At 44.6% G+C, this 99,649-nt stretch carries 81 protein-coding genes and 1 other RNA gene (1 of these 82 running past the window's edge); 40 read left to right on the top strand and 42 right to left on the bottom strand.

All coding sequences use genetic code 11. The features are described 5' to 3' along the window. Window positions 1-492 precede the first annotated feature (492 nt). A complete protein-coding gene (locus CXF83_RS02040) occupies window positions 493-1,767 on the top strand; it encodes a CinA family nicotinamide mononucleotide deamidase-related protein (protein WP_101093462.1) in 1,275 nt (424 codons plus the stop codon). A 45-nt stretch (window positions 1,768-1,812) separates the two neighbouring features. Here CXF83_RS02040 and CXF83_RS02035 read toward each other — a convergent pair whose 3' ends face one another. From CXF83_RS02035 to argE, 3 genes are all read right to left on the bottom strand, one after another. After that, on the bottom strand, window positions 1,813-2,355 hold the full coding sequence (locus CXF83_RS02035; protein WP_101093461.1) for a DUF1439 domain-containing protein: 543 nt from the start codon (window positions 2,353-2,355) through the stop codon (window positions 1,813-1,815). Next, window positions 2,355-4,991, bottom strand: coding sequence for a phosphoenolpyruvate carboxylase (ppc, locus tag CXF83_RS02030; protein ID WP_101093460.1), 2,637 nt, complete (start codon window positions 4,989-4,991; stop codon window positions 2,355-2,357). Before ppc ends, CXF83_RS02035 begins: the two co-directional genes overlap by 1 nt. Before the next feature lie 168 nt (window positions 4,992-5,159). Then, entirely contained in the window at window positions 5,160-6,311 is a 1,152-nt protein-coding gene (argE, locus tag CXF83_RS02025; protein ID WP_101093459.1) for an acetylornithine deacetylase, read from the bottom strand. Between the two features lie 273 nt (window positions 6,312-6,584). Between argE and argC the strand changes: the two genes are divergently transcribed. The 5 genes from argC (at window position 6,585) to argH (ending at window position 12,067) form a co-directional block, all read left to right on the top strand. After that, entirely contained in the window at window positions 6,585-7,574 is a 990-nt protein-coding gene (gene argC / locus CXF83_RS02020; RefSeq protein ID WP_101093458.1) for an N-acetyl-gamma-glutamyl-phosphate reductase, read from the top strand. Window positions 7,575-7,612: 38 nt separating this feature from the next. Continuing rightward, a complete protein-coding gene (argB, locus tag CXF83_RS02015; RefSeq protein ID WP_101093464.1) occupies window positions 7,613-8,398 on the top strand; it encodes an acetylglutamate kinase in 786 nt (261 codons plus the stop codon). A 12-nt stretch (window positions 8,399-8,410) separates the two neighbouring features. Beyond that, window positions 8,411-9,319 carry an ornithine carbamoyltransferase gene (locus CXF83_RS02010; protein ID WP_101093457.1) on the top strand — a complete coding sequence of 303 codons (909 nt, stop codon included), beginning with the start codon at window positions 8,411-8,413 and terminating at the stop codon, window positions 9,317-9,319. Window positions 9,320-9,387: 68 nt separating this feature from the next. Beyond that, a complete protein-coding gene (locus tag CXF83_RS02005; RefSeq protein WP_101093456.1) occupies window positions 9,388-10,617 on the top strand; it encodes an argininosuccinate synthase in 1,230 nt (409 codons plus the stop codon). Between the two features lie 79 nt (window positions 10,618-10,696). Continuing rightward, entirely contained in the window at window positions 10,697-12,067 is a 1,371-nt protein-coding gene (gene argH / locus CXF83_RS02000) for an argininosuccinate lyase (RefSeq protein ID WP_101093455.1), read from the top strand. 91 nt (window positions 12,068-12,158) lie between these two features. Here the strand turns inward: argH and CXF83_RS01995 are convergent, their stop codons facing one another. Next, window positions 12,159-14,726, bottom strand: coding sequence for a penicillin-binding protein 1A (locus CXF83_RS01995; RefSeq protein WP_101093454.1), 2,568 nt, complete (start codon window positions 14,724-14,726; stop codon window positions 12,159-12,161). A 597-nt stretch (window positions 14,727-15,323) separates the two neighbouring features. Between CXF83_RS01995 and CXF83_RS01990 the strand changes: the two genes are divergently transcribed. The 9 genes from CXF83_RS01990 (at window position 15,324) to CXF83_RS01950 (ending at window position 24,448) form a co-directional block, all read left to right on the top strand. Continuing rightward, window positions 15,324-16,403, top strand: coding sequence for a pilus assembly protein PilM (locus CXF83_RS01990; protein WP_101093453.1), 1,080 nt, complete (start codon window positions 15,324-15,326; stop codon window positions 16,401-16,403). After that, the gene (locus CXF83_RS01985) at window positions 16,391-16,972 is read left to right on the top strand and encodes a PilN domain-containing protein (RefSeq protein WP_101093452.1); all 582 of its coding nucleotides are present in this window, start codon (window positions 16,391-16,393) and stop codon (window positions 16,970-16,972) included. The genes CXF83_RS01990 and CXF83_RS01985 overlap by 13 nt, the downstream gene beginning before the upstream one ends. Then, the gene (locus CXF83_RS01980) at window positions 16,969-17,583 is read left to right on the top strand and encodes a type 4a pilus biogenesis protein PilO (RefSeq protein ID WP_101093451.1); all 615 of its coding nucleotides are present in this window, start codon (window positions 16,969-16,971) and stop codon (window positions 17,581-17,583) included. The genes CXF83_RS01985 and CXF83_RS01980 overlap by 4 nt, the downstream gene beginning before the upstream one ends. Next, window positions 17,583-18,098 carry a pilus assembly protein PilP gene (locus tag CXF83_RS01975; RefSeq protein WP_101093450.1) on the top strand — a complete coding sequence of 172 codons (516 nt, stop codon included), beginning with the start codon at window positions 17,583-17,585 and terminating at the stop codon, window positions 18,096-18,098. Before CXF83_RS01980 ends, CXF83_RS01975 begins: the two co-directional genes overlap by 1 nt. 5 nt (window positions 18,099-18,103) lie before the next feature. Then, on the top strand, window positions 18,104-20,176 hold the full coding sequence (locus CXF83_RS01970) for a type IV pilus secretin PilQ (protein WP_101093449.1): 2,073 nt from the start codon (window positions 18,104-18,106) through the stop codon (window positions 20,174-20,176). 214 nt (window positions 20,177-20,390) lie between these two features. After that, on the top strand, window positions 20,391-20,906 hold the full coding sequence (gene aroK, locus CXF83_RS01965) for a shikimate kinase AroK (RefSeq protein ID WP_101093448.1): 516 nt from the start codon (window positions 20,391-20,393) through the stop codon (window positions 20,904-20,906). Window positions 20,907-20,909: 3 nt separating this feature from the next. Next, window positions 20,910-21,989, top strand: a complete 1,080-nt coding sequence (aroB, locus tag CXF83_RS01960; RefSeq protein WP_101093447.1) for a 3-dehydroquinate synthase — start codon at window positions 20,910-20,912, stop codon at window positions 21,987-21,989. A 148-nt stretch (window positions 21,990-22,137) separates the two neighbouring features. After that, a complete protein-coding gene (locus tag CXF83_RS01955) occupies window positions 22,138-23,559 on the top strand; it encodes an AAA family ATPase (protein ID WP_101093446.1) in 1,422 nt (473 codons plus the stop codon). 49 nt (window positions 23,560-23,608) lie between these two features. Beyond that, window positions 23,609-24,448: a Dam family site-specific DNA-(adenine-N6)-methyltransferase gene (locus CXF83_RS01950; protein WP_101093445.1), complete on the top strand. Its 840-nt coding sequence runs from the start codon at window positions 23,609-23,611 to the stop codon at window positions 24,446-24,448. Window positions 24,449-24,450: 2 nt separating this feature from the next. On the opposite strand, the gene CXF83_RS01945 is transcribed toward CXF83_RS01950, so the two are convergent. Continuing rightward, on the bottom strand, window positions 24,451-24,636 hold the full coding sequence (locus CXF83_RS01945; RefSeq protein WP_101093444.1) for a DUF2970 domain-containing protein: 186 nt from the start codon (window positions 24,634-24,636) through the stop codon (window positions 24,451-24,453). A gap of 8 nt (window positions 24,637-24,644) precedes the next feature. After that, window positions 24,645-24,980, bottom strand: a complete 336-nt coding sequence (locus CXF83_RS01940) for a hypothetical protein (RefSeq protein ID WP_101093443.1) — start codon at window positions 24,978-24,980, stop codon at window positions 24,645-24,647. Between the two features lie 201 nt (window positions 24,981-25,181). Here CXF83_RS01940 and rpe point away from each other — a divergent pair, with 201 nt between their 5' ends. The 3 genes from rpe to trpS are packed head-to-tail and all read left to right on the top strand — an operon-like array spanning window position 25,182 to window position 27,564. Continuing rightward, window positions 25,182-25,856, top strand: coding sequence for a ribulose-phosphate 3-epimerase (gene rpe / locus CXF83_RS01935; protein WP_101093442.1), 675 nt, complete (start codon window positions 25,182-25,184; stop codon window positions 25,854-25,856). Window positions 25,857-25,859: 3 nt separating this feature from the next. Continuing rightward, window positions 25,860-26,558 (top strand): phosphoglycolate phosphatase, encoded by a 699-nt coding sequence (locus CXF83_RS01930; protein ID WP_101093441.1) that lies wholly within the window; start codon window positions 25,860-25,862, stop codon window positions 26,556-26,558. 4 nt (window positions 26,559-26,562) lie between these two features. Then, window positions 26,563-27,564 (top strand): tryptophan--tRNA ligase, encoded by a 1,002-nt coding sequence (trpS, locus tag CXF83_RS01925; RefSeq protein ID WP_101093440.1) that lies wholly within the window; start codon window positions 26,563-26,565, stop codon window positions 27,562-27,564. Between the two features lie 58 nt (window positions 27,565-27,622). Here trpS and CXF83_RS01920 read toward each other — a convergent pair whose 3' ends face one another. Next, window positions 27,623-28,495: a LysR substrate-binding domain-containing protein gene (locus CXF83_RS01920; RefSeq protein WP_101093439.1), complete on the bottom strand. Its 873-nt coding sequence runs from the start codon at window positions 28,493-28,495 to the stop codon at window positions 27,623-27,625. Between the two features lie 145 nt (window positions 28,496-28,640). Between CXF83_RS01920 and CXF83_RS01915 the strand changes: the two genes are divergently transcribed. Continuing rightward, entirely contained in the window at window positions 28,641-29,531 is an 891-nt protein-coding gene (locus CXF83_RS01915) for a DMT family transporter (RefSeq protein ID WP_101093438.1), read from the top strand. Between the two features lie 23 nt (window positions 29,532-29,554). Here CXF83_RS01915 and CXF83_RS01910 read toward each other — a convergent pair whose 3' ends face one another. The 4 genes from CXF83_RS01910 to CXF83_RS01895 form a co-directional block, all read right to left on the bottom strand. After that, a complete protein-coding gene (locus CXF83_RS01910; RefSeq protein ID WP_101093437.1) occupies window positions 29,555-30,124 on the bottom strand; it encodes a BON domain-containing protein in 570 nt (189 codons plus the stop codon). Continuing rightward, window positions 30,121-30,714 carry a phosphoheptose isomerase gene (locus tag CXF83_RS01905; protein ID WP_101093436.1) on the bottom strand — a complete coding sequence of 198 codons (594 nt, stop codon included), beginning with the start codon at window positions 30,712-30,714 and terminating at the stop codon, window positions 30,121-30,123. Before CXF83_RS01905 ends, CXF83_RS01910 begins: the two co-directional genes overlap by 4 nt. Window positions 30,715-30,775: 61 nt before the next feature. Beyond that, complete coding sequence (locus tag CXF83_RS01900; protein WP_101093435.1) at window positions 30,776-31,117, bottom strand: YraN family protein; 342 nt, start codon at window positions 31,115-31,117, stop codon at window positions 30,776-30,778. Between the two features lie 85 nt (window positions 31,118-31,202). After that, a complete protein-coding gene (locus tag CXF83_RS01895; RefSeq protein WP_101093434.1) occupies window positions 31,203-33,074 on the bottom strand; it encodes a penicillin-binding protein activator in 1,872 nt (623 codons plus the stop codon). 102 nt (window positions 33,075-33,176) lie between these two features. On the opposite strand from CXF83_RS01895, the gene rsmI reads away from it, so the two are divergent. Together rsmI and rnpB are read left to right on the top strand one after the other, a co-directional pair. Continuing rightward, entirely contained in the window at window positions 33,177-34,019 is an 843-nt protein-coding gene (gene rsmI / locus CXF83_RS01890; protein ID WP_101093433.1) for a 16S rRNA (cytidine(1402)-2'-O)-methyltransferase, read from the top strand. A gap of 73 nt (window positions 34,020-34,092) precedes the next feature. After that, an RNA gene (gene rnpB, locus CXF83_RS01885) (RNase P RNA component class A) lies at window positions 34,093-34,438 on the top strand. A 205-nt stretch (window positions 34,439-34,643) separates the two neighbouring features. On the opposite strand, the gene CXF83_RS01880 is transcribed toward rnpB, so the two are convergent. From CXF83_RS01880 to CXF83_RS01865, 4 genes are all read right to left on the bottom strand, one after another. Beyond that, the gene (locus CXF83_RS01880) at window positions 34,644-35,879 is read right to left on the bottom strand and encodes a hypothetical protein (RefSeq protein WP_101093432.1); all 1,236 of its coding nucleotides are present in this window, start codon (window positions 35,877-35,879) and stop codon (window positions 34,644-34,646) included. Beyond that, entirely contained in the window at window positions 35,879-37,135 is a 1,257-nt protein-coding gene (locus CXF83_RS01875; RefSeq protein ID WP_101093431.1) for a quaternary amine ABC transporter ATP-binding protein, read from the bottom strand. The genes CXF83_RS01880 and CXF83_RS01875 overlap by 1 nt, the downstream gene beginning before the upstream one ends. Further along, a complete protein-coding gene (locus CXF83_RS01870; protein WP_101093430.1) occupies window positions 37,128-38,027 on the bottom strand; it encodes an ABC transporter permease in 900 nt (299 codons plus the stop codon). Before CXF83_RS01870 ends, CXF83_RS01875 begins: the two co-directional genes overlap by 8 nt. Window positions 38,028-38,112: 85 nt before the next feature. Continuing rightward, a complete protein-coding gene (locus CXF83_RS01865; protein ID WP_101093429.1) occupies window positions 38,113-39,117 on the bottom strand; it encodes an ABC transporter substrate-binding protein in 1,005 nt (334 codons plus the stop codon). A 404-nt stretch (window positions 39,118-39,521) separates the two neighbouring features. Between CXF83_RS01865 and CXF83_RS01860 the strand changes: the two genes are divergently transcribed. From CXF83_RS01860 to CXF83_RS01840, 5 genes are all read left to right on the top strand, one after another. Next, window positions 39,522-40,175, top strand: coding sequence for a patatin-like phospholipase family protein (locus CXF83_RS01860; protein WP_157822945.1), 654 nt, complete (start codon window positions 39,522-39,524; stop codon window positions 40,173-40,175). Between the two features lie 78 nt (window positions 40,176-40,253). Next, window positions 40,254-40,520: a DksA/TraR family C4-type zinc finger protein gene (locus tag CXF83_RS01855; RefSeq protein WP_101093427.1), complete on the top strand. Its 267-nt coding sequence runs from the start codon at window positions 40,254-40,256 to the stop codon at window positions 40,518-40,520. Between the two features lie 203 nt (window positions 40,521-40,723). Continuing rightward, a complete protein-coding gene (locus CXF83_RS01850) occupies window positions 40,724-41,854 on the top strand; it encodes an S-(hydroxymethyl)glutathione dehydrogenase/class III alcohol dehydrogenase (RefSeq protein WP_101093426.1) in 1,131 nt (376 codons plus the stop codon). Between the two features lie 99 nt (window positions 41,855-41,953). After that, on the top strand, window positions 41,954-42,793 hold the full coding sequence (gene fghA / locus CXF83_RS01845) for an S-formylglutathione hydrolase (protein ID WP_101093425.1): 840 nt from the start codon (window positions 41,954-41,956) through the stop codon (window positions 42,791-42,793). Window positions 42,794-43,065: 272 nt separating this feature from the next. Further along, the gene (locus tag CXF83_RS01840; RefSeq protein WP_101093424.1) at window positions 43,066-43,533 is read left to right on the top strand and encodes a DUF6491 family protein; all 468 of its coding nucleotides are present in this window, start codon (window positions 43,066-43,068) and stop codon (window positions 43,531-43,533) included. Between the two features lie 110 nt (window positions 43,534-43,643). Here CXF83_RS01840 and CXF83_RS01835 read toward each other — a convergent pair whose 3' ends face one another. From CXF83_RS01835 to CXF83_RS01820, 4 genes are all read right to left on the bottom strand, one after another. Beyond that, window positions 43,644-44,303: a hypothetical protein gene (locus tag CXF83_RS01835; protein ID WP_101093423.1), complete on the bottom strand. Its 660-nt coding sequence runs from the start codon at window positions 44,301-44,303 to the stop codon at window positions 43,644-43,646. A 74-nt stretch (window positions 44,304-44,377) separates the two neighbouring features. Further along, a complete protein-coding gene (locus CXF83_RS01830) occupies window positions 44,378-45,073 on the bottom strand; it encodes a HupE/UreJ family protein (protein WP_101093422.1) in 696 nt (231 codons plus the stop codon). A 136-nt stretch (window positions 45,074-45,209) separates the two neighbouring features. Then, window positions 45,210-45,683 (bottom strand): hypothetical protein, encoded by a 474-nt coding sequence (locus CXF83_RS01825; protein WP_232775005.1) that lies wholly within the window; start codon window positions 45,681-45,683, stop codon window positions 45,210-45,212. Window positions 45,684-46,384: 701 nt separating this feature from the next. Continuing rightward, on the bottom strand, window positions 46,385-47,254 hold the full coding sequence (locus CXF83_RS01820; protein WP_101093420.1) for a LysR substrate-binding domain-containing protein: 870 nt from the start codon (window positions 47,252-47,254) through the stop codon (window positions 46,385-46,387). Window positions 47,255-47,564: 310 nt separating this feature from the next. On the opposite strand from CXF83_RS01820, the gene CXF83_RS01815 reads away from it, so the two are divergent. From CXF83_RS01815 to CXF83_RS01800, 4 genes are all read left to right on the top strand, one after another. Then, entirely contained in the window at window positions 47,565-48,716 is a 1,152-nt protein-coding gene (locus tag CXF83_RS01815; RefSeq protein ID WP_101093419.1) for an iron-containing alcohol dehydrogenase, read from the top strand. A 53-nt stretch (window positions 48,717-48,769) separates the two neighbouring features. Beyond that, window positions 48,770-49,327: an S-(hydroxymethyl)glutathione synthase gene (gene gfa, locus CXF83_RS01810; protein ID WP_101093418.1), complete on the top strand. Its 558-nt coding sequence runs from the start codon at window positions 48,770-48,772 to the stop codon at window positions 49,325-49,327. A 385-nt stretch (window positions 49,328-49,712) separates the two neighbouring features. Beyond that, window positions 49,713-50,150, top strand: coding sequence for a DMT family transporter (locus tag CXF83_RS01805; RefSeq protein ID WP_332871144.1), 438 nt, complete (start codon window positions 49,713-49,715; stop codon window positions 50,148-50,150). Window positions 50,151-50,368: 218 nt separating this feature from the next. Then, the gene (locus CXF83_RS01800; RefSeq protein ID WP_101093416.1) at window positions 50,369-50,908 is read left to right on the top strand and encodes an outer membrane beta-barrel protein; all 540 of its coding nucleotides are present in this window, start codon (window positions 50,369-50,371) and stop codon (window positions 50,906-50,908) included. Window positions 50,909-51,045: 137 nt separating this feature from the next. Here CXF83_RS01800 and CXF83_RS01795 read toward each other — a convergent pair whose 3' ends face one another. Then, on the bottom strand, window positions 51,046-54,882 hold the full coding sequence (locus CXF83_RS01795; protein WP_101093415.1) for a S8 family serine peptidase: 3,837 nt from the start codon (window positions 54,880-54,882) through the stop codon (window positions 51,046-51,048). 672 nt (window positions 54,883-55,554) lie between these two features. On the opposite strand from CXF83_RS01795, the gene CXF83_RS01790 reads away from it, so the two are divergent. After that, complete coding sequence (locus tag CXF83_RS01790) at window positions 55,555-59,205, top strand: S8 family serine peptidase (RefSeq protein WP_101093414.1); 3,651 nt, start codon at window positions 55,555-55,557, stop codon at window positions 59,203-59,205. A gap of 340 nt (window positions 59,206-59,545) precedes the next feature. Then, window positions 59,546-61,642, top strand: coding sequence for a winged helix-turn-helix domain-containing protein (locus CXF83_RS01785; RefSeq protein ID WP_101093413.1), 2,097 nt, complete (start codon window positions 59,546-59,548; stop codon window positions 61,640-61,642). 10 nt (window positions 61,643-61,652) lie between these two features. Here CXF83_RS01785 and CXF83_RS01780 read toward each other — a convergent pair whose 3' ends face one another. Together CXF83_RS01780 and CXF83_RS01775 are read right to left on the bottom strand one after the other, a co-directional pair. After that, on the bottom strand, window positions 61,653-63,302 hold the full coding sequence (locus CXF83_RS01780) for a hypothetical protein (RefSeq protein ID WP_232775003.1): 1,650 nt from the start codon (window positions 63,300-63,302) through the stop codon (window positions 61,653-61,655). Between the two features lie 181 nt (window positions 63,303-63,483). Next, window positions 63,484-64,704 (bottom strand): threonine/serine ThrE exporter family protein, encoded by a 1,221-nt coding sequence (locus tag CXF83_RS01775; RefSeq protein WP_101093412.1) that lies wholly within the window; start codon window positions 64,702-64,704, stop codon window positions 63,484-63,486. A gap of 221 nt (window positions 64,705-64,925) precedes the next feature. Here CXF83_RS01775 and CXF83_RS01770 point away from each other — a divergent pair, with 221 nt between their 5' ends. From CXF83_RS01770 to CXF83_RS01760, 3 genes are all read left to right on the top strand, one after another. Next, window positions 64,926-65,324 carry an MAPEG family protein gene (locus CXF83_RS01770; protein ID WP_101093411.1) on the top strand — a complete coding sequence of 133 codons (399 nt, stop codon included), beginning with the start codon at window positions 64,926-64,928 and terminating at the stop codon, window positions 65,322-65,324. Window positions 65,325-65,562: 238 nt separating this feature from the next. Then, complete coding sequence (locus CXF83_RS01765) at window positions 65,563-67,875, top strand: YgiQ family radical SAM protein (protein ID WP_101093410.1); 2,313 nt, start codon at window positions 65,563-65,565, stop codon at window positions 67,873-67,875. Window positions 67,876-67,954: 79 nt separating this feature from the next. Next, complete coding sequence (locus CXF83_RS01760; protein WP_101093409.1) at window positions 67,955-68,299, top strand: YkvA family protein; 345 nt, start codon at window positions 67,955-67,957, stop codon at window positions 68,297-68,299. Window positions 68,300-68,422: 123 nt separating this feature from the next. Here the strand turns inward: CXF83_RS01760 and CXF83_RS01755 are convergent, their stop codons facing one another. From CXF83_RS01755 to CXF83_RS01720, 8 genes are all read right to left on the bottom strand, one after another. Continuing rightward, window positions 68,423-71,983 (bottom strand): hypothetical protein, encoded by a 3,561-nt coding sequence (locus CXF83_RS01755; protein WP_101093408.1) that lies wholly within the window; start codon window positions 71,981-71,983, stop codon window positions 68,423-68,425. A gap of 332 nt (window positions 71,984-72,315) precedes the next feature. Then, on the bottom strand, window positions 72,316-74,184 hold the full coding sequence (locus CXF83_RS01750) for a methyl-accepting chemotaxis protein (RefSeq protein WP_180961025.1): 1,869 nt from the start codon (window positions 74,182-74,184) through the stop codon (window positions 72,316-72,318). 122 nt (window positions 74,185-74,306) lie between these two features. Next, a complete protein-coding gene (locus CXF83_RS01745; protein ID WP_101093406.1) occupies window positions 74,307-75,365 on the bottom strand; it encodes a porin in 1,059 nt (352 codons plus the stop codon). A 148-nt stretch (window positions 75,366-75,513) separates the two neighbouring features. Next, the gene (locus CXF83_RS01740) at window positions 75,514-76,479 is read right to left on the bottom strand and encodes a formate dehydrogenase subunit gamma (protein ID WP_101093405.1); all 966 of its coding nucleotides are present in this window, start codon (window positions 76,477-76,479) and stop codon (window positions 75,514-75,516) included. 141 nt (window positions 76,480-76,620) lie between these two features. Next, window positions 76,621-77,208, bottom strand: a complete 588-nt coding sequence (locus CXF83_RS01735; RefSeq protein ID WP_101093404.1) for a TorD/DmsD family molecular chaperone — start codon at window positions 77,206-77,208, stop codon at window positions 76,621-76,623. Further along, window positions 77,208-77,753 (bottom strand): 4Fe-4S dicluster domain-containing protein, encoded by a 546-nt coding sequence (locus CXF83_RS01730; RefSeq protein ID WP_101093403.1) that lies wholly within the window; start codon window positions 77,751-77,753, stop codon window positions 77,208-77,210. Before CXF83_RS01730 ends, CXF83_RS01735 begins: the two co-directional genes overlap by 1 nt. A gap of 10 nt (window positions 77,754-77,763) precedes the next feature. Continuing rightward, window positions 77,764-79,980, bottom strand: a complete 2,217-nt coding sequence (locus tag CXF83_RS01725; RefSeq protein ID WP_101093402.1) for a molybdopterin-dependent oxidoreductase — start codon at window positions 79,978-79,980, stop codon at window positions 77,764-77,766. 200 nt (window positions 79,981-80,180) lie between these two features. After that, window positions 80,181-81,146: a LysR family transcriptional regulator gene (locus CXF83_RS01720; protein ID WP_101093401.1), complete on the bottom strand. Its 966-nt coding sequence runs from the start codon at window positions 81,144-81,146 to the stop codon at window positions 80,181-80,183. Window positions 81,147-81,691: 545 nt separating this feature from the next. Here CXF83_RS01720 and CXF83_RS01715 point away from each other — a divergent pair. From CXF83_RS01715 to CXF83_RS01705, 3 genes are all read left to right on the top strand, one after another. Beyond that, on the top strand, window positions 81,692-82,387 hold the full coding sequence (locus tag CXF83_RS01715) for a 4Fe-4S dicluster domain-containing protein (RefSeq protein WP_101093398.1): 696 nt from the start codon (window positions 81,692-81,694) through the stop codon (window positions 82,385-82,387). Between the two features lie 9 nt (window positions 82,388-82,396). Continuing rightward, entirely contained in the window at window positions 82,397-85,432 is a 3,036-nt protein-coding gene (locus CXF83_RS01710) for a molybdopterin-dependent oxidoreductase (RefSeq protein ID WP_101093397.1), read from the top strand. A 431-nt stretch (window positions 85,433-85,863) separates the two neighbouring features. Next, window positions 85,864-86,448: a hypothetical protein gene (locus tag CXF83_RS01705; RefSeq protein WP_101093396.1), complete on the top strand. Its 585-nt coding sequence runs from the start codon at window positions 85,864-85,866 to the stop codon at window positions 86,446-86,448. 143 nt (window positions 86,449-86,591) lie between these two features. On the opposite strand, the gene CXF83_RS01700 is transcribed toward CXF83_RS01705, so the two are convergent. From CXF83_RS01700 to CXF83_RS01685, 4 genes are all read right to left on the bottom strand, one after another. Further along, window positions 86,592-87,158: a YSC84-related protein gene (locus tag CXF83_RS01700; protein WP_101093395.1), complete on the bottom strand. Its 567-nt coding sequence runs from the start codon at window positions 87,156-87,158 to the stop codon at window positions 86,592-86,594. A gap of 207 nt (window positions 87,159-87,365) precedes the next feature. Continuing rightward, window positions 87,366-89,429: a S9 family peptidase gene (locus CXF83_RS01695; RefSeq protein WP_101093394.1), complete on the bottom strand. Its 2,064-nt coding sequence runs from the start codon at window positions 89,427-89,429 to the stop codon at window positions 87,366-87,368. Window positions 89,430-89,794: 365 nt separating this feature from the next. After that, a complete protein-coding gene (locus tag CXF83_RS01690) occupies window positions 89,795-90,685 on the bottom strand; it encodes a hypothetical protein (protein WP_101093393.1) in 891 nt (296 codons plus the stop codon). A gap of 155 nt (window positions 90,686-90,840) precedes the next feature. Continuing rightward, entirely contained in the window at window positions 90,841-93,501 is a 2,661-nt protein-coding gene (locus CXF83_RS01685) for a hybrid sensor histidine kinase/response regulator (protein WP_101093392.1), read from the bottom strand. 113 nt (window positions 93,502-93,614) lie between these two features. Here CXF83_RS01685 and CXF83_RS01680 point away from each other — a divergent pair, with 113 nt between their 5' ends. Then, window positions 93,615-94,112 (top strand): hypothetical protein, encoded by a 498-nt coding sequence (locus tag CXF83_RS01680; protein ID WP_180961023.1) that lies wholly within the window; start codon window positions 93,615-93,617, stop codon window positions 94,110-94,112. A gap of 2 nt (window positions 94,113-94,114) precedes the next feature. Continuing rightward, a complete protein-coding gene (locus CXF83_RS01675; RefSeq protein WP_101093391.1) occupies window positions 94,115-95,155 on the top strand; it encodes a hypothetical protein in 1,041 nt (346 codons plus the stop codon). Between the two features lie 270 nt (window positions 95,156-95,425). Here the strand turns inward: CXF83_RS01675 and CXF83_RS01670 are convergent, their stop codons facing one another. The 8 genes from CXF83_RS01670 to CXF83_RS01640 all read right to left on the bottom strand — a co-directional run. Then, entirely contained in the window at window positions 95,426-95,752 is a 327-nt protein-coding gene (locus tag CXF83_RS01670) for an Hpt domain-containing protein (protein ID WP_101093390.1), read from the bottom strand. Window positions 95,753-95,839: 87 nt separating this feature from the next. Beyond that, window positions 95,840-97,117, bottom strand: coding sequence for a glycosyltransferase (locus CXF83_RS01665; RefSeq protein WP_101093389.1), 1,278 nt, complete (start codon window positions 97,115-97,117; stop codon window positions 95,840-95,842). 11 nt (window positions 97,118-97,128) lie between these two features. Further along, on the bottom strand, window positions 97,129-97,479 hold the full coding sequence (locus CXF83_RS01660; RefSeq protein ID WP_101097965.1) for a hypothetical protein: 351 nt from the start codon (window positions 97,477-97,479) through the stop codon (window positions 97,129-97,131). 60 nt (window positions 97,480-97,539) lie between these two features. Beyond that, the gene (locus tag CXF83_RS01655) at window positions 97,540-97,989 is read right to left on the bottom strand and encodes an ATP-binding protein (RefSeq protein ID WP_232775002.1); all 450 of its coding nucleotides are present in this window, start codon (window positions 97,987-97,989) and stop codon (window positions 97,540-97,542) included. A gap of 92 nt (window positions 97,990-98,081) precedes the next feature. After that, on the bottom strand, window positions 98,082-98,339 hold the full coding sequence (locus CXF83_RS22755) for a sugar phosphate nucleotidyltransferase (RefSeq protein WP_232775001.1): 258 nt from the start codon (window positions 98,337-98,339) through the stop codon (window positions 98,082-98,084). Continuing rightward, complete coding sequence (locus tag CXF83_RS22750; RefSeq protein WP_232775000.1) at window positions 98,323-98,661, bottom strand: nucleotidyltransferase family protein; 339 nt, start codon at window positions 98,659-98,661, stop codon at window positions 98,323-98,325. The genes CXF83_RS22755 and CXF83_RS22750 overlap by 17 nt, the downstream gene beginning before the upstream one ends. Window positions 98,662-98,674: 13 nt before the next feature. Next, entirely contained in the window at window positions 98,675-99,007 is a 333-nt protein-coding gene (locus CXF83_RS01645; protein ID WP_101093387.1) for an STAS domain-containing protein, read from the bottom strand. 12 nt (window positions 99,008-99,019) lie between these two features. After that, window positions 99,020-99,649, bottom strand: partial view of a SpoIIE family protein phosphatase gene (locus CXF83_RS01640; RefSeq protein WP_232774999.1) — the 3' portion only. It continues 588 nt past the right edge of the window; the window shows 630 of its 1,218 coding nt (coding positions 589-1,218); its start codon lies beyond the right edge, outside the window; the stop codon is at window positions 99,020-99,022.

Raw genomic sequence — 99,649 nt, 5'->3', positions numbered from 1 at the left:
AGTATTGTTACGTTGCTGAATTGCCGGAACGACAGAATGCAGGGGGCAGTAGCATCGGCATAAGCGTGTTGTGGCCGATATTATCCAGGCGCCACTCTTTCTAGGATTGGTCTCGAAAGAGTGAACAGCCCATTGCTAACGCAATGGGCTTTTTTACGTCTGCGATTTGAGTGTTTTTAAGTCCGCTGATTTCAATCGCAATACTTTCGAAGTTTAGATAGTAGGCCTTATCATCGTGCTAATAATGTGAATTTCGCCAGCTAATCTATTTAGTGGTATTACTGCTAAATTCTAGATGTATTTATAGATGTTCAGTACTCTTTACTGCCATTTGATGTTTAAAATTTGGCGATCTCAAGCTGGTCGAACTGACTCTTAACTCACCGCGTAAACCCATGTTCACGTCAATAAAATTAATTAATTACAATTGGTTATTGCTATTACTGCTGAGCTCTCCTAGTTTAACTGCAATTAAATGCTGGGGATTGTGCTATGAAGCTAGAAATGATTTGTACAGGTGAAGAAGTATTGGCGGGTCAGATCGTTGATACGAATGCGGCATGGTTTGCTAATACTCTGATGGAGCACGGTGTAGAGTGCCAGCGTCGGATCACAGTTGGTGATCGGCTCGAAGATCTTATCGCTGTTTTTAAGGAGCGCAGTACGGAAGCTGATGTCATTGTTGTCAATGGTGGCTTAGGCCCTACAAGTGACGACTTATCCTCTGAGGCAATGGCATTAGCTAAAGGTGAACCTTTGGTTGAGAATGCTCTTTGGCGTGCTCGCTTAGAGGACTGGTTTACTCGTAACGGTCGAGTGATGGCGGAGAGTAATCTTAAACAAGCATTATTACCTGAATCTGCAATTATGATAGATAACCCGGTCGGCACCGCATGCGGCTTTGCTGTAAAGCTTAACCGAGCTTGGTTGTTTTTCACTCCGGGAGTGCCGTTTGAATTTAAACAGATGGTAAAAGAGCAGTTTGTACCGTTTATTAAAGAAAGATTCGAAATTGCGGGAGATATTTCACTGCGTAAGTATTTAACGCTTGGGCAAGGGGAGTCATCTTTAGCTGATGCACTTGAATCTATTGTATTACCAGAGGGGATAACGATCGGTTATCGAACCTCTATGCCACATATCGAAATAAAACTATTTGCGCGTGGTAAGTTGGCGATCGGTGAGATCGATAAGATTGAGGCTCAAATACGATTTTTACTTGGAACGGCGATAGTTGCTGATAATAAAAAGAGCTTAGCCGAAGAGATCCATAGGCTGTTAGTTAGTTCAGAAAGTAGCCTAAGTGTTGCAGAGTCATGCACTGGAGGTATGATTGCGAGCCAGTTAGTTGCATTTGCGGGTAGCTCATCTTATTTTCATCAAGGCTTAGTGACCTATAGTAATGAATCTAAAGTGCGAGTGTTAGGGGTAAAAGCCGAAACGTTAGATGATCATGGAGCGGTGTCTATTGCAACCGTAGAGGAGATGGCTAAAGGAGCAAGGGGCATTTTAGGCAGTGATTATGCATTGGCTACTAGTGGTATTGCTGGCCCTACTGGTGGCACAGAGGACAAACCCGTTGGAACAGTTGCTATAGCCTTGGCGACTAAAGGGGGGGTTTATAGCCAGATGATCAAATTACCGAGACGTTCGCGTGATTTGGTTCGTAGCTTAAGCACCGCCGTTGCATTTGATATGCTTCGTAGAGAGTTACTGGGTGAGGCCGTGATTGTGGATTATGGCTCAATTACTAGATTTAAAAAATAGCAAAAAGGGCAATAATGAATCATTCATTACTGCCCTAATTGAAATCTAGTCGTCAAACACTAACACAAGCTTGCCTGGTTGAACCTCAATGCGCTTGGTCATTTCAGCTATAAGAGCCTGATTTGATTCTTGTGTATCGAGTACATATACAGGCTGAGTTTCTAAGAACTGAGTCAGGAACCCCATTAGCTGTGGTGCTATTGAGCCTATCGCTTTCTCAATATCCTTAGGTTGTGACTCTACTTTTACCAAATTAAGGTTACGTAGATAAACACTATGATTGCTAGCATCGTACCAAGGTTGCGCTTCAAACTTCGCCGTTAGGTCAGCACTAATGGGAAGTAAAGGATTGCGTACTTTGATTCGAGTTGAAGCTGTTACTGCCATCGTATCGGGCTTTTCGCCTAAAGTGACCTCTATATTGTTAACTTTAAGTTCTATACCGAAAATTTGATTACCTTGCTTGATTTCAAAGTGCATCTCGTCACTGAGATAGCCTTCTAATTCAGTTTCGGTAATGCTGTATTGACTGACGCAGCCAGTCAATACCAGCAATAAGCTACTTAGAGCTATCTTGATAAATTTCATTAGCCAGTGTTTCTCATTCCTGCTGCCACACCTGCAATCGTTAACATGAGTGCCAGTTCGACATTAGCAGACGTTTTTTCCTCTCGGCGAGTACGGGCTAAAAGTTCTGCCTGAAGGAAGTTGAGTGGATCAATGTAGGGGTTTCTCAACTCTACCGATTCTCTACTCCAAGGAGTATGTGCCATTAAGCTTTCTGATTGAGTTAGCTCTAGTACTGCATCTATGCCAATGGCGAGACGTTCACGTAATTGGACTCCTAAATGATGCAGCTCTTTAGGTACTAAGCTAGTTTCATAGTACTTTGCTAAGTTGGGCTCGGCTTTTGCGTAAACCATTTCAAGCATGGATATACGGGTTTTAAAGAAAGGCCAGTGTTGCTCCATCTCCTGTAATAATGGCAGTTCGCCCCTTAGTGAGGCTGCTTGCAATGCTTCTCCTGCACCTAGCCAAGCGGGTAGCATTAAGCGGTTTTGAGACCAAGCAAAGATCCATGGAATAGCACGTAAACTCTCTATGCCACCATCAACTCTGCGCTTGGCAGGTCGACTGCCCAAAGGTAGTTTTCCTAACTCGACTTCTGGTGTTGCTGCGCGGAAGTATGAGACAAAGTCCGGTTCTTCTCTAACGATGGCGCGATAAGCAAGTACTGATTCGTCAGCTAGTTGCTCCATAGCTCTGCGCCATTCGGGTTTGGGCTCTGGTGGCGGAAGTAAAGTCGCCTCCATTACCGCAGAGGTGTACAAAGCAAGGCTTTGTACTGCCAACTTAGGTAGGCCGAATTTGAAGCGGATCATCTCGCCTTGCTCTGTGACTCGAATACGCCCATCAACAGATCCAGGAGGTTGAGACAAAATAGCCTCATGCGCAGGTCCACCTCCGCGGCCAATAGTGCCGCCACGTCCATGGAATAGTGTTAGTTTTATATCTGCATCTTGGCTCACTTCGACGAGTTTCTCTTGTGCGCTATATTGTGCCCATGCTGCAGCCATGACACCTGCATCTTTTGCTGAGTCAGAATAGCCAATCATGACCTCTTGCGTGCCTTTAGTGTATCCACGATACCAATCTATGCTAAAGAGAGACGACATACATTGAGAGGCATTGTTTAAATCATCTAATGTTTCGAATAGTGGCACTACTCGCATTGGATGAGGGCAACCAGTTTCTTTCAGTAATAATAATACGGTCAAAACATCAGAAGGCTGGCTGGCCATTGAAATAACATAAGAACCCATGGCTCGTGCAGGTTGAGTGGCAATTAAGCGGCAGGTTCTCAATACTTCCGCAACGTCATCTGACCCTTGCCATGTCACAGGGATTAATGGGCGCTTGCTAGTGAGCTCTCTGAGTAAGAAAGATTGTTTTTCATCTTCTCCCCAGTGCGCATAATCTCCCATGCCTAAATATCGAGTCAATTCTGCAATGACATCGGCATGACGCTGCGCATCTTGACGGATATCAAGTCTTAGCATGTGGATGCCAAAGCAAGCAATGCGACGCAACATATCAAGTAATAAGCCGTTGGCTATCAGACTCATACCACGATCACTCAAGCTCCTGTAAAGCATCATCAGTGGATCTTTAAGATCTTTTTCTTCCCAGATAATGTCGTTTAAATCGACTTCAGGCTGATGACCTTCAAGTCTGGCATTGAGATAATCGATGGTTTTTCTTAGCTTTTGTTGGAGGCCTTTTAATACGTCACGATAGGGTTCGTTACTGTTGTTGGTGTAAGCAAGAAGCTCGTCATTTGCACCTTCCATCGACAGATCATTGACGAGTAATACAACATCTTTAAGGTAAAGTCTGGCTGCAGTGTGACGATTTCTATCCAATACTTCTTGAGTGACCACAGAGGTTACAAATGGATTGCCATCACGATCGCCGCCCATCCAACTGGAGAATCTCACTGGCGCAATATCAATCGGCAGTTGGGTATTAGTACGCTCTTCCACCTGTTGGTTTAATTGTCTTAGAAAATCAGGGATGGCTTGCCACAAAGAGACTTCAATCGTGCTTAGGCCCCAACGTGCTTCATCAACAGGCGTTGGACGCTCGTTACGGATCTCATTGGTATGCCAAATTTGTGCGATAAGCTGACGTAAGCGTAGATGGTGCTGTTTCTTCTCTTGTTCAGTTAATTGCGGGTTTTCTAACGCGGCGAGCGAATCAACGACTGCGGAATATTTTTGGATTAATGTACGTCGCGAAATTTCCGTTGGATGCGCGGTCAACACTAAATCGATATCAAGCGTTTTTAGGCAGTTGAGCATTTTTTCTTGATCGATATTGCCACCTAACATTCTCCCAAGAAGCTGCTCTACAGGGTCTGGAACACATACTAGCTCATCGCAATTACGGCTAATGGTGTGGAATTGCTCGGCAATATTGGCTAGGTTTAGAAATTGATTAAAAGCTTTGGCAAATGGCACTAGCTCATCGTCATTCAATGAGGACAGCAAAGTGAGCATCTCTTCGCGGGCGGCATCATTACCCTGACGTGAACTTTTAGAGAGATGGCGGATCTGTTCGATTTTGTCTAGAAAAGTGTCATCGAGATCAGTACGAATTGTGTCGCCTAAAATCTGTCCTAAGGTACCAACGTTTGACCTTAACGATGCATACATATCAACCATACGTGCTCCATATTAGTAAGCTAATCGATCACAATACCTAGCGGCTGTACACTAGGCAATGATCTAGTTTGGGTTATTGCGCCTGAATGTGCTCTAACTCACCTTTCAATTCATTAATTATGACGCTCAGAATAAGTTTGGACTAAATATTGGCCTCGACAGCATGAGTTATTTTATACAGGCATGATATATCAGCTCTTTTATTAGCTGTTTAGTACGATTGATATAGTGCAGGTCAAGATACTCATCTGGCTGATGAGCTTGCTCAATACTGCCAGGACCGAGTACTAGTGTCTGACAACCCAATTGACGTATATAGGGTGCTTCAGTTGCGTAGTTGACGACTTCAGGCTCATTTTTGGATATTTGTGCAACGAGCTTGCTCCAACTACTGTCTTTATTCTCTGCAAACGGCTCCGAACCTGGATATAAAGGGGCGACACTTATGCTGCCAGGATATTGGCTAGCGACAGGCTCTAAGTAGTTAGTTACCATCAGCTCCAGATCTTCAAGTGCGAGCCCCGGTATCGGGCGGAGATCAATATGTAGATCACAGCAGCCACAAATTCTATTGGCGGCATCGCCACCGTGAATGTGACCAAAGTTCATTGTAGGGTAGGGTACGCTAAAGGCATTCTCGCGGTAGTTGTCGGCTAAATGTTGCTTAAGTTTGAGCAGTTGTCCGGTGACTAAATGCATGACCTCTATGGCATTGAGTCCTTTAGCGGGATCTGATGAATGACCACTTCGCCCCGTAACCTGTATACCTTGCGTAAAGTGCCCTTTATGCATATAGACGGGCTTAAGGCTAGTAGGCTCACCAATAATGGCGTAATCAGGGCTGATAGACTTAGCTGCTGCAAAGGCTTTTGCACCATTCATGGTGGTTTCTTCATCGGCGCTAGCGAGTATGTGTAATGGGCGTTTGAACTGGTCCATTGGCAATTCTTTTAAGGCTTCTAACACTAAAGCAAAAAAACCTTTCATATCGCAAGTTCCCAAGCCATACCAACGGTCATTTTTTTCGACCAATTGGAAAGGGTCTTGACTCCAACGGCCCTCATCAAATGGAACTGTATCGGTATGCCCCGCCAGTAATAACCCACCTTTTCCGCTGCCAAAAGAGGCGACGAAATTATGTTTATTACGGGTGTCGGGAACTGGTTGAGCTTGGCAGTTCATGCCTAAATCGGTAAACCAACTATGCAATAGCGCTATGACGGCTTTATTGCTCATGTCATGTTGTGCTTCTAATGCACTGATTGAAGGTGCCGCGATTAACTGAGTGAAGCTACTCTTTATGTCTGGTAATTTTTTCATTAAAAATACTCAAATATATATTCAAATATATTGCATAATTAGTTTTGTGTGGTAGTCTATCAAACAGCTAAGATAAGTACCATGTTTTGATGACCTATAAATGAGAGTATATATGTTTAACCTAGTTCAATTATTAATTATTAAGGTCAGTAATACCCACTTCCTGCGACGATAATCTTGTCTTTATGGTGTTCAGCCAGGGCTTAAGTTGTGCCCATTCTTTTTTTCGTTTTGTCATCTAAATTCAAGATTAAGGTTTTAAACTCATAGACTATGAAAAATATAGCCATTATTGGTGCTAGCGGTTATACCGGCGCACAAATCACTTCTCTCATAAATGCTGAAGCGGACTTATCCATTCAAGGCCTTTATGTTTCTGAAAATAGCTTAGATAAAGGCAAGCCGCTTGCTGAGTTATACCCTACATATAGTCATATTAATCTTTGTTTAAGCCCGCTGACCGATGATGCTAAAGCAGCCATCATCGAACAGGCGGATGCGGTCGTATTAGCGACCGATCATGTCGTGAGCTTGCACCTCGCCGCTTGGTTTTATCAAAGGGGACTAGTCGTCTTTGATTTAAGTGGCGCATACCGTTTCGAAGAGTTAGAACAGTATCCTAAGTGGTATGGTTTTACTCATGAATACCCACAAGTCCTCGCTGATGCTGTTTATGGTCTCGCAGAGTGGAACGCGGAGAAAATTGCTAGCAGTAAAATGATTGCGGTACCGGGTTGTTATCCGACAGCCTCGCTTACGGCACTTAAGCCGCTATCACACTTGCTTACTGACGTATTACCGGTGATTAATGCTGTCAGTGGCGTAACTGGGGCGGGCAGAAAAGCGCAGCTTCATACTAGTTTTTGTGAAGTCAGCTTAATGGCATACAGCGTACTCGGTCATAGGCATCAACCTGAGATAGCAACTCAGCTAGGACAGGAAGTTATCTTTACTCCTCATTTAGGCAATTTTAAAAGAGGGATCCTCGCCACTATTACGGTGAAGTTAGCGGAAGGTACGACAAGCAAGGACATAGAAGTAGCCTATCAGTGCTATGACAATACGTCACTGGTGACGGTAAAGCAGAATCAATTTCCCAAGATTGACGATGTAGTGCAAACACCAAATTGCCTTATCGGTTGGAAGTACGATGTAGAGACAAATTACTTGGTGGTATCAAGCGCAATTGATAACTTAATGAAAGGTGCTGCTAGTCAAGCGCTGCAATGCATAAAGATTCACTTTAACCAATTGTTAAAATAACAGGCTTGGAAACAGATATGGCAACGTTAAATACTGATATGAATGCAAAAACCAAACCTGTAATGGTGCTTAAAGTGGGTGGTGCATTGTTGCAGTGCGAAATGGGCATGGCGCGTCTAATGGAGACCGCTGCAAAAATCATTGCTAATGGTCAAGCGCTTATTATGGTGCATGGCGGAGGCTGCTTAGTGGATGAGCAACTCAAAGCAAACAATATGGTGACGGAAAAATTGGACGGACTCAGAGTCACGCCAGCTGAACAAGTGCCCATTATTGTTGGTGCGCTGGCTGGAACCTCAAATAAAATACTGCAAGCCGCGGCCATTAAGGCGGGCATTACCAGTTTAGGCATGAGCCTTGCTGATGCCGATATGATGACAGCAAGCATTAAAGATCCACGACTCGGACTTGTCGGCGAAGTCGAACCAAAGGATGCGAGCTATCTTGAGTTTGTGCTAGCTAAAGGTTGGATGCCAATTGTTAGCTCTATCGCAATTAGTGCACAAGGCGAAATGCTTAATGTTAATGCCGATCAAGCCGCCACGGCTTTGGCTAAATTAGTCGCTGGAAATTTGGTGTTGCTGTCTGATGTATCGGGTGTACTCGATGGTAAAGGGCAATTGATTAACAGTTTGAATCGAGCAGAGGTTGCCGCATTAACTAAGATTGGTGTGATAGACAAGGGTATGAAAGTTAAAGTCGAAGCAGCATTAGATGTTGCAGAATCGATGGGACAAACGGTGCAAATTGCCTCTTGGCGTCATGCAGAACAACTTATTGCATTAAGCAACGGTGAAACCGTTGGCACACAGATTCAACCATAGGAGAGCGATTTCATGGACCATTTATTATCAATTAAAGATTTATCACAGCAGCAACTTTTGGATCTGTTAGCGCTGGCTAAAGCCATTAAGGCTAACCCTGCTGATTATAGAAAAGCATTAGACGGCAAGAGTGTTGTCATGTTGTTCGAGAAGCCTTCATTAAGAACGCGTGTCAGTTTTGATATTGGTATTAATAAGTTAGGGGGCCATTGCTTATACCTTGATCAGCAAAATGGGGCTCTCGGAAAACGTGAACCTGTATCAGATTTTGCAGCAAACATATCTTGCTGGGCAGATGCAATTGTAGCGCGCACATTTTTGCATTCAACAATAGAGCAGTTAGCAGAACATGGTTCAGTGCCGGTCATTAATGCGCTTTCTGATCTTTACCATCCGTGTCAGGGCTTAGCGGACTTTCTAACTTTGTCTGAGCAATATGAAGATGTCAGTAAAGTGAGATTAGCCTATGTTGGAGATGGCAACAATGTGACCCATTCATTGATGTTCGCAGCGGCTATTCTTGGGGCTCATCTCACCGTATTGTGTCCGCCGGGTCATTTCCCCGATGGCAAGGTTGTTTGCGAAGCGCAAGCGTTAGCCGAAAAACATGGCGGAACCTTAGTGCTAAGCTCTGATGTTGCGGCTATAGCGGGTCATGACGCTATTTATACCGATACATGGATCTCGATGGGTGACGGCGCCTCAATGGAAGAAATTGAAGCTAAGTTCAAACCTTATCAGGTGAATGCCGAGTTAATGGCAGCCGCTGGCGCTAAGCATTTCATGCATTGTTTGCCAGCCTACCGAGAAGTTGAAGCTACCGCTGACATTGTAGATGGCGCAGGCTCGCTGATATTGCAGCAAGCAGAAAATCGTATGCATGCACAAAATGCAGTGCTGGTGACCTTATTAGGTCAGTAACAACGAGTTAATTAATTTATATTTCGTTGAGTATTCGACGAGAAGATATCAAGTATTAGGAAGTAAATATGTCAATCGAAGCAAAGAAAACAGACGTTAAAAAAGTCGTTCTAGCGTATTCAGGTGGTCTCGACACTTCAGCCATTATTCCTTGGCTCAAAGAAACTTATGATAACTGTGAAATTATCGCCTTTTGCGCCGATGTGGGCCAAGGTGATGCAGAGCTTGAAGGTCTATATGAAAAGGCGATTAAATCGGGCGCATCAGAGTGCCATATCGTTGATTTAAAAGAAGAGCTGGTGGCTGACTATATCTATCCTACCATTGCGACTGGCGCTATTTACGAAGGAACCTATCTACTCGGTACCTCTATGGCGAGACCGATTATTGCCAAGGCTCAAGTCGAAGTCGCACGTAAAGTGGGTGCGGATGCGGTTTGTCATGGTTGTACGGGTAAAGGCAACGATCAGGTGCGGTTTGAAGGCTGTTTTGCTGCGCTAGCACCGGATCTTAAAGTCATCGCTCCTTGGCGTGAGTGGGAGATGGTGAGTCGTGAAGATCTGCTGGATTACCTTGCTGAGCGTAATATCGAAACGACATCGTCATTAGCTAAGATCTATAGCCGTGATGCTAATGCTTGGCATATTTCGCACGAAGGTGGTGAGCTAGAAGATCCATGGAACGAGCCAACTAAAGGTGTGTGGACGATGACGGTCGCGCCTGAAGATGCGCCTAATAAGCCTGAATATGTTGCATTAGAACTTGAGCAAGGCAAGATCACCAAAGTGAATGGTGAAGCACTTTCGCCTTACAAAGCACTCATGGTACTGAATGAATTGGCAGGCGCTCATGGTGTCGGCAGAATCGATATTACCGAGAATAGACTGGTCGGAATGAAATCTCGTGGTTGCTATGAAACCCCAGGTGGCACCGTGATGTTTGCTGCACTACGTGCAATTGAAGAGTTAGTGCTTGATAAAACGAGCCGCGAATGGCGTGAACAAGTTGGCGCGCAAATGGCGCACCTAGTCTATGACGGTCGTTGGTTTACCCCCCTCTGTGCATCATTGCTTGGAGCATCGAAGCCGTTAGCGGATCTCGTTAATGGTGAGGTTATTATTAAGCTCTACAAAGGCCAAGCAAGTGCAGTGAAAAAACGTTCGCCTAACAGCTTATACTCAGAAGAGTTTGCTACTTTTGGTGACGACGATGTTTATAACCAGAAAGATGCTGAAGGCTTTATCCGTTTGTATTCGCTTTCGAGCCGGATCAGAGCATTACACGGTCATAATAAGTAGAGTCAAAACTGACTACTCACTAAATTCAACATTATCGTGGCGGACAGATTGTCCGCCCAGCATCTAAGAGGAAGCCAAAATGGCATTATGGGGCGGCAGATTTAGCCAAGAGAGCAGCGCACTGTTCAAACTTTTTAACGACTCTTTGCCTGTGGACTTCCGACTTATAGAGCAAGATATTCAAGGCTCTATCGCATGGGCCAGTGCTATTACTCAGGTGGGGATTTTAACCTCTGATGAGTGTACACAATTACATGCTGCGCTCAATGAGCTTCTGGTCGAAACATCAGCGAGTCCAGAGCTGATTATTGCCTCTGGCGCTGAAGATATTCATAGTTTTGTCGAGCAATCGCTTATCGCTAAAGTGGGTGACTTAGGTAAAAAGTTGCATACTGGACGTTCACGTAACGATCAGGTCGCTACCGATCTTAAGCTTTGGTGTAAGAAAGAGGGCCAACAACAACTTGTGCTACTTGCGAAACTTAGATCGGCGCTTATTGCACTCGCGGAGCGTGAAATTGAATCTGTCATGCCAGGTTATACTCATTTACAAAGAGCGCAGCCAGTGTTATTCGGTCATTGGTGCCTCGCCTATGTTGAAATGTTCGAACGTGATATAAGCCGCTTAGAAGATGCATTAAAGCGTGCCGATACTTGTCCATTAGGGACGGGTGCTTTGGCGGGGACCGCTTATCCAATGGATAGAGTTAAACTTGCCGAGTCATTAGGCTTCGCAGGACCAACGCTTAATAGCCTCGATACGGTATCTGATAGAGATCATGTGATTGAGATTTGTAGTGATGCGTCAATTAGTATGATGCACTTGAGCCGTATGGCTGAAGATTTAATCTTCTTTAACAGTGGAGAAGCGGGCTTTATCGAATTAGATGATGAAGTTACCTCTGGTTCTTCATTGATGCCGCAGAAGAAAAATCCCGATGCACTTGAGCTTATTAGAGGCAAGACTGGTCGGGTTTATGGCAGCCTAGTAGGTATTCTTACTACGATGAAGGCGCTACCACTGGCATACAACAAAGATATGCAAGAGGACAAAGAAGGACTATTTGATGTGATGGATAGCTGGGCTATCTGTCTCGAAATGGCAGCCTTGGTGCTAAGTGGTTTACAAGTTAATCGTGAAAGAACATTGATAGCCGCGCAACAAGGTTATGCTAACTCCACTGAATTAGCCGATTACCTTGTGGCGAAAGGGATGCCGTTTAGAGAGGCACATCATGTGGTAGGTGAAGCCGTTGTTAATGCCATGGCCAAGCAAACACCGCTTGAAGAACTGCCATTAGAGGAGCTGCAAAGTTTCAGTGCTATCATCGAAGCTGATGTTTATGAGTGCTTAACGATTGAGTCGTGCTTGACAAAGCGTGAAGCGCTGGGTGGAACATCACTGATTCAGGTAAAGTCTGCATTAGCGGTAAAACAGTCGAGCCAATGATCACTTAACTCGAATTTAGGTGGTCTAAATTGATGATAAAAAAGGTGGCTATTTCTTATCGAAATAGCCGCCTTTTTATTGTGCAACAGCGTTATTGAAACAGATCTTCTTCCTCTGACTTATCGATAAAGATATCACTGTTGTCTACCTCTTGTTCTGTGGCATATTCTGTTGGTTCGGTACCCGCAATAAAATACTCAAACTTGCTGGTGTAATCAGTTTTACGCGTCAGCTTGCCAGTGGCTAAATCGATACGAGCTGAGACAATGCCCTCTGGTGGCGTCGTTGGCAGCACAGGCGTCCCCGCTAAGGCATCTTTCATAAACTCATTCCAAGCCGGTCCCGCCGTTTTGGCACCTGCTTCGGCGAGTGATATTTGATTTTTTGCGCCGTTCGCATTCCAGCTAGTGCGACCTAACTCTTGACCATGGTCATCAAAGCCTACCCACACAGTGGTCGCCAGTGTAGGGTTATAGCCACTGAACCAAGTATCGCGAGATTCGTTGGTTGTACCCGTCTTACCCGCAATATCACGGCGATTAACCACTCTTGATGCGCGCCAAGCCGTACCATTCCAACCCGTCCCTTTACGCCAATCCCCGCCGCCCCAAATAACACTTTTTAGTGCTTCAGTAATAAGGAAGGAAGTTTGCTCTGAAATGATTCTTGGCGCAAAGCGAGAGTCATCACTACCGCATTGAATCGCCGTGCCTGTTATCTTAATTTCAGTCTCTGTTTTTTGTTCAGGGACTCTGTCACTTTGAAATTCATTTGCCATCGCTGCAAATGGATCAACCACAACAGACTGCTTAGGGGCCACCGGGGTGCAGGCTAATGTTGGATTCGCGGCTTCAATGAGGTCGCCATTAGCAGACTCTATCTTTTTAATAAAATAGGGTTCAACTAGGTAGCCGCCATTAGCGAATGTTGAAAATGCAGTGACAACTTGCAGCGGCGTAACCGAAGGCGAACCCAGGGCGATTGACTCATTGCGAGGGAGATCGGCAGGATCAAATCCAAATTTAACTAACTGGGCAATCGTAGTATCAAGTCCGCTATAACGCATGGCACGTACCGACATGACGTTGATTGATTGGGCTAAACCGACACGCAGCCTCGTTGGGCCGCCATAAACATCTGGAGAGTTCTTGGGACGCCAAGCTGTACCTTGTCGAGTATCGGGCTTATTAATCGGCGCATTGTTGATCAGCGTCGACAGTGTGTAACCTTTCTCCAGTGCAGCAGTATAAATAAACGGCTTAATGTTAGAGCCTAATTGGCGTTTAGCTTGAGTGACACGGTTATATTGACTGATGTAGAAGCTAAAGCCACCGACTAAATTCTTGATCGCGCCATCTTGAGGATCTATCGATACAATCGCACTGGCCACGAGTGGCACTTGGCTCAGTTGCCAAATATCACCGTTGTTACGGATCCATACCTGCTGACCGGCTGTTAACACGTCAGATGCAAGCTTAGGGGCTTTGCCTTGACGTTTATTGGTGATGAATTTACGAGCCCACTTAATGCCATCCCACGGGAGAGTGTATATATCACCTTTAGCGGTCATGACTTTTGCAGTTTGTTGATCAATAGACATTATGGCCGCCGGGTACATTCCTTGGAACGAACCCGTTTGTTTCAGCTTGGTTTTTATCTCTTCAACTTCTAGCGGCGTTTCACTCCAAAGTACTTTGGTGCGGCCGCGATAGCCATGACGTTCGTCGTATGAGTAAACGTTATGACGAAGCGCTTTTTGGGCATCAAGCTGCAGTTTAGAATCCACGGTAGTATAGATATCGTAGCCGCCAGTGTACGCTTCCTCTTCACCATATTTTTCAACAAGGTAGTCGCGGGCCATTTCTGAGACGTAGGGTGCATATAAGTCGATTACAGCACCGTGATATTTAGCCGTGATAGGTGCTTGTATCGCTTCTTCATACTGGACTTGAGTGATATTGCGCTTTTCAAGCATACGGCTAAGCACCCAATTACGACGATTAAGAGCGCGGCTAGCATTTCTAATGGGGTTAGCTGCAGAAGGTGATTGTGGTAGTCCGGCAATCATTGCCATTTCAGGTAAAGTTAATTCACTTAACTCTTTGCCGTAATAAACTTGAGCAGCAGCACCCACACCATAAGCGCGGTTTCCTAGGAAAGAGCGATTAAGGTAAAGCGTTAAAATTTCTTGTTTGTTCAGCGCTTTCTCAATTTTTAATGCGAGGAAAATTTCTTTGGTCTTACGTATGTAGGTTTTATCTCGAGTTAAAAAGAAACCTCGGGCGACCTGTTGGGTGATAGTACTGGCACCCTGACTCTTTTTACCGGTAGTGACTAGGATAACCGCCGCGCGGATAATACCAATAGGATCAATGCCTCTATGTTCAAAGAAGCGTGCATCCTCGGTATCGAGTATCGCGTTTATTAATTGCTCTGGAACATCTCTATAGTGGACGGGAATTCGGCGTTTCTCACCAAACTGAGAGATCAGTTTACCGTCGCTACTAAAAATTCTAAGTGGCGTTTGCAGTTTGACCGTCTTAAGTGTGGTGACATCGGGTAAATCTGGAAGCACATAAAAATATGCTGCCGCAATAGCACCAATACCAAGTAGACCTAGGCTAAAAAAAGCAATAACAAGACGTTTTAACCACTTCAAAGGAAGATTCCATGAATTGTAAATAAGACCCGTAGTATATAAGCCGTTGAAGCAATGGTGAAGTAAAAGCCTAAGGATTAATGTTATTGATTAATAAAAAGGCTTTATGGTTGTCTATTAATTATAAAAATAACCCAGATGGCGGTCGTTGGAGTACAAAGCTAAGTGACTCGTTAACCTTGATACTGAGTTTGCCGTAATGAGTTTCGTTAAAAAGTTAACACCAGATGCCTTCGAGTTACATGGTCATATTTAGCACGATAAAAAGCCGAAGCAATATTTCAATTTGTGCAGTATTCGATGTTCCTGAAAATAAATATGACTGAGAATTAACCGCCGTCAGAACAGTGGCACCAGTATAAGTCACTTCTGATGGCGTTTTTATCGATATTTATCACTGCCACTTGCTTAAAAGTAGTATGAATACCAACAATGAACTGTGTTTTTAGTCTGACGCGTTACTAAGAGTTATAAGTAGTTATTTAAAGTCAATAAAATGGCAATTGTAAAATCTAGAAACATTTTGTACAAATAGCTATAACGTGTAGATTCTGTGCTAATCTATTTTTGAAAATAATAATAAAGTGACGTTGGACTATGCTTTCAAATATATGGAAGCGTCAGGCTCCGCAGATGGTTGGGATTGATATTGGATCCCATGAAGTTAAAGCAATACTGCTGAGCAAGACTGCTGATGGATATAAAATACTAAGCCATGCTGCTATCCCGCTAAAGAAGGGGGCGGTCAATGATCATGAAATTCGAGACCGCGAAGCCGTTGTCGAGGCGTTAAAGTTAGTCAAACGAGTACTGCCAAAAACCACCAAATTTGCTGCTGTGGCTGTATCTGGTTCAGCCGTTATGACCAAAGTCATCTACATGGATGCCTCTTTGAGTGAAGAGGAGATGGAAGCTCAAATTGAAATTGAAGCTGACAATCTTATTCCTTATTCATTGGACGAAGTTAATATTGACTTTGAAACCCTCAGTGCCAATAAAACAGATCCAACTAAAGTGGATGTACTGCTAAGTGCTTGTCGTTCTGAGAATATTGATACTCGAACAGATGCGCTGGATGAGGTTAATCTTGAGGTTAAAGTTGTCGATGTTGAAGGCTACGCATTGGGTCGATCATTTGAAATGATAGCGGCGCAGCTGCCAGAAGATGCAAAAAGTAAAGTTATTGCGCTGGTCGATATTGGCGCCAGTATTACGACTTTTTCTGTTGTTGAAAATGGTGAAACCACTTTTGTCAGAGAGCAGGCATTTGGTGGTGAACAATTTACTCAATCAATACTCTCTTTCTACGGTATGACCTACGAGCAAGCTGAAAAGGCTAAGTTAGCGGGTGAGCTTCCTCGGAACTACATGTTTGAAGTGTTATCTCCTTTCCAAACTCAGCTGTTACAACAAATAAAACGCACCCTACAGATTTACTGTACTTCGAGTGGTAAAGATAAAGTGGATCACATTGTTCTATGTGGTGGCACTGCCAAACTCGAAGGTATGACCAACCTAATGATTAATGAGTTAGGTGTAAATACCATTGTTGGTGACCCTTTTAAAGGTTGCTTGCATGCAGATGACGCCGTTAGGCAACAACTCCAGCCAGACATCGGTAAATACATGTTGGCATGTGGACTGGCATTAAGGAGTTATGCTGAATGGCGAACATAAACCTCTTACCATGGCGTGAAGAAGCGAGAGAAAAACAAAAACGAGATTACACCGGTGTACTGGCACTGGTTTTCTTAGTCTCTGGTCTTATCGTTTATCTATCTCTAATGGCAATCGATGTGATATCTGACGACCAAAAAGGTCGTAACGCCTATTTACAGTCTGAAATTCAATTGCTTGAAGCTCAAATAGCTGAAATTACCGAAATTAGAACACGTAAAAAAGATATTGAGCGTCGTACTGAAATCATTCTAGGGCTTCAGCAATCTAGAAATTTGCCGACACATGTTCTAGACGAGTTAGTGCGTATCGTGCCAGCAGGGATCTACCTTTCCAGTATAGAGAAAAAAGGCAGTATGTTGTGGATCGAAGGACGCAGTGAATCCAACAATAATGTGGCAAATATGATGCGCAAAGTTAAGACCTCTAATTGGCTACAAGATCCTAATATGCAATCTATCATTGCTCAGAATGAAGAGTTAAGGCAATTACAACGATTTACTCTGCGGGTTACCATTGCAGATAGTGAAATAGCGGATTTAAGCATGGCAAAAGGAGCGAGTAAATGAACCTCGATCTGAGTCAGTTTAACGATATTGATTTTGAGAATATCGGTGCTTGGCCTAAGTTAGTTAAAGGCGTGTTTGCTGCACTGCTCGCAGTGTGTGTATTCGTAGCCAGTTATTTTTTGTTTATATCAGATGCGATTGATGCGTTAAATGCAGAGCAGCAAAAAGAGCAGCAGTTTAAAACGGATTTTAAGTCTAAATATCAGTTAGCAGCTAACCTTAAGTTATATCGAGAGCAGTTAGCGGTTATGGAAGTGCAGTTTGCTGAACTGCTGAAGATGTTACCGTCTCAAAATGAAATGCCAGGCTTGCTAGATGACGTTACTTTTGTGGCGACTGATGCAGGACTTAAAATTAATAGTTTAGATTGGGACTCTGAAATAATAAGAGAGTTTTATATTGAGTTTCCGATCAAAATTGCAGTCAGCGGAGATTATCATCAACTTGGGCACCTTGTTAGTGGTGTGGCAAAGTTACCGCGCATTGTGAGCTTACATGATTTCGTGATTAAGCGGGATGAGACGGGTTCACTGGCTATGGATATTTTAGCGAAGACTTATCGCTTTAAAGAGGGCGCTGAATTGCCTGCAGCAAAAGGGGCAGCTAAGTGATGAAGATACTGCCCGCAATGATGGCTGTATTGCTGCTTTCTGGCTGCGTAGGGGACAGAAGCGATCTAGAGCTATTTGTCACAACCACTAAAGCGCAGCATGTGGCGCACATTAAGCCATTAAAAGAAACGCCTAAGTTTGAACATTTTGATTATCAAGCAGATCTTATGCGTAGCCCGTATATCCCTCCGTCAAGAGAGTTGACCGAAGAGGTGATTGATACCACCAAGGACTGTTTACAACCCGATCTTAAACGCCGCAAAGGGCGATTAGAAACATACGCACTCGATAACTTGAAAATGCGTGGCACATTGAGTGAAGTTGATACGATTTGGGCTCTGCTTGAGACTAGTGATGGAAGTGTTTATCGCTTGGGAGCAGGCCAATACCTGGGGCTTTATCATGGCCGAATTGCCAAAGTAACGCCGCAAACGATCGAAATTATAGAGTTGATTCCAGACGGGTCTGGCTGCTGGACGGAACGAAATAGCAGCATGGAATTAACAGGAGAATAATAAGAATGACTGAGAGGCTCATGAGACTGTCTATTACACATCGCGCCTTCGCTAAGGCCGCGTCTTTTATTAAGGTTATTATTAGTCTTGCGTTCCTATTGGGAATGGCTCCGCTAGCACATGCGGCTAATAAGTTAGTCGATGTTAAATATCATGCGATAGTAGATCACCAATTGGAATTACAGTTGGTATTTGAACATGATATTGAGCAACCCGAGATTGAATTAAATGCTGATCCTGCACAGATCATTTTAGGGTTTGCAAATAGCCTTTCAGGACTTCAAAAGCAAACGCTTGCTATAGATACTGTTGGGGTCGATACCGTCAGTACGGTGCAGAGTGGTGCAAGTCTTCAAGTGTTTGTCGGATTAGAAAGTGTTAAAGCCTATCAAGGTCGCGTTGTCGGTAATACCTACAGACTCACTATCAATGATGAAGTGATGAATCGTAATGATGGCGCTGCGGCGAGCAATCCGTTTATGAACGGCATTGAAAGTATCGACTTTAAACGCACATCAAATGGTGGTGGCCAGCTACTGATTAAGCTCGAAAATAGTTCAGTCGCGGCAAATGTGGAACAAGTCGGCGCTAAACTTGAGCTTAAATTATATAACACCGATATTCGCTCTGATCTGCTTTACGTCATGGACGTGCATGATTTTGCAACGCCAGTGAAGAGTTTTGAAACCTTTAATGAGGAACTCACTAGTCGCTTTCTAATTGATGTAGAAGGTACTTATGAGTATGACTACCAACAAGACGGTCGTGTATTTAAGTTGAGTATAGAAAAGGCCAAACGCCTTGATATAGTGAAAGAAGAAAAGAAATATGACGGTCGCTCATTGTCATTAAACTTCCAAAACATGTCAGTTAGAACCGTACTGCAGATCATTGCTGATTATAACGATTTTAACTTGGTCGTCAGCGATACCGTTGAAGGTGATATCACGCTGCGACTCGATGATGTACCTTGGGATCAAGCGCTTGATCTTATTTTGCAAACCAAAGGGTTAGATAAGCGCATTGAAGGCAATATCTTGATGATTGCGCCCAGTGAAGAGATTGCGATAAGAGAGAGCCAAGAGCTCAAAAATTTACAAGAAGTTAAAGAATTAGCGCCTTTATATTCAGAGTATCTGCAGATTAATTACGCTAAAGCCGTTGATATTGCAGTGCTGCTCAAAGGTGAAGATTCAAGCTTGCTGTCAACGCGTGGCAGTGTCGCCGTGGATGAGCGCACTAATACGCTGTTAGTTAAAGATACTGAAGAAACATTAGAGAGTATTCATCGCTTGATTGAAGTGCTCGACATCCCAATTAAACAGGTATTAATTGAAGCGCGAATGGTAACGGTTAAAGACGATGTAGCAGAAGATTTAGGGGTACGTTGGGGCATAACCGATCAGCAAGGTACTAAAGGTACGTCAGGCAGCCTAGAGGGCGCAAGTGACATTGCTAATGGTATAATACCGAGCCTAGGGGACAGATTGAACGTTAATCTGCCTGCTGCAGCAAAGAACGCAACGAGTCTTGCTTTTCACGTTGCTAAGCTTGCCGATGGTACGGTACTCGATCTTGAATTGAGTGCACTGGAGCAAGAAAATAAGGGTGAGATTATCGCAAGCCCGCGTATCACGACTTCAAATCAAAAGTCGGCTTACATTGAGCAAGGTGTCGAGATCCCATATGTTGAAGCGAGCTCAAGTGGCGCGACAACAGTGACGTTCAAAAAGGCGGTTTTATCTCTTAGAGTGACACCGCAGATCACCCCTGATAACCGTGTTATCCTTGATTTAGAAATCACACAAGACTCCCAAGGTAAAGTGGTTACCACACCAACGGGAGCTGCAGTCTCTATTGATACACAGCGTATTGGTACCCAAGTGCTAGTGAACCATGGTGAGACGATTGTATTGGGTGGGATATATCAACAACAATCGATAAGTAGTGTAAGTAAAGTCCCTATCTTGGGCGATATTCCCTACCTTGGGTTCATGTTTAGAAGTACATCGGATAAGAATGAGCGACAAGAGTTACTTATCTTTGTGACCCCTAAAATTATTTCCGAATCACTTTAATGGCAATAAACCAGTAAAAGCCTGCGTTTAGCGCCGGCTTTTTACAAGATGAAATAGATTTTTGATAGAAATGTGCTACTTCACTTGCCATCAATAGCGGTTAGCTGAGATAATCAGCGGTCAAGTCTCAATAGAGCAAGGTAACATTTAAGGTCAACTCTAGTTTTCGGGTTGGCGTAGGCAAACTTCAAATAAGATTCAGACATATATCGCAATGGCCGAAAAACGTAATATTTTCCTAGTAGGCCCTATGGGGGCTGGTAAAAGCACTATAGGCCGTCATCTGGCACAGATGCTGCACTTAGAGTTCCACGATTCAGATCAAGAAATTGAGAGCCGTACAGGCGCTGATATTGCGTGGGTTTTTGATGTCGAAGGCGAAGAAGGCTTCCGCGTTCGCGAAACACAAGTTGTTGCTGATTTAACCGAAAAGCAAGGTATCGTGTTAGCAACTGGTGGTGGTTCAATTCAGAGTAAGGAGATCCGTAATAATCTTTCTGCTCGTGGAATTGTAGTCTACCTCGAGACCACCATCGACAAACAAGTAGCACGTACGCAAAGAGATAAGCGTCGTCCACTACTTCAAGTAGATGATCCAAGAGAAGTGCTAGAAACTCTAGCCGAGGCGCGCAACCCTCTTTATGAAGAGATCGCTGATGTTATCGTTAAAACCGATGAGCAAAGCGCAAAAGTAGTTGCAAACCAAATAATTGAGCAATTAGGTTTTTAAGATATGACTAAGCAGGTTCTGGTTGAACTCGGTGAACGTAGTTACCCAATCGTAATTGGCCAGAATTTGTTAAGTAATGGCGAGCCTTTGGCTCGCTATCTTAAAAACAAAAATATCCTCATTGTCACTAATGAAACGATAGCGCCACTGTACCTTGAAAAAGTACAAGCCATGCTGTCGGATTTTGTGTGTGTCACTCCCGTGATTTTACCTGATGGCGAGCAATACAAAACGTTAAACCAAATGGATTCAATTTTCACCTCTTTGCTACAACAAAATTTGGGCCGTGATACGGTACTTATTGCATTGGGCGGAGGCGTAATTGGAGATATGACTGGGTTTGCGGCTGCAAGTTATCAGCGCGGTATCGACTTTATCCAATTCCCTACCACACTGTTGTCTCAAGTTGATTCATCAGTAGGTGGAAAAACAGCAGTCAATCACCCTCTGGGTAAAAATATGATCGGTGCTTTTTATCAGCCGAAATATGTTTTGATTGATACCGACTGCTTGAACACACTGCCTAAAAGAGAATTTTCTGCTGGTATGGCAGAAGTGATCAAATACGGCATTATGTGGGATGCAGAGTTTTTCTGCTGGTTGGAAAACAATGTTGATGTATTAAAAGCATTAGACATCCAGGCACTTGAGTATGTGATTGGGCGTTGCTGTGAAATCAAAGCTGATGTAGTTGAAAAAGATGAAACAGAACAAGCGGTAAGAGCATTGCTTAATTTGGGACATACTTTTGGGCACGCGATTGAAGCTGAAATGGGCTACGGCGTGTGGCTACATGGCGAAGCCGTTTCTGCTGGCACAGTCCTTGCTGCAGTCACCTCAAATAAGCTGGGGTTAATAGAAGAGTCAATTGTTTGTCGTATTAAGGCGTTATTTACCGCATTTGATCTCCCTATTACTGCACCAGACACTATGAATTTTGAACAATTCATTAAACATATGCGCCGAGATAAGAAAGTACTTAAAGGACAATTGCGTTTAGTGTTACCCGAAGGCTTAGGCCAGGCGGGGATCTATAGCGATGTTACTGACGAGCTACTTCAAGAGGTTATCGACTGCGCATAAACTATGTAGCAGGTGTTCGGTGAAAGCTAAATTTAGTCCTCCAAATTATATAACGGGTGAAGTCCCTATGTTTATTGAACATAGGCCGCTTTTGCTGCGCCATTTTCAGTCATACCTTGGGCTTTCTCTTGCGAGAGCGTGGATATAAATGTCTTTAACCGGTTCAATCTTACTCCCTAGCCAAGAAGCACTGTTAAATCGCTTACAGCATATTAGCTTGTATGGTCAGCAGCTTATTGTACTCACTGGTGAAGACGGTGCAGGCAAGACCACGCTTGTCACTGCATTACTCACAGAACTTGAAGCATTTAGTTCCGCTCTGGTTATTTGTCCGAAGCATTGTGACAGCGCTGAAATTAGACGTAAAATACTGGTCCAACTCCTAGCTGAACCAGTCTTTGACGATGAACTACCTCTGCCTGAAGCAATGCTACGAGCCTCTTCTACGCTGGCTTCTGCTAGTTGTATTGTGCTTGATGATGCTCACTATATACCGCTAGAAATCTGGGCGGAATGTATTGTGTTGAGCCAGATGTCTTTTGCTGGGAAAACAGTCAGCGTGACCATGACATCACCTGTTAGTTTTCTAAATGATGTTTTGCAGCAACTGCCTATCGACCAGCGGCAACTGTTGCTCCCGTTAGATATCGAGCCGATCGATCACACTGAAAGAGAAGGGCTTTATTACATGCTATTAAGCCGTAGTGAAGCACAGCCCTTTACGCCTCGAGATATCGTTAAAGATAGATTAGAAGCACAAAACGGTACACCTAAAGAGGTTGTTGCGCTGCTTGAACTGGCCTTAAATGGAGGGGCTGAAGAGCCTATTGTAAAATCCACTACAAAACGACTCGTTATGGGTGCGTTTATTCTTTTAGCGACCACCTTGCTCGCTTGGTTCTTCATCGATGATGAGCCGTCTCTCGCTGAGCAGCAAAGCACAGTCGTATTTGCTGCGGAGGCAGTATCGAGTTCGCCCTTTTTAGCGGCATATGGTAAACAGCTTTTAGCAGGACATTTTGCGGCTGAGCCTATGGCATTACAGCAAGTTGAAGCAGAAATTAGTCAGAAAACGGTAATTACAGCCGCTGATGAACCCTTGCTAGTCGTGGCTGTGAAGTCAGAATATCAGCGGTTAATGAATGTTGTACCTGAGAAAACCGTCGACATTATAGCGGAGATTATCGAACCTTTAGCGGTGACTAATGTTGAGGCGTTTTCAGCAAAGCCAAATGAAACTCTTATTCACGTTAATAATAAAGAGATTATTGCGAAAGCAGTGCAAAAGCCGACCAAGGGCTACACATTGCAATTAGCCAGTGTGCAACGTTTTGATTCATTAGTCAGGATGTTAGAGAGCGTGAAACAGGAAAAGGGCGTCAAGGTCGCACGCTATAAAAGTCGCTGGGTAGTATTAATGGGTGAGTTTGACTCGGCAAAGCAAGCGAGAGAACAATCGCTTAAATTAACAGCGAACTCCATCATTTCTGCACCTTGGATTCGAAAGTGGCAAGATCTTACGCAATATGAGTTACAAGATACGCTTCCAACTCGTGAAATTAATGAATAAACATAGTACAATCCCCAGCTCTCTTTTTCTTAGTATTCAATCAATTTAAATGATTAAAAAACAAAGGGCCTTCTTAAAGTGGGCTGGCGGAAAATTTAAACTGATTGAGTTTCTAACAGGGCACCTTCCCCAAGGTGATAGGTTGGTAGAACCTTTTGTGGGCGCAGGTTCTGTGTTCCTCAATACTGACTATGACCGCTACCTATTGTGCGACATTAATCAAGACTTGATTAACTTGTATAAGATTGTGCAGTCAGATCCTGAAAAGTATATTAAGGCGGCTAAAGCCCTATTCGTCCCAGAGATGAATGAAAAGGAAGCGTACTATAAGGTGCGCACCAGCTTTAACGAGACTAAAGATCCTTTCAAACGTTCTGTTTATTTTCTTTATATGAACCGTCATGGTTTTAACGGCTTATGCCGTTATAACCGTAAAGGTGGCTTTAATGTGCCATTTGGTTCGTATAAAAAACCTTACTTTCCTGAAAACGAAATTCGTGCATTTTCGGTAAAGGCTCAATGTGCTGAGTTTCGATGCATTGGTTACGAACAAGCAATCGATATGACTCAAAATGGGGATGTCGTTTATTGCGATCCACCTTATGCGCCATTGTCATCAACGGCTAGCTTTACCACTTATGTTGGTACGGGTTTTTCATTAGATGACCAAGCGCTGCTGGCAAGGAAGTCACGCCACACCGCCATTGAACGTGGTATACCGGTGCTGATCAGTAATCATGATATTCCACTGACCAGAGAGCTTTATCACGGCGCAACGTTTGACTCGATTAAAGTGCAGCGTAATATTAGTCAAAAAGGCAGTAGCCGTAAGAAAGTCGATGAGTTGATGGCGTTATACGATGATTCATATAACAGTGAAAACGACTAGATTTAGCCTACGACTTGACTGACGATAAATAGCAGCCCTAATACAAACACAATAGCGAGCAAGATACCCATCACGATGAAGGGGATAGGCGAAGAGGCTTGAAAGTCTTTACGTCGGTTTTGCTCTGTTTGTACGCCAATAAAGGCAGCTAAGGTACTCAAGAGTACTTGCCACCATTGATTTAGCATATGACTCTTTATTCGCCCTTGATCGGTGAACTATTGCTAATGGGCGCACTTTGGTGGCCATAGAGCAGCTCAAATAGATCGATGAAATGTAATTGATTGGTCTGACTTTTACCTGATAACCAACTTTTCCAACTCAAATCATTTGCTTGAGAAGCGCAGCGGTTGCTCGGGTGGCTTGCGGGTAGGGCTGGGTTGTAGCTACTGGTTGCGGTATCACATGCACAAGCGATAGAGGCTGAATCAGAAGATTGAGACGTTAAGCTAATGGTTCCAATGGCTGCAGTCACGACAGCAAGAACAGCAGTGGCTCTAAAAGTCGCTGTTTTCTTGAGTAATCCCTTCATGTCGTCCTCCTATATTTCATGCAGTCGAAACATTATAGCAAACAAGGTTATATTTTAAACATATTTTACATATAAATTCATTTTTGCCGCTGCGATGAATTTTTTAGCATACCAATTTCGCTAAATAAGCATACAGGTATAGAGCGCTTGAGCTGCAAAAGGTAGAATAGTGCACTTCTTAAACATACTGGTGGGTTTGTTATGCGTCCATTTTTGATTGCTCCTTCTATTTTATCAGCTGATTTCGCTCGTCTAGGTGAAGACGTTGACGCGGTATTGAACGCAGGGGCAGATGTTGTTCACTTTGATGTAATGGATAACCATTATGTGCCAAATTTAACCATTGGACCTATGGTGTGCAAAGCCTTGCGCGATTATGGCGTAACAGCCGATATCGATGTGCATCTAATGGTTAAGCCTGTCGACAGTCTGATCCCGGACTTTGCCGACGCGGGCGCCTCCATTATTACCTTCCACCCTGAAGCGAGTGAGCATTTAGATCGCAGTTTGCAGCTGATCAAAGAGTCTGGCTGTAAAGCGGGTCTGGTGTTTAACCCTGGTACTCCGCTACATTATTTAGACCATGTCATGGATAAGCTCGATGTCATCCTGTTGATGTCGGTTAACCCTGGTTTCGGTGGACAGTCGTTTATTCCGTCAACATTAGACAAGTTACGCCAAGTGCGTAAGCTGATTGACGACAGTGGCTATGACATTCGTCTTCAAGTTGATGGCGGCGTTAAAGTCGACAATATTGCAGCCATTGCTGCTGCGGGTGCGGATATGTTTGTCGCTGGTTCAGCTATTTTCAACAAACCTGACTATAAAGCGGTTATCGACGAAATGCGCAGAGAATTGGCAAGCATCGAGGCTTAACTGATGGCTGACTTTAGTCAAATTAAAGCGATTGCGTTTGACTTAGACGGGACGCTCATTGATAGCGTTCCTGATCTTGCTGCAGCGACTAGCGCTGCACTGCAAGAGTTAAACTTACCTTTATGTACTCAAGACCAGGTGCGCAGTTGGGTCGGTAATGGTGCTGAAATGTTAATGCGTCGTGCACTGGGCTTTGCATTAAATACTGCCGTTAGTGATGAAAGGCTTGCGGCCTGTATGCCAAGGTTTATGTATTTCTATCAGCAGAACTTACAGCAACATAGTCGCTTATATGATGATGTAGAACGAGTGTTACAGCAGCTTTATGCTGCAGGTTATCAGCTCGCCATCGTGACCAATAAGCCCTATGAATTTACCGTTCCACTGCTTGAAGCTTTTAAACTCAATGGTTACTTTTCTATAGTTTTGGGTGGAGATTCATTGTCAAAAATGAAACCAGATCCTATGCCGTTAACGCATATATTGCAGCAGTGGCAGCTTGAGCCGGAACAGGTCTTAATGGTTGGTGACTCAAAAAATGACATATTAGCCGCTAAAGCCGCTGGGATAGCATCAATAGGCTTGACCTATGGCTACAACTACGGTGAAGATATTGGGCTGAGCAGCCCGACAGTGGTTTGCGAACAATTTAATGAAATTTCAGGGCTACTAAATGTAAGCGCTGAATCAATGGAGCAATAAAAGAATGACTGCAAAACCTATCGTGTTTAGTGGTGCTCAACCATCTGGTGAGCTGAGTATTGGTAATTACATGGGTGCACTACGTCAGTGGGTTGGTTTACAAGACACTCATGACTGTATTTATTGTGTAGTTGATTTACATGCGATTACCGTTAGACAAGATCCAGCACAATTGCGTGCAGCGTGTTTAGACACCTTAGCTATCTATCTTGCTTGTGGTATCGACCCTGAAAAGAGCACCGTATTTTTACAGTCTCAAGTGCCACAGCACACACAGCTTAGCTGGGCATTGAACTGTTACACCCAGATGGGTGAACTTAACCGTATGACGCAGTTTAAAGATAAGTCGCAAAAACACGCTAACAATATCAACGTTGGTTTGTTTGGTTACCCAGTACTGATGGCTGCCGATATTCTTCTTTATCAAACGAATGAAGTGCCTGTTGGCCAAGATCAGAAGCAGCATTTGGAGCTAACGCGCGATATTGCAACTCGCTTCAACAATGCTTATGGCGATACGTTTGTGGTACCTGAGCCATTCATCCCAGAGATGGGAGCTAAGGTGATGTCACTGCAAGAACCGACGAAGAAGATGTCTAAGTCGGACGATAACCGTAACAACGTTATTGGTTTACTTGATGATCCTAAAGCGATTATGAAGAAAATTAAAAAGGCGATGACTGATGGTCAAGAGCCACCAGTAGTGCGTTTTGACGTAGAAGAAAAGCCGGGTGTATCTAACTTAATGAGCTTGATGTCTGGCTGTAACGGTCAATCAATTGCATCAATTGAAAAAGACTTTGAAGGCAAGATGTATGGCCACTTAAAGGTCGCCACTGGCGAAGCTGTTGTTGCTATGCTTGAGCCACTACAAGCTCGCTTCCACAAGTTTAGAGCTGACGAAGCTTATCTTGATTCAGTCTTTAGAGCTGGGGCCGAAAAAGCGAAAGCGCGTGCTGAAGTGACGATTAAGCAGGTGTACGAAAAAATCGGCATGATTGTCTAGTTTAATAACTAAATCATTGTGATAAAAAGCCAGCTTAATACGCTGGCTTTTTTGTGGGCTACGATTGCTTGCTGAGCCAATTAACAAATGCGTTAATAGCAGGCTCTTTTAACCGGCGCTGCTTACAGCTGAAATAGAATTCAAACCCGGTCAATATGTCGGGTAGCGCCAACTCAACTAACACTGTTTTTTCAATATCAGCTTGCACCATAAAGTCAGATGCCAACGCGATACCTTGGCCTGCTATTGCCGCTTCAATCGCCAATAATACATGGCTGAAGATATGTTGCTGTTGCTCCGGCGGTAAAATCATCTTATTAGCCACAAACCAACGATCCCAGTCCAAGCCTAAGGCCCCTTCGTCGACGGTAAGTAGCGGATGTGAGCTTAACTCATTGAGCGGTTGGCTGGCTGCTGTCAGCAAGCTAGGGCTAATCACAGGCACCAAGCGTTCTTTATGTAGTAGCTGGTGGTAATAGCCGGGTTGTCCGCTCTGGCCTGTAATAAACATATCGGCCACACTATCGCTAAGTTCAGGATCATCAGTGATCATATCTAAACGGATTTTTATTTCTGGGTGCTGCCTTCTAAAACCGCTTAACCTTGGGATTAACCACTTTATGGCAAACGAGCTATAAACCGCGAGTCGCAGCTGATCATTGCTATCGCCACTTATTTGCATACTCAGATCGCTGAGTTCATTAAAAATCCGCTCCAATGACTCATAGAGGTGTTTACCTTTGCTGGTTAAGCATAGTTGGCGCCCCTGTCGCTTAAATAAACGCTCACCAAAGTGCTCCTCTAGCAGTCTCACTTGATGTGAAACAGCGCTTTGGGTAATGCAAAGTTCGCTGGCTGCTTTGGAAAAATGTGCTTGCCTTGCAGCCGCTTCGAACACTTGTAAGGCTCTTAATGGCGGGAGTTTTCGCATTATTTGGCCTTAGTTAATATGAGCTGAAGAAGTGATCTTGTTCATAGTATTAGTTTAATTCATGTATGCGTAAAAAACATCATTTCATGTCGAAATTTAAGCCCTATATCATCCGCGAATATAAAGCGGGTGGATGGAAATGAAAATGAGATCAAATGTCATGATAGGCATAGGGTTACTGGTGTTCGGCAACCTTTTTAGTGCGCTGTACGATGTATCCATTAAGTGGATGCCAGAGGGGAGCAATGCCGCGACGTTTCTATTGTTGCGGCAAGTACTGTCGGTAATGATGTTACTGCCTTTATGGTTTGCAGCTCGCCGTCCAACGACCTCTTGCCTTAAGTTACACCTTTTTAGAGCTAATACTGGTGCTATGGGAGCAGTGTGCTTAATCATGGGATTGATGGCTTTACCTATGGCAACGGTGAGCTCGCTGTTTTTCTCGGCGCCGTTAATTATCGTGTTGATGGGGTGTGTATTCTTAAAAGAGAAGGTCACGCCAGCGCAGTGGTTGGCAACTATACTTGGCTTTATTGGTATTCTAATTTTGTTAAGGCCAAGTGAGATTAATTGGTTTGGTGTGGCGGTACTTATTGCCGCATTTACCTTTGCTATTAACCAACTAGCACTGCGAAAACTACCGGAGACAGAAGATCCAACAGTGACACTAATACTCTATAACAGTCTAAGCATTCCGTTAGTGATGGTGATGGTTGCCGTGCAAGGATTAGAGGGGTTAAGCTGGCAATTAGTGGCCATAGCGGGATTAAGTAACTGCTTTCTACTGGCATATCAGTGGTTTTGTGTATTGGCTTATCGACGTGCAGAGGCGAGTAAAGTCGCGATTGCTGAGTACAGTGGATTATTGTTTTGCGTGTTTTTCGGTTGGTTGTTATTCGAGGAGTGGCTGGATGCATTAAGCTGGGTTGGGGCTGCTTTTATTGTACTACCGTCGCTTATTATTCCTTGGTTAAGTCACAAAATAACCATGCAAAAAAAATCATCGAACATAATGCACGATGATCTTTTAAGCTAGTGTAGTCACAGAGTCGATTAAGGTTATGAGTCGGTGTACTCAAATACCTTAATCACTTTACGTACACCAGCAGTATTACGCGCAACATCCACAGCAAGCTCGGCTTGCTGTCGCTTAACTAACCCAATCAAGAATACTTCACCGTTCTCGGTCACCACTTTAATGTTGGTCACATCAAGATTATCCTCACTGAGCATTCGACTTTTGACCTTGGTGGTTATCCAGGTGTCGTTACTTCGAGTGGTAAAGGAAGTAGGGTTTCCTATGCGAATTTGATTATGGATCTTGCCGCCAATCTTAAGATCTTGCACGGTCCGAATGGCTTTATCTCTCAGCATTGAGTTGGGCGCTTGGCCTATCATCAATACGTTGCTGTTCATCACCACACCGGTTACGTTCGCTTGGTTTTTGAGATCATCATGAGATGACAGCGCACTGGAGATATTGAAATCTGCATTGGTGTCATCCAGCTGAGTTTGGAAACTGCGTTCATCATTGACCATCATAGCGCCACCAACAGCACCCACCATTACAGCGCCTGCACAGCCTTGTAGCATGAGCAGTATGGCAATTATTGGCAGCCGCTTTATCATGCGGGTTCGTCCTGCGGGAATAGCGTGCGGTCAATGTTGTCACACAAGCAATGAATCGCAAGTAAGTGTACTTCTTGGATACGGGCGGTCACATTTGACGGCACACGAACCTCAACGTCATTGACACTTAATAAGCCAGCCATAGCGCCGCCGTCTTTTCCGGTTAACGACACTATGGTCATATCACGGCTAAGTGCAGCTTCCATCGCTTTAATCACGTTACCAGAGTTACCGCTGGTTGAGATAGCAAGCAAAATATCACCAGGAGAACCCAGTGCCATGATTTGCTTAGAAAATATTTCATCGTAGCTATAGTCATTCGCAATCGCGGTAATGGTTGATGTGTCACAGCTCAGTGCGATAGCGGGTAAAGGTGGACGCTCTATTTCGTAGCGATTCAATAACTCTGCAGAAAAATGCTGCGCATCACCTGCGCTACCGCCATTACCACAAGCTAAAATTTTATTGCCATTTAACAAACAATTCACCATCATTTCTGCCGCTTTGGCAAGTGACTCTGGCAATGCTTCTGAAGCATCAATTTTGGTTTGAATGGATTCAGTAAAGCTGTCTTTAATGCGCTCTAACATGGAGTTACCTTATATCTATATATAGCGTTTTAGCAAACGCGCAAATTAAAATTAAATCGGTTTAAAAAGCGTCGCGGATCCATTGTATGCCAGAGGGATCGGCGGCGATAACATCGAATCGGCAGATAGCGTCGATTCGGTTTAATTGTATGTAATGGCTCGCCGCTTTTCTTAAGCGCCGAACTTGAGCCAAGCTCAATGCGTTAACGGCTCCACCATATTGGCTATGGGTGCGATACTTAACTTCGATGAATACCCAATCGTTACCATCGCGCATAATAATGTCTATTTCACCAAAACGATAGCGTACGTTTTGTTCGACAAACTTAAGCCCATGGTGTTCCAAATATAGTCGCGCGGCGACTTCAGCTGCTTTTCCTTTAACTGCTGTTTTCTCTGTCAAATTCGCTGCATCCTTGTGGCGGTATTTGAATATAGCGCAAAAGCCCGAAGTGTTGTTACTCAGCGTTGGACATTTACATGTCAGTTTAAAGCGGGCGCAAGTTACCTCGTTGGTAGCGACCCCAGCTCAATTGACGATTAATCGTGCCGTCGGGTTGGACTGATAATGTGCCGCTACGGCCAGAAAACTGGTAGCCAGGCAGTGCACGCATCTGTGCAAGTTTACCGACTAAATCAAGCGCGTCATAGCCCATAATGTATAAGCGTTTGCGACTGTTGCTCCAATTAGGCCATAACTCATTCACCATACGGGTTTCGGTATTGGGGGTGATTAACCAAGGAATGTCGCTAATGGTGAGGTTATTCAACTCGGTCGCGGTTTCACGCGTATTGCTTTCAACTCGGCTGCGGCTGGTGGTATAGAGAGGCACTGGCTGTGCAAATACGCTGAAGTTGACATCAATAAACGGTTTCAATAAGACTAAATCACGGCTAGCAGAGATCATATAAATCGCGTCGATATCGCGGCGCGAACGAAAATCAGCTTCAATCTTCGGCTTCAGAATAGCTTTAATGCGCGCAATACGCTCCTTGCTGTCGATAACGCCCAGTGCCTTTTGGACTGTGACCTTCATTTTATCGCCAGCATCATAGTAATGAATCTCGGCAGGCTTACTCGTCAGTTGTTGCCAAGCATCGCTAAAGCTCTCTGCCATACGGTGGCCGACGGCATCATTACTGACTAACAGTAAGGGTTGATCTATGCCGTCATTATACAGTCGTTGAGCCGCATCAATCGCTTCATCTGTGGGTGACAGCGCAAAGAAAAATTTATCATCATGTGCGGTAAAGTTATCAATATGGTTTAAGTACAGCTGCGGAATACTCTTAGCGGCAATTGATTCGCTTGCTGTTGTCGGGGTGACCGCTGTTATTGCTGAAACGGGGGGCATATCTTGTAACTGTTCCACTTCGGATTGCAGTAATGGCCCAATAATAAACTCAGCGCCTGCCGTTACCGCCTGTTGATAAGCCAGCGGTGCCCCTAGGGCGGTATCAAAAAAATTAACGGCAACACTGTCATCGCCGGTCGCCATGTAATTAGCAATAATACCTTGCTTTACGGTATCTGCAACAACGGCTCTAGGGCCCGTGAGAGGTAACAGCACCGCAATGTTTTTAGGCTGATATGGCTTAGTGTTAAGGGCCTTTTCGAGATCGGTTGGTAACTTTGCTGCTGCAGGGTGATTAGGGTTAAGTTGCTGCCAGCTACCGAGTTGGCGAACCAGATCATTTGGGTTAATGGCGTAATGTTTAGCGATATACGCTAACTGTACCCAGCCTGCAAAAATAGGATTGGTGCGATCATCGCGAAAACTGAGTAGCGTTTTTTCGTTAATGGGCTGCAGTGAACGCCAGATTTGATTGTTAACATCGTAAGCCTGTGTCGGCGGTAAGTACTGGCTCAATAAACTCAGCTGTCTAACTTGCTCTATTGGCTGATTGACCTGCTGATAAAGTCGCGCCTTAAATTGGTAATAGCTCACCCACTGCCAATTTGGCAATGTCCAAGTGCTAGGATAGTCGAGCGTTTTCAGCGCATGATCATACGTTGAGATCACCTCTAAAACCCGCGCGGTAAGATATTTGTGCTCTGCGAGTAGCTCAGGTTTTTGCGTCATATCTTGTGCGATAGACTTTAATGTCTTGTCTGCAGTGTTGGCATTACCTTCATTGATAAATGCATGTGCTGCCAATAAAACATACTTATCACGAGTTTCACGGTTTTTTTCATTGGCGGCTAGCGCCAAATACTGTGATGAAGCCATTGTCACCGCAGACAAAGAAACTTGTGTCTTTTCAGTATTTACGGGTGCCGTAGAGGTACCACAACCGAACAAAACTGCAGATAAAATCGCGATTGAGATAAATTTAGTTGAATTCAGTCTTTTTAACACAGGTCTTCACTCTGGTAAGATGCTGTCAATAGTTTAACCTGCTCTTACGCTTGGCGAAAGTCTTGTTAAAAACTCTTGCTATAAGTTACTACAGAGGTAGATATGGACCTGTCGGTCGCGCTTTACATTGTTCCCACACCAATCGGGAATTTAGGGGATATTAGTAGCCGTGCAATTGAGGTGCTTAATCAAGTATCGCTCATCGCCTGCGAAGATACACGCCATAGTGGTAAGTTGCTGAGTCACTTTGGTATTGAGACGCGTAAAACCGCGCTGCACGACCATAACGAACGTGATAGAGCTCAGTGGATTATTCAAAAACTGGGCTATGGTGAATCGGTGGCACTTATCTCCGATGCTGGTACACCCCTGATCTCAGATCCAGGATACCACCTAGTGAAACAGGTACGTGAAGCGGGCTTTAATGTTATCCCACTGCCAGGACCTTGTGCAGCTATCACCGCGTTGAGCGCTTCAGGCTTACCTTCAGACCGTTTCACTTTTGAAGGTTTTTTACCGTCTAAAGAGAAAGGACGTTTAGATAAGCTCACTGCGCTTAAAGAAGATCCACGCACCTTAATCTTCTATGAGTCACCGCACCGTATCGTCCACAGTTTAGAATCAATGGTCGCCGCTCTTGGGGCCGATCGTGAAATTGTAATGGCACGCGAAGTGACTAAAACGTTCGAGACCTTTTTGTCTGGTCCCGTAGGCGATGTGCTACAAACGGTTAAAGATGACCTTAACCAGCAACGCGGTGAAATCGTGTTGATGTGTCATGGCTACCGCAGTGATGAGGAGTCAGAATTCTCTACCGTGGTGATTGAAACACTAAAACTGCTTTGTGAAGACTTGCCATTAAAGAAGGCCTCAGCGATTGCTGGGCAGATCTATGGCATTAAAAAGAATGCGCTTTATAAGCACGGTTTAGCGATCGGCCTCTAACGTTAGCCACATTGCGAGAGACTAAGTGTGAAAGTAGTTGGTTTGTTGCTTGCGCTTAGGCTATACTCCGCGCCGAGTTGGCTAGACAGTTGCCGCGTTCGCAAGAACGGGGAGGAAAGTCCGGGCTTCAAAGAGCAGGGTACCAGGTAACGCCTGGGCGGTGTGAACCGACGACAAGTGCAGCAGAGAGAAGACCGCCAGCTTTAGGGCTGGTAAGGGTGAAAGGGTGCGGTAAGAGCGCACCGTGCGGCTAGTAATAGTCCGTAGCAAGGTAAACTCTACCCGAAGCAAGACCAAATAGGGTCCCGTATGGCGCTGCTCGCGTTGGGACCGGGTAGGTCGCTTGAGCCTGTGAGTGATTGCAGGCCTAGATGAATAACTGTCCACGACAAGACCCGGCTTATCGGCCAACTCACCCATTCAAGCCAAAGGCCTCACAGCAATGTGAGGCCTTTTGTTTTTCTACCTGTGCTACATGACGTGCCACATTGGTTGTCTGCTTGTAAACCACGACTTATTAGACTTCAGCATCACTTATTTCCAATAAAAAAACCGCACTCCTAAAGGGATGCGGTTTTTTGTTAGCTTAAGCTATCTCTAGCTTATCAATACTATTTTTAATGCTTAGAAATAGTAACCAAAGTTAATATTGAAGCGCTTGTTAGTGTCACCATTACCGACCATCGTTCCGCCGATAAAAGGCTGGTTCTCACCGACAACAAAGTCGAAATAAGTGTAGAGTCCGCCGGCAGTTACCGCCATTCCTGTGACATTCATAAAGGTATCTTCTAAATCCGCAGATTTATCAGTAACCAATGAGTAGTCGTTATAGAATGTTAGGTTTGATATCGGTCCAATATTAACCGGTAGGCTGTATGCTACGTTAGCGATGTAAGTCGTCGCTTCTGCTGGAATTGAGTCATAGAAGTGGTATGCAGCCACGACAATACGGTCAACATCCATACCATCAACGTCGTACTTATAATCGGTCAATTGCAACTTAACATTCCAACGGTCGTAGTTAACGACACTGTGGATTGCGGCTGCAACGTTGTCACCATCGGTGCCGTTGGCAATTTCAAGTTGGCCAGCTTGAACTGATGCGCCTAGTTCAACAGCAACATCATTGAATGCGAAGTTATGGGCATAGCGCGCGTTGAAGGTGTTTACTTCGCCAGCGGCATAACCGTCAGTTGGAGCATCATAAGCACCTTCGCCCTCTAAACGAATACCGACAACATCGTATGCGTAACGGTCAGTACGGTCTGAGACATACCCGTCAAGTCCGCCTTGCTCATCGTTTTTGTAGAAAGCTAAATCGAGGCGATTATTTTCACCAGTGTATTTGTAATTTAGGCCCATATCGTAGTCATCTTCTAAGCCCAAGTAGAAGTTAGAGCTGAAGAAGTAGTTATTTGATGCGTAAGTTAGAATACCGAAAGGGACTTGAGTGACACCAATTTTACCTTGTTGCTCTTCAGTAAAGTTGTAACCAATCCATGCATGCTGAATCACATTCATGTATTCAAACCAACGATACTGGGCAGAGTAAATTAAGTCTTCGTAATTGCCTGAAACATCTATGCGAAATAGATCGAAATCAAAATCACCGCCGCGATCAGCGTTATCATCATTATAATCTTCATAAGAGTAATTAACACGAACGGCACCACCAAATTTGACGGCGTTTTCTTTTTTCTTCTCTGCAACGACTAACTGCTCAGATTCCTTCTGCTGTTGAGTTTCCAACTGCTCGATTCGGGCTTTTAGCGCTTTTAGCTCTTCGTCTACCGGGGCGGCATTTGCATTAGCAGCTAATGCAAGGGCGATACAAGAAGCAGCAAGTGTATAGCGATTCATCATTTATCCTTGTTTGTTAAGTTTGATTTTTGTGATTCGGTGTTGTCGGTATCGTCCGTGTAGAAGTCTGATAACACGCCTGCCAGATGAGAACGTGAAAGCTCACCCTGCAAGTCACCATCGGCATCGACAACGGGCAGGGGAAAGTCTGATTCCATTGTGGTTGGAATAATACTTTCAAGCAGTGCATCTGGTGATATCGGGGTCATCTCCTCGACCTGGAAGTCTTCCATCGGTGCATCTTTATCTGTTTTTACAGCGTCTTCCAGTGCTTCTTGGCACACTACGCCCTGAAAACCTTCATCGGTAACGTAATAGGCATAGTTGGCTGGGATCTGCTTCATCTGCTTGAGCGCTTCACCGATGGTATCGGCGGTAAGGCGAAAGGCTGGTGGCTTCATCACGGTTTCAACGGTTAGGGCTCGCGGACGGTTGACGTCTTTGACAAATGCTTCGACATAATCGTCAGCAGGGTTGAGCAAGATATCCACCGGCGCTCCCACTTGGATCAGATTGCCGTCTTTAAGGATCGCAATCCGGTCGCCAATGCGCAGCGCTTCATCGAGATCGTGAGTAATGAAGATAATGGTTTTATGCAGCTCTTTTTGCAGCTCTATGAGTTGGTCTTGCATTTCACTGCGTATCAAGGGATCAAGCGCCGAGAAAGCTTCATCCATCAGCAGAATTTCTGCATCGGTGCACAGCGCTCTCGCTAGGCCCACACGTTGCTGTTGGCCACCAGATAGCTGCGAAGGGTACTGCGCTTCATATCCGCTCAAACCAACAGTGTCTAGCCATTGATTGGCCTTGGCATTTCTGCTGGCTTTGTCTACCCCTTGTACACTGAGACCATAGGCAACATTTTCCAGTACGGTGCGATGAGGCATTAAACCAAAGCGTTGAAACACCATCGCCATTTTATTGCGACGAAATTGCTCCAACTCTTTGCTATTCAGCTTCATCACATCAATGCCTTCAACCAATATCTGCCCTTCAGTAGGATCGATAAGGCGATTGAAGTGACGGATCAAAGTGGACTTTCCTGAGCCCGACAACCCCATAATGACAAAAATTTCACCTTGATGAATGTCGAGGTTAATGGCTTTAAGGCCCACGGTATGGCCGGTTTTAGCTAGAATTTCATCTTTAGATAAACCTTCTTTAACCATCGGCATGACGTTAGCGGGTTTTTTGCCAAAGACCTTATAGAGATCTCTAATTTGAATGAGTGGCTGCGTTGGTGATTGATTAGTCATGATTTCCACTCTGGGTGTGTTTCTGAGATCGCTTGGCGTAAGCTTGAGAAGTGCGATCAAAAATGATGGCTAGCGCGACAATGGCTAAACCGTTAAAGAGTCCGAGGGTGAAGTATTGGTTGGTGATTGACTTGAGTACGGGTTGACCCAGCCCCGTGACGCCAATCATCGACGCAATAACGACCATTCCTAGTGCCATCATAATGGTCTGGTTAATGCCTGCCATAATGGTCGGAGAGGCGAGTGGTAACTGCACTCCCATAAGGCGTTGCATGGGACTTGCACCATAGGCGGTAGCAGCCTCTAGTACTTCTTTGTCTACCAGACGGATCCCGAGATTCGTGAGTCGAATAACGGGCGGAATGGCATAAATTACCACGGCAATCACGCCGGGCACCTTGCCAATACCGAGTAACATGACCACGGGGATAAGGTACACGAAGGCTGGCATGGTTTGCATGACATCCAAAATCGGCGTCACTATTGAGCGAGTTCGATTACTGCGGGCCATTAATATACCGATGGGTACGCCGAGTACGATGGCTAATAGCGTGCACACGGTAATGATACTGAGAGTCCGCATGGTATTTTCCCACATACCGAAATAACCGATAAGTAGAAATGACACCACCACGCCGACAGATAATTTCCATGAACGACTAGTTAAGTAAACTAATGCGGTAATTGACAGCAGTACAGCCCACCAAGGTGACTGTACCAACAGCTTTTCAAACCAGATAAGAAAGTCGAGCAAGGGATCAAAGAAAGACTCGATGACATCACCATACTCACGGGAAAAGTCCCGGAAGGTGCTGTCTAAATATTTGCGAATTTCCAATAACGTCTCACGATCCATCTTTGGAAATTTGCTGAGCCAAGAAAAGTCAGCCATTGGTACCTCTATCGTTTTTTATACGGAATAATCTAGATGAGAAACAAAAACGCGAAGCTTTGTTGGCTTCGCGTTTTGTTCGGATTTAGAGTGCTTTGACTGCCAATTTTACTTTTTCGGCAACATCAGCAGGAACCCATTTAAGCCATATATCTTCATGCTTCATCAGGAAGTACTCGGCGGCGATGTTACCATCAGCCTGATTGTCTTCCATCCAAGCCAGCAAGCCGTTCATCTGGGCATTGGTGATAGAACGTTTAGCAAGATACTCAAATTCTTGAGTTGATTTTTTAGCAAAAGCTGCAGTGGTAACCGTTTGCACTAATGCTGATGGGTACATGGTAACTTTAGGATCTGCGCACTCTACGTTAGAGATACAGTCACGAAAATGGTCTTCATCGATACCGGTACCAAAATCGACCTTAACCATGTTGTACTTACCCAATATTGCAGTGGGTGCCCAGTAATAACCAAACCAAGGCTTTTCACGCTCGTAAGCACGGGCGATGGAACCTGATAGACCTGCTCCTGAACCCGGATTGACAAGATCAAACCCTGCATCACTGAGCTTTAGTGCTCGAAACAGATTTTCAGCGGTGATCTGACAGCCCCAACCCGCAGGGCAGCCATAAAAAGCACCACGATCTGGATCTTCTGGATGCTCAAAGGTTTTTACTTTGGCAATAATACCCGCGATGGTTTTCAGGCTTGGGTCTTTATCGACCATATACTTGGGTACCCAGAAACCTTCTTCGCCGCCATCAGAGAGTGATTTACCTGCAATTGCTAAGCGCTTCTCCTTGATGCCTCGTTCGATAAGATCTTTAACGTTATTGCTCCAGATCTCAGGCGCGATGTCAGGCTCTCCTTTTTCAACCATTGAGGTGCTCGTTGGCATCGTATCGCCAGGGATTAACTCTGCTTCGCAACCGTAACCATGTTCTAAAATAAAGCGATCCACATTGGCGATTAATGAAGCTGAACTCCAGTTCATATCTGCGATGGTGACTTTACCGCATTGCTCTTCGGCAAAGACTTGATGTGTCGCGGTACTAAGCAGTAATCCGCCAATCAAAATTATACTTTTCATAAGAGCTCCGTGCTCGATTTGAGAGTTTGTTGCGCACGAGCCTTTAACTAACAATGGTTAGAGTTCAAACTAGGGGCTGTGCTTCGATTCTTGCAGGTGACAGTAATGTGACAAGCATATTACCAAAAATAGGACTAAACAAAGTGTTTGAGAGCGTAAATTAACACAATTGTTGCATGGTTAACAGTTTAGTACTTCAAACTTGCTACCTTAGTCAATTACGCCTTCATAAATGTGATTAGAGCTCAAACTAATCGTGACTTATTGGCATATCCGTTGGGTTGCTGGTTCGGTTATTAGTCTGCTGGTTCTGCTCTGTAGGCTGGCCGTCTGTAGATTGCTAGCCATTGGTGATAAGCATGCTGTGCTTGTCAGTTACTGGTGGGTGTTGAACTAGTGATGCAATGCTTGACTCTGGTAACCTATTAAGGGAAATGCAAGCGTCGGTGCCGAGAATATTGCAACCGGTTGAAATTGACGGCAAGTATCTGGCTGATGGCGGCACTGTCAGCAATATGCCAGCCGATACGGTACGCGAGATGGGTGTTGATATTGCAATTGATATTGGTTCCGAGTTTGCACCGAAAGAAGAATTACAAAACAGTTTGGCCATTTTAGCGTCGCTGTCTACCATGATGACCCGGGCCAATGCAGTACAGCAAATCTCAAACTTACAACCACAAGATATCCTTATTCGTCCTAACATTAGGAAAGACCTTTTAGCGTGTTGGGTGCTCTATGCCTCTAATAGAGCAGCTGAGTTGATATTGTCATTTAAGCTGACGTTTGGTCACAACGCACCTTGTGAGAGAGGCGCTTATTGCGAGGATACCAAAGCCAAATACGTTCCCTGTTACCGCTACCGTAATAAACCGCAGTTAACTTTCAACAATGATATTCAGATGCCCACAATTGTTACCATCACAAGTGGATGGATACAGCAATCTCGAGGATTGTTACTGTACGGAAAAAGAAATTTTCAGATTGAGTGCATTATCAAACCAAGTCAGTTGAGTATAATTCACCCAACAAAATTGACATGGCAATACGCCTGTTAGCTTCTAAACTTTAAATCTACTTGGTGCTGCAGTTGAGCAAGGTTCTTTGCTGTTTGCTGAGTAAATGAAGGAGTCTAAATGGCAAGTGGTTGGGCCCGCGACGGGGCAGTGCAAGATCAAATCGATAATAGTATCGAAGATGGAGTGGCGCATATTCGCAGTGAATTATCCGTTGGACAAAGTCTGTTCGACTGTGAAGAGTGCGATAAACCCATTCCCGAGGCGCGTAGACGAGCTGTTCAAGGCGTTCGTTTGTGTGTTGAATGTCAAAGCGAGCGAGATAAACGGCACGGTAACATGGCACTGTTTAATCGCAGAGGCAGTAAAGATAGTCAATTACGTTAAGTGCGGTGTTAGGCTGGGTTTGATATTGATAGCCGCATGTTCGTCAGATAATAAAATACACATTATTATTACCGTACGGTAAAAGTAAATTGCGTAATGGTGGGATTATCATTTATTAAGTCCCCGCTATAATGCTCGCATATTCATTACGGCGCTGGTTCAGATAAGACCGTTTATACACTCTATCAATCTAGGAATTTAAGATGACAGCACAGACAATTAAATCTAAAGCCGCAGTCGCTTGGGCCGTAGGCCAGCCACTCACTATGGAAATCGTAGATGTTATGCCGCCTCAAAAAGGCGAAGTGCGCGTCAAGATGGTTGCCACTGGTGTGTGTCATACCGACGCATTCACGCTATCGGGTGACGATCCTGAAGGTATTTTTCCGTGTATTCTAGGCCATGAAGGCGGCGGGATTGTTGAGTCTATTGGTGAAGGCGTGACTAGCGTGCAAGTCGGCGACCATGTTATTCCTTTATACACACCAGAGTGTGGCGAGTGTAAGTTCTGTAAGTCAGGCAAAACTAACCTTTGCCAGAAAATTCGTGAAACTCAAGGTAAAGGTTTGATGCCTGATGGCACCACGCGTTTTTCAAAAGATGGCGTTGATATCTTCCATTACATGGGCACATCTACTTTCTCTGAGTACACAGTCTTGCCTGAAATTTCATTGGCAAAAGTGAACCCTGAAGCACCACTTGAAGAGGTGTGCTTATTGGGTTGTGGTGTGACCACTGGTATGGGCGCAGTCATGAATACCGCAAAAGTTGAAGAGGGCGCTACGGTTGCAATCTTTGGTATGGGTGGTATTGGTCTATCAGCAGTGATTGGTGCTGCGATGGCTAAAGCGTCACGTATCATCGCTATCGATATTAACGAAAGTAAGTTCGACTTAGCTCGCCAACTGGGCGCCACTGATTGCATCAACCCAAAAGATTACGATAAGCCAATTCAAGATGTGATTGTAGAACTTACCGATGGCGGCGTTGATTACTCATTTGAGTGCATCGGTAACGTCAACGTGATGCGTAGCGCGCTTGAGTGTTGCCATAAAGGTTGGGGCGAGTCAGTGGTTATTGGTGTCGCAGGGGCAGGTCAAGAGATCTCAACCCGTCCATTCCAACTGGTGACTGGTCGTGTATGGAGAGGCAGCGCTTTTGGTGGGGTTAAAGGCCGCTCAGAGCTACCTGAGTACGTTGAACGTTATTTGGCGGGTGAGTTTAAGTTAAGCGACTTTATTACTCATACTATGGCGCTTGAGCAGGTTAACGAAGCATTTGACCTTATGCATGAAGGTAAGAGTATTCGTACTGTTATCCACTTCGACAAGTAAACTATCAAAATAAGTGGATAGGGTGTAAGCCCCTATCCAGCCGCTTTCGCATTAACTGTCATCGATAGTTAATGCGAAAGCGCTTTAAGAGACTCAAGTATGACAATCGAAAATATCAGTGTAAACAAGAGTTTTGGCGGCTGGAATAAGCAGTATACCCACCACTCTGAAGCGTTAAATTGTAAGATGCGCTTTGCTATCTATCTGCCGCCTCAAGCGTCAAATGGCCAAAAAGTTCCGGTATTATATTGGTTGTCAGGCTTAACCTGTACCGATGAAAACTTTATGCATAAAGCCGGTGCGCAAGCGCTCGCTGCAGAGTTGGGTATCGCAATTGTTGCACCAGATACTAGCCCGCGTGGCGAAGGTGTGGCTGATGATGTCGGTTATGATTTAGGCCAAGGTGCAGGTTTTTACGTTAATGCAACGCAAGCGCCGTGGAATCGTCATTACCAAATGTATGATTACGTCGTTGATGAACTGCCAAAATTGATTGAGTCTATGTTCCCAGTCAGTGACAAGCGCTCAATTGCGGGTCATTCAATGGGCGGACATGGTGCCTTGGTTATTGCGATGCGCAATGCTGAGGCTTATCAGTCAGTGTCTGCGTTTAGCCCAATCAGCAACCCAGTTAATTGCCCTTGGGGCAAGAAGGCGCTTACGGCTTATTTGGGCCGTGACACTAATGCATGGCAGGATTACGATGCGAGCCTATTGATGCGTAAAGCCAGTGCGTTTGTGCCGGCGTTAGTTGATCAAGGCGAAGGTGATAACTTCCTCGCAGAGCAACTTAAACCTGAAATGTTGCAGGCTGCGGCTAAAGTAAGTGGTTACCCGTTAACGCTTAATATGCATGAGGGTTATGATCACAGCTACTTCTTCATCTCGAGCTTTATTGAACAACACTTACGCTTTCATGCTGCTCACTTGAACGACTAGCGTTACATTACTATATTATAAAAATGCCGCTCTATAGCGGCATTTTTTATGCGCCGCAGTTACTAACTCCCCTCTGAATCGCTCACCTTATTAGTGGTTCATTTAGCAAGCCTTTCGATAAAAAAGTACACCTCATGGACTTTGTTTTGTTAGGACAAGCAATAAAAGTGATCATGGTTGGTGTTTTACATGCTTTATGGGCCTGAATGGCGAGTGTTTGCACTCTGTTATTTTAGCGCTAGAGTTAAGCTAATTCATATAAGGAGATAACAATGAAACTATGGAATATAGTTGTGATTGGCCTTGCGATAGTTTTAGCGGGTTGTGCAGCAACGGAAGCTTCAAAAGAGCGGGCGGCAATGTATGAGTTTCCTGACTTAGAGCAAGTTAATTCCATTGATAATTTTAGAATGGATGGTTGGGAAGAGATCGATAAGTATTCGCTGATAGTCAATAGCAGGCCAAGAGAGATCTATCTGTTGATTTTAAATGGTGGTAATAATGATCTTAAGTTTGCCCAAGGATTACTCATTACATCAACCCTTGGTAAGGTCGAAGTTGGCTTTGATAGTGTCTCAACTCGAGATAACCCACAGCTTAAATACAATATTAAGCGCATGTACCGCATAAAAGATAAAGCGGAGAAAGAGCTTATAAAGCAACAAATCCTCGCTTTCTCTGTTGATGAGAAAAAGTTAGAAAATAAAAAATCTGAGGCGAATAGTACTAGCGGCGATTAAAGTGGCAACTTACCGCTGAGTGGAATCAATCTATAAAAAAGCCCGTCTATCAGTCGATAGGCGGGCTTTTTACTGCAGACCATTCCTAGGGGATATTAACTAAGGCCACATTAGCCTTTAATAAGGTAAGCGCCTTTAGTAGTAAGTGTCACCGTAATTGGCTCACTGGTTTTGTTTTTCCAATACCATCCGTGCGCACCTGCAAAAGGCGTGGTCAGCGTCCCCTTCACTTGATCGGATGTGGTGATAGTAAAACTTTCAAAGAAACCTGTTTTATCACCTTGAGGTTCGCCGTGAAAATCAAAATACAAGGGTGCGCCATTGGTGCGCCATTCATATTCTAAATGGGCTCCTTCATTCATCAGTAGTTTATATTCTAAACCTTTACCCGCCGCAATAATGATGTCGACCGTATCTTGGCGTAGCCCCATCATTTCTGTACGAGTTTGTTTGATCTCTGCCACTGAGGGCGCATCGTTTATCACAATAGAGCCTGAACTTACCATTACGCCTGGCCCGGCTTTAATACTTGATGTACTCGCGATCACTGGTTCTGTCGCCGCAGTGGCTATTTTTGTTAGCCCTAACGATTGACCAATACCTGTTGGGTCAATGTTGTACTCGGCAGGTAAAATAGCCGTGACCAATACAACCGCAGCAATGACGGTTGCGACGATACTCGCTTTCAGTAAGGTGGCGTTAGAGTGGACTGGTGCACTGAGTGAGTTGCTCTCGGTGTTAGTTGCTTGGTTGTCTGTTTGCTGTGTCATTGTTGTTCCTAAATTTGTATTTACGCATGCGTATTGAGCTGTGTTTTTCTGTGGTAGCGACTCAACAATCTGTTTTAATTGATAAAGTATCCAGTGAGTTGAAAGCCGACTAACATCAATCCACCACTCATGAGTAGCGTGTTGGCCGCAGTTGAAAACTTGAGATAACTTTGATGCCTGCGCCAAAAGCTCATCATAATGAGCACAACGCCTAGCGCTAAAAATTGCCCAATTTCTACGCCGACGTTAAAGGCAATAATATTGGTCATTAACCCCTCTTTAGGCAGATTGAATTCTTGGATTTTCGTGGCCAGCCCAAAGCCATGGAATAGGCCAAAGATCATTACCGCGACTTTGGTGTTGGGCTGGAAACCAAAAACGCGTTTGAATCCACCTAAGTTATCAAATCCTTTATAGACAATTGAAAATCCAATAATCGCATCGATAAGATAAGGATTTACCTGGATGTCGTAAAACACGCCGTACAGCAAGGTAATGCTATGACCAATAGTGAACAAGCTGACGTAGAGCAACACGTCTTTAGTGCGATAAAGGAAAAAAATCACGCCGACTAAAAACAGTAAATGGTCATATCCAGTGACCATATGCTTAGCACCGATATAGATAAAGGGCAGAATAGAAACCCCTTGATTAGCAGCTAAAAACTGCTTGGTACCTTCATCTACGCCGTGAGCAAAAAGAGAGAAAGAGGCCAATAACCCCAAAAAAATCACCATAAGTCTTATGGTGTTAGCCAATGGTTGGCTCATTACATGTACTCCAATTATTTATTTTATTAAGCGCATGAATCAAAGACTGAATGTAGTCAGTCAAAGAAGCGCAAAATGGGTCTATCGCTAAACGACTTGGAATAGTTAACCAAGCCGTCATTTAAAAGATAAATAATTAGCGGTGTGGAGGGGGATTGGGTGGTGCGTATCGGTAGTTGTTATAAAGCACATCATTGTCGCCGACAGTGCCTGCCTGATAAAAATCGCTGTTAAAGGTCGACTCAAAGGGCGGGTGTGATGGCGTGTGTGAGTGGTTGTTATGATCATGCTCGCTACTGTCGCTAGCAAAAACAATATCAGTGCCGTCTAAATCGGCAATTAATTCGGTGGAATTAAAAGCGGGCAGGGCTTCTACATCGTGCACATGAGCAAAGGTTGCATGCACATTCTCATGGCTATGATGATGGCTAACACTGCTACCCATAGGGTGTTTACCATTGGGGTACTGTACTGAATAAGCTGAATTCATCACAAAAAACTGGCACAGCAACAGCACCAGCATGATGGCTAATGTTGTTCTGGATTGGTGTGTAGCGGCTATGGCTAACTTTACCTTGATGGTTTTACTGCTCAGTTTGTTTCGTCTCAAAGAGAATGTAGCAATCGAGATTAAATCAGATTGGAGCTCAAACCGCTAGTATTTCCCGACGACAAAGCTATTGCCTTAGTTTAACTGACCCGCAATCCAGCCTAGGCGACTGCCGCAGCAAGCTGATTAAAGTAAAGCGGTTGGTCGCCAACGCTCTTGGCACAACAATGCCTAAAAGAACGGGTAGAAGGTAATGAACGAGTGAAGAAAACATGTGTTTGCAGGCATAGTTGTTAGCGACTAATGCGCTGTAAGACTGAGTGAGTAAGCATTTACATACGCCAATAAAAAAGGAGGTGTTAGCCGCCTTTTTTATGTTCAATATTCAGCTTGGACTTTGGCTTTACCTGCTTTAAGCCGGCTTAAACATACATTTTAAGCGTTTGATAATAACGATACGAGACATAACAATTCCTCAGTGCACCGCAATTTGGTGCTGCAATAATGTGTAACAAGCGCCAGGTGACTTCAGCGGTATACCCTAGGTATCTGCTCGTCCTCAGGGCATTAGATGGCGCTCATTATAGTTATCATCATATTTGGAACAATTAGCTTAAAAGGTAAATTACTTTTGCGACACAGTAACAATCAACGCTTTAAGTGCCTTAAGTTATTGAAAGTAATATGTTTGATCTTATTGTTAATAATGGCTACTGACCAGTAGCATAAGCTAGAGGTCAGTATAGGGTACGGTTAAGTGTCTATTTGAGGGCGTTACCCAGGTAGTCCAGCAGCATGCGAACTTTAGGTGAGAGGTGACGATTTTGCGGATAGAGCGCCCAGATCCCTTCTTCAGGCTGGCGGTTATGCTCAAGCAGTGCCACCAGTTGTTTGTCTTCTAAAAAGCGGGCGACATAAAAATCGGGTAGTTGTACGATGCCAATGCCTTTAATTGCCGCATCCACTAAAGCGTGGCCATTGTTACAACTGAGTGAACCGCTTACGCGTACATTTCTGGTTTTGCCATTTTCTTGAAAACGCCAATAATCCATAGTGCCGAGCAAACAATTATGTTTTTCTAGTTCCGACAATGTGTGGGGAATGCCATAAGTGGAAAGATAAGCGGGTGACGCACAAACATACTGGGTTCGCGTACTTAGCTTCTTAGCCATCATACTCGAGTCTTCTAGCTGCCCGAGCCGGATGGCAAGATCGTATCCTTCGTCGATTAAATCAATCCTTTGATTACTGAGGATGAGTTTAATCTCCAATTCTGGATACAACACGGCAAAGTCATTGATCAAAGGCGCAATGGTTTTTTCACCATAGGTGAAGGGAGCGGTAATTTTTAGCAATCCTCTAGGGGTCGTTTGCAGATTAGTGATCGCTCGCTCTGCTTCTTCTAATCCATCGAGCACCTGTCGACAATGTTGATAATAGATCCTGCCAACTTCGGTCACCGATACTTTTCTTGTGGTGCGATGAAACAGCTTTGAAGCGAGCCGAATTTCTAATGCGCTGATCTGCCTGCTGACTTGAGCTGTCGAAATCCCTAGTCGTTGTGACGCCTTGGTAAAGCTTTCGGCTTCGGCTACTGCAACAAACTCACTGACACCTTCCCAATTAAACATTATTACTCTCAAGAAATTATCTTTGCTAAATATCCCTTAATTATTACCAAATTCAGTCTAAATGCAATTCAAAATCACATCTTATTTAAAACGGCTAATCGCTATTTCTAGCACCAAACTGGGTATTTAAGTGAGATTTATTATTACTCACTGTAAAAAGTAATTTGTTAAAAAGTGGGATTATCAACTAGTGGGTAAGGAATATAATCACTGCCATCGAATGACAAAGATGTCATCCAGTCTCAGTTTGTAGTCATCCAAGATATCAGTAAAGAGACTGTAAGTTTTTATTTAAATTAAGGAAGTCAAAATGAGCACAACATTCTATATGCCTCCGATGTCGATGATGGGACCCGATGCCATCAAGCAATTAGGTAGCGAACTACAGGCGAGAAACTTTAATAAAGCGCTAATCGTAACCGATAAGGCATTAGTCGATATTAAACTCGTCGACAGACTAACCGATGAGTTATCTACTCACGATATCGCATTTGCAATCTTTGATGGTGTACAGCCTAACCCGACAGAGAAAAATATTGAGCAAGGTCTTGAGATGCTTAAAATTCAAGACTGTGACTTTGTCGTTTCATTCGGTGGTGGCTCGCCTCACGATTGTGCTAAAGGCATCGCCTTAGTCGCTGCCAATGGTGGTCATATTCGTGATTACTCTAAAGGTGTGCATCTATCTGCGAAGCCACAACTGCCGTTGGTTACCGTCAATACCACTGCTGGGACAGCTGCTGAAATGACCATTTTTGCCATTGTTACCAATGAGGAAGATCAGACTAAATACCCGATTGTAGATAAAAATCTGACGCCGATCATCGCTGTGAATGACTCAGAACTTATGGTGGCAATGCCTAAGTTTCTTACCGCTGCAACGGGGATGGATGCATTAACCCATGCGATTGAAGCTTATGTTTCAACTGCAGCGACTCCGATAACCGATGCGTCAGCCATTAAGGCTATTGAGCTCATCTCAATGAACTTGCAGCAGGCTGTCGATAACGGCGAAGACCGTGCAGCGCGAGATGCGATGCAGTACGGAGAGTATTTGGCTGGTATGGCCTTCTCTAACGCGTCTCTGGGTTATGTGCACTCAATGGCTCACCAATTAGGTGGTGTATATGACTTAGTGCACGGCTTATGTAATGCCATCTTGCTGCCATATGTTTCTCGTTTCAATGCTGTCGTTAGCAGTGATAGATTTGCCGATGTTGCTAAAGCAATGGGCGTAGATACGACAGGCATGAATGCCGCTGATGCTGCAGAAGCTGGCATTGTTGAAATAGAAAGACTTTCAGCCTCAGTTGGTACCGCCCAAAAGCTGGCTGATCTTGGAGTTAAACAGGACAAACTTGAATTTATGGCGATTAATGCCTTAAACGATGCGTGCTCTTTAACCAATCCAAGAAAGGCTAGCACTGAAGAGATCATCAATATTTTTAAACAAGCGATGTAAGTCGTTCTGCTAAGTCCAGCAGGGCTTAGCCTCATTTATTTGGAATAATTATTATGAAAACGTTAATTCACCCATTGGTCGATAATGGTATCTCAGCAACAGCCGATGGTTTTAGCGGCGGTTCATTGCAATGCCAGTGTTCACACCATCCTGTTGAAGTTAGTGTCTCAGCGCAAACTGCACATAACCATGTTTGCGGTTGCAGCAAATGCTGGAAGCCTGAAGGCGCTCTGTTTGCTCAGATAGCGGTGGTCGCTAAAGACCAAGTTAGCGTGACTGCTAATGCTGATAAATTACAGATTATCGACGCGTCAGCGGCAATTCAGCGTCATGCATGTAAAGAGTGTGGCACCCATATGTACGGCCGTATCGAAAACGCTGAGCATCCTTTCTATGGTTTAGACTTTGTGCATACTGAGTTATCTAAACAGCAAGGTTGGTCAGCACCTGAATTCGCTGCATTTGTCTCTTCTATCATTGAGTCAGGAACGGCACCTGAAGCTATGGCTGATGTTCGCAATACATTAACGGACTTGGGCTTAGCGCCATATGACTGCTTATCTCCAGTATTGATGGATGCCATTGCTGCTCACGTTGCAAACAAGAGCTAAGCGCCATTAATTGATACTGAGTAAATAGGTATCGTGGATTTTATAAGAAAGCGCTACGGCGCTTTTTTTATGTCTATTGGCAGGGGTTTAACCTACTTATCCCCCCCCAAAAAAAGCAGCCATCTAGACCGGTGTTATCGTTTTTTCTTATATTGAATGGTAAAAATATTTGTTGATCAGGCCGATTATTATTGTTGAATTAATAAATATATTTGACGCATCGAAATGGGATTGTCTTCGTTTTTAAGAGTTGAAGCTTAAATGCGTATGGGCGGAGCTGCTGCGGTATTGATGCTTTGCACTGATGGTTTCATTTGTCGGCTCATGCTTGGTTTTTGATTGCAGCTGTTTATTACCATTTGGTAAAAGTGATTTGCAGTTTTAGCTGATTATCATCCTATCCATTATCAATATACTAAGCACTACAACAAATTCAGTATCTCAATCTATGCAGCAGGCTTTGCCTGCCGAACACTTTACATTTAAGGCTTATATTATGAGTTGGATCTTTCTATTACTGGGTGTCATGGCTGAAGCCTTATCTCATGTGGCGTTAAAGGCGACCGATGGTTTTAGTCGACCATTGCCAGCCGTATTGGTTATTTTGGGTCATTTGGTGGCATTTATTTTTCTTGGCCAAGCGATGAAGGGCATGCCTGTGGGGGTCGTTCATGCACTGTGGGCGGGTTTAGCCATAGTGACAGTCACCTTGTTATCGGCACTATTTTACCGCCAACATCTAGATCTCACTGCGTGGATCGGTATGGGATTAGTCGCTGCTGGCGTAATGATGATTAACTTCTCACAAGGCCATAGTCACTGATTCAAAGCATTAACCGCGTTGATCTCATTTTAACCTTAAGCATAAAGCTAACCTCAGCTTTCTTTAGTGGCCTCAATATGTTGACTGTCTCATTATTCGATACAAACTTGTTGGTGTGAGGCACTTTTTCATGCGGTAGGGAATCGGTAATCTATTCATAACGTCGATAATGACACCGACAAGATTCTCTATTTATCAGGTTATGAGTGAGGTTTACAATGAAAATTAAGACGATGCTAGCAGGTGTTCTATGTTCCGGTTTACTCATCAGCAGCGTAAATGCCGCTGAAGTTGAATTTTTCGTGGGTGCGGCTGCGGGTTATCAAACCGATAAAGTGGACGGCAATATACAACACGACACCGAAGACATGTCGTGGCAAGGGCGAATGGGGGTATTGATTGAGCAACAGCATCGGATCACGGGTACCTTTGGCTATATGGAGGACGAATTCTCTCAAGCGGGCAACGATTATAAGCAGGAGCAATATAGCTGGTTGCTCTCTTATGATTATTTAATACCAGTCCATAAAGACGTTAACTTATTTGCTGGTGTTACTGTGGGCGCTAATGACAATAAAATTGCGGGACGTGCAGATACTGATTTAGTCTGGGGTGGCCAAGTGGGTGTGCAATATCAATGGAGTGAACACTTTTCGTCAGATCTCGGGTATCGCTATCTAGAACAAGATTATGAACGCGATGGGATCACTATTGATAACAGTCAGCAGGTGTACTTGACGCTTGATTATAAGTTCTAGTGAATAAGACAGAAAAAAGCCGACTGTAATGCAGTCGGCAAAAGTATTAACCCTAAAAGATCCTCAGCTAGCGATCCTAATTGACAAAAAGCCTTACGTTTTGGGCGTTATCACTTCAAAATAGCGCCCACCTTACTTTAGGTTGATGACTTTTTCGTACGACGACGTAAGCCGAATAACCCAAGCAGCAAAACTGATACTCCCATTGCACCACCGCTATCTGACTGTGTCGGTTCAGGTTCAACAGCAACCACTTCAGCCGTTATCGCAATCGTTGCAGTCGCAACAGTCGTCTTGCTACCATTGCTGACGGTCAGCTCAACAACTGCGCTGCTGTCAGCTTCTACATCCGGCAAGGTGACATTAACGCTTGCTGAGCTTGCATCGTCCATTGTGATATCCTGGCCTGAAACTTGTGCCCAGCTATAGGTTATTACGTCATCTGCATTCGGCGTAGTACTGCCTACAGCAGATAAAGCAACAACTGTCTGTTCGTCAGCGGTAACGCTAATGGCACTCTCGCCATTAATTAGCGCAACTGGCACGCCTTCAAGTTGTACCGGTCCGACGGTTTCAGTAATACTGACGCTATTTACTGTGTGCGATACATCAAAACTCAATGTTTTAGACATCACTTGCTCCGCAGTATTAAGCACTAAAACAATGCTCTGTAGCTCACTGTTAGCGGCCTGAGTTACCTGCCAGCTAAGTGTTTGTCCCTCGAGCATACCCATGTGGCTATCACTGTCGATGATAAGGCCTTCTGGAATGCTGGTCTGGATATCAAATAACATCTCTTCGTCGCTGGCATTGGCAGCAAGTTCAAGCGTTAGGGTGAGCATATCGCCGGTATTAACCCGTTCGCTATCTACTGAACCTGTTAGATAGGTGGCATTCTTGTAAAGCTCTATTGGCATCAGACCAATGTTGCTCGCCGCATCGGGACCAGTACCGATCTCAAGCGCAGTGATATAAAGGGTGTCAGGTTTTAAGTCCTTGTCCCAGTTTAGTACTAGGCCGATATCTTCATTGGCTCCTAACTGTGCGTTATAATCTACCGTGACACTCGAATCATCTTTATCGATAACGGCTATCTCAATCGTTAGGTCATCAATGGTGTCTGATGGCGCTGATGTATTACCAAAGTTATGCACAGTGACGTAATAGCTACCTGGCTGTGGATCGTTAACTTCGCAGCTTTCATAGGCGGTTTCAGTCGCGCTCTGACACAACATATCGTCCATTTCCATGGCATTATCAGGTTTGCCATTATAGTTCGCATCACGGCCAATAAATATATCCAGATCGGGTGATGTGGTGTCTTTAATGCGTACGATGACACGCTTGGTATTAGGCGTAACATTAATTAGTTGCGAATAGAAAAAGCTGCTGTCGTTATAGACGTTAGCTGGCCAGCTAGCAGTGTCGCTATCATCACGTGGCAGGCTGGTGGTGATACTTTCAACTTCAGCGAGTTCAAATGTGGCAATTTGCAGGTCACTAGTACCGACTGTAGTGATGCCTTCGATATTAGCACTGCCTTTGCTTTTATTGGTTACTAGGTAAGTACTTTCTGGGAAGCTACCCGCAACAAAAGTCCCTATCACCGGCATTGCAGAAGGAGTTAGCTTTGCATCGGCTGGTGTGAGTAACAATCTACCCATGCCATATTCAGAGTTAAAACCATTCGAGATAGTTGCTGTCACCTCAAGAGTGACGCTTTCACCTGCGGCGAGGGTAAAGCTGCTTGGCGTCGCGCTTACTGTTAAGTCATCAACACTGGCATCACCGCTGGTGGTCCAGGTTGAGCTAGAGGTAGCGGTAAAGGTTCTAGTCCAGTTACAGCTCATCATACAGTTTTGCTGCACTGCAGATGGCATGTTCATCTCTTCTGGCTTGCCACCTAGATCTGGGTTGGCATCGAGATACTCTTGGTTAGTCACGTTCATGATGAGGCCAGTATTGAGCGCCTTGCTGATGCGGATGCTACCTGCACCGGAATCAAAAAAGTCTGATGCGGTGACGCCATCATCTTTACGCGTATTAAACTCTGCACTGAGCATTAATGCCGATTGCAGTTCGGCAGGCGTCCATGCAGGTTTAAGTGCCGCGATTAACGCCATTGCACCAGCAACATGCGGGCTAGACATCGATGTGCCATCCATAAAGGTGTATGGCGATTCAGTCTTTTCTTCGCGCCAAGGCTGATACTCAGAGTTGGCTGCATAGATGGCAACACCAGGGGCTGCAACATGAGGCGTCAACCAACGGTTCATGATGGGCTCTGGGCCACGAGAGGTAAACACCGCTGCGATGTCAGCATTATCGGGATCGCTTTCAATCGCGGAGGCGGTAATGGTTGCTATATGCTCGCTGCCATTGGCTAGCCAAGCTGTTAGTTCATTTCCTTGAGCTGCATCAACATGTATTGCAGGCAGCACATGGAAATCAGCATCGACCGTTTCTGAACCGCCGTCCACATTCACTAAGATCATACCGCCAGCGCCGCCAGCAAGTACGTTGGTTCCTTTTGTCACTCTGGCGATGTCACCGCGTTGACAAACGACTATTTCGCCACTGAAAGTGTCAATATCGAAAGGGTTCAAGCAGTCGGCATCACCGTAATCGGCAGCATGGACAACGCTAGCAGTGAAGCCCGCTGTTGCGCCTTTACCACTAAGGTTGGTTAATGCACTGTCGCCGCCAGTGAAGCTGGCCTCTTTATCGGTAAAGCTACGGTCATGGGTATAGGCTGCCACTGTTGTGATCCAAGGGGCGTTACCGGGTGAACCAACGGTTTCAGGACCGGGCCCTGAGTTACCGGCCGAAGTCGCCACATGAATCCCTGCTTCACGGGCAGATAGAAATGCTAGTGCATCAGTGTCATACCAAGGGTCACTCGCGCCACCACCGACAGAGTAGTTGAGCACTTGAACGCCGTTTTCGATGGCATGCTCAACAGCCTGAGCGGTTACGTCAGTCCAGCAGCCTGCATCGGCAGCACAAACTTGATAAGAGATGATGTTTGCATGGGGAGCAACCCCGCTAATATGACCAAAGGTAAAATCGGCTTTATCGCCCATCACGTTATAAATAGGCACATTTTTAACCACGTTACCTGCAGTCGTCGAGGCGGTATGTGAACCGTGGCCGTTGTGATCGATGCCTATTACATCATCGCCCTCAGGAACGTAATCAGCGAGCACACCGTCGTTTGCCCAAATACCAATAAGTTTGTCGTTACAGTAGTTGGCTAACTCAGAGTCTGCACAGTGACCTAAATAAACGCCTTCACCGAGAGGATTGGTATGGTCATAACCATCACCGCCGATATCGGCAAATGATGGATTAAAAGCGCTAATACCTGTATCGAGGATCCCGACGATGACACCTTCACCTTGAGTCGCTACGCCCGTTGCTGTGCCATCCCACGCCGACGGCGCTTGAATGTGGCGAGGACCTGAGTCAGTAGTAAGGTGGCGAAGTTGAACCTTCTGCACGTGCTTAACACCGGAGACACCCTGTAGCTGGGTTACTTCTTGCTCTGTTAATGTGGTGCTGAAACCGTTGAGGGCAATTTTATATTGATTTTCAATGGTGAGTTCACGCTTTAAGCTGGCCTGCGCCCGCTTTAAAGTTAAGTCGGATTGCTGTGCCAAGTATTGGAGATAGTGTTGACTGGCAGCGCTTTGCACGTTTAGCGTGCCATTTTTATTGTTCTTATTATGGTTATTGCTTAATAAACTGGTGGCTTTAAGGTTATCAATACCGCCTTTATAGGTGGCTAACGGTTGATCATCAAGTAGTACCATGTACAGGTTATCAGTATTACGTTTGCTGGCTTGTAGTTTGTTACTGCGTTGACCACCATCAACGTCTAGGCCACGGGTGTCGGTAATATTAGCCTGAGATACCGGGCTTAATATAATGCTGAGTGCGGCTGCAATGAGGCTTTTTTTGTAAGTTATTTTCACCTGGTCTTCCTCGTATTTATAATTATTGTGTTGAGTATTCTCTTCTGCTGCGAATAACTTGCGCGAGCAGTCAATTTATTAGAATTGTTAATTCGACGTAAACTTGATACCCCATCGAAACCATCTTGAGCAAACGACTCGCTACTATTTGGCGTCACTTATGTTTCATTTCTTTTTCAATTCCTTTTGATTCAATGTCTTACGTAATCTTCTTGTATCTATATGTATCTGTTTTTTAGATGTTTTCATACCGTTAACTCAGAAAGGGGAAGTTGTTACGCAGGCATGAAATTTGGCGGCTGAACGGTGCCCTAGCCCAGTGCTGTTGAGGGTTTAAGCTGCTATCGCGGGCCATATTCTTCTGTTCAAGTGCTCTTGAGCTGCAATCCAAAAGAGTTTGCTTTTCCATTTAACTCAGATTAGTGGTTGTTTCTTGTTTACTTACGTTTACAGATTTAATTTTAAGCCATTGAATTCATAGTAAATGAAGACTAATAGAAAGAGAAAAGAAACAAAATGAAAGGCTAAATGCTTGTTGTTTTCCCGCAATTAACAGAAAACGATATGGGTAAAGTTAATAAGTTGTTAGCCGGCTGTAGCGATGTGACTGGTTGGCCTAAAACAATTCGACTTAAAAATAAAAGTGATGTCGCAACATCTTAGGGAAAAAATATGTCATTCAAAAAATCTAAATTGGCAACATGCATTGCATTAGCCGCCATGGTTCCTGCAACGATTGCCGTCGCACAAAGCACCGATACTTTATCTGTATACAGTGCACCCGCTAAAAAAGGCCAATTAGTGACGTTTAACGTCTATCTTGCAGAGACTGGCTCACTCACTAAAGCTACGGTTAACAACAAAAAGAAATTTGCCGCTAACCTTAAGCAAGTAGAAGCTAAACAAAAAACGGTTCTGAGCGACATAATGGCGCTTGATGGCAACATTAAAACGCTGCCTGGTGCAAAAATATTTGGTAACTTCGTCCGTGTCCAAGCTGACGCAGCGTATGCAGACAAGATTAAAGCGATCGCGGGTGTTAAAGCGGTTGTCGCTGAAGTGACAACCGCAGTTTTTCCAGCAAACGCAGTACGTAAGGCGACAACTTCTTCGTCTACCCAGGCTAAAGCACCAGCGTTAGTTGATGATGTCACTGCAGGTGAGGGCGTTAAAGTTGCCATTATTGGTAGTGGGGTGGATTACACTCACGTAGGGCTTGGCGGTGATGGTGAAGCGGCAACTTATGGTGCAGCCATGGAAAATGCGATTAACGCATTTGATGGCTTCCCTACCGATGTGGTTGTTGAAGGCATGGACTTAAGCAGTGATGCAGGTTGGGGATTAGATCCAAACCCAATCGATCAGAATATCTATTTCATTCGTGATTATGACGGTGCAACTCACAATACAGGTCATGGTACTCGACTTGCCAGCGTGGTTCACGCATTGGCACCAGGGGCAAAAATTGCCGCTTTTAAAACCTCCAATGTGTCGGACCCTTATGGCTATGGTTATAACTTAAGCCCTGAATCAAGCAGTACCTTTATGTTGGCGTTGGAATACGCACTTGATCCTAATCAAGACGGTAGCTTTGATGACCGCGCCGATATCATCGTGGTTGACGCTATGGGTGGCAGCGCATTCTATGCACCGTCTGATGATGGTATTTCAGGCGCAGTTGCTGAGGCGCATGCGATAGAGATGGCGTCAGGGCTAGGTGCACTTGTCGTTGTGAATGCTGGTACCGGTGGTGAGTGGTTTGATAACCGCTTCAATATGACTTGGCGCGGCGCTGCACCGAGCGCGCTGACCGTTGGCGGTATGACAACGGATAGTGACGACAAGATGATGGTGACGACAAGTACGCCTCATGGGCCGGTTCGTGGTGCCAATGGCTACTCAAAGCCCGATATGGTCAGCTACGCTGAAAACATCGATGTTGCGGTAGTTGGTGGTGGTGATCAAATGGATACCGAGTCGCACACCGTGATGGCGGCTGCGCGCGTTGCCGCGGCGGCAGCTATATTGAAATCAAAACGTCCTGAATTGTCTATGGTTGAGATCAAAGCACTATTGATGAACACCGCCGATAACAATGTGATGGACCTTGCCAATAAACAAGCTGAACTGGTGTTGATTGGTAACGGTGTTGAAAATATTGAAGCTGCAATTGATTCTGCTGCCGTCGCGTGGGAAAGAAATACCTACCAGCCTAACCTCAGCTTTGGTTTTGAAGAGGGCATGGGGGTGCAGCGCTTTGTTAAAGAAGTGCAGTTAAAGAACCTTTCTGACGCGACTGTGACCTATGAAGTTACGATGACGTCATCGGGTAAGATGGGTGATATGGCACTGGTGTGGGATCTGCCGACCAGTGTTAGTGTTCCTGCTGGTCAGACTGTTGTGTTCCCTGTGGTACTTGCAATTGATTTTTCAAAGTTAGAGAACTGGCCTATTAAAATGGCGAGAGACTTCACTTCTGAACACTGGTCTAAAGTAGAGTTAACAGGTCAGCTGCAATTGACTGCTGATGAGAAACCCACTGTCAGCATGAGCTGGTTGGTGAAGCCTAGAGCGAGTACTGAAATCAGCCGGGATTTCAGTACGTTTGCAGAGCAGTACGGTAGCGACTTGAGCAATATGGTCAGCCCTGAAGCGGGTGCATATGTTCAACAGTTTACCAATACTAGTACAACCGAAACTACCTTTGCAGTGTTTCCTGCGATGTTTCATCAAGCACAAATTCCTACCGGAAAAGAAAACGTTCAAGGTAATATTCCGAATGTTATCGGTGGTGGTATTTACGAGGAAGCCATGTGTAGCACAGGTAAAAAACTTGTGGTTGCTGGACGTTTTTTTAAGCCGAACGATGCCGGTATGGCGAACCATTTTGATAAAGGCGGCGCGGCACTTGTTTGGTGGAACGTCTATCAAGAGCAGTTTGTGTTAGATAACGAATTTGATAAAGGAGTCAATGGCGAACCTTATGCTTGGGATGAAGCGACTCAGGTGGTGATGGGCGGGTTTATTGAGCCGGATGAAAATGGCTCTCCAGCAGCTTGGTTCATCGATTTTGACCAAGAATATGACTGGACGCAACCACGTAAACGTTACATTCAATCTAAACTACCGACTTACATGACTGGCCATGGGCAGAACTTTGTGGCTCAGTACTGTTTAGAAGATCTTTATCATGGCGAGAACATGACTAGCATTGACGATTTCGACCAAAACCACGGTTGGATCTTTGCCACAGATCGAGATGCAGTGGCTGATCTTGGCGAACCCATCATCCAATATAATCCGGTCAAATACGGCAAAACTGAGACATCAACTTACTTTGACTGGTTCACCGGTGAGACACTTGAATCAGAGTCTAATGGTGGTGGTTTACCGTTGATTTCACGCTTAGTCGAAGAGGGGGAGTCAAAAGATTACCAACCTATGGTGACTCTAGCCGCGGGTGAAACCGCAGAGCTTGGTATGGCGAGTGAGTGTAACTTTAGCTTCGGTTCTGGCTGCAACAATGATGGCATGATGTTAATCAGTTTAGAAGATAACTGGGGGATGACATCGCCTATGGGCCAGGGAGATTACTCTTTAACTGCTCATCCAAAAGATGGCCAGATGCATCAAGTTGATGAAGATGCTGAAATGGGTACTGTGGTAGCTCAAATCGAGTTAGATTCAGAAACCTTCTTTGCTGCGGCAGCATTTGACGCCCAGTGGTCTAAATACACCTTGAGCCTAATGAATGCATTGCCTGGTGATCCGTTCTCAGTCAGTGATACCGGTGAGATCATCGTTAATAATCCTGCTGCACTGGATTATGACGCGGGTAATTTGGGTTATAACCTAGAAGTCATTGGTCGACAGGGCAATAGTTATACCGCTGTTGCAAACGTCATCGTCACCATCAACAACGTCAACGATATCGCCCCTGAACTGGTTGGAGAAATGCCTGCGGTTTCAATGAGTGAAACAGGCGCAGCAGAAATTGATGCTTCAATGTACTTTACAGAAGCTGAAGGCGATGCCATGACATTTAGCGCTGTTGGCTTACCAGAAGGTATGAGCATTGATAGTGTAACCGGCATGATCACTGGTAACGCCGCATCAGGCGCTGCTGGTGAATACACTATTGTTGTCACCGCTGATGATGCAGTTAACAAGACAGAAACAAGCTTTGTAATGACATTGACATTGACAGCGCCTGCTCCAGTTGCTGAAGAGCCTGTTAACGAAAGTGACAGCGGCGGTAGCTTAGGGTTTGGTCTATTAAGCTTATTCGCGCTACTGGGTCTACGTCGTAAAGTGCGTCGTTAAAAATGCGTTAATTGGTTGGAATTTATCCTCCAAATTGAAAGAGAGCACCTAGGTGCTCTCTTTTTGTTTTTTGGGTATTACAATTTGATACAGCTCAATAATGTATGAATGTGATTTGTATCAACTTATTGATTGATATGATGCTTGTTGAGTTTTTTTCAATATCTTTGTTCGTAAAATAGTGACCCACACGTTGTATTTTTTCGCTTGTTTAGGTTAGGGCTTGGTTTAAGCAACAGGCACAGATAAGATGGATGTTACGTAAAGGTTAACTTTAAGCGGGCTGTTCGCTTAGATATTGTTGTTTCTGCAGGATTTTAAAGGAGTGTCGCCAGTCACTATGATTTCGTTACCCCATCAAAAATATCAGATTGGTCAATGTATCGTAAATTGCCACGACATGACGATAAGCAAGGACAGCATAGAGATCACTCTGCCGGCCAAAGTGTTCGAGTTCTTAAAGTTGTTAATCCTTTACGCTGGAGAAACGGTGACTAAAAGTGTCGCCATAGAGCAAGTATGGCTGGGTAATGTTGAAGTGGGCAAGCGCGGTACTGGCAATGCGATATGGCAGTTAAGAAAAACCATAAGTGAACTCGGTGAAGAGCCTGAGATCTACTTTAAGACCATTACCAAGATTGGCTATCAGCTATTACCCCCACCTGAAGCTATCAATGATAAACCTCGTCCGTCATCGCTATTCGCCTCTGAAACACCAAAGCAATCACAATCATTTATCAAACCTGTAGTTACACTTTTTGGCGTCATATTGATTGCCGTCATAGGCTATTTTTTTGCCTCTATTGACACCGTAACTAATATCGCGGAGCCGCTTAAGGCCAAGCGTATTACTAATTTTGAAGGGGTAGAGGAGCAAGCCGCTATTTCTCCAGATGGTCGCTTTATGGCATTTCAATGGCGACGAGAGCAGAAAAAATCTCAGATTTACATTAAAGATTTAACCGATACTAACGCGCCATTGAGGCAAGTATCGATGAGTGAAGATAAGGAAACATCACCGACTTGGTCGGCAGATGGGCAGGCATTAGCTTATTTCAGATTTAGTGCTTCAGGCCGCTGTGAGCTGCACGTCAGAGAACTCATTACCAATCAAGATAAGCTTATTGATACGGGATGTATTAGCAGTGGCTATCTGCATAGTCTTGATTGGTCTCCTGATGGGAAATGGCTCGCTTACGCAAAAAAGAATGAAGAAAAGGTTGCGGTATACACTTATAACTTCGACTCATCAGAGATCAGTCAGTTTTCATTTCCTGCGGCGGGAGAGGAAGATCTGTTAATGAGCTGGTCTGCTTCCAGCAGTGAGCTCGCCATTGTTCGCCGGGTCGATATGAGCGCATCAATCATCGTGCTATCCCACTCCAATAAAGAGGCGATACCTTTGGTAGAGGGTGAAAGTATGATTATTGGCTTAGCATGGGAGCAAGAAAATAATATGCTCTATTTTAATGCGTTACGTGACGGCGCCTTTGTGATCGAGCAATACAGCTTTGTTTCACAGTCAGTTGTTGATTTCCATCATGACAGTACCATTAGTAGTCTTGCTATCAACAAGAAGAACAACAGCTTGTACTATTCTCGCCATTTATCACAAGAGCATATTACGGTGCGGTCCTTATCTGACGGACGGGTAAAGCAGCAGCTTGCATCGTCTTCTCGTGACATGTTTGGCCAGTTCGTGGCGAGCTCGCAAGAGGTATTATTTTTGTCTAATCGTAGCGGTGCTTGGGAGTTATGGGTTAATCAAGAAACTGGCAGCAAGCAACTGACTCATTTGCAGGGGATTGTTGGTGTGCCAGCAGCGTCACCGATTGATGAGCAATATGTATTACCTATAAAACCGAAAGGGGCAAAGAACTACAACCTCTACTTAGGTTCAGTGGGGGGCGATGAGCCCACTGAAATGAGTGGCATTGAAGGTGATGTCAGAAATCCTTCATTTTCTAATGATGGTAGTAAGATCTATTACTCATCGAATGTCGATGGACATTGGAGCCTCTATGCTTATCATCTCGATAGTCAACAATCTGAGTTTGTAGTGGGCCATGCTGCTAAGTATGGTGTTGAGGATAACGCCGGTGGCCTGTATTACAGCCGCGATAACCAAGCTGGGATCTATTACCATCCGAATGATGGCGGTGAAGAAAGACTGATAACAGCCGAACTGTCGACGAGTGATTGGGGCAGCTTCTTTTACCAAAACGATGCGCTGTATTTTTTAAAGCGCACTGACATCAGCGATCAAATTATTGAGATAGCAGCTGATAATCAACAGCAGTTACTATTTACTTTACCCGCTGTGAGTATTCGCGGACAACGTGCGTTGGCAAAAGGGGATGACAATACCATTGTGGTGAGTATGTTAGGAATTAATGATGCCGATATTTACAGTGTTTCGTTAGCTGCAAGTCACTAGCATTTTAGTATTAGAATCTGTTTTTCACCAAGAAGCGCCATTCCCAGCTATTCACCTCTGCGCCAGTGGTAAACGGAACACTGAAATCAATGTGGGCAACGTTGCCATAACTTGATTTAGACGAATAGATCCTCGCACCAATCCCGACGCTTCCAATAACGCCAGGGATCTCGTTGTTGCCATCATTGCCCCCCGTTGCTTGACCCACATCGGTAAAGGCAGCCCAGCCCAGCTCTGCTAATTGATAGAGATTAATATTGGGGTAATTACGGACTTCAGCCGTAAATGCCCATTGATTGTCACCATATTGATAGTCGTTAGGGTAACCACGGATCCCAGTGTCATCACCGAGTGCGAAGGGCCTATCAATATAATTGTTTTGCGAAGTGCTGAGCCTGAGTTTGGAATAAGCGGTCCACTTAGGGGTGATATGGTAGAAGTACTCAGCGGCAACATTCACCTTGTAATAGTCTTTTTGAGTGGTGGCAAACACACCTTCGCCATCCATTTCTAGCAGCAGTAAGTGATCTTTAGCTTGGAAACCACGGCTAGACTGCCAATTGATGTGATAACCAACAGGGGAGTCATCGTTGAGATCGCGGGTTTCAAGTCCTAATTTGACATAGTGTTGCCAACCTAAATTAAAGTCTTCGTTATAGTTAATGAGGTGGACGTTGTTGAGGACTTTAAAGTCATCTTGTAGATATTGATAGGCTACCCAAGGGTAGAGAAAATCACGATCTTGAGGTAGTTCTGATGCTGGATACTCCTCTATATTATCAAACTCATGCTTATCTTGAGTGAGTCCAGTTATGATGCGGGAAAGCTCATCACTGCTGCGATTTAATAGCCAGCCGTAACGGGCACTATTGTAGGTAACAGCATGCTCAAATTCATTAAACTCCTGGCCGTTTTGTTTCAGGGTATCGACTCGGAGATCATCTAAATATTCAGCCGAGTACATATTGCTGCCATCAAGTGTGTAGAAAGGTTTCTTAAAATATAGATGGGTCGCTTGACCATCACTGTTATCGTAAAAGTCAGCCGCTATGGTGGCATGTTCGATAAAGTTGAGGGGAGCTTCAATCGCAAATTTGTAACCAGTACGATCGGCATTAGACTGGTACTTGAAGCGCGTTCGGATCCCTAAACCCAGTAAATTATCCTCTTTAATACCGATAGAAAACTTACTCTCACCACCGCTGCGGCCGAGACTCACCGTGGGTAATAACGACCAATTGTCCCACGTTTCAACCAGAATGTTTTCACCACCATCATCGATGACATCAGCATCTGGCGCGGGCTCAGCAAACTGAATGTCGGCATCACGAATATAGGGCTCTGCGCGTAATATTCGTTGCACTTCATCGAGGTCTTTTTGGCTTACACTTTCATTTTCTTTAAAGCTGAGTTTGTCGCGAATGACGTAGTCGCGAGTATTGATATGTAGGTAGTTGGCCCAGCGGTGAATAAAGAAAGTGTCGGGGTCAGACAGATCAAAGATGTCATTGCTTTTAACGACAATACTGTTGATATGCTTCTTTTGTTCATAGTCTTGAGGTTTAGCGTCTGCTTTTTTTGTCGTTATCTCTTCAGCACCAACCGCACTGGTCAGTGCGTAAGTTAATAAGGCTAACGTCGAACAGCTAAATCGAGTCATAGGCTAGAGGAGTCCTAATGAGATAACGATGATTACAAATACATTACATAGCTATAACACATGGAACAGGCAGGTTAGTCAAGCATAAGATGATGGCTTTACATGAGGATAGACGAATATAACGCAGAGGATGCGAGCGCGCTGATGCGCCCGCATGTGTTAATTTGTAACTCGTAAACAGTTATAAGGTGCGACGGGGTGGTACGGCGACATTGGCAAAGATTAATCCAGCAACAATAGACATGAAAATAAGAAATACCTGCGTGCCAAGGTGCGATTGATTAAACATGGTTTCACCTAAAATTAAGGTATTAAGACCAATATAGGTTTTGCTGCCCGGCACTAAGATGACGATACCTTGTAATAGCGCAATCGTTGCGGGTGCTTTCATCCAGCGAGCATAGAGATTTGAGTATATGCCTACCGCTAATGCACCAAAGAAAATACCAATAGAGTCACCAAAGTAAATGCCGCCGAGCATGGCTGAGAAAAAGGCGACAATCCCCGCAAGAACCCCCCAAGGAGAGTCTTTCATGCGCGCTTTAAAGATAATCACGAGTGCCATAGAAAGAATCGGTACAGCAGACCAAACGGCCCATTTAGGCAGTGATTCAGGCGGTACATAGGTGGTTTCACCAAACAGTGCTTTACCTATTGTTAAGCCAAGAATAACCCCGAAATAGAGCTTAAATAGCAGCATGAATGCATCCATCACCCTTGCTGTACCTGAGATGAGATCTCGTGCGGCTAACTCCGCTAACCCGAGTGTTAATGCTAAGCCTGGAATAAAGATGATGATGCCTGAGAGTATGACCACTGGAATGTTCATACTGGGATCAAACTTAGCAATACCGCATGCGGCAATTGCGCACAAAATCGCGGCTAAGGGTTCAAGCATCTCAGCCATACGTTTAGAGCGTTCAGCGCGATAGACCAAGCCGTAAACCATAAGGCCTAATATACCTGACCAAAAAACATCGTTCCAACTGGTGCCCATTAACATGGCAAAGGCACCGGCTGAGCTGCCAAAAGCCAATAGTGTTAAGGCTGTACCGTAAGGGTTAGGCTTGTTGGATATCTCTTCTAAGCGCTCAAGTGATTCGGTTAATGTGCGTTTGCCAGACATTAGCTCTTCAACGAGTTCGTCGGTTCGCGCTAATGAGCCTAAATCGAGTTCACCTGGGTTAACCCGTGCCACGTGATTATATTCTTGATCTTCATCGTGCTGCAGCACGAATGTCATTGCTGTTGGCGACACCAAGAAATAACCCTCTATACCAAGCAGTTTTGACACTGCTTGCAGGTGTGTTTCAAGCCGGTAGGCGGGCGTACCAAACTTATGCAGTGCTTTACCGAGTCGAATGATAAAACGTCGCTTTTCTAGAAACTCTTGATTGTTCACAATGGCTATTCGCTATTTATGTCTTAATTGTAAGGCTTAATTATTATCAATAAACACGGTCTCATTGAGCTTATATATCGCTGCAATGCACCACTATTTATTGGCTGATTCTTGACGAGCGCATCTTACCTGATTTGCTCAAAAAAAGTTGCGATTTATTTACTTAATGTTCATAAATTGTAATGCTGTGTCGTTAATCATAATTACAAGTAGGATGTTCCATGCCACTCGCGATATCAGGTCTGTATATTAGCCTTACTGCATTACTCGTTATAGCGTTAGCCTATCGAGTCATAAAAATAAGAAAAACACATAAAATTGGCATTGGTACTGCTGGTAACGAGCCACTGAGTCTTGCTTGTCGGGTGCATGAAAATTTACTCGAGAACGCACCGATAGCGATGTTGTTATTTGTGGTTGCCGAAAGTAACGGTACTAGCGCCGCGGTATTGCATATTTTTGGTACGCTTTGGATTGTGTCACGCTTGATGCATGCCATCGGTTTAACCCAAGGCAAGGGGGGTTATCACTTTGGCCGCTTCTGGGGAGTACTGATGACATGGGCAGTTTTAGTGGGCTTAGTGGTGGTGAATCTTGTTGCATTTGTAGCGAGTCTTTAACCCTGCAGATAGCGTTCAGCAGGGGGTAGATATTGACTATCTATAAGGTGACAAGTCCCGCCTAGCAATACCCACAGCCAATTAAAGGGCATATAGACTATACTAAAAAAAGCATCGTATTGATGCTTTTTTAGTCACACCTGCGGCGCGGAGCCTGTTATACTCCGCGTCCCCGATGTGAGCTAGAATCGGGGCGTTTAACCCGTATTTTTTGTTTCTAAGTTAGGCTGTCTAATCCATGCAAGTAGAATCCACATTATTTACTCATTCCAAGTATCGCCCTGAGCTTACTCGCCCGGCGCCGTTTTTACCTATGTCCCGCAAAGAGATGGACAAGTTAGGTTGGGATAGCTGCGATATTATTATTGTTACCGGTGATGCGTATGTGGATCACCCAAGCTTTGGTATGGCTGTTATTGGCCGCATGCTCGAAGCCCAAGGCTTTAGAGTCGGGATCATCTCGCAGCCAGATTGGTCTAACAAAAATGAATTCATGAAGTTAGGTAAACCTAATCTTTATTTTGGCATTACTGCGGGCAACATGGATTCGATGATCAACCGTTACACCGCTGAGCGTCGTATGCGTCATGACGATGCCTACACCGCGGGCAACTTAGGGGGTAAACGTCCTGATCGCGCCGTGACTGTTTATGCCCAACGTTGTAAAGAAGCCTTCAAGCAAGTGCCTGTCGTGATTGGCGGTATTGAGGCGAGTCTACGCCGAATAGCACATTACGATTACTGGTCAGACAAAGTGCGTCGCAGTGTCATCTTAGACGCCAAAGCTGACATCTTAGTTTACGGTAATGCTGAGCGCCCGCTGGTGGAGTTGTCGCACCGTTTAGCCAGTGGCGAGCCTATCGGTCAGCTACATGATATTCGCGGTACAACCGTGATCCGTAAAGAGCCACTGCCTGAGTGGAAGGGGATGGATTCGCGCAAGCTCGATCAGCTACATAAAATTGAGCCAATCCCGAATCCTTATGGTGCCGATGACGTGGGTTGCAAAAATCTCTCAGGCCCAACGGATGAGAAGATATTTGATAACGACGCCCCTAAAGCCATTAGTGTGCAACCTGCCAGACCTAAGCCTTGGGAAAAGACCTATGTGTTACTGCCAAGCTTTGAAAAGGTTTCAGAAGACAAATTTCTATATGCCCACGCTTCGCGTATTTTGCATCAAGAGCAAAACCCAGGTTGTGCTCGAGCGCTGTTTCAAAAACATGCTGAGCGTGCTATTTGGGTCAATCCACCGGCATGGCCACTGAATACTGACGAGATGGATGGCGTATTCGATTTAGCCTATAAACGTGTGCCGCATCCATCGTATGGCAAAGATATCATTCCTGCCTACGACATGATTAAGACTTCAATCAATATCATGCGTGGTTGTTTTGGCGGTTGTTCTTTCTGCTCTATTACCGAGCACGAAGGCCGTATTATCCAAAGTCGTTCACAAGAGTCTATTGTGAAAGAGATAAAAGATATTCAACAGAAAGTGCCTGGCTTTACTGGGGTCATCTCCGATCTTGGTGGCCCAACGGCTAACATGTATCGCTTAGGCTGCTCTAGTGTAAAAGCTGAGAGTACTTGCCGCCGTCTATCCTGTGTATTCCCCGCTATTTGTGGCCATTTAGATACTGATCATCAAGCAACCATCGATCTGTACCGTGCTGCGCGCGATGTTCCCGGCATTAAAAAAGTATTGATCGCCTCGGGCGTTCGCTATGATCTTGCAAGTGAAGATCCCCGCTACGTTAAAGAGCTCGCAACCCATCACGTGGGTGGCTATCTTAAGATTGCGCCAGAGCATACTGAGGATGGACCGCTAAACAAGATGATGAAGCCCGGCATGGGTAGTTACGATAAATTTAAAGAGCTTTTTGATAAGTATTCGAAAGAGGCGGGTAAGAAACAGTACCTGATCCCATACTTTATCTCGGCGCATCCAGGCACGACCAACGAAGACATGGTTAACTTGGCATTGTGGCTAAAAGGTGAAAAATTCAAACTGGATCAAGTGCAGAACTTCTATCCATCACCGATGGCAAATGCCACCACGATTTATCATACCGGACTCAACTCGCTAAAGAATGTGAAGCATACGAGTGAAGAGGTGACGGTACCGAAAAAAGGTCGTCAACGTAAACTGCACAAAGCCTTGCTGCGCTACCATGATCCTTTAGGTTGGCCGATGATCCGTGAAGCTTTGATTGAAATGGGTAAAGAGAAGCTCATTGGTAACAGCCCATCATGCTTAGTGCCTGCTGAATCGCGTCAAGAGCGAGAAGCATTGCGCAGTAAAAAGAAGCTCGTCACTAAAGATGATGGAAAAGGTCAGAAAGCTTTCACCCGTTTTTCTGCCGATCAGTTTGATGATCGTAAGCAAGCAGATGGCAAGAAGGGCGGCACAGCAAAGAAAGCCGCTGGCAAGACTGGCGGTGCTAACAAGCCAGGGCAAGCGAAAACTGCCCAAACAAAAGCACAACCTGCTGGCCAGCGTCCGGTTAAGAAAAATGTCTGGGGCACCACGCCAAAGCATCAAAGGTAATAATTGCGCGCTTTCACTGTGCTAGCTAAATAATAAAAAGGGAATATCATTGGATATTCCCTTTCTATTGGAGTGAACAATGGCTGACAATCCAGATGACATCACCACTGATTATAGTGACGAAAGCTTTTGGCAAAAAGTAAAAAAGTTTGCTCAAAAAGCGGGTAGAGAGGTGATCGATAAGGCGTTATGCCTTTATTATGCTGCGCAGCGTCCCGATACTCCTAAATGGGCTAAAACCATTATTTTTGGTGCACTGGCTTACTTTATCGCCCCCTTTGATGCGATACCTGATTTAACGCCCGTTGTTGGTTTTTCAGATGATTTAGGCGCACTTGCTGCGGCTTTGGCCATGGTGTCGATGTATGTCGATGACAAGGTCAAAACCCAAGCGGCAGAAAAATCAGCCGCTTGGTTTGATTAAAGTTGATCCATAAACAGAACCAATGAAGTGGTGAGTGACGAGTAGAAGCAGATACTTATGCTCAATAGTATCCATAAGCACAGTGTTGCGTGATCTTACTGCTACCACTCATTAATACCCCTATCAGGCGTTGGTCATTGAACGGGTGGCTGATTCTATACGATCCCTTACCTGACGTGATTTATCGCTCTTAAATATCTCCAGCAATGTAGCTGCATCCGCTTGCTTAGCGAGAATATCGACTAAGGCAGCGCGATTATTCACATGGAGGTAGGGCAGTATCGACTTGAGCTCTCCTTTACGGGCCAGCGCGGCGAGGTGCTCTCCCATACAGTTGCGATAGTTTTTAATGGCAAACAGCACAATTAGTTCACGCTTAACATCATGGCTCATTAGCCAGTCCATCAGCTTGTTATAGGCGTGTTCTTCATAGTCATCGTGAGCCAAATTTAATCGGGTTTCGAGGTCAATATTACCGTCTTGCACCCGCTTATCCATATCGCCTTCGACCAAGAGCTCCATGATCACCTTGTAAGCACGATAGCTGTGGTTAGCCAGCAGTAACAGCAGTCGTTCACTGCGCTGAGTATCGATGCGCCACAGGAACTGACCTAGGCTGTAAGTTCGATACTCATCCAAATCGACGATAGTAGCCTCAAGCATATAAGCATTAAACAGCGGGGCCATAACCTCATAGCGGGTGTCTCCCTGAAGGTAGGACCATAGTGTTTCTTCGATGAGATGTTGACGCCCCGTTTGGCTTGGCAGCTTATGCACGGCATCGATCACCACACTTGCATCAACATTGCTATCTAAGACAAGCACCTCCCCACGGACGTGGAGCTGTTCACGCCCGGCAATGTCTTTATCACCAACCAATAGCAGCAATTCATCGCCGACACGTTGGGCTATCGTGACGCCGATCCAACTCATCCCGTCGCGATGACGAGTCTGGCTTATATCAGCTTCGGGGTGCATCCGCAGCGGGAGTCTCAACTTTTTAGGGAGATCGTCCGGATCGGACATAAAGCCGAAGAAGAGTGTCGATGAGCTAAATTGGTGCGCTATGACTGTCTCCCATGACTGATTATTCAACGCTATAAATTGATGCAAGCATTGTCTAAAATCATAGTCTAATGCGAACGGAAGCTGTGGAAAGCGCAGCGCAACATCCTGATGAAACTCCAGCTTATGCGTCTGATAGGTATAGTCTAATCCCCGCAGTAAGGCTTGTGCTTGGCGTTTATGAGTCGCGCCAATCATGCTGCTCTGTTCATGACTGGACGGTATGTTTGACCCCATAAGCTCGACTAAGGCAAGGTACTCTTTTTTGCGAAATTGGCTGTCAATGGACTGTTCAACCTCAAACGCCAGAGTATAGTCTTGGGCTATACCATGACGATTAAGCATCTCGTAGAAGTTTATCTCATCGAGCTGATTGCCAAACTCTAACTTGTAATTGTGATGACTATAGAGGCGACTGATATGGCGGATCATTTTTGTCGGCGCCATGGTGATCAGTAACTGCCATAGCCGCTCGGCGATTTTAGCCTCAGGTATTGCAACCTGTTTAAGCCAGAAACAGATAAGAGCCACCCGTTGATAGTCATCGTCGTGGTCGCTAAAGAAGTGATAGCCAATCTGCTTTTCGCTGATTTTTGGGAAGTAAAGATCGGACTGGCGACAGACTTCGTCTCTGTGCAGATGCTTGTCAAATAATGCGATGATCGCTTGCTGGCTAAGTTCGGCATCATCTTCAGTGAAAAAGTTTTTGACCTGCTCAAGCTCAGTGTTGTTAAAACCATTTTCTTTGGAATGACCTTGACCTTGGATATGCGCTCGCTCGAGTAGCAATGCTAAGGCTCGCTCGAATACCTCACTTAAGCCTGCTTGTAACTCGGCGGTGTAGGTGTCATTAATCTGGTTATTAGTATCTTTCAACAGCAGGTAAGCTTTGAGTGCATCAGTGCCCAGATCATCTTCATCCCATTGGCTCGTATCACAGCAAATACGCTGACGAAATAGATTATCAGCCTCCTCCAGCATGGTACGCGTGATGGGATCATCGAGATCGGAAAAGCAACCAATGAGCTGTTCGAGTTTACGTTTATCATGCTTGCTGAGCTCGCCTTTCGGGGTGCTGGGAGCGGGGTCAAAGCGGGCATAGTAAGCCTCGGTGGTCATAATAGCCTGATAGTCTCCTTCACCAGTGAGCATTTCACACAGTTCGGCAGATAAGGTTTGTTGAGCTAATAAACGATAAAAAATATCGAGGAGTCTCAGCATGATGTGCGCTGATTGGACATGGCTGATACTGTTTTCACCGGCGACGACGAAGGCTTTAGAGAGAGTGCCATGTTCGAACTCGACGTCGACAAAGCTGTCTTCCTCTGCGAGCAGGTCATTGGCGGGGTAAGCAAACACCCGATGTATGTTCTCCCGCAGGTTATCAAGGCCGTCTGTATCCCAGCAGGCATTATCCATCGCAAAGTACAGCGTTGGGGCATGGGCTTTACAATGCGCCCAAATATCGAAGGGCTTAAGGGTATCGAGCACACTTGGATTTTCGTTAACGATCACATATTTCAGTAGGGCTTCATTATTGTCCAGTGTCGCGATAAAATCGGTCAGCATACGAATGCCACCCTGCTCGGCTTCCAGCGCTTCCTGACGTGCTTCGTCTAAGCGCTCATCCTCCCGTTTTTTAAAGACACTCTGGGCATAGCTCATGAGTGGCTCATCAAGCTCATTTTTTAGTTGTCGTTGTAAGTCCATCGCCTCATTTTCGAGAGTGCCATGGATAAAGTGACGCCCGAGTTGCAGCTCTATTTCTTCTTCCTGCTCCCAGCCGCAGAATTCGGGGAACAAACTCTTATAAATCGCCAATACTGGACTTTGGCTGTTCAGATCATCACTTTCGCTGTAAGCAAGCATAGGCTGAGCTGTAAAACGCTGTTTGATCAACTCGATAAAGCGCTGGTAGTGCTGCGGGTTTTGCTGGAGATATACACCTAGTGGCTGATACTCGGGAGATGGTTCTTCCCAGTTACAACCGTAAAAGGCAAAACGGAAGGCGGCGTTATCACACCAAACAAATGCCTTCATCATGGCATCGCACCAGCCGTGACGCTTGATCAGGCTGAGCAACATATCCTCATAGCCATTGGCGTGTTCATCGTCCCAATAGGGGATAAAAAACTGTGCCAGATACACAGCGTCATCAGCATCTTTTATGGCCATCATATACAGAGCTTCGGCGCCGAATACGCGCATGTCATCGACCCACATTTCGCTGGTATCGTTCTCATAGCGTGCATAATCAACCATAGCTTGAGCGGTTCGGCGAAGCTGTGACTTAAGTGCGTCGTGTTCTAGTGCGATGGCGAACAGTAGGACCTCTGAGATATAGAGACTGCTCTGTTCACTCACCACATCATCTGAGTCATAGCCGGCGTCTGGCGTGAGATTGAGGGCTTGTAACGCTAATGTGGCATTGGCGGTGTCTGTCAGTTGAAGGTGAAGCCTTTGACCTGAGCTGATATCCATAAAAGTGATATCAAACTGACTGTCTTTAAAGGCCTGATGGCCTTCTAACAGCGACTGATACTCTGTTAATGCTTGCTCGATACTTATGATATTGGTGCGATTGAATTCGACAATTTGAGATTTCGGAAATGAGTCCATTTTAACGTCCTGTTAAATGAAGTAGTTGGCTAATTTATAAGAGGGAATACTTGATAATATCTAAAATAGTAGCTGATTACCTGATTAATAACAATAGGTTACATGTGTGGTGCTTGTTGGTTTTTTGTTGCCGAATTGTGTGGTGAGATAGCGTTGAATAATGAGCGTGGGAAGTCGTGACTAAACGACAGTTGTGGCAGCGTGTAGAACCGATTAAACAAGAGTCTTAATTTGCTAGGTAGCAATACTGAGGTGGTTTTAATCCAAAGAGGCTTCAATTTTTCAGCTTTTAGACTAGAAAAGCCGCTGTATCCAGCGGCATTGTTTGGTCATTATTTAAGTTTGAATTGACTCACTATTAGTTCGAGTTGATGGTTGGCTGTGGCGAGGTTGACGGTTTCATTACTGGTGGTTTCGCCGTTCATGGCCAGTTCACTTGCCATCTCGCAAATGGCAGACATGTTACGAGTAACTTCACTCGATACCGAACTTTGCTCTTCTGCGGCGGTGGCTATCTGAGTATTAAGATCATTAATTTGATTGACTGAGTCACCAATGGCATCTAGATCGCTGGCGACGATTTCGGTGGTTTCAGCTGTTTTTATACAGGTATTCTTGGTGGCATCCATGGAGGACATTGCCGCATTAGACGCTTCTCTGAGTTTATTGAGGGTTACTTCAATTTCAGCTGTGCTTGTTTGGGTTCTGGCGGCGAGTGCTCTGACTTCATCGGCAACAACCGCAAAACCGCGTCCTTGTTCGCCCGCTCGAGCCGCTTCTATGGCGGCATTAAGTGCTAATAGATTGGTTTGGTCGGCAATTTCACCTATCACCTTTAGTACCTGAGTGATGTTTATGGTGTCTTTATTGATTTGTTCAATATTGGTTGAGGTATTTTCGACTTCTTGCACGAGCTGAGCCACGGTGCTGGTTGCCTTGGCGACAATGGCCTTTGATTCCATGGTTTGATTCTTGGTGACTTGAGTGAAAGAGGCTGTTTCGGCGCCGTTTCTCGCGACATCGTTGGCAGTGGCGCTCATCTCTTCAACGGCGGCGACGATCTGTTCGGTCTCAGTGGTGTGTGCGCTTAAAATCGAGCGATTGGCGTCAGTTTCTGATTTTAAGCGTTCAACACTGCTGGCGATATGGGTTGATGATTGCAGTACCTCTAACATCATCGATTGCAGGCTTTCGATGAACAGGTTAATACCTTTTGAGATCTGGCCTAAATCATCCTCATTTTTAACGTCTAGACGTCGAGTCAAGTCACCATTACCCATAGACAGTTCGATGACCATCTCTTTGAGGGACAGAATGGGCTTATAGAGTACAAATAACACGCCGAGTAACACACTGATCGCCAGCGCTAGCATTATAGCGGAAGACAACATGGCGCGATAAAGTGCACTGTCGACAGCGGCATAGGCTACTGATTTATCAAGAGCAACAAACAAATACCACTTCTTACCATTGACTAAATTAATGGCTTTTGAAACCGCGAGCTTATCTATGCCATCTAGAGTGTATTCCTGCATGGTTTCATCATTCGACAATAATGTCTGCTGTACTTGCGCTAAGCCAAAGTCAGAAAAGCGGGTTCCTGTGGTCAGAGTCTGAGATTCTGATGCCAGTACTTTGCCTGTTTGGTCGGTAATTAGGGTGACTGCGCCCGGATAGTTAACGGCTTTGACGGTATCACTAAGGTAAGTGAGTTCTATGTCTCCAAGTACCACGCCATCCCCGAGATTTTTTAGAATAGAAATTACATCATGTCCGGTGCCGTCATCGACATAAATATCGGTGATATCAAGATTATTAGAAGACTTGCCTTGTTGATACCAAGGGCGAGTGCGGGGGTCATATTTTTCAGCTATTGCTTTGCCGTTGAGCCACTTGCTACTGGTCTCGGTTGAATAGGCGCTGCCATCGTCAAAACCAAAGTAGATCCGTGCAACCCCGCCTACATCGGTCGATAATCTTGCCGCATTAACATAGTTATCGCGATAACTGCCGCTGTGATAGTGCTTGGCTAAGGCGTCTATGGCATCGGCTTTTTCTTTAAACCAGCTTTCAATATTAGCTGACTCATATTTAACCACGTTAGTTAGTTTTTCATTGGTACTGGCAATGGTGCTTTGTTTGAGCTCGATGTAAGACAACCAGTTTGAGATCACAAGACAAAGTGTGACTAAAGTCACCATTGACGCGATGAGCGATTTTCTAAATCCTAGCAATTGTTTATCTCCACGATATGACGCGAATAAAAAGAGGCCGGGGAACGGCCTCTTTAGGTGGGATCTTACAGACGTGCGACTAAACTAAACTAGCCTTGCCAAGTTAGGTTGAAGTCGTATCTAAAGCCGATAGTCACGGCTTGGTCGTCTTCACGGTTGTCGTAGCTTTTATCAAGGTATTCTAAGTGAACACGCACGTTAGCGAGAGGGTTCCATTCCAAGGTGGTATTAAAGCCGTCATAGTCGGCTGAGGTGGTGTCATTAATACCGTCTTTAAATTGGAAGTAGCCGAGCTTAACTTTGTAGTCATCACTAATAGGATAGGCAAATGCGGTGTCTAAAGTACTGCCACTGCGATCTTTATTCATGCTGCCAGCATTATAGTTATACTGCTTATCTTGGTAACTAACAGCCATATACATGTCGTTACTGAAAGTATAAGCAACTACGCCACCGACTGTTTTGTCATCACCCTCTACGCCACTAGTATCGGCAGTATTTTGGGCGACATAACCTAAACCTATGTGCAGTTGATTAAGATCGTAACCCACACCCACGTTGATCATGTCGGTTGCATCTTCACCGCTATCACCATCAAACTGTGCACCTGCCATCCAAGTGAAGTCGCCAGTGACGAGTTGGTAAGTGACAAAGTTATCGACAAAGAATGGGCTTTCATGGTCATACGCGTAAGGGCTGTTACCGTGGTTAAAGATATCCACATACTCAGCAACGAGGGTGTATTGCGCAGGACGTTGCTTACCGATACCGACTTGGCCATAAGGTGAAGCAATAGCAGCATAAGCTTGGCGTGCTTTACCAAAATTACCTGAGTTGGCGATATCAACGCTCCATTCGCCTTGAGCTATCGCAGTCCAGCCATCAGCAAACTCAGTGCTGGCTTTAATACCGATACGAGACAGTGCATCACGTACATCCCAGGTTTTATCTTGGCCGTCATCTAAGTAACTTAATGTCGGACGAATTGAGCCATAAAGGCTGACTTGGCTATTTTCAAATTGTGAAGGTGCAGCATTTTTTTCTAGTTGGGCGATACGGGCTTCAAGCGAGGCGGTATCTTCTGCAGCGTAAACGTTAGCGCAGCATAAACTAACCGCAATCGCGACCAGTGACTTAAGTGTTTTCATCGGTGTATTTCCCTATATTTCGGCTGCAAAAATTCACCTTCTCTAGCGAGTAGAGTGGCAATGCAGCACGAATGAATGAGTGTTGGTTTGAAATGCTCATCAGCCTTTGTTAGCTGATGAGCAGGGTGAGTCCTTTAGTGAGCTGGTATTATTTCAGCTTCTTGAACCATAAGTTGTGATGTTGCTTAGCCCAGTTCTCGTCACAATAACCAGAAGTCATGTTAGACATGCCGCCTTCGGACATCACTGTCGCCATGAAGATGTGTACCACTGAGAAAGCGCTGATGATGATGGTTGAAACAATGTGCATTGCTAGCATCAAATTAGCGGTATTCTTAGTAACAGCAAAGGTTTCAGGGAACATCATTGTCAGACCCGAAATCACCATCAAGCCACCAAAGAGTGCAAACACCCAGAACCAAAGCTTTTCACCAGCGTTGGCAAAGCCTGCATCTGGATGATGTTTCTTACCGGTATTGAGGTAACCACCAAGTACGGCAAACCACTTAAGGTCATAGCTGGCTGGAATTTGCTTTGGTGCCCACATCAATATCATCAGGATGTAACCTAAGATGAAGGGAAACGCCATTAGCTCATGCAGGCCGCTAGAAAGACCGACCAGCGATGCCCAGCTAGAGGCATTCATGCTTGGCTCAAAGTAGTGTCGACCCCCCGCTAAGACTAAACCCGTTAGCATAAGCAGGATGCAGGCAATCGCTCCCAGCCAATGCACACTGATGCTTAAGCCTGACCAGCGTTTGATCATCTTACCCGAGAAGCCTTTATCCAGACGCGAAATGCCGTTCACCATGATGAAGATGATAAACAAGGCGATGACGCCAAACAGGCTAGCAAAAACCAAAAATGCGATACTTTCTGTGGCTGCTAAGTAACCCAGAATAGTTTCGTCAGCATCTTCAGGTATTGATGCTGGCATCAATAACTCAGGTTGCGTCGGCATACCGCGTATTTCCGGGATGTCACCTGGTATAGCTTCTACTTGAATTTCTTGCCATTGCTGAGGCTGCAATGTCGCAACGTCAGCAGCCATGGCTGCTGTTGAGACAAACAGGCTCATGACAATAAAACTAAACAATCTTATTGCTCTGTTCATTCGTAACTCCTTTAGCGATGTTAGGTCGCCTATTGGGTACTTCCCGTCGAATATCTGAGGGGTATAGATTCAGGTATCGACGGACATTACCGTTTCACTCGGTACAAAATGGGTTAACTTATCGTGTATAAAGTCAACTCATCACTGCATTTGTTGGGTGATCAAAAGGTGCAGTTCAGTCGCAAACTCGCGCCAAAAAGCTTGCTGGGCATGGCTCTTTATCCCTTCACAGAAGGGCGTGATCCAAGTGCCAAGGTGCTTAGTGATAAACTCGTCGCCAATGGCTGTGAGTTCCTCGAAGGCGTCGATATTATTGGCTGCTTTCTGCTCACTCGCTAACGCGTGAACACAGTAGAGAAACTCCAGTTCGTTACCGATAAAGTCGGCAGGTTCATTGAATTTATCGTCAATGACCAAGCCAATCTCTTGATAAAACTCGGCAACTCTGACCGTTTCGTCTGTATTCATGACATGGTTGCCGCTGCGATAAACGCCCTCGTAGGGAGCAACCAACAGCTTATATGGCCCGATACACATGCGGTTGAAGTCAAACTCCAATTCCGATGAGTCATCGACAAATTTCTTTGCTTCTGTGAGCAAAGCGCTATCGGGACGATTCGCTTCGAGATATGCGATCATGCCGGTTAACGCCTCTGTCCCAGAGGGCGCGAAGATCATCGATTTATAGGCAAAATATGCTGTTGCCATCGGACCATATTGCATTGTCATTATGCGCGTTCCTTAATAATCACCATGTTTGGTTTCGTGATGCAATCGCCGTAACCGACACCTTCTTTACTGGCAGATGGTTTCTTTAACACTTCATCGATGTTACCGACTTGGATACATTCAACTGGACAGCCAGCAACGCAGGCGGGTGCCATGCCACGGTCTAGTAGTTCGACACACATGTTGCATTTGTCAGCCTTACCATCGTCTTCACGAATGTTGACCGCAGAGTATGGACAGGCGCTGACACATAGGCCACAACCAGTACATTTCTCACGATCTAGCACCACGATACCGTCATCTCTGACATGGTAGGCCTTAGTCGGGCAAACCATTAGGCAGGCAGGGTTTTCACAGTGCATGCAAGAGTGAGATAACCACACATCAATCGCGCCGTCTTCACGTTCTACTTCATAGCGGTCGACTTTGCGGAAACGATGGTTCTCTGGTAGTTCATTATGAATTTGGCAAGCCACGGTGCAGGCACCACAACCGACACAGTTCTCTTGTCTGAAGACAAAGCCCACTTTTTGATTAATAGACATCTTTTACTCCTTAGGCTTTTTCTAACGCGACATTAGTCGAATGGTAGGCTGAACAGCCGCCCATATCGGTTAACTTGTCGGTAGTGAGGTTGTTGGTACAACTAGCTCTGCCCTGAGGGTCCATACGGCGCCAGTTGTTCTTGGGCGCCATTACGGTGCCGCGGCCAACCTGACCTGAAACCTGTGCGGTGAAGAAAGCTTCGCCACGGTGGTTGCTGAGTCGGACTGTGTCGTTATTCTTAATGCCTAACGCTTTAGCGTCTTCGGTATTAATCTTGGCAAAATACGCCGGGAAGTTACGAATATACTTCACGTTATAGAAGGCGCTGTTTGCACGTTGAGGGATCGCAGGAGATAACATGCGGAATGGCAAGTTCTTCTCTTCAGGGATCATCTCATCTTCAGGCAAACCGAAGTCAATCACTGGGTGGTAGCCGGCATCAATCATCATCTGAGAATGGAATTCAATCTTGCCACTGTCAGTCTTATACTTGCCGTCACCAAAATAGGGACGTTGCTCGTAGACTGTGACAAACTTCTCTTTGATGATCTGTTCGTAGGTGATGTTGTTGTGTTTGAACGCAGGTTCTTCAGTGTCTAAGAAGTCACGCAGAATTTGTTCATAATCGACGCGCATCTCTGGATGGTGATCCAGTCCCATATGAGCGGCTAACTCTTTGAAGAAGACCCAGTTATCTTTAGATTCACCTAAAGGCTCAATCACTTTCTCAGAAGTTTGCATGTGGTAACAGTTGTAATCAGTACCCATATCTGGGAACTCGAACTGCGTGGTTGATGGCACAATAATATCGGCAAGTTCTGCAGTATCAGTCATCAAGAAATCATGGACGACTAAGAACAGATCATCACGCATAACACCGCGGCGACAGGCATTGGAATCTGGCGCTACTGAAACGAAGTTACCATTGTAGTTAATCACAGCTTTAATAGGCTTGATGGGTTTGCCATAGCCAGTCGGATTAGTCGGGTGAAGCGCCTTGGCGATTTCCGTCATGTTGACATGGCCTACCGTGTCACCATGGGGATGGATATGATCCGCACGACCCTTAGAGTAGTTCAGGCTGTCATCGGCTTGGGTGTTATCGTAAACAAAACCATTACCAATCTTACCGAATTGACCCGCAACAGCGTGCATCATCGCGATAGCGCGAGACATACGAGCGCCGTTGTAGTTACGCTGCATACCGTAACCTAGACGTAATACCGATAGCTCAGACTCACCGTAGACCTTGGCAAACTTGAACATCTTCTCTCTTGGTACACCTGTAACCTTCTCTATTTCGTCGTAACTCATTTCGTCGAGACGTTTTAGCAGGTCTTGGTAACCCAGAGTATTAGCTTCGATAAACTTAAGATCGGCTAAGTTATTTTCGATCAAGTATTTCATGATACCGGCAGCAAGATGGGTATCGGTACTTGGCTTTGGTTGTAGCCAGATATCAGCTTGTGACGCAATCGGCGTACGCATCGGGTTCACAACTAACAGCTTGGCACCCTTATCGCGTGCCTGGTTGATGAACTTAATACCGTGAACGTTGGTTGCCGTCTCGTTCTGACCCCAAGAGATATAACAGTTGGTGTAGATGTTGTCGTATGGATCTGGACCTTGGTAAGTACCTGTCACAGATTTAAGACCTTCATAGGCGGCAAATACACACACCTTACGGTCGAGCTTACGTGCACCAACGGCATTGAAGAAGCGGCTTGGTCCGCCGTATTTACCGATAACGCCTTCGTGACCAGAGTAGCTGTATGGCAGGATCGAATCCGAACCGTGCTCTTTAATAATTGTCTTCAGGCGAGAGCTAATTTTTTCATAGGCTTCATCCCATGAAATACGACGCCACTTGCCTTCGCCCTTTTCACCCGCACGTTCCATTGGGTGTAAGATACGGTCGGCAGCGTAAGTGTACTGCACATAGGCATGGCCCTTTACACAAGGTGAGGTGCCCATTTTCTTCATCTCTGAAGCACCTTCGACATAGGTAAAACGGCCATTTTGTACGGTACATTTAAGTAAGCAACGGTCAGCACAGTTACGTTGGCAAGTGTGATATTTGATCTCACCTTCGCGCTTGAGTAATTTGTCTGGTGCGCCGCCACGTTGTTCCGTAGCGCTGGCAATGCCGGGCATCAAGCCTGACAGAGAGCCTACAACGGAGCTGGCTCCGACTCCCTGCAGGAAGGTGCGTCTGTTAATCTTCATATGTGTTCCCCATCTTGATAGTGTTTATTCACTACTTATATTTTTTGCGTTGACGACATTAATATTACTGTGAGTAGTTTAACTTCAGGCGTAGTTAGTACTTACTCTTTTTTGAACGGTTTAGTTCTGGTGTTACTCCTTTAACGGTCAAATCAGGCCTCTCATCGGCACTGGTTTTGACTTCTCCTATGAATATGTCACTAGGCTTCACTTGCTAAACGCCACTCTCTTTCTAGCCCACAAATTAATTTAGATTTTACCCAACTGAATGCGGCCGAATGATTGGTATTGCCAAATAGTACATAGTTGCCAATTTCACGATTTTCACGGCGACGTATTCGACATTTCTGTGCCAGATCTTCAGGCAATTTGACATAGTCAATGCCGGGTAACATATTGACGAATTGACGCGTAAATTGGTTACAGCTCAGCGTGATGGCATTGGTTTCACTTAGCAGTCGCATTGCGGAGGCTAGACTGTCGGTATAGCCCTCGACCTCCATGCATAAGTCTTGTTCACGGCATAAATTAACTAACAGCGGGCAAACAAGGTCGTCGTAATTATCAATCTCTAAACAGGAATAACGAGAGAGGTTTTCAAGCGTGAGCGGCTGATTGAAAATGGGGTGCGCACGTTTAGCTAAAATATAGAGGCTGTCAGTTTCTGAAAACATTTCGTAGTTGAGGTTTTTGCCATTAAACCCTTCGTATACGACCACAAAATCCATATCGCCATTGGCAAGTTCTGTAGAGCAGTCGTGGGTTAATACTCTGACATCAAACCTTAAGTTAGGTGCTTCTTTCAAAATGTCGTCGCGAACCACTTTTTGTACTGCATAGACAAACTCATCGTAGGCATGAATAACAAACTGCCCACCTGACTCTGCTGGGGTGAATACTGAATGTTGCATCTCTATTTTTTGGTACTGTTCAACCAGGCTTTTTGCCATTGGGATAAGTTGATGAGTTTTCTCGGTAGCCACAAAGCCAGAGCAGCGTCTTATAAAAAGAGAGTCTTTAAAGATATCTCTCAATATTTTCAAGGTTCTACTCACACCAGAAGCCGTCATGCCCAATTCATTTGCGGCTTGATGGCTTTGTCCATGTTCATATATAGCAATAAACACTTTTAATTGATTATAATTTAGTTGGTCTATTTTGTTCATGGAAATTCACTGGCTGAATTAATTGATTGGTATCATCTATATAATAGTTGTGATGTTCAGTGTTATAAGTCACATTTTTAAAAAGCTTGTTTTTATATTTTTGATATAGCTCTCGTGTTTTACATATTAACATTCGCAAATGTCGAATAGTGATATTTGCTCTGGACATCTCTATAGATGTGGTTTCTATGCCTTATACAGATTAAGTTGTACTTTGGTACTAAATAGTCTTGATGCTGATTATTATTTAAATTGTTATTTATTAATTACTTATGGTGCCGATGCCTTTGGGTCACTTTAATGGGAAATCAAAGTGAGACATACCGCCAAGTATGTTTTTGCACTCTATAAATCATATCGAAAAATCATCTATCGATTTAATTTCACAAAAATAATAATTATTTTTCTATTGTGACCTTTATTTGATATTTGCAGCTTTAATTATTCCTTTGTATATATGTTTACATGTTTGAGTGTATTTTATATATAGAGTTTTTATAAGTGGTTTCAGTAATTATTTATTGAATCCATAATAAGGAATAATTATGTTGGATAGACGCTCCATATTAAAAATGGCCGCTGGTGGTGCAATGTTAACGCTCATCCCAAGCGTTCAACTTCAAGCTAAAACCCCAGGTAAAAGATTGGCTATGGTGTTTGATGTTCGCCGTTGCACAGGGTGTCTATCTTGTACTGTGTCCTGTGCAATGGAAAACCAAACCGATACTGGCCGTTGTCGAACTCGTGTCAACCAAGCAGCAATTGAGCTGGACGGTGGCTTTGCGACTTTGGCGGTACCCAATCAATGTAATCAGTGTGATAACCCACCCTGCGTTGATGTTTGCCCAGTAGAAGCAACCTACAAACGTAAAGAGGATGGCATTGTGGTCATTGACCATGATGAGTGTATCCATTGCCAGTTATGTGTCGATGCTTGCCCATATGGGGCAAGACGCAAAGATGAAACGTTAGAATCACCTCCCGAGAAGTGTAACTTCTGTATTCATCGAGTCTCAGCAGGTTTACTACCTGCATGTGTTGAAACCTGCATTGGTGAAGCGCGTAATTTTGGCGACCTCAATGACCCGAACAGTAAAGTGTCGCAACTGGTTCGCGATAACTCGGTTTACGCCATGCTGGCGGGTGAGGGAACTAAGCCAAATATTTTCTATATTGGTTTACCTGAACAACCGAAAGACAAGCAGATCTTGTCACTTAATTTCCTTGAATGGCAACGCTAGGAGCGGGTAATGGACAGACGTAAATTTTTAACGCAAGCGGGCGCTGTTTCTGTGGCTGCTGCTACAGTGGGTTGTGGCAAGATGGCTCAACCTACAGATTCTGAACGCAGCCAAGATGTCAGTCGTTTTGGTCATCCGATCCCAGCAGAGTGCCAGCAAGATGCTAATGGGCAATGGCAACTCACTAAAGGTGTACGTACAGCATATTCTAGGTGTTTCAGTTGTTATAACATTTGTGGTCTTCGAGTGCGCATTGACGAAGCCAGTGACAAAGTGCTCAAAGTCGGTGGTAATCCATACTGTGAGAATAACTCTGGTTCTCCATTGCCGATAGCGATGGCTGTTAAGCAAAGTTATATTGCTTTAGCGGGTGAGGCTGGACTCGAAAACCGTGCCACTACCTGTGCTAAAGGAGCCAGTTGTGCCGACTCTGTTGATGACGAACGCCGTGTCACTGATGTGCTTAAGCGTGATGGTCAACGGGGTGAAGGTAAGTGGGTCACCATTAGTTATGAGCAAGCATTAAAAGAAATTTTAGAAGGCGGCGATCTCTTTGGTGAAGGCCATGTCGAAGGTTTACGCAGTTTACGTCAACTCGACAAACCGGTTAAGCCTGGTTTCCCTGAGTTTGGCAGTGCGGCGAACCACCTGTTTGCCACCTACTGCGCCGAAGATACCTTACGCGGCAGCTTCTACGCTCGCTTTATGCAACAGTCTTGGGGTACGAGTAACTTAGGCACTAAGCATGCTTACTGCGGTGCAGCTCAAGCGACGGGTTATAGCTTAGGCATGGCTTCAGGCTTTGAAGAATGGCTCAATGATGTTGATTGGGATAATGTCGAATATGGCTTGTTTATGGGCACCAGCCCTGGTTCTTCAGGTGCAAGCCTTAACCGCGTCGGTCGTGGACTTGCTGATAGTCGAGTCGATCGAAAGTTCAAATATGTGTGTGTTGATCCACTGCTCAGAACCACAGTAGCAGCCGATACCAATGCAACATGGTTAGCGGTTAAACCTGGACAAGATGCAGCGTTCTCTTTTGGTGTGATTCGTACCATGCTAGAAGAGGGTTGGTTTAATAAAACCCACCTTGAAGGCGCCAGCGAGAAAGCGGCTAAAGCTGCAGGCGAGCTTAACTTTACCAATGCGGGTCACTTAGTCATTGTTGATGCGAAGCACCCCGATTACCGCCGTTTTGCAAAGGCAAAAGACTTTGGTTTAGGTGGAGACGAAGCGCTGATTATTAATGCCGATACGCAAGAGTTCGTGTCTGTTGAATCAGGTGACAAGGCTGAGCTCTTTGTCAGTAAAACCGTTAAAGACAAATCGGGTCGTCGGGTTAAATTAGCGTCCTCGTTGTATTTGTTAAGAGAAGAAACACAACGTACCAGCATGAAAGAGTACGCCGCTAAGTCGGGTATTGCGATTGAAGATATGCGCCAAGTGGCAAAAGATTTAGGTCGTTACGGTCGTAAAGCCTGTGTTGCTGGTAATGGTGGCACAAATTCGTCTGACGGTTTCGTTATGGGCTGGATCTGGGCAACATTAAATACCCTAGTGGGCAGTCATGACGCTAAGGGTGGTGCTATTTACGGTAACGGGCCGATTGGTGGAATGGAAGGTCGCTATGATTTAGCCAATATCGACAATGGCGTGAGCTTGGACGGGGTGGTTAATGCCTGTCGTGATGGTGCTTATGAGTCATCGACTGAATATAAACAAAAACTCGCTAAAGGTGAAAACCCATACCCTGCTAGCACGCCGTGGCATGAGGTTCTGCCGGCAATGAATGCAGCAGAGCAGTGGACGAGTCATGCCAATAACGACCCGTATCAAGCTAAGGTCTTGTTTAACTGGCGTAATAACTTTCTTTATAGCGCAGCCTCTATTAGCCAAGAAGTGGTTGCAAGTATTGCTGACCCTAAACGTTTACCGTTAATTATTGGCATTGATTGCCACATGAATGAGACGAATCGTTACGCTGATTATTTTATTCCTGATCGCTCAATGCTAGAAGAGTATGCCGCAGACCGTATGTGGGGTTCGCATATGTTGGGCGTGGTTGCAGCAGCGCCATTAGTGACACCAAGAACCGTTAAAAACGAAGCGGGTCAACATGTTTGTATGGAGCAGTTGTTAGTCGATATCGCACTCAATATGGCGCTTCCCGGCTTTGGTAAAGGCGCGATTGATCATGAGGATGGCAGCAAGGCTGACTTGCTTTGTTTTGAAGATTGGCACGCTAAATATCTGGCAAATGTGGCATCACAATGCGAAAACTTGCCGACGGTTACGGCTGAAGATAGGCAATGGGCTGGACTTGATTATGCAATGAAGCCGTTGACGCCAAGACTCAACCCTAACGAGGCTAGTGAAGTTGAAGCACTGCTATCTCGTGGTGGCTACTATGTGGCAGATGAACGCTATGAAGGTGATTTTGTGAAGGGTGCAGGGGCAAAATGTCTGCAGATCTACCATGAAGCGGTTGCACAGCTACGTCATGCCTATTCTGGTGAGCATTACCCAGGCACTATTACCTATCATCAGCATCGATTCTGGAATGGCGATAGCTGGGAAAGTCACTGGCCAGAAGCTGACTATCCATTGCTGTTTTCAAGTTACAAAGCAACGGTGAGATCAAACTATGCAGTTGCCTACAAACGTATTGCTGAGATCAGCCCGACTAACTTTGTCTATATGCATGAAGAGACGGCAAAAGCCCAAAACTTAACCGACGGTGACACAGTGAGATTAGTGACCGCCAATGGCAAGCCTGCCGAGGGTTTATTGCAAACAGACTTTGGCGTGGCAAGAGGGGCGGTATGTGTGTCTCATGGCTTTGGTCATTCAAAGGGCTTTGGTGGTGACGATCGAGTGATTAATGGTAAAAAGTTGGCGGGCTTAAAAGAGCGTGCTGGCGGTGTCGCGATTAATCAAATGATCCCGTCCGATCCAACGCGTAAACAAAATGCCAGTATGCTCAATGATTATTGGACCGGTGCTAACTGCCGACACGGTATTCCAATTCGCGTTGAGAAAGCTTAATTACGATTGAACCGTGGATCCCTCTCACATCTGGAGGGGAGGGATCTATTGAGCATTGTAATACTTGCTAGTGTTTAAGCAGGTGATCTCAGGTTCAGATCCAACGCGCAAACAAAGTGCCAGTATGCTCAATGATTATTGGACTGGAACCAACTGTCGTCATGGCATTCCAATCTGAGTAGAGAAAGTTTAAATACTATTGAAGACAAACTCCCCCGCAGATTAACTTCGGGGGCGTTTTTAAATCGTTATACAGATTAGCGTCTAAATTAGATGTTTCCGGCGATAAATTTACACCTCAAACAAGCGTAACTCATTTCATCCTGCAACATTTCCCCCTCAGTATTCTTTTTGGCTGAGGGGCTTTTCGCTGCTTAAGCTAAAATTTATCTCTTTATGGTAGTGTTGGTCGCAAATCATTGGAGATAATAATGAAAATAACAAAATACTCACAGATTGGCCTTTTGACGGCTGCGACTTTTGCCTTGCCTGCGATGGCAGTAACCACAGAGCAAACAGCTTTTTTTGATAGCATCGCAGCGCATTGTGGTAAAGCTTTTGAAGGGACGGTTACAGCGGGTAATACTGCCGATTCAGCCTTTAGCGGTAAGAAACTGATTATGCATGTACGCGAATGCAGTGACACTGAACTTAAAGTACCGTTTCACGTTGGTGATGATCACTCTCGCACTTGGGTGATCACTAAAACCTCATATGGTTTGCATTTAGCCCATGATCATCGCCATAAAGATGGTAGCGAAGACAAGGTGACTATGTATGGTGGCATGACAGCTGGTATGGGCAGTGCGACTGAGCAGTCCTTTCCTGTCGATGCCTATTCAATTAACAATTTTAGAGACAACGGACTGGATGTATCCATTACCAATGTTTGGCATATGTACACCAAGCCAACAGAATTCACCTATCGTTTGACTCGCGACGAGCGAGATTTCAGAGTCGATTTTGACCTGACAAAGCCTGTTACGCTGCCACCAGTACCTTGGGGACATAAGTAAGGCATTTTGTTTAAGTGAAGGGATGTGATGCGTCTAGGTTCTAGTTTTCAATTGCTAGAACCTAGAGTTATTGTCCGAGTCTTGCCGTCTTAGCTTATTACGAAGTGACTAAGTCACGCCCTCGTCTCTGCATTCCGTTGAGCCTATTTCTCTTCAAAAGTAAAAGACTGTCCAGCTAATGCGGCTTCAAACATTAAGCCACCTTTGGCGACAGTAAACACAGCCATGCCGTTGATATAAGATGCTGATGCTGCTTTTTTACCTGCTCCTACTGAATTTCCTGTCGTACCTGCCTGTGCATTGGCGCCAATGTTAATCGCGACGGCAGAGGCTTGTGCGCCGAATTCAAAGCTGCCGCTAGTGAAATCAGTATAAGCTGCTTTATCTTTAAAAAAGATAACTTCGCTGTAAGCTTGGCCACCGAGCTGAAAACCGAAAGAAACTTGGGTTAGGCTGGTATCGCCTTGATAGTTGCCACCTTGATAGACGCGTCCTTTACCGTAAGCGGCACCTATACCAATTCCGCCTTTACCTACGGTCGGAAAAAGCGCGTAACCATATGCGCTATCGAAGAATTTTTGAGTTTGATTGGCTTGTTGGAAAGTAGTTTTAGCTTGAGTATAGCCATCTTCTGCTAAGGCTTGTGGCGCCACGGCGAGACTGGCAACTAAGCAAAGAGTGCCGGTTATTTTTCTGAATAAGTGTTTCATTTCAATCTCCTTTAGCTGCTCATGTGTCAGTATTTAGTTGTAGCATAGTTAAGCTGAACCGAAAATGAATGGCCCATCAAACTTCGTTAACCATGGCAGTCATTTTTAGCATTAACCAAGGCTAAAGTCATTGTTGTTGATGTAAAGGCAGGTGAATGGATAACAAAAAAGCGCCAATATAGGCGCTTTTGTTATGTGTTGGAGCTGCTATTTAATGGGCTTGTCGAGTACGTAATGCTCGAACCATTTCTGATCCCACTCCATTTTGGCTTTACGATGTTGATACTTGCTTAATCCATGGCCTTCGCCAGGATAAACAATGAGCTCAACTGGTACATTGAGATAATGCTTGAGAGCGCGATATAGCCCCTGTGCATGACCCGCTGGCACTCGCTGGTCATTTTCACCTATATGGATAAGCGTTGGTGTTTTGATTTTATCGACATGGCTGAGTGATGAACCCTGGGTGTAGGCTTCAGGTTTTTCCCAAGGCAGACCTTCCATAAAGTTGATTACGTGGCCAGGGGTGTCTTCAAGCATCCATTGCAGGCGTTGATCAAAAACACCGGCACCAGAGCTTGCTGCTTTAAAACGTTCAGTGGTGCTGATCAAGGCATTAGTTAGGTAACCGCCGTTACTCCAGCCCATCACTGCCATTTTGTCGCCATCAACAATACCGTCGCTAATAAGCTGATCGACCCCTGCAATAATGTCGTTTACCTCAATGTCGTGTTCTTTACCGACTAAATCGGTTAAGAACTTATCACCATAACCGGTAGAACCGCGATAGTTCGGTGACAGTAATGCCCAACCTTTGGCGGTGAATGTTGAACGGCCATAAGAGCGATGCTGTAAAGCATAGGGGGTTGCTGATGTTGGGCCACCATGAATTTGCACCACTAATGGTAACGGACCGTCGGACTTTTTATAGTCGGCTGGCAAATCCAATATCCCTTCGACAACACTGCCATCAGGTGCTTTCCAGCTCACGATGGATATTTGAGGGAGCTTCCAACTCTCGACTTGTGGGTTGATATTACTCAGGCGTTCTGCTTTGGCTCGACTGCGATTGGCATCCGCAATAAACATATCAGCAAAGTGATCTAGACCGTTGTGGCTAAAGGCAACGCGTTTACCATTTTGGCTAAAGCTGTAGCTGCCAATGACCATATCGCCATTAATGACCGTGCGCGTGTCGCCCTGTTCGTCACCGTCAATTTCAGTACAGAATAGCTTTACTCGAGCATGATCTGCGCCGCGATAGCAGATCTCATCACTATTGGGTCTCCATTTTATATCGCCTGAGTTTAAGGTGACATCTCCGCTACGTGTGACTTCGAGCGATGGGGCTTCTGTTGCTTTCGCATTGGCAATAAAGAGCTTACCTGGATGGCCGTCAAAATCGATTCTAAAGGCGAGTTGGTTATTGTTTTCTCGCCAATTTAAGCCTAATAACCAGCCGTAAGGTGAAGGGGCTTGGTCGCGCCATTGCGTATCGGCGAGGGTGTTATTGGTTTTTGTTTTGGTATCGAATATCTCGACATCAGACCAACCTTCTAACCGAACTAACTCATTATCGTCAGTGGTGATACGGGCAATTTTGCTGCCATCTTCATTGACTTTAAATTCCCACACCACTTTATCGTCATCGATTAATAGCTGTTGCTTAAAGTGTTGCAGGTCAAGTTGGTATAGCGGGTTCGTTTTACGTTCGCCATGGCCATATTTAGGGGCTGAGTGGTCTGCACGCATCGAGGCCCAGTCATCTTTATCTTTAACTGTTTTAGTGGCTAAAAAATACACGCTCTTACCATCATGGCTTAGCTGGAATCCGCTAACGCCTTCGACCTCTTTAGTCATCGGTTGCATGTCACCGCCAGCGATGCGGAAGATTTGTGTCTTGCCGTTGTAAGGTGCTTTGGCCGCTTCTTGTTTTACCTTGCCGAGAAAGTAGATATGTTGCCCGTCTGGACTCCATTGTGGGCTGGATTCACTTTCATTGGTGAATGTGAGGCGTTTAGAATTACCACTTTCAGTGTCCAGCAGCCAGAGATCTCGCTGGCTCTTATCCAGTTCTTTGTCCCAGCGGGTCTCTAGCCAAAGTGCTTTTTTACCATTGGGGCTTAATGTCACTGAACTCATTCCACCAATATCAAAAAAGTCATCGATAATAATGTCGTGCGTTTTTTCTGCTGCAGCGGTCACCATACTGGTACCGAGCAATGTTGCCATTGCGGTAGCAAGCAGGGTTAGCTTGTTGAATTTTTTCATGTGGTTGTTCCTACCCTTCAAGGTCTTTCTATAATTTTTATAATGAGATAAGCGCTAATACCAGCTGCATTAAATAGAGTGTTAATTCAGAAATGCTCAATCTTTTCAGTTCCAGACGCATTGGTGAGAAAATGATTTGTCCCTTGTAAGTCAATGCAAAGCCGCAATGGAATGCTTCTGGTGGGTTCAAAGCTCAGCCTGTTACGTGGGGAACGCTTAATATCGAATAACTATTTAGCATCGAGTTCCCAGCTTGCCTTTAGTGCTTTGAGTTCCCACTGAATGAACAGATACTTAGTGCAATTGGTATGACACCCTATCGCAACTAGCGTTATGAAATCCATGAAATATGTCAGGTATTTAGCTTATTTTTTTTCATCTTGCATTAACTTTTGCAAGTAGGCGAGTTCTTCTGAACTGAGCAGTTGCTGACTGGCCTTCATCGGCGATTTTTGCTGCGACTGTGCTAATCTTCCACGTAAAAATGCGGCGTAGGTGATCTGTTTTAAGCCATAAATGGCCAGAATATAAACGGTGAGCAGCAGGACCAATTTTGCCGCCACATGGTTAATGTGAATAAGTTCTTCGCCGAAATAAAAAGGTAAGATGACCAGTACGGCTCTGACAATCCAATTACTCATTAACGCCAGAGTCAGTACCAGCAGCCAGCGGAATTTTATGTCCTTAAGGCTCTCTTGATGTAATCTGGATGTACGGCTTGGATAGAGACTAAGCATTTTTAAAATAAAGTAAAAATAGAGCGCCGTTTGGATAAACAACAGCCCTGGCAACGCAGCTCCCAGAAGGCTTAGGTGACTTAGATGGCTTAAACCTGAATTGAAGCTCAATGATATGTCTGGCAGTTCCCCTTGGTTTAATACACGGTAACCGACTGTTGCTAATACCGTCATGGCGACGAACAAAGCAGGAAAGAAGTGAGGTGAAAATCCGCTGGGTGCTTTTGCGTCGTTTAAACTTCGATGACAGTATAAATAGAGCATCGGCATCAATAAAAAGTAGATTGGGATAATCAAGATAAAGATAAAATGGATTGGCGCAGGAGCGTTATCTTTGGTGAGTAGACCGGTAAAAAAATACAGCGCCATTAGGCTGAATATGCTGCCTAAAATCTTCTGGTTACCGTTCTTTTCGCGATAGATATAACGGATGTATAAACCTAGGCCTAAGCAGTGAAGACCGCCAAGCAAAGAGAGCCACCAATATCCTTGTGATACAAAGTCATTAAACTCATTCATATTGCTGTTATTTCATACTATTAATCATCGGGATGCAAGTTGAATATTGAACCAGAGCATGGGTACCCTTTCATTTTGAAAGGGGATTATTTTTGACTCATAATGACATTGTAGTTGAGGGGATCACCGACGTGGGGCGTTATATTTGAAGAGGTTTAGCTGGCAACCTTAGAGACTTGCTTTAGCTTGTCGATCAACGCATCCTTTTTAAAGGGTTTAGCGAGGTAGTCATCCATGCCGGATTCATAGCATTTCTCAATATCTTGATCTAATACACTGGCGGTCAGTGCGATGATAGGGAGTCGTTGTTCTGAGTTTAACTCCTCCCATGCCCTGATTTTTTCAGTTGCGGTAAAACCGTCCATAATGGGCATCATACAATCCATTAAAACAGCGTTAATGACTTCCCCTTTACTGATGAACTCGAATGCTTCGAGTCCATTATTAGCAATAACAAAGTCATACCCAGCTTGTTTCACAAGCAGTGAAGCGACTTTTTGATTGACCAAGTTGTCTTCGACGATAAGAATCACGACGTTTATTTTTGTATCATCGGGGTTGTTGTCACTGGTATTTTGCTCTGCTTCAGGTGCGCTTTCTGCGCGCAGTACTCTATTTTCTATACCGTTACGAATAGCATTGCCAAGTCGTTTCCCGAGTAATGGAAGTGTGATGGTGGAGTCAATATTATCAAGCGTACGCTGCTCTGATGGGGTGTTGATGGCAATCGTAAAGATATCTTGCTGAGTTAACAACTCAGGTAATGTCGTTAAGGCGTCTCTAGTAATAGAGGCATTATCAATAAAAAGCAGGTCAAACTTTTGTTTATCTTGTAAGAGATCAAAGCAAGATAAATAATGATAATTGAGCCTAAACCCCTGTCTGATGCAGGCATCCTCAATGGTTTCAATAATGTGATTGTTACTGGATACTAATGCCGCGGTAAGGTGCTTGAACTCATCTTTCCCTGGCGCTTCTTGCGCAATAATTCGCGCTTTTAGTTCAACGGAGAAGCAACTGCCTTTGCCCTTTTTTGAACTGATTTTGATATCACCGCCCATTAATTCGACCAACTGCTTACAGATCGCAAGACCTAGGCCTGTGCCACCAAATTGGCGAGTGATAGTGCCATCTTCTTGGGTAAATGGAGAGAATATCTGTTGCTGCTTATCTTCTGCTATCCCTATGCCGCTGTCATAAATCTTAATTTGCATATTGGCATATGGCTTTTCATCAAAACGACTGCTGATAGCCACTTTTATAAAGCCTTCGCTGGTAAATTTGACTGCATTCGACAATAAGTTCATCAGGACTTGCCGCATGCGGTGTTCGTCGAGTGCAATGAGGTAAGGAGTATTTGTCGGGATATCAATTTGCAGGTCGAGATTTTTCTCCACCACTTTCGCTAACACCATGGTTAACGTGTCGTAGACGACCTCGGCGATATTGGCATCGGTGTTGGTCATGGAGAGGTTTCCAGACTCAATCTTAGACAAGTCCAGTATATCGTTAATCAGTAATAGTAAGGTATGTGATGATGTTTCGATCGTTTGCAGGTACTCGTTTTGTACGGGGGTCAGTTTGGTGCCAGCAAGAATTTCAGACATCCCAATAATGCCGTTTAATGGCGTTCTGATTTCATGGGACATATTGGCGAGAAATGAACTTTTAGCTTGGTTAGCTTTTTCCGCATCAGATTTAGCTCGTAAAATTTTCTCATCATTTAAGTAACGTTCATGGATTAGATTATTCAGTTTTTTGGAAAACAAGCTGAGTTCATCATTACCATTTTCGTTAATATTATTGGAGTAGTCACGGGTTTCCTCTATGTTAGACATGGTTGTTATTACATGATGCAGGTAGTTAAGAATGCGTCGATAGAGGTTGGCGCCAATGGTTCCGATGATGATTAACGATGCAAATAAAGCAGTACAAAAAATGATGATCAGCTTTTTTGATTGTGATATTTCACTGTGGATTTTAGTGGTCAATTGATCTGAAAATTTGGTCACTACAAACTGAATGAGGCTTAAGCGTTGACTAAAGGCTTTCAAATTAGACTCTGGGCTATCAACCAAAATATCTTCATGCAGAATATTGCGGCGCAGTTGGTAGCTTTGTTCAAATGCTTTGTCTGAAAATGTCGTCAGTAGAAGATCGACTTGTTCAGGTTTGGCGCTAATATTGATAAAGCGTTCCACATAGAGCTGTTGCCTTTCTGTGCTCATGTTTAATTGAGTCAACAGCTCGGTATTATTTCTATCGATGAGTAACTGGTTAATAAGCCACTTCTCTTCTGCGGACCAAAGCGATAGCCATTGCAATTGAAATAATATGGTGAGGTTTTGGTTAATCTGCTCCGGTACGTCTAGCTTATCTTTTTCTAGCACCATTAGCGCTTGTGTTTGCAACTCGTTTATCCAAGTAGACCAATCAACAATACTTACTTGTGTCAGCTCAGGCGATTCTGTTAAGGCATCTTTAGTGCTATTAAACCATGCTTGGATATCATCGATATTTTTTGTGGTGAATGCCTTGGGAAGTATCAGAGGAAATTCCGCGACTATCGGCGTGAAGTCAGCCAATACGAATGAATCACCTTGAGCGTATAGCTGCTCTCTAGCTTGGTTGATTTTGATATTGAGTGCAGAAAATGATTCTAAAAAGGAGATCTTGTGGTTGAGAATGTTGAGTGCTTGGACATTATTGGTTTGCTTTTTTATCTCCAATGCGGATAAAAATGCCGTAAACAATAAAGGTAGTAATACTAATGCCAACATCCTTGTTTTTATTGAAATACGATTCAATAAGTTCATTTCTACTCCTTGAATTGAACGTGCTAGTCATGTCCTTGTGTATTGCATGACTCTTGACTATATTCAGCATAGTACAAAAGTACAAAAAACTATCTAGGATTGAAGGTTTTTATATGTTTAATGGATTAGACTTTGGTGCCATTTTTTTTAATACAAAATTAGTCATTTTGATGGCGACTCTCTCCCTATCCCCTTCACTCTGGGCGTTAGAAACTGACGCGGATGAAAGCTCCGAGGTCGAGTTTGCAATTTTTAGCCTCAATAATGATTTACCTCCCTTGAGTAAAAGCAAAGCCAGAATGTTATATCGAGGTAAGTCTAAAAAAGTCGGCGGCAGTCTCAAAATTGTGTTGGTTGATCTACCCGAAACCTCTATGCATCGCGAAGAGTTCTACAGCATGTTGCTGGGTAAATCTGTGTCACAGATGAATGGCTATTGGGCAGGATTAGCTTTCTCTGGCAAAGGCTCACCACCCGAAGAGCTCGATAGTGATGATATAAAACAGATCCTAAAGTGGCTAAATGAAAACCCCAATGGTATCGCGTATGCGCCGGTTGAGTCGGTTCCGGATGAAGTGAATATCTTAATTACCGTGCCACAGGGAGAGTAGCCATGTTATTAAACCGTCAGTACAGTATTTTATTATTGAGCTTAGGCATTACAGCAAATGCAGAAGCGGGAATAGATCTTACAGATAACATTTTGCTGAGTGGTTTTGGTTCGACGTCGATCAGCAAAACAGACAATAAAACCCCGTTATTTATTAGCCGCGAGATTAGCGATGAAATTTGTTATGACTGCGATACCTTGTTTGGCTTACAACTTGATATTGATATTTTTGAGGGGGTTAACGCATCAGCTCAAGTGGTTAAACGTACCCAAGATGACTGGAGCGATCCAGAACTGGAGTGGGCATATTTAGGCTATGAGTTTGCTGATTTTGAAGTGCGGGCAGGACGACTGCGTTTACCGTTATTTCTCGTCTCTGAATTTTATTATGTTGGCCAGGCTTATACATGGGCGCGACCGCCAGAAGAGGTTTACGATGCTATTTTGGGCTTTACCTCCTACGACGGTATTTCTTTGGCTTGGCAATATGAAATATCGGATGAAATATCGCTCACTATCTCGCCTTACTATGGGTTTGAGCGACTTAATGAGGTGGAGTTGGGAGGCACTTTATTACAGTTCGATACCGACTATATCACGGGTTTGTACATTGATTTAATTGGTTTTAATTATCGGATTCATACAGGATTTATGCAATCACAGTATATTCAACGACCTTCCCCAACCACCGATAAACTTAATGTTTACACTGTGGGAGCGGAGTACAGTTTGGATGCTTGGCAGTGGATGGCGGAGTTAGAATATGACGAGCTGCAAATTAATTGGTATGCCAGTGTCGGTTATGCACTCGATGATTTTACACCTTACTTAGTATATGCCGAGAGTCACGAGCTTAGAGAAAGTCAAGGAGTGACTTTAGGACTTCGTTACGATGCCACTTCGACCCTTTCACTGAATCTTGAGATGCAATCTATCTTTTCACACGAACCGGGTAATCGAGCACAGTTTGTCACTTCACCACTGGTATATGCTGAAAAAGATGATGTCGACTTACTGAGTCTCACGGTTAATTTTGTGTTTTGATTATGGATAATAGTTCGTAAAGCTTATATACGCTGATGCTATTAAAAGACTCAGTGGTAGAGCTCAAGGGTGTAGAGCAAAAGAGGATTGATCGTCAGAAACTGTTTTAAATAATACTTGATAAGCATTATTAGGAATAACTCGCACTCAATATAAGGCTTGGGACTCTCTGTGATTCTATTGACCGTTAACAGTGCTCAATATAGCGAAAGAGCACACTGCGATATGGAGTATGCTCTTTCTTCAATATGAGTCGTCGCAATGTAGGACCTATTGCAATATCCTTTCAATTTGCTGGTTAATCTCTTTTATTTTCCCACATAAATCGTTGATTGCGGTTTGGTCAGGAAGTGATCCTGCTTGAGAGCTGGATTCGATTACTTGAGCTAATGTCATTGCTTCTTTGGCACATAAATTACTAAACATACCTTTAAGCTCATGGGATATTTGAAACAAGCCGTCGACATCGTCACTGGAGAAACGATTCTTGAGTATGCTATCACTCTCGCCATATTCTTCTAAGTAAATGGTGAGTAGCATTTTCACCATGGAGTCATCGTCGCCACATAGCGCTCTTAATTCATTAACCTCTATCATTGTTACATCCTTTGCTTTTATCTGTTGACTGAAACCGGGTGTTTGATATGAGGTGTCAGTGAGTCAAATATTGGCATACAGGCGCAGTTAAGCGGTGGTAATGAGTTGCTTAGCTTTAACCTTAGCTAGCCAAGACGCTAATGCTTTAGGGCTCATAAGTTGAACATCACCTAATTCATCATCTTTTGCATTTACGAGCTCATCTGGAAGTAAATCAATAATGCGCTCTAAATCTTCAGTCGTTTGTACCTCGTTATCAATTAACTGAGCCATCTCTTTGTTGTAATCAGCACCTCTTGCTCGAAGCGCTTTGACTAAACCTTTTAATAAAATTAACCAAGTACTCATTGGCCCTTGGATGATAGAGGCTGATTCGGCGGCGGAGTCAATACTGACGAAAGGAACGGTGGCAATGCTTTGTTGGTGTTGCATCGCGGCTAGAATCCAATCAGTGTCGAATGAGAAGTCAAATACGCTGGGTTTCATTAAAATATGCTGCAGTGCCTCACGGCTGAAGAGCTTGTAAGCGGCTTGAGTGTCGTGAATACCTTTGGAAAAAATGGGTGAAGCAACCATTCTTTGCATGTGTCTGAGGGTTTTAATACCGATCCCCCAGCGTTGTTCTTGTTTGACCACAATAGATCGGGGATCTTTACGATTTCCGAGCACAACTTGAGAGTTATTTGCCACAAAAGGCGCCAGTATTAGCCCGAGTTGCCCCATATGGACAGAGTTATCAGCATCGGTATAAATAACCGCATCAACACCATCAGAGAGGGCTTGCATACAACCATAAATGATAGCGCCGCCTTTTCTAGAATCATCAACATCATTGAGTGTGGCTAAAGGGCCATGGTTGTTACTTATTCCATCTTTGAGGTTGAGTACGGATATTTTCTCTGGCTGGGTACTGCGATTGGCAATACGGCTAGCAATATCGAAACTGCCGTGAGGACAGCCATCATCAACGGGGTATAAATGCCAGTCCACTTTGGTGCCTTTACACGCCCACATCAGTTGGGTCACCTTAGTCAGCAATGAGTTTTCACCATTGATATTAGTGGCACTTTTTTCTAGTAGACGATGATGTTCCCCCCACATGGCAAAGACGATACCAATCGAGATAGGAGTGTTTATCTGTCGTAAGTATTTGCGCGACTGCACCAGCTTAACGGCTAACTTAAATGCCAGTGGGCAATCTTCTTTTTGTGCTAATGCGACAAGTTGCGCTGGAGAGGTGTATTTTAGATCCAATAGAGAGTCGGCCAGCTCGAGTAGGCTAATTTGGTGGGAGGATTCAGTTAAGTCAAATTGGTTGCTCGCGGCGCGGCAAATTTGTTCGAGATCTTCTTTGTGTATTCTCATAATGAATCCTTTCATTGATTAACTCTTCCTGAGCGCTTGAGTGCTGATACAGCACTAACATCAAGCTTATTAAAATGTAGTAATAGATTGGTAAAACAGCAAGGTGCTATTTCTTTCGTCAGCGGAATGGGTTCAATCTGTGGTTTTTGCAATGACTCTACTTTCAATTCTTGTGTTTGGTTAATAATGCGAAGCCGATTCGTTGGCTTAGTCCTCTCTTGTGAAGACGTGTTGGAGACGCTAGTGGTCTCTTTAAGCTGAGGTTGAGTCGCGGCCCAAATATGCCTGTCATCCATCGGATCATTGATGCATTCATTAATTGTGGCTGGTGCACTAATTTTTATCGGTACGATAAGGCACATTTCCATCTTCCGGTAGCATTAAGTCGGGTCTTGTCGACTGAAAAGTGGTTAGGTATTGGGTTAGCTTGCGCTACGTTGTAGCTTTAAGGTATTGCGATTTTGGTGCGAAAAATATTCTAACTTGTCTGACAGTTCTAGAATGATCTTCAGTCCTCTTCGGCTTTGCTGCCAAGTTTTGGGATCATCTGCTAGGGGCTCAATAAAGTCCGTTTTGAGTAACTCTTCAAGAACACCATGAGGTATGGATTGACCAAAGTCAGAGATCTCAACGATAAGATCTTTGGTATTGGTCAGATACGAAGTCGCTTCAAACTTGTGACCCTCATTATTGCCATAGGCGTGCTCAAAAACATTGTTAACGACTTCAACCAGGCAAAGCTCCATTTGACCGACTATTGACTCATCAAGCCCTAGGCTATTCCAGTAAGGCACTATGTCATCAGCGACTTCTCTAGAAGCCTCTAAACTACTGAGATATTCTTTGTGAAACTTCCTTGTGTTCACGTCCATAAACTAACCTTATTTAACTTGCTGTAGCGGCACGGGATTAGCTTTAGGGGCCAGCTGTGTCCCCAGAATGGGATAGCCCTTTACTTTGCCGTTTAAAATATTTCCGAAACATCTTTGACTTTACCGACATCTAGCCACTGAAAGTCCATATTAACGGCATAAAAATGTGCCTTTCTTTCTACAAGTAGAGGGAACCGGTCGCTGCCAATGTCGAATTCTATGTCTTTAGGAATAAAATCAAAAATGGCAGGCTCGAAGATATAGATGCCGGTATTAATCTTGTTAGAAAGAGCTTCTGACTCTAGTGGTTTTTCTTGAAAGCTAACCACTTGCTCATATTTGTTTGTCACAACACCTCCGTGGATCTTGTACTTTTCGCATATCCCCAGCAGAGCCTAACGCTTGGCTGACAAATTTACAGCTAACTTCAGTTGCTTCATATGGATAGGAAAGCTGCACGTTGAAATGGTGGGTGCCTCCAAAATAGTTTTCAATAATTCCGACTAAGTGGTTGATGTTGATATTTATTTTGTCTATTCCATTCTTAGCGGATAATTGGTTCATAGACTCCATTACTGATTTGCCGAGTATAGGGAGCATTGGCTTTGGAATTGTGTAAGATATTGGCTTAATACGAGTGCCTTTTCCTGCGGCGAGAATCATTCCTTTCATAACATCTACCTCTTTAAGCGGTTGAAGCCAGCGCATCTTCAATGGTTGGATGGCTTAGAATGAGCTTATCCATACGGGTTAGCTTGAGAAGATCGATTACCGTTTTTTGTGGATTCACAATACTAATTTTGATGTTGCTGAGCATTTTATAAGCACCCATTACAGCGCCTAGGCCACTGCTATCCATAAAGCGAACTTGACCTAAATCAAGGACTAACTGCTCGCGGATATTACCTTTGATTAGCGCTATCTGCTCTCTGAATGCGGGAGCCAGTTTTGCATCAAATCTGCCTTCGTTCACTTGAATTATGGTGTATTGACCTTTCTCAATAATATCAAATTGCATAATATTTCCTCTTTATTCGCCTTGCCATTCAAGGGCAAGCAGGCTTATGTCATCATCAAACTGCATTGCGCCACTCCAAGCACTGACTCTGGTGACAATGGTGTCAGTCTGTGTGCCGCTAGGCTCATTACTTAGTGTTAGAACGAGCTGTTTTAACCCCGCTTCAGAGTATTGGTTTTTCTGTTGATCTTCTGCTTCTGTTATCCCATCGGAATAGAGGAAAACTCTATCACCGGGCTGAAGTTGCACTTGGTCTGTGTGGTAGTCTGCAAAGTCGAACATGCCTGCAACAAAGCTGTCTTGTTCTATAAATTCACAGTGACTCTTTGATTTCTGTAGCCAGATCATCGGTGGGTGTCCGGCAAAAGAGTAAGAAAGTAACCCGTTTTTAGTATTCAGCACGGCGTACACCATCGTGAAATAAAGGTTGTTTTGATCTTGGCTTATATAGCTTTGATTTAGGTGTGAAATGACTTCGCTTGGCTCGATAAGGCTATAAAAGGGCTCGGTGTCTTTTTTGCATTTTACATTCGAGGCGGTGCCTGAATTAGAGCTGATACTTTGCTGAATCGAGAAAGACATTAAGGCTGAGGTGACGCCGTGACCCGCGACGTCAAATAAGTAGACAGCAATATGCTCTTC

Source organism: Shewanella sp. Choline-02u-19 (assembly GCF_002836205.1).
Taxonomy (GTDB): Bacteria; Pseudomonadota; Gammaproteobacteria; order Enterobacterales; family Shewanellaceae; genus Shewanella.
The sequence above is the reverse complement of the archived record's forward strand: the minus strand, read 5'-3'. Positions and strand labels throughout refer to the sequence as shown.

What these genes read in the sequence shown, in the direction of transcription:
- CXF83_RS01910 (WP_101093437.1), bottom strand. Translation starts at nt 30,124, where the DNA reads ATGATAAAGCGGCTGCCAATAATTGCCATACTGCTCATGCTACAAGGC.
- CXF83_RS01760 (WP_101093409.1), top strand. Translation starts at nt 67,955, where the DNA reads ATGGCTGACAATCCAGATGACATCACCACTGATTATAGTGACGAAAGC.
- CXF83_RS01800 (WP_101093416.1), top strand. Translation starts at nt 50,369, where the DNA reads ATGAAAATTAAGACGATGCTAGCAGGTGTTCTATGTTCCGGTTTACTC.
- CXF83_RS02010 (WP_101093457.1), top strand. Translation starts at nt 8,411, where the DNA reads ATGGACCATTTATTATCAATTAAAGATTTATCACAGCAGCAACTTTTG.
- CXF83_RS01735 (WP_101093404.1), bottom strand. Translation starts at nt 77,208, where the DNA reads ATGACAATGCAATATGGTCCGATGGCAACAGCATATTTTGCCTATAAA.
- trpS (WP_101093440.1), top strand. Translation starts at nt 26,563, where the DNA reads ATGACTGCAAAACCTATCGTGTTTAGTGGTGCTCAACCATCTGGTGAG.
- CXF83_RS01725 (WP_101093402.1), bottom strand. Translation starts at nt 79,980, where the DNA reads ATGAAGATTAACAGACGCACCTTCCTGCAGGGAGTCGGAGCCAGCTCC.
- CXF83_RS01710 (WP_101093397.1), top strand. Translation starts at nt 82,397, where the DNA reads ATGGACAGACGTAAATTTTTAACGCAAGCGGGCGCTGTTTCTGTGGCT.
- CXF83_RS01860 (WP_157822945.1), top strand. Translation starts at nt 39,522, where the DNA reads ATGCTTGACTCTGGTAACCTATTAAGGGAAATGCAAGCGTCGGTGCCG.
- CXF83_RS01750 (WP_180961025.1), bottom strand. Translation starts at nt 74,184, where the DNA reads ATGGTGACTTTAGTCACACTTTGTCTTGTGATCTCAAACTGGTTGTCT.
- argB (WP_101093464.1), top strand. Translation starts at nt 7,613, where the DNA reads ATGAATGCAAAAACCAAACCTGTAATGGTGCTTAAAGTGGGTGGTGCA.
- CXF83_RS01850 (WP_101093426.1), top strand. Translation starts at nt 40,724, where the DNA reads ATGACAGCACAGACAATTAAATCTAAAGCCGCAGTCGCTTGGGCCGTA.
- CXF83_RS01670 (WP_101093390.1), bottom strand. Translation starts at nt 95,752, where the DNA reads ATGATAGAGGTTAATGAATTAAGAGCGCTATGTGGCGACGATGACTCC.
- rpe (WP_101093442.1), top strand. Translation starts at nt 25,182, where the DNA reads ATGCGTCCATTTTTGATTGCTCCTTCTATTTTATCAGCTGATTTCGCT.
- CXF83_RS01730 (WP_101093403.1), bottom strand. Translation starts at nt 77,753, where the DNA reads ATGTCTATTAATCAAAAAGTGGGCTTTGTCTTCAGACAAGAGAACTGT.
- argE (WP_101093459.1), bottom strand. Translation starts at nt 6,311, where the DNA reads ATGAAAAAATTACCAGACATAAAGAGTAGCTTCACTCAGTTAATCGCG.
- CXF83_RS01880 (WP_101093432.1), bottom strand. Translation starts at nt 35,879, where the DNA reads ATGAATCGCTATACACTTGCTGCTTCTTGTATCGCCCTTGCATTAGCT.
- CXF83_RS01865 (WP_101093429.1), bottom strand. Translation starts at nt 39,117, where the DNA reads ATGAAAAGTATAATTTTGATTGGCGGATTACTGCTTAGTACCGCGACA.
- CXF83_RS01990 (WP_101093453.1), top strand. Translation starts at nt 15,324, where the DNA reads ATGCTTTCAAATATATGGAAGCGTCAGGCTCCGCAGATGGTTGGGATT.
- CXF83_RS01840 (WP_101093424.1), top strand. Translation starts at nt 43,066, where the DNA reads ATGAAACTATGGAATATAGTTGTGATTGGCCTTGCGATAGTTTTAGCG.
- CXF83_RS01655 (WP_232775002.1), bottom strand. Translation starts at nt 97,989, where the DNA reads ATGGACGTGAACACAAGGAAGTTTCACAAAGAATATCTCAGTAGTTTA.
- CXF83_RS22750 (WP_232775000.1), bottom strand. Translation starts at nt 98,661, where the DNA reads ATGAAAGGAATGATTCTCGCCGCAGGAAAAGGCACTCGTATTAAGCCA.
- CXF83_RS01770 (WP_101093411.1), top strand. Translation starts at nt 64,926, where the DNA reads ATGCCACTCGCGATATCAGGTCTGTATATTAGCCTTACTGCATTACTC.
- CXF83_RS01875 (WP_101093431.1), bottom strand. Translation starts at nt 37,135, where the DNA reads ATGACTAATCAATCACCAACGCAGCCACTCATTCAAATTAGAGATCTC.
- aroK (WP_101093448.1), top strand. Translation starts at nt 20,391, where the DNA reads ATGGCCGAAAAACGTAATATTTTCCTAGTAGGCCCTATGGGGGCTGGT.
- CXF83_RS01675 (WP_101093391.1), top strand. Translation starts at nt 94,115, where the DNA reads ATGTTATTAAACCGTCAGTACAGTATTTTATTATTGAGCTTAGGCATT.
- CXF83_RS01705 (WP_101093396.1), top strand. Translation starts at nt 85,864, where the DNA reads ATGAAAATAACAAAATACTCACAGATTGGCCTTTTGACGGCTGCGACT.
- CXF83_RS01920 (WP_101093439.1), bottom strand. Translation starts at nt 28,495, where the DNA reads ATGCGAAAACTCCCGCCATTAAGAGCCTTACAAGTGTTCGAAGCGGCT.
- CXF83_RS01685 (WP_101093392.1), bottom strand. Translation starts at nt 93,501, where the DNA reads ATGAACTTATTGAATCGTATTTCAATAAAAACAAGGATGTTGGCATTA.
- CXF83_RS01815 (WP_101093419.1), top strand. Translation starts at nt 47,565, where the DNA reads ATGAGCACAACATTCTATATGCCTCCGATGTCGATGATGGGACCCGAT.
- CXF83_RS01940 (WP_101093443.1), bottom strand. Translation starts at nt 24,980, where the DNA reads ATGAAGGGATTACTCAAGAAAACAGCGACTTTTAGAGCCACTGCTGTT.
- CXF83_RS01700 (WP_101093395.1), bottom strand. Translation starts at nt 87,158, where the DNA reads ATGAAACACTTATTCAGAAAAATAACCGGCACTCTTTGCTTAGTTGCC.
- CXF83_RS02040 (WP_101093462.1), top strand. Translation starts at nt 493, where the DNA reads ATGAAGCTAGAAATGATTTGTACAGGTGAAGAAGTATTGGCGGGTCAG.
- CXF83_RS01790 (WP_101093414.1), top strand. Translation starts at nt 55,555, where the DNA reads ATGTCATTCAAAAAATCTAAATTGGCAACATGCATTGCATTAGCCGCC.
- CXF83_RS01745 (WP_101093406.1), bottom strand. Translation starts at nt 75,365, where the DNA reads ATGAAAACACTTAAGTCACTGGTCGCGATTGCGGTTAGTTTATGCTGC.
- CXF83_RS01955 (WP_101093446.1), top strand. Translation starts at nt 22,138, where the DNA reads ATGTCTTTAACCGGTTCAATCTTACTCCCTAGCCAAGAAGCACTGTTA.
- CXF83_RS01680 (WP_180961023.1), top strand. Translation starts at nt 93,615, where the DNA reads ATGTTTAATGGATTAGACTTTGGTGCCATTTTTTTTAATACAAAATTA.
- CXF83_RS01905 (WP_101093436.1), bottom strand. Translation starts at nt 30,714, where the DNA reads ATGTTAGAGCGCATTAAAGACAGCTTTACTGAATCCATTCAAACCAAA.
- CXF83_RS01835 (WP_101093423.1), bottom strand. Translation starts at nt 44,303, where the DNA reads ATGACACAGCAAACAGACAACCAAGCAACTAACACCGAGAGCAACTCA.
- ppc (WP_101093460.1), bottom strand. Translation starts at nt 4,991, where the DNA reads ATGGTTGATATGTATGCATCGTTAAGGTCAAACGTTGGTACCTTAGGA.
- CXF83_RS01755 (WP_101093408.1), bottom strand. Translation starts at nt 71,983, where the DNA reads ATGGACTCATTTCCGAAATCTCAAATTGTCGAATTCAATCGCACCAAT.
- CXF83_RS01985 (WP_101093452.1), top strand. Translation starts at nt 16,391, where the DNA reads ATGGCGAACATAAACCTCTTACCATGGCGTGAAGAAGCGAGAGAAAAA.
- CXF83_RS01785 (WP_101093413.1), top strand. Translation starts at nt 59,546, where the DNA reads ATGATTTCGTTACCCCATCAAAAATATCAGATTGGTCAATGTATCGTA.
- argH (WP_101093455.1), top strand. Translation starts at nt 10,697, where the DNA reads ATGGCATTATGGGGCGGCAGATTTAGCCAAGAGAGCAGCGCACTGTTC.
- aroB (WP_101093447.1), top strand. Translation starts at nt 20,910, where the DNA reads ATGACTAAGCAGGTTCTGGTTGAACTCGGTGAACGTAGTTACCCAATC.
- argC (WP_101093458.1), top strand. Translation starts at nt 6,585, where the DNA reads ATGAAAAATATAGCCATTATTGGTGCTAGCGGTTATACCGGCGCACAA.
- CXF83_RS01665 (WP_101093389.1), bottom strand. Translation starts at nt 97,117, where the DNA reads ATGAGAATACACAAAGAAGATCTCGAACAAATTTGCCGCGCCGCGAGC.
- CXF83_RS02005 (WP_101093456.1), top strand. Translation starts at nt 9,388, where the DNA reads ATGTCAATCGAAGCAAAGAAAACAGACGTTAAAAAAGTCGTTCTAGCG.
- CXF83_RS02035 (WP_101093461.1), bottom strand. Translation starts at nt 2,355, where the DNA reads ATGAAATTTATCAAGATAGCTCTAAGTAGCTTATTGCTGGTATTGACT.
- fghA (WP_101093425.1), top strand. Translation starts at nt 41,954, where the DNA reads ATGACAATCGAAAATATCAGTGTAAACAAGAGTTTTGGCGGCTGGAAT.
- gfa (WP_101093418.1), top strand. Translation starts at nt 48,770, where the DNA reads ATGAAAACGTTAATTCACCCATTGGTCGATAATGGTATCTCAGCAACA.
- CXF83_RS01945 (WP_101093444.1), bottom strand. Translation starts at nt 24,636, where the DNA reads ATGCTAAATCAATGGTGGCAAGTACTCTTGAGTACCTTAGCTGCCTTT.
- CXF83_RS01830 (WP_101093422.1), bottom strand. Translation starts at nt 45,073, where the DNA reads ATGAGCCAACCATTGGCTAACACCATAAGACTTATGGTGATTTTTTTG.
- CXF83_RS01915 (WP_101093438.1), top strand. Translation starts at nt 28,641, where the DNA reads ATGAGATCAAATGTCATGATAGGCATAGGGTTACTGGTGTTCGGCAAC.
- CXF83_RS01820 (WP_101093420.1), bottom strand. Translation starts at nt 47,254, where the DNA reads ATGTTTAATTGGGAAGGTGTCAGTGAGTTTGTTGCAGTAGCCGAAGCC.
- CXF83_RS01855 (WP_101093427.1), top strand. Translation starts at nt 40,254, where the DNA reads ATGGCAAGTGGTTGGGCCCGCGACGGGGCAGTGCAAGATCAAATCGAT.
- rsmI (WP_101093433.1), top strand. Translation starts at nt 33,177, where the DNA reads ATGGACCTGTCGGTCGCGCTTTACATTGTTCCCACACCAATCGGGAAT.
- CXF83_RS01690 (WP_101093393.1), bottom strand. Translation starts at nt 90,685, where the DNA reads ATGAATGAGTTTAATGACTTTGTATCACAAGGATATTGGTGGCTCTCT.
- CXF83_RS01715 (WP_101093398.1), top strand. Translation starts at nt 81,692, where the DNA reads ATGTTGGATAGACGCTCCATATTAAAAATGGCCGCTGGTGGTGCAATG.
- CXF83_RS01740 (WP_101093405.1), bottom strand. Translation starts at nt 76,479, where the DNA reads ATGAACAGAGCAATAAGATTGTTTAGTTTTATTGTCATGAGCCTGTTT.
- CXF83_RS01645 (WP_101093387.1), bottom strand. Translation starts at nt 99,007, where the DNA reads ATGCAATTTGATATTATTGAGAAAGGTCAATACACCATAATTCAAGTG.
- CXF83_RS01780 (WP_232775003.1), bottom strand. Translation starts at nt 63,302, where the DNA reads ATGACTCGATTTAGCTGTTCGACGTTAGCCTTATTAACTTACGCACTG.
- CXF83_RS01720 (WP_101093401.1), bottom strand. Translation starts at nt 81,146, where the DNA reads ATGAACAAAATAGACCAACTAAATTATAATCAATTAAAAGTGTTTATT.
- CXF83_RS01695 (WP_101093394.1), bottom strand. Translation starts at nt 89,429, where the DNA reads ATGAAAAAATTCAACAAGCTAACCCTGCTTGCTACCGCAATGGCAACA.
- CXF83_RS01660 (WP_101097965.1), bottom strand. Translation starts at nt 97,479, where the DNA reads ATGTGCCTTATCGTACCGATAAAAATTAGTGCACCAGCCACAATTAAT.
- CXF83_RS01930 (WP_101093441.1), top strand. Translation starts at nt 25,860, where the DNA reads ATGGCTGACTTTAGTCAAATTAAAGCGATTGCGTTTGACTTAGACGGG.
- CXF83_RS01980 (WP_101093451.1), top strand. Translation starts at nt 16,969, where the DNA reads ATGAACCTCGATCTGAGTCAGTTTAACGATATTGATTTTGAGAATATC.
- CXF83_RS01970 (WP_101093449.1), top strand. Translation starts at nt 18,104, where the DNA reads ATGACTGAGAGGCTCATGAGACTGTCTATTACACATCGCGCCTTCGCT.
- CXF83_RS01950 (WP_101093445.1), top strand. Translation starts at nt 23,609, where the DNA reads ATGATTAAAAAACAAAGGGCCTTCTTAAAGTGGGCTGGCGGAAAATTT.
- CXF83_RS01765 (WP_101093410.1), top strand. Translation starts at nt 65,563, where the DNA reads ATGCAAGTAGAATCCACATTATTTACTCATTCCAAGTATCGCCCTGAG.
- CXF83_RS01870 (WP_101093430.1), bottom strand. Translation starts at nt 38,027, where the DNA reads ATGGCTGACTTTTCTTGGCTCAGCAAATTTCCAAAGATGGATCGTGAG.
- CXF83_RS01975 (WP_101093450.1), top strand. Translation starts at nt 17,583, where the DNA reads ATGAAGATACTGCCCGCAATGATGGCTGTATTGCTGCTTTCTGGCTGC.